The sequence below is a fragment of the Egibacter rhizosphaerae genome, from assembly GCF_004322855.1.
Taxonomy (GTDB): domain Bacteria; phylum Actinomycetota; class Nitriliruptoria; order Euzebyales; family Egibacteraceae; genus Egibacter; species Egibacter rhizosphaerae.
This window is the reverse complement of the sequence record NZ_CP036402.1, coordinates 4047792-4162722: the sequence shown is the minus strand read 5'-3', so window position 1 is coordinate 4162722 and position 114931 is coordinate 4047792. Positions and strand designations below refer to the sequence as shown.

The following is a 114931-nucleotide window of genomic DNA, read 5'->3' as shown; positions in this document are numbered from 1 at the left end:
CGCTCCCGGTAGATGATCGACGAGTCCGCGGCGATCCCGATCGAGACGATCACCCCCGCGACCCCCGCGAGCGTGAGCGTGTAGCCGATCGTCTGCCCGAGCACGGTGATCGCCCCGAGCACCAGGAGCCCGAACACGAGCAACTCCATCACGGCGGCGAGCCCGATGCCCCGGTAGAGGGTGACGAGGTAGACCCCCACCAGAGCGAGGCCGATCGCACCGGCCAGCAGACCCGCCTGCAACGACTCGGTGCCGAGCGTCGGACTGATCTGCTGGCTCGTCTCGAGCTCGAGCTGGATCGGCAAGGCGCCCGTCCGCAGGACCAGCTCGAGGTCGCGAGCCTCGTCCTCGCCCGCGGTGCTGATCTGGCCACCGTCGGCGATGCCCTGTCCGCACTCCACTTCCTGGGCGACCGGCGGGGCGTTCTCGACGACCCCGTCCAGCACGATCCCGATCCGACGGGTGTCCCCCTGCTCGCACGCGAGCTCACCGGTGAACTCGCGGAAGATCCCCTCGCCCTCGGCGTCGAACTCCAGCGCGGTCGCCCACTGGCCGGTGGTCTGGTCCACCTGGGCGCGGGCGCCGTCGAGCGCGCCACCGTCCACGACGACCCGGCCGAGCCGGAACTTCGACCGCTGGTCGGGCGGCACCTCCTCGTCGGCGGGATCCTCGATCTCGCCCTCGGCGTCGAGCGGCGCCTCGGCCACCTGCTCGCCCTGGCAGAGCACGACCTCCTCGTCGTCGGGAGGAGGCCCCTCGGCGCGCTGCGCGTCCAGCTCGTCGCAGGACGGGCCGACGTCCTCGTAGTCGGGGGCGCCCGGCGGGATCTCCTCGAGGACCGGGCGGACCTGCAGGATCGCCGTCTCCTGGACGACCTCCTCGGCCTCCTGCTGATCCGCGGCTCCGGGGATCTCCACGCGCACCGTCTCGCCCTGGCGCGCGATGTCGGGCTCGGCGACGCCCAGCGCGTCGATTCGCTCACGCAGGACCTCGACCGTCTGGTCGAGCACCTCGTCGTCGATCTCCTGACCGGGCGCCGGCTCCAGGTTGAGGGACACCCCGCCCTGCAGGTCGAGGCCGAGCTCAGGGGTCCAGTCGTTGGCGAGGATCACACCCCACAGCACGCCGACGGCCACGACGAACGCGGCCAGGACACCAACGAGACCCTGCTTCGTCACGGTTCGCCTCGGACGGTTAGAGGACGGGAACGTCGTTGACGGTGATGCGGAAGCTGCAGCCGAGCGTCTCGGCGGCGCGGCGACACATGATCATGCGGTCCAGGAAGATCTCGAAGTACTCCAGGACCTGGCTGATCTCGGTGTCGATGGTCAGCTCGAGCGTCAGCGTGTGCGCCTCGGCGTCGACGCGCAGGAACGACGCCTCCACCGCGTAGTTGACCCGGTCGTGGATGTCGAAGGCGATGGACGCGTTCTTGCGGACGCGGCTGCGGTGCACGTCCGACTTGTCGGCGAGGATCACCGCTGCCGAGACCGGGCTGACCGACTGGCCGTACTGCTCCTCGTGGTTCCCGACCGCCGACAGCACGAGCGCGAGGTCCGCATAGGTGATGTCGGCGTCCTTGAGCAGGTCGTAGGCGATCAGCGCGCCCGTCTGCCCGTGGTCGGCCCGGCTGACGACGTTGCCGATGTCGTGCAGGAACCCGGCGACCGCAGCCACCTCGCAGACCCGCTCCTCGTGCCCGAGGTACGAGAGGACGTTGTAGGCGATCGAGCCGACGAGGTTCGCGTGCCGTCGCCCGTGCTCGGTGAACCCCTGGGCGTCCATGAACGCGTCGGCCGCATCGAGGAACGCGAGGGCCCGCTCGTTGCCACGCACCTGTTCGAGCAGCGCGACGCGTTCGTACCGGGTCTGGAGGGGCGCCTGCGCCTCGCCCTCGCGACCACGACCGCCGAGCGGAACGTCGTGCGCGACGCGGGGCGTGTTCCCGGCGCCGTTGCCGCCGGTCCCGTCCCGCGAGGCGCGACCGGGGGTCGCTGCCGCGGGATCGACCGCTTCGTCGCTCATCAGTCGTCGTCGTCCTCGTCGTCATCGTCGTCCTGCAACCGCCGGTTGACCGCCTGCTTGGCCATCGTGATGGTCGTACCGGGGGCGATCTCGACGCGCAGCACGTCCTCGTCGACGTTGGTGATGGTGCCGTACAGCCCGCCGACGCTCACCACACGGTCACCGGTCTCCAGGCTGTTGACGAGTTCGCGTTGCTGCTTCTGGCGCTTCTGCTGGGGGCGTATGAGCAGGAAGTAGAACACGACGACGATCAGGATGATCGGCAGGAAGGCGACGAGACCTTCGCCACCTCCGGCCGCGAGCAGGGTCGTTGCGGTCATCGTCGGAGATCCCCTTGGAGTCGGGAACGTGGAAGCTTAGGGCGCGCGGGGCGTGTCCGCAGCGCCCGCGCATGCGTTCACGCGCCGGCCGGCGACCGGCGCGCCCCCGCACGATAGCAGCGCGTCGGGCGGGACGGGCCCCTCAGGTGCCACCCGCCTCGTCGGTGTCATCGTCGAGCGCGTCGAGGAGGCTCGGTGCCGAGGCGCTCGTCGGCGGAGCGAGGTCGAGATGGGCGAACCCCGCGGCGGTGGCGACCCGACCGCGCGGCGTCCGGGCGAGCAGTCCCCGCTGGATCAGGAACGGTTCCACGGTGTCCTCGACCGTGTCGGGCTCCTCCCCCACGGCCACCGCGAGGGTCGACAGCCCCACCGGCCCCCCCGAGAACTGCTCGCAGAGCGTCGAGAGGACCCATCGGTCGACCTTGTCGAGCCCTGCCGCGTCGACCTCGAACAACTCCAGGGCCGCGCCCGCCACCTCCGGCGTCACCACGCCGTCCGCGCGCACCTCCGCGTAGTCCCGCACCCGCTTGAGGAGGCGGTTCGCGACCCGGGGGGTTCCGCGGCTGCGCTGCGCGACCTCCTCCGCGCCACCGGGATCGAGCCGGACGTCGAGCAGCGTCGCGCTCCGCTGCAGGATCCCGACGAGCTCCTCGCGGTCGTAGAAGTCGAGGCGGGCGGCGAAACCGAACCGGTCACGCAACGGTCCGGTCACGAGGCCCGTTCGGGTCGTCGCCCCGACGAGGGTGAACTGCGGCAGCGGGAGGCGGATCGCTCGTGCCCCGGGTCCCTTGCCGACGACGATGTCGAGCGCGAAGTCCTCCATCGCCGGGTAGAGCACCTCCTCGACCGCGCGCGGCAGGCGATGGATCTCGTCGACGAACAGGACGTCGCCGTCCTCGAGGTTGGTGAGGATCGCGGCGAGGTCGCCCGGACGCTCCAGCGCCGGCCCGCTCGTGGTGCGCAGGTCCGCGTCCATCTCGGAGGCGACGATGGTGGCGAGGCTCGTCTTGCCGAGGCCGGGAGGCCCGCTGAACAGGAGATGGTCGGCCGCGGATCCACGGCCACGCGCGCCTTCGAGTACGAGGGCGAGCTGCTCCTTCACGCGCCGCTGGCCGACGAACTCGTCGAGCCGCTCGGGCCGCAACGAGGTGTCGAGATCGCCATCGGCAGGGACCGCGGCACCCGCGAGGATCTCGTCCATCAGCTCTCCACCACCTCGCGTCGGGTCGGACGGTCGGACGATCAGCCGGTCAGGCGGTCGGACGCGGCCCTAGGCGCGGCTGCCGAGGCGTTGCAGGGCGCGCCGCAACAGCTCCTCGGGCGAGCCGTCCTCCTCGCCCTCGAGGCCGTCCAGCGCCCGCTGCACCTCGGCGGCAGCGTAACCCAGGCTCGCCAAGGCCTCGCGGACCTCGGTGCGGGGATCGGCCGCGACGGCCTCGCCCGCCACGGCACCGGGCACGCCCGCGGGCTCCAGCGCCTCGGGGCCGAGGCGCTCCCGCAGTTCCAGGATCATGCGTTGCGCCCCCTTGCGACCGACCCCGGGGACCACCGTGAGCGCCGCCACGTCCTCCCCGACGACGGCGCGCCGGAGCCCGTCGGCGCCCATCGTGCCGACCGCCGCGAGGGCGAGCTTCGGCCCGACCCCGGTCACGCCCAGGAGGGTCTCGAACAGGTCGCGGGTGGCGGGGTCGGCGAACCCGTACAGCGTGAGCGAGTCCTCGCGCACCGACAGGTGGGTGTGCAGCGTCACGGTCTCCCCCACGGACCCCTCGAGGCTCCCGGGCGGGACGTGCACCCGATAGCCGACGCCACCCACCTCGAGCACCACCTCGCCGAGGCTGGCTGCGGCGAGCCGTCCGGTGAGCAGCCCGATCACGCCGACGCCTCCTCACCGGGCGTGGCATCGTCCAGCGGGGCGCCCGCGCCCCGTCCACGCGATGGGCGGGTCACCTGCGCGCCCGGCCCGGCATTGGCGACCGCCGCGGCCAGCCGAGGGCTCAGCCCGCCGGCGGCATCCCCGCTCGCGGCGGGCTGCCCGGCCCCTGCTCTGCCCTGATCCGTCCCGTCCGCCGCGAGGTCGACGATGCCCCGGCGCAGGTGGCACAGCGCGAGCGCCAACGCGTCGGCGACGTCGGGGGGTTCGGGGGTCTCGGCGAGGCCGAGCACCGCGCGCACCATGTACGCGACCTGCGACTTCTCGGCGCCCCCGTGGCCCGAGATCGCGGCCTTGACCTCGGTGGGGGTGTACTCCGCCACCTCGAGCCCCGCCTCGGCGCCCGCCAGCATCGCCACACCGGTCGCCTGGCCCACCGACATGACCGTGCGCAGGTTCGCGTGCACGAACAACCGCTCGACCACGACCGCCTCGGGTCGCTCCTCGGCGATCAGGTCGCGGACCGCTCGATGGAGGTCGGCGAGCCGGCTGGCGGTGGGATCACCGGGCGCGGTCCGCACCACCCCCGCGCGCCGCAACACCGCGCGCTGCGCGGTGCCGTCGATCACTCCGAGCCCGCAGCGGGACAAGCCGGGGTCCACACCGAGCACGCGCACTTGACCTCCAGCCGCGCCACCGCGTCCGGTCCGGCCGAGGACCCGATCCGGGCACGAACTGCTGTTCGGACGTCGGGATGCTAGCAGGCCACGACCGCGCCTCGCGGCAGGGTCTACGCGACGACCTCGAGGACCCGCTCGGGGATGTCGAAGTTCGTGTAGACGTTCTGGACGTCGTCGCAGTCCTCGAGGGCGTCGACCAGGCGCAGCACCTGCCGGGCCCCGTCCTCGTCCTCCACGGGGACGATGACCGAGGGGACCTGGGTGACCTCGGAGGACGGCACCGGGATCCCGGCCTCCTCCAGGGCCGCGCGGACGGGCTGCAGGTCCTGCGGCTCGGTGCGCACCGTGTAGGTCGAGTCGTCGAGGCTGACCTCACTGATCCCGGCGTCGAGGGCGGCGAGCAGGATGTCGTCCTCCTCGACCTGGTCGGCGGGAACGAGCACGAGCCCGGTCCGGGCGAAGAGGTAGGAGACCGCCCCGGCGTCGGCGAGGTTGCCGCCGTTCTTGTTGAAGGCGGTGCGCACGTCGTTGGTCGCGCGGTTCTTGTTGTCGGTGAGGCATTCGACGTACACCGCGACACCGCTCGGCGCGTAGCCCTCGTAGTAGACGTACTCGTACTCGGCGCCGCCACCCTCCTTGCCCGCCGCGCGCTTGAGGGCGCGCTCGATGTTGTCCTTGGGGACGGAGTTGTCCTTGGCCTTCTGGATGGCGGTGGCGAGGGTTGGGTTCGCGTCCGGATCGGCTCCGCCCTGCCGCGCGGCGGCCTCGATCGCGCGGATCAGGCGCGCGAACAGCTTGCCGCGGCGCGCGTCCTGCGCGCTCTTCTTGTGCTTGATGTTGGCCCACTTGCTGTGACCGGCCATAGCTGCTCCTCAGGCGGGATCGCGGGTGACCACGGCGTCCACGAGCAGGCGGTGCAGACGCGGATCATCGCTGAGCTCGGGATGGAAGGCTGAGGCGAGCACGGGGCCCTGCCGCACGACCACGACCCTAGCACCGACGTCGGTGGCCACGGTCGCGAGCACCTCGACGCCGGCACCGAGGTCCTCGAACCACGGCGCCCGGATGAACACCGCCCGCATCGGGTCGGTGAGGCCGGCGACGTCGAGGTCGGCCTCGAAGGAGGCGACCTGGCGCCCGAAGGCGTTCCGGCGCGCCGCCACGTCGAGCGCACCGAGGCACCACTGGCCGGTCGGGGTCCCGTCGTGCTGCCGGGGCTCACGGGCGAGGAGGATGGCTCCCGCACAGGTGCCGAGCACGGGCAGGCCCTCGGCGAGCCGCGCCTGCACCGGTGCGGCGAGCCCGGTCCGGTCGAGCAACAAGCCGATCGTGGTGGACTCACCGCCGGGCAGCACGAGTCCGTCAACGGTCGCGAGCTCGTCCTCGCGTCGGACCGGGACGCCCACGGCGCCGGCACGCTCGATCAGGCGCAGGTGCTCGAGCACGTCACCCTGCAGGGCGAGCACGCCGATCCGGGGCGCCTGCCCGTCGGCAGCGGGCGGCCGGTGATGCGGTCCCCGGTCGGGAACGAGGGACTCGCCGGGGATCCGGGCGCCCGGCACGGGGTGTGCGGCCTGCATAGTGCGCAGCGTAGCGCGACCGCCGGAGGCGGCGATCCGCTACCAGCCGCGGTCGGCGAGCCGCTCCGCTCCGGGATCGGCGTCGACCTCGATGCCCACCATGGCCGTGCCGAGGCCGCGGCTGGCCTTCGCGACCACGTCCGGGTCGTCGTAGCTCGTCGTCGCCGCGACGATCGCCTGGGCCCGCCGCTCGGGCTCCGCGGACTTGAAGATCCCCGAGCCGACGAACACGCCGTCCGCGCCGAGTTGCATCATGAACGCCGCGTCGGCAGGAGTCGCGATCCCGCCGGCCGTGAAGAGCACCACCGGCAGGCGGCCGGTCTCGGCGACCTCCTCGACGAGGTCGACCGGCGCGCCCAACTGCTTCGCGGCCGCGTAGCGCTCCTCCCGCGGCAGGCCCGCGAGCCAGCGGATGCCGTCGCCGATCGCGCGCATGTGCCGCGTCGCCTCGACGACGTTGCCGGTCCCGGCCTCGCCCTTCGAGCGCACCATCGCGGCGCCCTCGCGAATGCGCCGGAGCGCCTCGCCCAGGTCGGTGGCGCCGCAGACGAACGGCACCTCGAAGGCGTGCTTGTCGATGTGGTGCGCCTCGTCGGCGGGCGTCAGCACCTCGGACTCGTCGATGTAGTCGACGTCGAGGGCCTGAACGACCTGGGCCTCCACGAGGTGGCCGATCCGCACCTTCGCCATGACGGGGATCGAGACGGCGTCCTGGATCGCGTTTATGACCTCGGGATCGCTCATCCGGGCGACGCCACCGTCGGCCCGGATGTCCGCCGGGACCCGTTCGAGCGCCATCACCGCGACCGCGCCCGCGGCCTCGGCCACGCGGGCCTGCTCGGCGGTGACGACGTCCATGATCACCCCGCCCTTGAGCATGTCGGCGAGGCCGCGCTTGACACGGTCGGTGCCGGTGGCGTGCGGCGGATCGGACGGTTCGAGTGAGCGAGGATCGGACACGGCGAGCGACTCCAAGGGTCGTGCACGGACGTTGATGCGCTCCCCGCAGGGTACCGCCCTGCCCGGCGGCGGACCATCGGTCGGCCCGCCCGGCGATCAGGTCCCCAGGTCGTCCTCGTCGTCCTCGACCGCGTCACCACCCTGCAGCTCGGCGATACCCCCGAGGGGGACGAGCTCCACCCAGGTGCGCCCTGCCGCGAGGGGCAGCGGGTCACCGTCGGGGGTGGTGAAGGAGAAGTGGTCGCCGGGACCGGGCTTCTGCCAGCGGGCCTCGTAGGCCCGGCCGTCGCGGAGTACCAGCGCCTCGCCCTCGCCCAGCACACCGAGCTCCTGGGTCTGCGCCCCGGAGGCGTCGGTCCGCGTGCCCGGGGTCACCGGCACGCGCGCGATCACGACGTTCCGCGCGTCCGCGGGCTCCTCGTCACGACGCTCCCACTCGACCCATTCCTGGGTGCGCTCCCAATGCCCGCCGTCGCGGTCGTCCACCCAGTCCCAGACCGCGCGCATGCTGTCCGAGAAGGCGATCTCGACCCCGTCGATCTCGTCACCGCCCTCCGGCGGATCGGCGGGATCGGCGTCGGGGATGTCGCGGTCGTCGATCTCCCAGGGGCGCTCGGCACTCGGCAACTCCTCCGCCGCCGCCCAGAGGGCGGGGACCGACACGAACAGGTCGTGCGGGGCCGGACGGTTCGGGTCGCGCTCGAAGCCCTCGACCGTGCCCTCGGCGTACGCGGTGATCCCCGCCTGATGCAGCGCGTTCAGGACCGACCGCTCGCCGCCGGAGATCCCCACGACCGGGTCGAAGGCGGGCAGCAGGTCCGCATCCGCCTCGCGAGCGGAACGCACCGGGCCCACCCGCTCGGGGGCCGCGCCGTGGTAGAACGCGACCAGGCGCGTCTGTCCCCCCTCGATCACCGCGGTGAGCACGATGTCCGCGTCATCGAGCCCCACCGGTGGCTGGGCGTTGGGATGGTTGTCCAGCTTCACCGCGGCCACCGGCCGGTCGAGATCCACGTCGTCGGCGACCGGCTCGCCGGTCAGCGGCGCCACGTCCACGGGCTCGGGCGGTGGCTCGTCCGCCCCGGCCTCTTCTTCCTCCTCCTCGTCCTCGTCGCCCTGTTCGACCTCACCGTCGTCCTCGGGTTCGTCCTGGTCCTGCGATCCGTCGGCCTCGTCGACTTCCGCCGCATCGGCGTCGACGTCGTCGGCTTCGGCATCGCCGCCAAGGACGCTGCAGGAGGCGGCGAGGACGGCCAGGGCAAGAAGGAGGGGCAACGTCCGCACGGGTAGGGCTCCCAATCAGGTTGTCGGCACGTTTCGTGTGGGGAGGTTCATTGGCGCCGGGTCATCAGCCACCCGGCCCGCTCGCGGGCGGATCGGAGGCTCCGTCCATCCCCGGGCGACGCCGGGCAGCGGCGTCGCCGAGCAGTCTAGGGACTCCGGCTCGTTTGCCCGGTGAGGCGCGACCGGGGGGCTCACGGGTCGTGCAGCTCCCGACACTACTCCACGCATGCACCGAAAACACGGAAAGCGCCACAACGGAGGAGAACCCCATGAGTCGATACGACGAGACCACCGCACTGCTCGTGGTCGATGTCCAGAACGACTTCGCGCACCCCGAGGGCAACCTGTACGTCCCGGGCGGCGACGCGATCATCGAGCGGATCAACGAGGAGATCGAGGCCGCGCGCCGGGCCGGTTCGACGGTCGTCTACACCCAGGACGCCCACCCGGAAGCGACACCGCACTTCGCGAAGGACGGCGGCAGCTGGCCGGTGCACTGCGTGGACGGCACCTGGGGCGCCGAGTTGCACCCGGACCTGACGTCGCCGCGCGAGGACGACCCAGTGATCCGCAAGGGCACGGGCGGCGAGGACGGCTACAGCGCGTTCAGCGTGCGGGACCCCGAGAGCGGGGACAGCGACGCGACCGAACTGGACCGGATCCTGCGGGATCGCGGGGTGCGGCGCACGGTCGTCCTCGGTCTCGCCCAGGACGTCTGCGTGAAGGACACGACGCTCGACGCGCGACGCCTCGGCTACGAGACCGAGCTGGTGGCCGACGCGACGCGGCCGGTGGACCTGCAGCCCGGTGACGGCGATCGCGCGCTCGAGGCCGCTCGCGAGGCGGGCGCCGTCGTCCGGTGAGCGCCCGCCCGGCGCGTCCTAGAACTCGACCTCGACCGGCGAGCGGCTGTCGGGGTCGGCCTCGAAGTAGTCGAACGACGGGAAGTTGCCCATTCCCGCGATGATGTTGGTGGGGATGGACTGCCGCCGGGTGTCGTACTTGCGGACCGCCTGGTTGTAGGCCTGGCGCGCGTTCGCGATCCGGTCCTCGGTGTTGCTGAGCTCCTCCTGGAGCTGTGAGAAGTTCTGGCTCGCCTTGAGGTCCGGATACTGCTCGGCGACCGCGCGCAGATTGAAGAGCGCCTGCGAGAGGTCGGACTCCGCCTGCGCCTTGTCCGCGGCCCCCTCGGCCGCCATGGCCTGTGAACGGGCCTGCGTGACCGCCTCGAGCGTCTCGCTCTCGTGGGACGCGTAGCCCTTCACCGTCTCGACCAGGTTCGGGATCAGGTCGTAGCGGCGCTTCAGCTGCACGTCGATCCCCGCCCAGGCGTTCTCGACCCGGTTGCGGAGCTTCACGAGGCCGTTGTAGCCGAGCACGAAGACGCCGATGACGACAACGGCGATGACGGCAACGATCACGAGCTCCACGGTCCCTCCTTCGCGCGACGGAAACGGCCCGGCCCGCCGACATGCGCCGACGCACCTGGCCAGAGTGTACGCACCGCGCGACCGGTAGCGCGGCACCCGGTGAAGGTTCGGCCCTCAGCCGGCACCGGCCTCGCGGTAGACCGCCACGACCCGCTCGGCGATGCGCGGCCAGCTGTACTCGGCGGCGCGCTCCCGGCCGGCGGTCCCGAGGCGCTTCCGTGCCGCGGGGTCGTCGAGCAGCGCGCCCATCGCCTCGGCGAGCGCCGCGGCATGGCCGGCCGGGACGAGCACGCCTTCATGCTGGTGCCGGCAGACCGCCCGGAATCCGGGGATGTCGCTCGCCACGACCGGCAGCCCGGCCGCCATGGCCTCCAACAACACGATCCCGAACGACTCGCCACCAAGGTTCGGCGCCGCGAAGAGGTCCGCGCTCGCCAGCAGCCGGGCCTTCTCCTCGTCGTCCACGGCGCCCGCGAACCGCGCCCGGCCCCCCGGGAGATCCCCGACGAGGCGTTCGGCGCGCCGACGCTCCGGACCGTCGCCGACGACCAGCAGGCGCGCGTGGGGATGGGTGCGATGCAGCAACCGGAACGCCCGCAGGAGCACCTCGGCGCCTTTGCGCGCCTCCAGGCGGCCGACGAACACGATCAACGGTTCGCTCGGGTCCAACAGCTCGGGGCGCGGCAGTGCGCGTCCCAGCCGATCGGCCGACACCCCGTTCGGGATCACGGTGAGCTCGTCCGCGTCGAGCCCGAGCGTCCGCGCCGCGTACCTCTCGGCGACCGGGGACACGGCGAGGCGAGCGTCGAGCCCGCGCACCACTCGGCGGCCGAGCGGCGCGATCGCCCGGTAGGCCGCCTCCCGGTCTGACCAGGCGTGAAACGTGCCCACGACCGGGCTGGGGCTGCGTGCGGCCGCCGCGAGCGCGACCGAGGGCACGAGCGGCTCGTGGACGTGCACGACGTCCGGACGCCACGCCCTGAGGGCACGGACGGTCCGCCGCGCGGCCGCGGGGCTGAGCGCGACCCGGGCGACCGAGTCGTTGAACGGGATGCCCACCGCCCGACCCACCGGCCGCACCAGCGCATCGACGCCGCTCGCCCCGAGCGGTCGGGAGGCGGGCGCGATGATGCGAACATCGTGGTCCTCCTGCAGGGCAGCGCCCAGCGCGGCGACGTGCGCACGCACCCCGCCGTGCGAGGACCAGTCGTAGGGGCACACCAGCGCGACCCTCATGGGCGCGCCGACCTGTCGGCCCGAACCGCTGACGTCCGCGCGCCGCTGCCGCCCGCTCGAGCGCGCCCACCGTCCCGGTGGTCCGGCTGGTCCCAGATCGGCTGGAACGCGTGCCACTGGTCGGGATCGAGGCCGACGAGCGCCTCGAGTCCGACAGCCACCGCCCGCTGGCCTTCCGTGACCCCAAGGTGGGCGACGTCGATGGCGGGCAAGACCTGCAGGTGCCAAGAGCGCCCCGGGCGCTGCAGCATCGTGATCGGCACGATCGGTGCGCCGGATTGGCGGGCGAGGGCCGCGGGGCCCGGGGGCAGGGGCGCCGGTTCCCCGAACAGCCGGACCCGTGGGGCCCGCCCCGACAGGTCGCGGTCGGCGAGCAGCCCCACCAGATGGTTCGCCTCGAGCGCCTCGAGCAGCCGCTCCGTGACCCCCGCCCGGCCACCCGGTGCCCGGGGACGCAGGGGCACAACCTCGAGCCCCATGGCCTCCCGCAACGCCACGAAGCGCGCGAAGAGCGCACGGGGGCGGACCACCTCGGCCACCACCGCGAGGTGGTAGCGATGGCTCTCGGCCCATCGCGCCGCGATGTCCCAGGAGCCGTGGTGGGCGAGCAGCACGATCACGCCCCGGCCACGGTCGAGTGCGGCATCGAGGTGTTCGAAGCCCGCGGTCGTGGTCCGCCGATCCAGCTCGCCGGGGTCGAGGTCCGCAGCGCGGAACGACTCCGCCCAGTACCGCCCGTAGGACCGGAAGGCGCGCGCGACGACCTCCTCGCGCTGCTCGGGTGCGACGACGCGGCCGAGATTCGCCGTGACGCGCCGGCGCAACGGCGGCGACAGGTGTCGCAGGAGCGCGCCCGCCCCCTCGGCCAGTCCGAACGCGATGGACTCCGGCATCACCCGCAACATCGTCCACGCGGCCAGCCACAAACGTCCCATGAGCCGCTCGCCGACTCGGTCCCGGCGGCCGCCCCCGGCAGGCACCCGATCGATCGCCCCCGGGCGGCGGTCGACCGGCGTGTACCGCCATCCCGACCCGCGGTACCGCTCGCGATCGTGCCGCCGCGGCCCGTGGCCGCGCGCGACATCGGTCATCGGGCGCTCCTGCGCGCGCGGCGCGCACGCGCGCCGTCGCGACGGGACGCCCGCGCATCGTCCGCCGCGTGACGAGCAGCCCGGCGTGCCCGCCGGCGCGCGCTTCGGCGGGCCGCGACGGGAGTGGGCGGGCCGTGGACGGCGGCCGCGGGTCGCTGCGCCTGCTCGCGCACCGCGATCACGCGCTGCAGCACCGTGGCGACGCCACCGACCGCCAACACCACGACGGCGACGGGGACGAGGTCGAAGACGACACCCACGACGAGGATGACCATGCGCTCGGGCCGCTCCAGCAGTCCGACGCTCGCCCGCCAACCGAGCGACTCGGCCTTGGCCCTGACGTACGAGGTGATGAGCGCAGCGGCGAACGCCACCAACGCGATCGCGAGCAGCACGGGGCGATCGGCCACGAGCCAGACGAGCAGCCCGAACACCGCCGCGTCCCCCACCCGGTCGGCGACACTGTCGAAGAACGAGCCGAAGCGTGTGGGTCGCCCCTGCTCCCGGGCCACCGCACCGTCGACCGCGTCGGTCAGGAGCCCGGTGGCCATGACGAGGCCGCCAATGACGGGGGCTCCGGCAACCACCACCCCGACTCCGATGAGCGTCACGACGAGACCGAGGGCCGTGAGCGCGTTCGCGGTCACGCCCACACGCACGCAGGCCCGGGCGACCGGAACGGTCAACCGCTCGGTCACCCTCCGACCATGAGCGTTCAGCACGCTGACTCCTCGGGTGCGGGCACCGTACGCATCCGCGCCGGGTGCGTGAGACCGTTGGAGGGTAGCAATGCCTCCGCCCCACCGAACGGGAGCAGTAAAGCACCCCGACTGCGCGAGAATACCGGCCAACAACCATGAGACAGCGAGGTGCAGATGGCCGCCGAGACCACCGACGAGCAGATCACCGCCGCCGAGCGCTGGGGCGCCCACAACTACGCGCCGCTGCCGGTCGTGCTCGCCGAGGGCGAGGGCTCATGGGTCACCGACGTCGAAGGCCGGCGCTACCTCGACCTGCTGGCCGCCTACAGCGCCTTGAACTTCGGGCACCGCCACCCACGGTTGGTCGACGCCGCCCGCCGGCAGCTCGACCGTCTCACGCTGACGAGCCGGGCCTTCCACGCCGAAGGGCTCGGCGAGTTCTGCCGGGACCTCGCCGAGCTGTGCGGCCTCGACTCCGTGCTCCCGATGAACACGGGCGCGGAAGGGGTCGAGACCGCGATCAAGATCGCTCGGCGCTGGGGCTACGAGCAGAAGGGCATCGCCTCCGACCGCGCGGTGATCGTGGCGTGTGACGGCAACTTCCACGGGCGGACGACGACGATCGTCTCCTTCTCGACCGACGGCGAGGCGCGTCGCGGCTTCGGTCCCTTCACCCCCGGCTTCGAGGTGGTGCCCTACGGGGACGCGGACGCTCTGGACGAGGCGCTCGCCTCCCCCGACGTGGCCGGGTTCCTCTTCGAGCCCGTGCAGGGGGAGGCCGGCGTCGTGACCCCGCCCGACGGGTTCCTGCGCCGCGCCCGCGAGGCGTGCGATCGGCACGGGGTCCTGCTCATCGCGGACGAGATCCAGTCGGGCCTCGGACGGGCCGGGTACACGTTCGCCTGTGAGCACGAAGGCGTGCAGCCCGACGTCTACATCCTCGGGAAGGCACTGGGAGGCGGGATCATGCCCCTGTCCGCGGTGGTGGCGACCGCGGAGGTGATGGCCCCGATCACCCCGGGCTCGCACGGCTCGACGTTCGGGGGCAACCCCCTCGCCGTCGCGGTCGGTCGCGAGGTGCTCGCCATGCTGCGCTCCGGCGAGCCGCAGGCCCGCTCGGCCAAGCTCGGGCCACGATTCGTCGAGGGCCTGCGGGCGCTCGACGCGCCCGACGTCGTCGGCGTGCGCGGACGCGGGCTGTGGGCGGGGGTCGACCTCGCTCCCGGTACGCCCCCGGGCAAGGAGCGCTGCCGCCGTCTGCTGAGCGAGGGCGTTCTCGCGAAGGACACCCACGAGCGCACCCTGCGCTTCGCGCCGCCGTTGACGATCGACGAGGAGGACCTCGACCTCGCGCTGGAGCGGATCGGTCGAGCGCTGGCCTGAACTGCTACAGGATCTTGGCCAGGAAGTCGCGCAGCCGCTCGCTCGATGGCGCGTCGAACAACTGCGCGGGCGGCCCGTCCTCGATGATGCGGCCCTCGTCCATGAAGACGAGGCGGTCGGCGACCTCACGGGCGAAGCCCATCTCGTGGGTGACGATGACCATGGTCATGCCTCGGTCGGCCAGCCCGCGCATCACGTCGAGCACGCCCTTCACCAGTTCCGGGTCGAGCGCGCTCGTGACCTCGTCGAACAGCATGACCTCGGGATCCATCGCGAGCGCCCGCGCGATCGCGACCCGCTGCTGCTGACCGCCCGACAGCTGCGCGGGCCGGCTCTCGGCCTTGTCGGCGAGGCCGACCTCGGCGAGCCGCTCGCGACCGAGGCGGTCGGCCTCCCCCTTGCTGACGCCCTTCACGCGCCGCAGCGCGAGCGCCACGTTGGCGAGTGCCGTCATGTGCGGGAAGAGGTTGAACTGCTGGAACACCATGCCCACGCGCTGGCGGATCGAGTCGATGTCGGCCCCGCGGCCCATGAGGTCCTCGCCGTCGATCTCGACCGAGCCGCCGGTCGGCTCCTCCAGCCGGTTGATGCAGCGCAACATGGTCGACTTGCCCGAACCCGACGGGCCGATGACGCACACGACCTCACCCGGATAGATCTCCAGGTCGATGTCGCGCAGCACCTCGAGGTGGCCGAACGACTTGTGCAGGTTGCGCAGGGCCACACGCGGGACACCGCCGGACCCCGCGCTCATGAGCGGGCCACTCCCCCGCCACGACCGACCGAGCCGGCCGACACCGGGACCGACGACTGCGGTTTGCCTTCGCGCAGCCGCTTGTCCCACCAGTTCACGAGGTAGGTCAGCGGCACCGTGATGATGAGGTAGCAGAGCCCGGCGGCGACGATCGCCGACGCGTTGCCGGTGTCCTGGGTCACCGACTGTCCGATGCGGTACAGCTCGCGGCTGCCGACGGTCGTGCCGATGATGAACACGAGGCTCGAGTCCTTGATCAACGCGATGAACTCGTTCGTGAGCGGAGGGAGCACCCGCCGCACGCCCTGCGGGATGATGACCAGCCACATCGCCTGCAGGTACCCCATCCCGACCGAGCGTGCGGCCTCCATCTGGCCCTTGTCCACCGACTGGATGCCCGCGCGGAAGATCTCGGTGATGTAGGCAGTCGCCACGAGCGTGAGCGCCGCGATGGCCGCGAGCAGCTGCTCGCGACCGAACGGGCGGAAACCCGCGATCGGCATGCCGATGCCCACGAAGAAGATGACGAGGATCGCCGGCAGGCCGCGGAAGATGTCGATGTAGACCTGGGCGGGGGCCTTCAACCACCACCGCCGGGAGATGCGCATCAGCGCGAGCACCATCCCGAACACCAAGCCGAGGGCCATCGCCGAGAACGAGATGAGGATCGTGTTGCGCAGGCCCTCGGTGAGCAGATCCGGCAGGACCCGCGCGAAGACCTCCGGGTTGAACAGCAGGCGGACGACCCGCTCGAGGGCGGTCTCCTCCATCGCGGCTCCTCACACGGCGCGGCTTGCGGCGGCCGGTCGCGGGATCGGGCGTGGCGCGATGGGGGCCGGGGCGAGGCGGCGCCCCGGCCCCCCGTCATGCGCGAGGCCCGCGAGTCAGTTCCGGAACTGCTCGGGCACCTCGCCCTCGAACCACTCGGTGTAGATCTCCTCGTAGGTCCCGTCCTCGATGATCTCGGCGATCGCGTCGCTGATCGCTGCGCGCAGGTTGTCCGCCCCCTGCTGGACGCCGATGCCGTACTCCTCGCCGGTGTCGACCTCCTCGACGAGGTCGAGGGCGTCGGAGTCCTCCGCCGCCTCGCTGGCCACCGGCAGGTCCCCGAGGACGGCGTCGATCTGATCGCCCTCCAGGGCACTGAACGCCGCGGGGTACGAGTCGTACTCGACGATCTCGGACTCGGTGAAGTTCTCGGTCGCGTAGTCCAGGCCGGTGGTACCGGCCTGCGCGCCGACATCGGCGCCGTCGAGGTCGTCGACCCCGGCGATGTCCGAGTCCTCGACCACCACGAGCGCCTGATTCGCCGCGAAGTACGGGTCGGTGAAGTCGATGGTCTCCATCCGCTCCTCGGTGATCGTGATCGCCGAGATGATCGTGTCGAACTCGTCGGACGCCAACTGCGTGAAGATCGTGTCGAAGCTCGCGTCCTGGAACTCCACCTCCACGCCGAGCCGGTCCGCGATCTCGTTCATGAGGTCGATGTCGAAGCCGTCCGGCTCCCCGTCGTCGTCGATGAACTCGAACGGCGGGAACTCCAGATCGCTGCCGACCAACATCTCACCGTCCTCGGCGAGCTCGAGGTCGCCCGTGTCGACCTCGGCCTCCTCGTCGGGCGCGTTCTGGTCCTCCTCGTCTTCCTCGTCCTCGGCCTCCTCGTCGGGCGCGTCCTCGGCCTCCTCGTCGGCCGCGTCGTCGTCGCACGCGGCCAACATCACGGCCAGCAGCCCCATGACCGCAGCCAACCACCACACACGCACTCGCATCATGACCCCCAGACGATCGCTGGCTCGAGCATCAGCGGAACGAACCATACCGATCGTAGGTTACGGGCCCGAGTCGGCGCGCACGAGCCGACGACGGTCAGCACCGCGGTCGCGAGCCGCTCGGCTCGAGCACCGAGGTGCGAAGCCGCTGGGCTCAGAACTGCGGTGCGAGCCGCTCGTAGGTCTCCTCCAGCATCTGGGGGAGCACCTTCGTCTGGCCGATCACCGGCATGAAGTTCGTGTCGCCGCCCCACCGGGGCACGACGTGCTGATGCACGTGCTCGGCGATGCCCGCCCCGGCGATCCCGCCGAGGTTCATCCCCAGGTTGAAGCCGTGCGGCCCGCTCGCCGCCCGCAACGCCCCGACCGCACGCTGGGTCTCCCGGCCGAGCTCGGCGAGCTCCCCCTCGTCCAGATCCGCGAGATCGGGCACGTGGCGATACGGGACGATCATGAGGTGACCGGGATTGTATGGAAAGGCATTGAGGATCGTGAAGACGCGCTCTCCCCGGTGCAGGATCAGCGCATCCGCGTCCCGATCGGGACCCCAACCGGGCAGCTCGCAGAACGGACAGCCCGTCGACTCCCGATCGGGGTCGGCGACGTAGGCCATGCGCCACGGGGTCCACAGCCGCTGCAGGTCGTCGAGTCGCCCACCGGCCCCGCCGCCGGCGACCGGACCCTCATCGGGCGTCGCGGCGTTCGAGCTCATTCGGTGACCCGGTCCCCGACCTCGCGGGCGAGCTCCTCCGCGAACGCCTCGACCTCGACCCCCTTGCGCTGCTCCCCGCGACGCGGGCGCACGGACACCGTCCCGGCCTCGAGCTCCTCGTCACCCACGATCAGCTGGTACGGCACCTTCGCGAGCTGGTGTTTCCGGATCTTCGCGCCCATCGTGTCGTCGGTCGTGTCGACCTCGGCCCGCAGGCCCCTCGCCAGGAACGTCCGGGCGACCTTCTCCGCGCCCTCGTGGTGCCGGTCGGCGATGGGCACCACCACGGCCTGCACGGGCGCGAGCCAGGTGGGGAACGCGCCGGCGGTGGACTCCAGCAGCACCGCGAAGAAGCGCTCGATCGAGCCGAAGAGCGCGCGGTGCACCATGAACGGCCGGTGCTCGGCTCCGTCCTCCCCGGCGTAGGTGATGTCGAACCGCTCCGGCAGGTTGAAGTCGACCTGGATGGTCGAGAGCTGCCACTCGCGGCCGAGGGCGTCGCGCGCGTGCACGTCGACCTTCGGCCCGTAGAACGCGCCCTCGCCGGGGTCGGTCTCGTACTCGAGCCCGGTGCGCTGCACCGCCTCGATGACCTGCTGCTCGGCGGTGGCCCACTGCTCGTCGGTGCCGAAGGCCTTCGCCGGCCGGGTCGACACCGCGATGCGGGACGCCTCACCGAGGCCGAACGTCGCGAACACGTCGCGGGCGAAGTCGATGCAGCCGGCCACCTCGTCGACGATCTGGTCGTCACGGCAGAAGATGTGGCTGTCGTCCTGGGTGAACCCGCGGGCGCGCAGCATCCCGTTGACCACGCCCGAGCGCTCGTTGCGGTAGACGGTGCCGAGTTCGGAGATGCGCAGCGGGAGCTCCCGGTAGCTCCGGGTCCGCGACGTGAACGCCATGATGTGGAAGGGGCAGTTCATGGGCTTGAGCCGGTAGTTCGCGGCCTCCAGCTCCATGCCGGGGAACATGAGCTCGGCGTAGTTCTCCAGGTGCCCGGAGGTCTCCCACAACTCCTCGCGGGCGACGTGCGGGGTGTAGACCGGCTCGTAGCCCCGCCGCAGGGTTTCGGCGCGGATCCAGTCCTCCATCTCCTTTCGCACGATCGCGCCCTTGGGCAGGAAGATGGCCATGCCCGGGCCGAGCTCCTCGGGGAAGTGCACGAGCTCCAGCTCGCGCCCGAGCTTGCGGTGGTCGCGCTTGCGCGCCTCCTCCAGGAGCTCGAGGTGCTGCTTGAGCGCCTTCCGTGATTCCCATGCGGTCCCGTAGATGCGCTGCAACATGGGCTGCGACTCGTCGCCCCGCCAGTAGGCCCCGGCGACCCGCTGGAGGCTGAACGCGGGGATCCAGCGGGTGGTCGGCAGGTGCGGACCGCGGCAGAGGTCGGGCCACACGCTGCCGTCGGCGCGGACGTTCTCGTAGACGGTGATCGCGCCGCCCGCGTCGGGGTCGACGTCGCCGGCCTCCTCGCCGCTGACCGCCCCCTGCCGGGTCGCCCGATCGATGATCTCCCGCTTGTACGGCTGGTCGGCGAACACCTCGAGCGCCTCGTCGGGATCGAGCTCGCGCCGGCGGAACGCCTGGTCCTCGCGGATGATCTCGTGCATGCGCGAGGAGATCGCCTCGAGATCGTCCGGCGTGAAGGGACGCTCGACGTCGAAGTCGTAGTAGAAGCCGTCGGCGACCGGCGGACCGATCGCGAACTTGGCCTCCGGGAACAGGTCGGTCACCGCCTGGGCCATCACGTGGGCGACCGAGTGCCGCAGCACGTGGCGGCCCTGGTCGCTGTCAGCGGGCACCGGCTCGACCGTCTGGCCGTCCGCGACCGGCACGTCGAGGTCGGCGAGTTCGCCGTCGAGCTTGGCGACCACGACCTGGCCCCGGCGCAGATCGAGCGCCCCCAGGGCCTCTCCGGCGGTCGCACCCGTCGTCACCTCGGCGGCTCGGCCGTCGGGTCCGGTGACGCGGATCGCTTCCTCTCCCACGGGGTTCTCCTCTCTGCCCAGGGGTTCGTCGTCTGTGGCGGGTTGCGCGTGCCGCGGGGCGGCTGGGCCCGGCCCGCTCAGGCCTCGTCCTGCTCGGCGGCCTCCTCCGCCTCGACCGCGGCGATGAGCGCGCGCGCCTCGTCGGCGCGATCGGCCGGCACCAGGAGCCGCGTGGCGAAGATGCCCGTCTCCAGCCCGTAGATGCCGGACAGCGCGTCACGCTGCAGCCGCGACGGGATGCCCTCGGCCTCCAGCGCACCCTGCACGATACGGGCGAGCGGATGGGGCAGCTCGGTGACCTCGACCTCCTCCATGCCGCCACGGTAGCGGGTCGGCCCGTTCGGTCGCCCGCATCCGCACGATCGCGTCCGCACGCCAGTAGGCTGCTCCGCGGTCCTGCCCCGGCGAGGAGGTTCGGTGTGGCTGTGCGTATCGTCCCGTCAGTGTTGCCGGTCGACTTCGCGCACCTCGGCGAGGCGGTCGCTCGGCTCGACGCCGCCGGCGCGGACCGCCTGCAATGGGACGCGATGGATGGCCAGTTCGTCCCGAACCTGACCTTCGGGCCCGACGTCATCGCGGCCGCGCGGCCGCATGCCGGGTGCGGGTTCGAGGCGCACCTGATGTGCGAGCGCCCCGAGGAGCTGTTCGAGCGCTACGTCGACGCCGGCTGCGAGCTGATCATCGTGCACCCCGAGTCCTTGCGCCAGCCGCACGCCGCCCTGCGGCAGATCCGCGAGCTCGGCGCCGGGGCGGGCCTCGCGCTGTCGCCGGGTACCCCCGTGGCCTTCGCGGAGCCGGTCCTCGACCTGCTCGACCTCGTGCTGGTGATGACCGTGAACCCCGGCTTCGGGGGCCAGCCCTACCTCGTGTCCATGGAGGCCAAGGTCGCCCGGACCCGCGAGCTCATCGACGGGTCGGGTCGAGAGATCGCGCTGGAGGTGGACGGGGGCATCGGTCCGGACACGATCGCGGGCGCGGCGGCCGCCGGGGCCGACGTCTTCGTGGCCGGGACGTCGCTGTGGCGAGCGGCCTCGCTGGCCGAGGGAATCGAGGACCTGCGCGCGAGGGCTGAGGCGGCGCGGACCGCCCGATGAGCCGGAACCCCGCGGACGCGCGGGGCCAGCACCCCGCGCGGCAGGAACGACGGTGGGCTCGGCTGGTTTCGAACCAGCGACCTCTCGCGTGTGAGGCGAGCGCTCTCCCACTGAGCTACGAGCCCGAGCACGCGAAGGATAGCGGCGGCGGTCGCCGCCCACCAACCGTGATCCCATGGGCTCACTCGTCACGGTCGGCGCGCAGCCACGCCTCACCGTCGACGAGCAGCTCGACCTGCTCCGCGCGCCCCGGCAGCTGCGGGAGCAACACCAGCATCGTCCCGTCGCGCTCGGTCGCATCACGGCTCGCGATCGTCTCGCCCTCGCCGTCGAGGACCCGGAGCTCGTGACCCTCGTGGGCCCCGGGGACGAGCCCCTCGACCAGGACGGCCAGTGCCCCGTCGTCCTCATGGACCCGTGCCCGCACGTCCGTGGACGAGGGTCCGGCGACCCCGTCACCGGACTCGGTCCCTCCGTCGCCATCCTCCTCGGCGCCGGGAGCCACCTGCCACGCCTGCCCGAAGGCGAGCACCTCGGCCGCCCCCTCGCGCGCATCGAGCTCCCGCTCGGCCTCCTCGACCTCGCCCCGCAGGAGCACGCTCCAACTGGCGATCCCGACCACGATCACCAGCAGGATCAGGATCCACGGCGAGGTCCGTCGGCGCGTCGCCGGGCGCGACGGTGCGGGCTCGGCATCGTCCGCACGCGGCTTGGTCTCCACCGTGGTGTCCGTGCGCTCCCTGGCGGCCCGCTGCTCGACGCTGGCGAGGTCGTGCGCGATGGACCGCAATTCGCCGACGCGCGCGCGACAATGTGGGCACTGGAGCAGGTGCGCTCGGAACCGGCGGGCGTCGTCCTCGGAGAGGTTGCCGAGCACGTGTTCCACGGCCATCCCGTCGAAGGCCTCGTGTCCTTCGGGATCCGGTGCGGCACCCACGCCGCAAGGGTACCCACCCCGGCCGGGGACCGGGAGGGCCGACTGCCCGCGGGCGGGCCGGTTCGCCCCGTCCACCCGGCCTTGTCAGAATCGAGTGCGCTGGTGTCTCGGACGTCAGACCGCGCCCGACCGCGCGGTCTGAGGAGCCAACGATGAGCGGCGACAGCTTCGGCCCCGCGATGCGCGGGGGCCGCCCACGCCGTGGAGGCGGCGCGGTGCGTCCACTCCGCAAGGGCACGGGGGGCGGTCCGGCGACCAAGAGTCCGGCCCGCGCGCGGCCGAGCCGCACGCGACGCCATGCGCGTCCGGCACGGTGGCTCGGGACGGCACTCGTCGTGGTCGCGGTCTTCCTCGCCGGGCTCGCGGGCTGGGCCACGCTGCAGCTCGACACCGAGTCGGTGGACGGGCTCGCCTCCACGCGGTTCGGGGAGCCGACCAACGTGCTCATCGTGGGCTCCGACAGCCGCCAGGACATGACCCGAGAAGAGCAACTTGAGCTGTCCACGGGCTCCGAGGGCGGAGACCTCGCCGACACGATCATCCTGCTGTCGATGCGGGGCAACGACGCCGCGCTGCTCGCGTTCCCGCGCGACCTCTACGTCGAGCGCTGCGACGGCAGCACCGGGCGCATCAACGCGTCGGTGAACATCCGCGGCCCCTCGTGCCTCGTCGAGACCGTCTCCGCGTTGTCCGGGCTCCCGGTCCACCACTACCTGGAGACCCGCTTCCTCGGCTTCGTCGACATCGTCGATGCCGTCGGCGGGGTCGAGCTGTGCCTCGACCAACCGATCGCCGATCGCCGCGCCGGCCTCGACCTGCCCGAGGGGTGCCAGGTCCTCGACGGCGCCGACGCGCTGGGCTACGTGCGCGTCCGAGCGATCGACGACGACTTCGGTCGCATGGAGCGCCAGCAGCGCTTCCTGGGGGCGTTGGCCGGCCGGGTGGCGAGCCCCAGCACGCTGGTCAATCCCATCCGGCTCACCCGGCTCGCGCACTCCGGACCCCAGGCGGTGACGGCCAGCGACTCGGTCGGTCCACTCGCGATGGCGCGGATCGGGTGGGGTGTGCGCTCGCTGAGTGGAGGCGCCACCACCGAGGTCGTACCGGCGAATCCCGCGACGATCGGCGGGGCGGCGGTGCTCGAACCGAGCGGGGAGGCCGCGCAGGTGTTCGAGCGCTTCCGATCCGGCGCCGCGCTCGAGGAGGCACCGGACAGCGACCCGATCGACGGCGGGTAGCGCGGCGGCGCGCTGCCCCGGCAGGCAGCTGCCGCCCAGCGCAGCGCGCGCGTACGGGTTAGGCGCGGACGGGTTAGGCGCGTACGGGTTAGGGCAGGAAGCCCAGTGGGTTGCGGGGCTGTCCCTCGACGTGGATCTCGAAGTGCAGGTGCGTGCCGGTGCAGCTACCGGTGCAGCCCATCCCGCCGATCCGTTGCCCGGCGCTCACCGAGGCACCGACGCTCGTCTCGATCGAGCTGAGGTGCGCGTAGAGGGTCTGGTACGGGCCAGGATGATTGACGATGACGGTCTGCCCGTACCCCCCCTGCGACCCGGCGAACGCGACGGTGCCCGAGCGGGCGGCCATAACCGGCGAGCCGGCGGAGTTCGCGATGTCGATCCCGGCGTGAAGCCGTCCCCAGCGCTGACCGAACCCACTGGTTATGGGACCGCTGGCCGGCCACGTCCAGCCCTCGCCGGACGGTGCTTCGGCGGTGGTCGCCTCGGTGTCGGACTCCTCGTCCCCGGAGTCGGAGGCCGCACTGCCGGCACCCGCGGCCCCGTCGGCGCCGGCCCCCTCGTCCCCGGCATCGGGCTCGGGCTCGGGCTCGGGTTCGGGCTCCGCGGCCTCCTCCTCGATCCGCTCGATCTCGGCGGCGATCGCGGCCTGATCCCCCTCCAGGTACTCCTCGTGCGACTCCAGCTCCGCGATGCGCTCCTCCACCTCGGCGAGCTGCATCGCCCGATCCTCGCGCAGCTCCTCGACGTCGGCGAGCAGCCGCTCCTTGCGGTCGACCACCGCCTCGAGGATCTCCTCCTCCTCCTCGAGCCGCTGCGCCTGTTCCTCCGCCAGCGCCCGCGTGGACTCGAGATCCTCGAACACGAGCCGATCACTACGGTTGACGGCGTCCAGCAACGCTGAGGTCGCGAGGGCCGCGCCCGGATCCTCGCTGTCCATCACCGGACCGAGCGCCCCGTTGGAACCGTCCCGGTACATCTCGGCGATGCGATCCTGCAGCCGCGCCTCGTGTCGGTCGACCTCCTCCTCGAGCTCGGCGAACTCCTCGCGCGCGCTCTGGACGGTTTCCTGCTGGCGCTCGACCGCGTGGCGGACCTCCTCGACCGCGCCCACCACCCGATCGACACGCGCTTCGGCGACCTCGAGCGCGGCCTCCTCCTCGTCGACCGAATCACGAGCCCCCTCGAGCTCGTCCCTGATCTCGGAGAGCTCGTTCTCGGTCTCCTCGAGCCGCTCCTCCTCCGCGGCGAGGTCCGAATCGGCCGTGGCCGGACCGACCGAGATCGCCACGGCGAGGGCGGGCAGGAGCACGGCGACGACCCTGGGGGCGATCACGCGACGCCGGGTACGCGCGCGCCGACGCGGTGGGTCGATCATCGTCCCTCCGGGGTGGGGGTCCCGTTGGACTGCGCCGCCGAGATGGGGCTCGGCGGATTCGGCGGGGTCACTCCTCGTCCCGCAATGACCCGCGCCGACCAACGCGGGATCCTACGAACAGCGGCCCCTGGCGAGCAATCCGGGCCTGTGGACGCGACCCGTCCGGAAGGGCAACCCGCCGACGACCGGGTCCGGCGGTGGGGTGGCGGAGGACGGGCGGGCGACTGTCCCGACGACGTCCCGCCCGCGGGGCCGCCACGAGCCTCTCGAGCCGTCACCGAGCTACGATGTCGGTGGGATGTCACACGTCGATATCAGCTCGCCACGCCGCTTCGCTTGGGCCCCTCCCTGGGTCGTCGCGACCGCCGCCATCCTCGGTGGTCTGCTGCTCATGTTCGGCTTGATCTACGGCGGGTTCCGCCTGGCCAACCCGGGCGTCCTGCCCGGCACGATCGTCGCCAATCCCGACGCCCTGGAGCTGGACGAGACCGACACCGACGCGGAGCTCCTGGAGGTGGGCGACCTGCCCCGCGCCGAGCTCGAGGAGGCCGTCGCCGCGTACGCGGAGCGCCGTGCCACGGACGAGGTCGAGGTACGGGTCACGGACAGTGATGACCGTGTGTCGACCACGGCGGAGGAGGTCGGGCTACGCCTCGATGTCGAGGCCACCGTCGAGGACGTGTGGCGACGTGGGCGTCAAGCGAACCTCATCCGAGCCTTCGGCGACCATGTCCGGTCCCTCTACGGGCAGACCGTCATCGCGCCCACGGACCGGGTGGATCCCGCTGCCGCCACGGAATGGTCCGAGTCCGTGGCCGACGAGTTGCGCATCGAGGTCGTCGACGGCGAGGTGACCTTCGACGGGGCGACCGTCGACGTGACCGAGCCCCGCGAGGGCCGCGAGATCGACCCCGAGGGGCTCCTCGCGGACGGGGCCCGGCTCGCGCGACTCGGGGGCGATCAGGTCCTCGAGGCCGATCCCGAGACCGTCGAGCCCGACCCGGGACCCGAGGAGACCTCCGAGCTCGCCGAAGCCGCCGAGCGAGCCGTGAGCGGCCCCGTTCACCTGACGCGTGACGAGGGCGCCGTCACGTTCAGCCGTGAACAGCTGGGTGAACTGTTCGCCGCGGGGGACGACATCGATCCTCCCGAGGACAGTGTGTTCGGCATCGACCCCGAGGACCTCGACGAGGCGGTCGACGACGAGGAGCGGACCTCCGTCGAGACCGATCCGGTCGACGCCGACATCGTGGTGGCGGACGGCCAGCCCCAGGTCGAGGAGTCGCAGGACGGCTTCGCGTTCGACGCCGAGCGGGCCGCCGAGCAAGTCGCCGAGCTCGCGGTCGCCGAGGAGGGCAGCGAGGACGATCCGCGCACCGCCGAGCTCGAGGTCGAGGTCGTCGAACCGGATCGCACGACGGCCGACGCGGAGGACCTGCAGGTCACCGAGGCCGTGTCGTCGTTCACGACCGAGCACGCGTGCTGTCAGGGCCGCGTGCAGAACATCCAGCGCATGGCCGACATCGTGAACGGGACCCTCGTCGAGCCCGGGGAGGAGTTCTCCATCAACGACCACGTCGGCCCCCGGACCCGGGAGGCCGGGTTCACCGACGGGGGGATCATCATCGCTGGCGAGTTCGAGGAGGCCGTCGGAGGTGGGACGAGCCAGTTCGCCACGACGTTCATGAACGCCGCGTGGTACGGGGGCTACGAGCTGCTCGAGCACCAACCCCACAGCTACTACATCGGCCGCTACCCCGCGGGTCACGAGGCCACGCTCAACTACGGCGTCCTCGACGTCCGGCTCCGCAACGACTCGCCCCACGGCCTGTACATCACCACGAGCTACACGGGCACCTCCATCACGGTGACGTTCTGGGGGAGCGAGTGGGTCGCTGTGGAGTCCTGGACCTCGGGACGCACCAACGTGACGCAACCGGACGTGGAGTACGAGGAGAATCCCGGCCTCACACCCGGCACCGAGGAGATCGTCCAGTCCGGGCGTGAGGGATTCAACATCAGCTACCACCGACGCCTCGACTACCACGACGGCGGCGACGACGAAGAGAGCTACAACCACCGCTACCGGCCCGAGCCCCGAATCATCGAGCGCAACAGCGCCGATCCCGAGCCCGACGAGCCCGACGGCGGGGACGACGACGGCGGGGACGACGACGGCGGGGACGACGAAGGGGACGACGAAGGGGACGACGACGGCGGGGACAACGGGGACGGCGACGACGGCGCCAACCCGGAGGGGGACGGCGAGGACTAGCCTCGGCGCAGCCCCCGCGGCGATATCGTCGGGCCGTTCGACGAGGACCCGTGTGCGCCGCCGGCGAGATGGAGACGGCAGCTATGCAGCTCGGCGCCGCCGCCGAACTCGGCCTGGGGCTCGGCGCCGTCGCCGTGCTCATCCTGCTGAACGGCTACTTCGTGGCGGCCGAGTTCGCCTACGTGGCCGTCCGACGCACACGTCTCGCGGAGGCCGCGAGCGCGGGCGATCGAGTCGCCGAGCGCGCCCTGCGGGTCCTCGGCCGACTCTCCTTCATGCTCTCCGGTGCCCAGTTGGGCATCACGGCGACCTCCCTGCTCGTCGGTTTCATCGCGGAACCGACGCTGGGTCGGGCGGTGCGGCCACTGCTGGACGCGGTCGGCCTGCCGCAGCAGACCAGCATCGCCGTGTCCCTCGGCGTCGGGCTCATCGTCGCCACCGGGGTGCAGATGGTGCTCGGCGAGCTGGCCCCGAAGAACCTCGCGATCGCTCGTCCGGAACCCCTGGCCCGGGGCCTGTCGGGGATCACACTCGTGTTCTTGACGGTCGCGGGTCCGGTGATCCGCGTCTTCGACGGGGCCAGCAACCTGTTCCTGCGGCTCGTGCGGGTCGAACCGGCTCAGGAGCTCCACGTCGCCGTCTCCAGCGAGGAGCTGGAGCGGATCATCGCGACCAGCGGTGAACAGGGCAGCCTCACGCAGACCCAGACCGCCCTTCTCGACCGCGCCCTCGACTTCCAGGAACTCGACGCCGAAGCGGCGATGGTCCCGCGACCGCACGTCTCCGCGATCCAGTACGACGCGAGTGGAGCCGACCTGCTCGAGGCCGTCCGCTCCAGCGGGCATTCCCGGCTCCTCGTGACCGACGGGGGCCTCGACAACGTCCGCGGGGTGGTGCAGGTCAAGGACCTTCTGCGCGTTCGGCCCGAGGAGCGCGCGACGACCCCCGTCGCCCACCTGGCCGCCGATCCCGTCGTGGTGCCCGAGACCGCCCCCCTGCCGACGCTGCTCGGCCAACTGCGCGCGGCGCACACCCAGCTAGCCGTCGTGGTCGACGAACACGGCGGCACGGCGGGCGTCGTCACGCTCGAGGACATCGTGGAGGAACTGGTCGGCGACATCCGCGACGAGCACGACCCCACCGAAGCGCCGCCTCGGCAATGGCCCGACGGCTCGATGTCGCTCCCGGGCTCCTGGCGCGTCGACGAGGCCGAGCGAGCCGCAGGCCTCACCCTCCCCGTGGGCGACTACGACACCGTCAGCGGGCTCGTGATGGCACAGCTCGATCGCATCCCGCAGCCCGGTGACGTCATCGACGTCGCAGGAGCGCGATTGTTCGTCGAGCGGGTGGACGGCCACGCGGTCGGCAGCGTCCGGCTCACGGCGACGCCGCCGGAAGGCCCCGAGAACGCGGGTGGTCCCGAGGACACGGGTGGTCCCAAGAACACGGGCGGCCCCGAGGACACGGAGAACGCGCCGTGAGCCTCTCCGCCATCGCCCTGGGAATCGGCCTGCTGCTCGCGAACGGCCTGTTCGTCGCGGCCGAGTTCGCGCTGCTCGCCGCGCGCCGCGCACGGATCGAACAGCTCGCCGAGGACGGCTCGTTCGCGGCCCGTTCCGCCCTGGCCGGCTTGCAGCAGCTGTCGATGATGCTCGCCGGCGCCCAACTCGGCATCACCATGGCCTCGCTCGGCCTCGGGGCCGTCGCCGAACCGGCCGTACACGCCTGGCTCGACGGGATCCTCGCCGAGACGGCGATCCCCCGGCCCGTGTCCGCCACCGCGTCGCTCGTGCTCGCCCTGGGGCTCGTGATCTTCCTGCACCTGGTGGTGGGCGAGATGGCCCCCAAGTCCTGGGCGATCAGCGCGCCCGAGCGGGCGATCCTGCTGCTGGCCGTTCCGTTCCGCGGCTTCGTGTGGGTGCTGGGTCCGTTCATCCGGCTGCTCAACGCCGCCTCGAACGCGGTGGTCCGCTCGTTCGGGGTCGAGCCGCAGGACGAGCTCGCGATGGCGCACGCCCCCGGCGACCTCGCCCTGCTCCTCGAGGAGTCCGCCCGCCAGGGCACGCTCCCCCGGGACCAGGAGACACTCCTGTCCCGGGCCATCGACCTCTCCGGGCTCGACGCCGAGGCGGCGATGGTCCCCCGCACCGACATCTGGGCCGTGGACGCGGCCGCGGACCCCGAAACGATCGAGGAGGTCGCCCGCCGGTCGGGACGGTCCCGGCTGCCGGTCATGGACGGCGGGCTCGATCAGCCGGTCGGTGTCGTGCACGTGAAGGACGCCCTCACCCTTACCGACGACGAGCGCTCGCACCGGACCGCCCAATCGCTCGCCCGCCAGACCCTGTACGCGCCCGAGAGCCGGCCCCTCGAGGACCTGCTCGTCGACATGCGTGACCAGCGGCGCCACCTCGTGTTCGTGGTCGACGAGTTCGGCAGTGTCACGGGGCTCGTGACACTCGAGGACGTGCTGGAGGAGCTCATCGGCGAGTTCTACGACGAGTCGGACCGCCGGGAACGCATCCACCGGCGCGCGGACGGCGTGTGGCTCGTCCCGGGGACGCTGCGACCCGACGAACTCGCGGCCCAGACGGGCCTGCAGCTGCCCCCCGGTGAGTGGGAGACCGTGGCGGGCTACCTCATGGCCTCGCTCGGGCGCTTGCCCCAGACCGGGGACGGCGTCGAGCACGAGGGGACACGGCTGGAGGCCGCCGTCGTCGACGGCCACCGCGTCGTCCAAGTGGCGGTCAGCCCACCGGCCGACTAGGTGTGGTGCCCTGGAACCGGCTGCGACAGCCCGCCGGGTCTCGGTGGCGGGGCCCGATCGACACGAACGCTGCTGCGGGCGATCGCAACAGCCACGGCGCTCACGATCCGCGCAGGCGACGGGCAACTTCGACCGCCACCACGAGCTGCAGGGCAGCCACCGCCACCAACAGCCACAGGGCGATAGAGAATTCACCGAGTTGATCCCGCACGATGCCGAGCACCACGGGACTCGCGGCGGTGATCAGGTAGCCCCATCCGAGCATCATTGCCGTCGCGCGCGTGACCTCCGAGGCGACGCGTCCGAGTTCGAGCGGAACCGCCAGCATGAGGGTGAAAATCGACCCGTTCCCGAGCCCGTAGAGCACGACGAACAGGAACCCCAGCCCGGGCGCGAGCACGAGTCCGCACACAGCGACGAGCACGAGCGCGGCGTAGGCGCCGATCAGCCGACCCAGGCCGATGCGTGTTGCCAAGTACCCCGCGGAAAGGGCAGCGGGGATCTGGGTCACGTTGAGGACCCCGAGGAGCGCCCCTGTTGGGCCCGGGCCCCAACCGAACTCCAGGTAGGCCGAAGGCAGCCACGCGTTGATGCCGTAGTAGACCGTGCCGGCGGCTGCGAACACCACGATCAACAGCAGCCCCGTGCCTCGCGGCCGCGCCGCCCCCGCGCTCGCGGCGACGGGGGGCGACGAAGACCGGGCTCCCCGACCGGCGACCCAGAGTGCGAGGGCGACGAACGGGACCACGGAGAACGCGAGAAGGGACCATCGCCACGAACCCGCAGCCTGAGCGATCGGCACGCCGATAGCAGCCGAGAGCGCGGCCCCCACCTGAATGCCGCCGCCGTAGAGGCCCGTCGCGAGACGCTCCGTTCCGGGAAACCACGCCCGTACCGCGGTGGGGAGGAGCGCGCCGGCGAGTCCCATGCCGAGCCCGACGACGAGGGTGAGGGCGATCAGGTCTGGCGCCCCGACCACCAGCGAGCGCGCCACGCCGCCCGCACCGAGGATGACCATCGCGGCCACCATGGCGCGGCTCGTTCCCAGGCGGGAGACCACGGGGGGAGCCGCGAAGGCGAACAGTCCCATGCAGGCGATCGGCAGCGAGCCCAGGAGCCCGGCGACGGGGTAGCTCAGGGTGAGATCGTCCTGGATGGACGGGATGAGAGGTCCGACGCCGACGAGTTGGGGTCGGAGTGCCATCGCGCACAACACCACGGCCGCGAGCAGCCATCCCGACGCCCGGACGCTCGCTGGGCGACCCAGAGGCCACGAGACCGGACGCCGCCGGGTCATCGACTGAGCGTCCGCATCCGTTGGTTCATGGCCATGTCTGCGACATCAGATAAAATGCAATCGTGATCCAATCCCGGCGCGATCCCGCCCCCGGCGGCCACATCGAGGAATCCATGGCCCGCTCCACCCCCCTCCTCACCTACGACGCCCTCGTGGCGGACGGTACGCCGGCACAAGGGCGTCGGACCGCACACCAGTACGTGCGCGAAACCCTGCGCCGGGCGATCCTCGGACGGTCCATCCCCGCGGGCTCGCGTCTGGTCCAGGCCGACATCGCCGCCCAGCTCGACGTGAGCACCACCCCGGTCCGCGAAGCACTGCGCGAGCTCGCATCCGAGGGACTCGTCCAGGTCGACCCCCATCGCGGAGCGATCGTCGCCGAACTCGACCTCGACGAGATGCGCGAGATCTACGAGCTCCGGCTCGTCCTGGAGCCGTACTGTATGCGGCGGGCCGCAGAGCACATCACGCCCGACGAACTCGAACAGGCCGAGGCTTTCCACGCAGAGATGGCGAGCGGTGCCGACGTGGGCTCGTGGGTCGAGCTCAACCGCCGGTTCCACGGCCATCTCACCGATGCGTGCCGGAACGCGCGACTGCGCACGACCCTGCACAATCTCCAGGACGCAGCCGCAGCGTACGTGGGTCTCGGCCTGCATCAGGACCCCGAGGAGATCGTGCAGGGTATCGAGGACCATCGCCGGCTCCTGGACGCCTTCCAGGCACGGGACCCGGAGGAAGCCGCCCGCATCACCGAGCAGCACCTCCTGCAGGCGACCGGTCGACTCGGGATCCCCGACCCGCTCGCACGACCCGCCTGACGCGGGTCCGGCCAGCATGCTCAGGCCGCTCACCTGGCGGTGAATCCACCGTCGACGACGAGTTCCGAGCCGTTGACGAAACGCGCCTCCGGGCTCGCAACGAAGGCGATGGCGGCCGCAACCTCCTCCGGCGTTCCCATTCGGCCATCGAGTTGTCGGTCGGCCATCGTCGCGCGCGCGGCAACCGGATCCTCCGCATCGGCGAGGATCTTGTCGATCCACTCCGTGGCAACGGTGCCGGGGCAAACCGCCACCGCCCGGACGCCCTCTCGCCCATGGTCAACCGCGATGGCCTTGGTGAGGCCGATAAGACCCGCCTTGGAAGCGCAGTACGCTGCCCGCGAGGCCACCCCGACGAGGCCCGAGACGGACGCCACGTTCACGATCGTCCCCCCATCGCCTTCGAGCATCGTGGGTAGCACCGCCCTCGAGAGCAGGAACGGCGCGCGAAGGTTGACCGCGAGGATCTCATCCCAGGCCTGCGGCGCGGTCTCGACCACCGTCGCCGCCACACCGATGCCGGCCACGTTGACGAGCGCATCACAGGAGCGCACCCGGAGAACCTGGCCGATCACGTCACCCAACGACGTCTCGTCGGCGAGATCCACCACATACGGCGCCGCATCACACGCCGTCGCCACCTTTCGCAGACCCTCCTCGTCCCGGTCCAGGAGGCTCAGGTCGAATCCTTCGCGAGCGAGGCGGAGCGCGGCTGCCCGTCCGATGCCCGAGGCGGCCCCCGTCAGGACCGCGTGCCCGCCTCGCATTCCGCCTCGCCTCCTGCCGGCTGCCGCCTGCGGTGCAATTTATCAGATCGATCGAGCAGCATCGGCCGCATCGAGCACCGGCTGCGCAAGGGGGAGGCCCTTACGGCGACTGGAACGGCACGCAGGTCTCGCTCCCACAACGCGTGACCATGAGCGCCCGGCGTCCGTGGTGGGCGATGATCGGCCGCTCGCGCTGGTCGAGGGCTAGTGAGGCGTGCGCGCCGACGTCGCCACGACCGTCGACGGTCACGATACTGGCGTCCGTGCAGTCGTCGGTGGCACACCGCGCGAGACGGAGCTCGGCCTCGTTGCTGTAGCGGTAGGCGATCACGGGACGCCCTGCCCCATCGACGGCCAGTGAGGCGAAGCGGCCGACGTGCGTGTCGTCGTCGACCACCGTGCTGGCCACCCGTTCACAGGCAGTGTCACGACAACGCGCGAAGCGCAGCACGCCCTCACCGTCGTCGTAGTAGGCGACCGCGGGGAGCCCCTCCGGGGGCACCTCGAGGGACGCGAACCGCCCCACGTCGTCGCCATCGTCGATCGTCGCGGTGTCGGCCTCCTCGCATCCCGGATGCCCGCACTGGGCGAGCTTCAGCGACGTGCTCGCGAAGTCGTAGTAGGCAATGAGCGGCATCCCACGGTTTCCGACCGCCAGCGACGTGAAGCCCCCGACGTCGCCATCGTCGACGACCACCGTGTCGGCCGCCTGGCAGTCGGCATCACGGCAGCGCGCGACCCGGAGCGTCCCTCGTGCGTAGTCGTGATAGCTGATCACCGGCAGCCCGTCGGCGCCGATCGCCAGGGAGGGGAACGCCCCGACGTCCTCACTCCCCTCGTCCACAACGGTCACGTCCGTAGCCTCGCACCGAGGGCTGTCACACCGCGCGAACCGCAGCTGCCCCTCTCCAGCGTGGTAATACGCGACGATTGGTCGTCCGTCCACGCCGATGTCGATGGAGGGATACCAGCCGGCGCGGTCCCCTTCGTCGACCGCCACCACGTCTGCGGCCTCGCAGGTGAGCGACGCGCAGCGGGCGATCCGCAATGCATCCGTGTTGCGATCGTGGTATGCGACAACGGGCCGTCCGTCCGCTCCGAGGACGAGATCCGCGAACCAGCCCACCACGTCGGCGCCCTCATCGACCACATGGGAGCTGTTGCCCTCACGCAACCAGGGGAGCTCCGCCGCGTCACCTTGCGGCTCGGGTGGGGGCGGCACGTCCTCGGCTTGCCACCACGCGGGCGCACGACGGTCCGGATCGCTGGTCATCGACCGCGCAGCCTCGTCCTGGGCGTACACGTCGGATCGTGGCGCGTCTCGGCCGGTCAGCACGACGACGAGCAGGGCACCGACGACAGCAAGGCCCAGCCCGACGACGCTGAGGAGGCGGAGGCGATGACTGAGCACGCCGACATCGTGCCCCGTCTTGCCGAGCGAGGCCAGGATGATCTCCCGTCACGGGAGGCTCGGGACTGGCACGAGGACCACGAATTGGAGACGATGCACCCCGGCGGCCTCGCGAGGGCGGCCACGTCTGCGAGGAGGACGAACATGGTGGGAGCGTTGGCGGGACACGTGGTTGCCATCGTGGGTGCGGCGGAAGGTATCGGCCGGGCCGCCGCCTCCGCGCTCGCTGCGGACGGCGCGACCGTGGCTTGTCTCGACCGGAACGAGGAGGGGGCACACGTCGCAGCCGCAGAGCTCGGCGACCGCGCCGTCGGAGCCCGGCTCGACGTCACGGATGTCGACGCAGTGGTCAGTGTCATAGACGGTCTCGAACGACAGCAGGGTCGGATCGATGCGCTCGTCAACTGCGCCGGAACGACGGGCCGGACCGGCCTCAAGAGCCACGAGGTCGACCCTGCCGACTTCGACGCGGTCTACCGGGTCAACCTGTTCGGTGCCTTCCTACTATCCCGCGCGGTCGTCCCCGGCATGGTCGCGCGGGGATACGGGCGGGTGCTGCATGTGGCGTCTATCGCCGGAAAGGAGGGCAACGCCGGCATGACCGCGTATTCGGCCACCAAGGCCGGACTGATCGGCATGGTCAAAGCCCAGGGAAAGGAGTACGCGGACACGGGGGTCACGATCAACGCGCTCGCGCCTGCAGTGATCGAGACGGCGATGGTGGCGGCGATGCCCGAGCAGCAGGTGCGCTACATGACCGATCGGATCCCGATGGGACGCTGCGGCACCCTCGAAGAAGCTGCGGAAGCGATCAGGTGGATCGTGTCGCCGGCCACGAGCTTCACCACCGGCTTCACGTTCGACTTGTCCGGCGGTCGCGCCGTGTACTGAGCACCGCAGGGCGTGTGATCGATGTTCAGCGCACCGCGGGCCACTCACGGACATCGTCTCCCGCGGCGCCCAGGACGGCAGCGGCCAGTCGCTGCAGGGCCGCGAGGCTGTGACCTTCCAGGAAGGCGTCCACATGGGGTAGCGCCGCGACCATCCCCCGCGCTTGAGGCTCGTAGCCGGGATGGCCCTTGCGCGGGTTCGACCAGATGACCCGGTGCGCCAGTCTCGAGAGACGGGCCATCTGCGCAGCCAGGGGCGCGACGTCCCCGCGCTCCAGCCCGTCGGACAGGACGACCACCACGGCCCCCCGGGCGGCCCCCTGCTGCCCCCATCGGTCGAGGAAGCTCTTGAGCATCACCCCGAGACGGGTCCCCCCCTCCCAGTCCGGCACCGCGTGGGCGACCGCCGCGAGTGCGAGATCCGGGTCGTGGTACGCCATCTGGCGCGTCACCCGCGTGAGCCGTGTGCCGAGCGTGAACACCTCGGTGGACACCGGACCCCGCCGGCGCGCGGCATGGGCGAAACGGAGCAACGCGTCCGCGTAGGCGCCCATGGAGCCGCTGACGTCGATCAGCAGTACCACGGGTCTGGGGCGCTGCCGGCGCGATCGATAGCGGAGCCGTGTCGGCTCCCCTCCGTGGCGCAACAGTTCGCGCACCGTCTCGTGCGGGTCGAGCCGCCGGCGCTGCCTCGGGGATCCCCAGCGTCGGCTGCGCCGCTGCTCCCCGGGGAGCCAGAAGGCCTCGAGCAGCCGTTGCAGCTCTCGACGCTCCGATGGGGTCAGGGTGGTGACGTCTCGGTGCCGCAGGAGCTCGAGCCGGCTGGCCTCCGCTTCCACGGTCTCCGCCTGGGCCGTGCCCTCACGCCCGGGGGCCGGGTCTCCGGCCGCGCTCACATCGCGGGCCACCTTCGCGACCCGTTCGCGTTCGGGCGGAAGCGGAACGGCACCCCCGAACCATGCGTCGAAAGCGAGGTCGTAGCGGGGAAGGTCCTCCGGCGTCCGGCACAGCGTCACCCTCCCGGCCCAGTAGACGTGGGTTCGGGACGTCACGTCCAATCGTTCGAGGGCTCGCTCGAACGCGAGCAGGCGGTCGGGACCCGCATCGAGACCCGCAGCGCGCAACACCCGCCCGAAGCCGACGAGTGTGGGGATCGGGTCGACGCGGGCGTCGCTCACCCGGGCTCCACCGGTACGCCGATCAGCTGCTCGTAATCGATGCCGGCGACTCGCTCCTGATCCTCCTGGTACTTGAGTACCGAGCCGAGCGTGCGAGCTGCAACGTCAGGATCCAGCTCCTCGCAGCCGAGTGTGAGGACCGCCTGAGCCCAGTCGAGCGTTTCCGCCACGCCCGGGGGTTTGGTCAGATCCGAGCGCCGAAGCTGCTGCACAGCGGCCGTCACTTGCTCGGCGAGTCGTCGACTCGCACGGGGGAGGCGCGTGCGCAGGATCTCGACTTCACGTTCGAAGGTCGGGTAGGTGAGCCAGTAGTAGTAGCAGCGCCGCTTGAGTGCGTCGTGGACCTCTCTGGTCCGGTTCGAGGTAATGACGACGAGGGGTGGCTGGGCGGCACGGATGGTGCCCACCTCGGGGACGGTCACGGAGAAGTCGCTCAGTACCTCGAGGAGGAAGGCTTCGAAGTCGTCGTCGGCGCGATCGAGCTCGTCGATGAGCAGGACGCTGGGCGAGATCTCCAGCGCCTGGAGCAACGGGCGCGCGACGAGGAAGCGCCGATCGTAGAGGCGCCGCTCGAGGTCCTCCGGTTCCGGCGACGTTCCACTCACCGACGACCATGCCTCGACTGAGCGAAGATGCAGGAGCTGACGGGGGAAATCCCAGTCGTAGAGCGCTTGCGCGGCGTCGATGCCCTCGTAGCACTGTAGTCGGATGAGCGGGGCCCCGAGCCATGCGGCCAGCGCCTTGCTGATCTCCGTCTTGCCGACACCGGGTGCGCCCTCGAGGAACAAAGGCCGGTGCAGCTGGATCGCCAGGAAGCAAGCGGTGGCCAGGCCGTCGTCGGCCAGGTAGCCCTCGCGGGCGAGGGCGTCCCGCACGCCCTCGGGCCCCACTTCAGGCTCGATGAGCGGAGGAAGTGCATCGTCTTCCATGGAGACAGCCCCTCACGTTGCGGACGGAACGATTACGGCTCGGCGGGTCCCGCGCCTCCCGGGTGTTCGTGGGTTGTCCGCCTCGACACCAGCGCGATCACGGCGCGGAGGGCCTGCGGGTGGAACCCGCCCCGTGTCCCGGTTCCGGGGCCCCGTGCTCCTCCGCCATAAGGGTGGCGCTGAGTTGCGCCGAAACCCGATGCATCGCCGGGACGATCGCCTCGGCGTCCGCGCGGGTGAACCGGCTGGTGGGCCCCGCGATGTTGAGTGCGGCGACGGGGCGGCCGGAGGCGAAGACGGGAACGGCGACGGACAGGACCCCACGCTCCTCCTCCTCGTCCCCGAATGCGTAACCGGCCGCACCAACCTGCTCGAGCTCCTCGGCCAACTCCTCGGGGTCCGTGATGGTCCGGTCCGTATAGGGGAGGAGTGCCCCGGCCCCGGTGAGCCTTCGCAGGACCTCGCGGGGCTGAAAGGCGAGGAGCACCTTGCCCGCCCCGGTGGCATGACATGCCGATCGGCGCCCCACCTCGGTGCTCATCCGCATGGCGTGTGGGGAGGGCACCTGGCGGATGTACACGACCTCGTCGGCTTGGAGGACCGCGATGCTGGTGGTCTCCCCACTGTGGTCCACGAGCTCGAGCAGGTACGGCTCCGTCCAGGCTCCGAACTGGTGTCCCGCCGTGGCGTCGAGCCGGACCAGCCCCACTCCGGAGGCGTACTTCCGGGTCTCGGGGTCCCGACGGGCGTAGCCGTAGCTCACAAGGGTGGCCAGTAGCCGGTGGATCGTGGCGGCCGGCAAGTTGGTGGCCTTACAGAGGTCGCTGATCCCCAGAGGTTCCCGTGCGGTCGCGAGGAGCTCGAGCAAGGTGAGCGCTCGCGCGACTGACTGGACGCTCCCGTCACCGGCCCGCGACCCCTCGTCCACCGTCTCGTCCTCTACCCGTGCCTCAGATGTCACCTCGGCGAGCTCCTACCACGTGGTCAGCGGTCCGAACGCGCACCCGGGAAGCGCGGCACCAGCACCCCTCCGCGTGCCTCCCGTCGCGCCGTCGTGCTGCCACGATAGATGCCCCTTGCAATCGATCACACGCATCATGCCCCTCCCCGCTCGACCGCACGGATGCTCGTGACCGTCGCATGCGGCAGGAGTTGGTCGGGCTCGACGACGACATCCAGGAGCACCGGGCCTCCGGCACTCCTGGCCCGATCGAACGCGGGGGCGAACTCGTCGGTGTGGGTGACCCGTTCACCGTGGGCGCCATGGGCGCGAGCCAGCGCCGCGAAATCCACGGGGCCCACGTCCGTGCCGAACGGTCGCCCCGGGAACTGTCGCTCCTGGTGCATGCGGATCGTCGCATAGCGACGGTTGTTCACGACGATGAAGACGACGCCGAGCCCGTACTGCACCGCCGTGGCGAACTCGCCCGCGCTCATGAGGAAGCACCCGTCGCCAGCGAAGGCCACCACGACGCGCTCGGGATCGTGCAGCTTGGCGGCGATCGCCGCGGGGACCCCGTAACCCATCGCACCGCTGGTCGGGGCGAGCTGTGTGCGATAGACATGCCAGCGGAGATAGCGGTGCACCCACACCGTGTAGTTCCCCGCGCCGTTCGTCACGATCGCGTCCCGGGGGAGGCGATCCCGCAGCGTGGCCATCACCGCGGACAACACGACGTCACCGTGCTCCGGGTTCCCCTCCTGGAAGCGTTCGTAGTCGGCACGCGCATCCGCGCGCCACGCCGCCCACGGGGGGGCACTGATCCGCCTGCGCGCTCGTAGTGCGGCGAGGAACGGCTCCGGGTTCGAGGCGATCGCGAGATGCGGCTGGTAGACGCGTCCGAGCTCGTCGGGATCCGGGTGCACGTGCACGAGCTGTTGGCGGGGCCGTGGCACGAGAAGATGCGTGTAGCCGCCCGTGGTCGCGTCCCCCAAGCGCGGCCCGATCGCGACCACGAGATCCGCATCGTGGAGGCGCTGGGCAAGGGCGGGGTCGATCCCGAGCCCGGCGACCCCCACGTAACGGGGATCGTCGTTGTCGAGAACGTCCTGACGCCTGAACGCAGCCACGACGGGCAGATCGGTATCGGCGGCCAGACCGGCGAGCTCATCGCTCGCCTGGGGGGTCCAGCCCCCGCCGCCCACCAGCAGGAGCGGTCGCCGTGCTCTCTCGAGCGACTCCGCGGTTTCGTCCACCGATTCGGGCGCGGGATGAGTCGTGGTGCTCCGTGCCGGGGGCGCGTCGTCGACGACCACGAACTCGGTGAGCACGTCCTCCGGGAGCCCCAGCGCCACCGGTCCCGGCCGGCCGGAGCTCGCGACGTGGAACGCGCGAGCGAGAAGTTCGGGGAGCCTCGCTGCCTCGTCGACCTCTGCCACCCACTTCGTGGTCCAGCCGAGCGCCCCCGGGAGGTCGATCTCCTGGAACGCCTCTCGCTCACGATGGCCCCGCGGGATCAGTCCCACGAGCGCGACCAGCGGGGTGGAGTCCTGGTGCGCGGTGTGCAGGCCCACGCTCGCATGAGTCGCGCCCGGCCCCCTCGTCACGAGGCAGACACCGGGTCGACCCGTGAGCTTCCCGTGCGCATCAGCCATGTTCGCGGCGGAGCCCTCGTGGCGGCACACGACGAGGGAGATCCGGTCGGCGACGTCGTACAGCCCGTCGAGTACCGGAAGAAAGCTCTCACCCGGGACCGAGAACACCCGGTCGACACCTTGCCGCAGCAGCTGATCCACGACCACACGGCCGCCGGAACGTGCGGCCGGGATGGCAGCGGAGTCAGGGGTTGAGGCGTCCATCACAGGGCCATCGGCTCGTCGACGAGCATCGTGTAGCGCTGTGGCTTGGGCTTGTCCCGGTCCTCTTCGCGCACATAGCGGATCGAGGGTTGTCCGAGCAGTGTGCGTGGCAGGACCATCACCCGTGCGAAAGCAGTGGGCTCGTCGGCACTCGCCGCTGCGTACACGGGGTCAGGACCCGCCTCGAACCAGGCATCGAGCGGGTCGTGCGTCGCCACGCCCCCGTCGACCTCCACGCGCAGCGACCCCTGCAGGAGGCAGCGAATCCCGGGGCCTTGATGGGTGTGCAGGTAGGCGACCCCACCCGGAGGAAAGTCGACGCGGTCACAGCGGACGAGGTGGTCGCCATCGTCGCCCACCTCGATGTCAGCGCCCAGGACCTCGCCTTCGAGCGGGGGTTGTCCGGGGGCACCCAGTTCCCACCGCAGGACGAGGGCGCTGCCCTCGTGTGCGGCCGCCGAGAAGGGGCGGGTGTCGTGATGTGCCTCCCCCTGGTCGAGCACAGAACCTGGCCGGTCCGGAAGGTCGAGCTCGAGCCCGCCCTCGGCCACGTACAGGACACGTCTGGCGGGCGGGAACGCACGCGCGGTCGCAGCGATGCGATCGTGGAACAGGCTGAGTCGGCGTGTACTGGCCATCAGCGGATCGGGGAGAACGGGGCCGGAGAGAGAATCACGGTTTCTTGCGCCTGCACGAGCTCCCGGAGCTTCGGAACGAAGGCTCGCCACCGCTCGTCCGCCGCCAGCCTCGCCCGGCGCTCCGACCGCTCAGCGAAGCTCTCGTACGCCCACATGTGCACGACTCGGTTGAGCGGCCCCACCTCGGTCGAGAAGTAGCCCACGAGATGACCCAGAATCGGCTCCTGGATCGGGAGACCCTCCGCCTCGTAGAGGCGGAGATACTCGGCCACCGCACCGACCTCAAGCGTGTAGGTGCGCTGCTCCACGATCATGTTCCCTCCTACCGTCACTGCGACCGGCAGCCCGGACGCGAAGGCATTAGTTGAAGTAGGCACCTCCGTCGACCAGCAGGCTCTGGCCGGTGATGAACGTCGAGTCGTCGCTGGCGAAGAAGATCGCGGCCCCGACGATGTCCTCGGGGAACTGGTCGCGCTGCAGTGTCCGAGCCGAGCGCGAGATATCGCGAAGCTTCTCGATCTGCACGGGGTTGGCCTCCACTCCATCGGACAGCGTGAACCCCGGAGCGATCGCGTTGACCAGCACATCGTCGCCGCCGAGTTCCTTCGCGAGTGCTCGGGTGAACGCCACCACGGCACCCTTGCTGCTCGTGTAGTGCAGGAGGTACGGGACACCCTTGAACGGCGTTCCGGAGGCCATGTTGATGATGCGCCCCCCACCCGCGCGCCGCATGGCGGGAACGACGGCGCGTGCGGCGAGGAAGGGGCCGAGCACATTGGCGTCCATGACCTGACGCCACTCCTCGGCGTCGATGTCCTCGAACGGGCCGGGCGTGAGTGACGCGTAGATGCCCGCATTGTTCACCAGCACGTCCACGCCCCCGAACGCGTCGACCGCCGCCTCGACCATGGCGTGCATATCACGCTCCGACGTCACGTCGGCGTCCACCCCGAGCGCGGTCGCCCCACCACGAGTCAGCTCACCTGCCGCCCCCTCCGCTCCCTTCAGGTCGGCGATCACAACGGAGGCACCTTCGGCGGCGTATCCGCGCGCGATCGCCTGGCCGATGCCCATGGCCCCGCCGGTGACGATCGCGGTCTTACCGTCCAATCTCATGTCTGCTGATCCTTTCCGGAGCTCCGCGCACGGGAGCTACTCGATCTCCCCGAGGCAGTGGTATTTGAGCTCGACCCAGTCGTCGATTCCGTGCTGCGAGCCCTCCCGCCCGAGGCCCGATTCCTTGTACCCCCCGAACGGCGCGATCTCGGTGGAGATGAGACCGGTGTTGACGCCCACGATCCCGAACTCGAGCGCCTCGGAGACCCGCCACACCCGGGCGACATCGCGGGCGTAGAAGTAGGACGCCAGCCCATAACGGGTGCTGTTGGCCACGGTGATCGCCTCGTCCTCGGTCCGGAACCGTCGCACGCCCGCGACCGGACCGAACGTCTCGTCGTGCGACATCGCCATGGTTTCGTCGACGCCGCTGAGCACCGTCGGCTGCCAGAAGGTCCCGCCGAGCGCGTGCGATTCGCCCCCGAGGAGCACGTCCGCGCCGCGCTCCCGCGCGTCGGCGACGTGGTCAGCGACCTTCTCGTAGCCCTGCCTGTCGATCAGAGGCCCGACGCGCGTGTCGGGATCGAGTCCGTTGCCCACCGGGAGCTCGGACGCCGCCTTCACGAGCCCGTCCACGAAGTCGTCGTGGATGCGGTCCTGGACCAGGATCCGGTTGGCGGAGATGCACGTCTGACCGCTGTTGCGGAACTTGCAGATCAACGCCCCGGCGATCGCAGCCTCGAGGTCGGCGTCGTCGAAGACGATGAACGGCGCGTTGCCTCCCAACTCCAGCGAGATTCGTGTGACCTGCGGGGCACACTGCGCCATGAGCAGCTTGCCGACCGCCGTCGAGCCGGTGAACCCGACCTTGCGCACGGTCGGGTTGCCGGTGAGCTCCTCCCCGATCAGCGGGGCGTCCTCGGCATCACCGGTGACGACGTTGAACACCCCCGGGGGCAGGCCCGCCCGAACTCCGAGCTCCGCGACGGCCAGCGCGCTCAAGGGGGTCTGCTCGGCCGGCTTGAGCACCATCGCGCATCCAGCCGCCAGTGCCGGCGCGGCCTTCCGGGCGGGCATCGCCACTGGGAAGTTCCATGGCGTGATGCCGCCCGTGACGCCCACCGGCTCCCGCGTGACAAGCACCCGTTTGTCGGCGTGATGGGGCGGGACGACTTCGCCGTCCAAACGCTTGGCCTGTTCCCCGAACCACTCGAAGAACGCGGCCCCGTAGGCGATCTCCGCGCGGGACTCGGCGAGGGGCTTTCCTTGTTCGAGCGTGAGCAATCGAGCGAGATCATCCTCGTGGGCCGACAGGAGGTCCGCCCATGCCCGAAGGATGCGCGCCCGCTCCTTCGCGGTTCGGGCCCGCCATGCCGGCTGCGCGGCCTCGGCCGCCTCGATCGCCCGACGGGTCTCGGCTGGACCGCAGCGCGCCACTCGACCGAGCTCCTGACCGTTCGCTGGATCGACGACCCCGAACGATCCACCGTCGTCAGCATCGACCCATCGTCCCCCGATGAGCGCCGCGGAGTGGAGCAACCCGGCCTCTCGGAGTCCACTCGTCACACTGCCTCCTGCCGTCATCAACCCACTCCCAGGTAGCGGCTCTGCAGCTCAGGATCGGTGAGTAGATCGCTCGCGGCGACCTCGGTGGCGACCCGCCCATTGACCATGACCAGCAGGTGATCGCTGAGCTCGCTCGCAAAGCGCAGGTTCTGCTCGATTACGAACGTCTGCTGCCCTTCGGTCGCGAGATCACGCAACGTCTGCGCGAGGAGGTCGACGATCGCCGGCGCGAGGCCCTCCGAGGGTTCGTCCATCACCAGCAGCCTCGGTTGCGTCAGCAACGCCCGGGCGATCGCGAGCATCTGCTGCTCGCCCCCGGAGAGATTCGACGCCCCTTGGTTCCGGCGATCGGCGAGCCGGGGGAACAGTTCGTACACCGCCTCGGCGGTCCACCGTGCACCAGCCGGCGCGCCGACCATCCGGAGATGCTCGTGCACGCTCAGCGTCGGGAAGATGCGGCGACCCTGCGGGACGTAGCCGATACCGGAGCGAACCACCTTGTAGGGCGGTTGCCGCGCGAGCTCCTTGCCCTCGAAGCGAATCGAGCCCGACTCGGGTGACAGCAGTCCGACGATGGTCTTGGCGAGCGTGGTCTTCCCCATCCCGTTGCGCCCGACCATGGCGACGGGCTCGTCGTAGACGCGAAAGGTCACGTCCTGAAGGATGTGGACCTGGCCGTAGTAGACGTTCAGCCCTTCGACGACGAACCGGGTCACCGCGCTGTCCTCGGATGTCGCCGTGGTGACATCAGTCTCCGGCATAGCTGGCTCCGAGGTAGATCTCCTGCACCCGGTGACTGCCACGGACCTCGCCGGGCGGCCCCTCCAAGAGCTTCTCGCCTTCGTGCATCACGACGACGCGCTCACCCACGACCAGCGCGATCTCCATGTCGTGTTCGATGAGCAGAACCGTGACCGAGGTGTCGAGCCCGAGGAGCAGCTCCGTGAGCTGGCTCCGCTCCGAGGGGGACAGACCGGCCGCCGGCTCGTCGAGCATCAGTAGCCGCGGATCGCTCCCGAGCGCCATGGCGACCTCGAGCTGCCGCTGCTCCCCGTGCGAGAGCTCGCCAACGCGGGTCGCAAGCGTCCCGTCGAGGCCGACCAAGTCGGCGAGCTCGTGCACCCGCTGCTCGCGCACCCTGTCGGTGATCACCGGGCGGAGGCGGTTCACCGCCCGCGGCCGACCCACGAGGGACAGGTAGATGTTGTCGGCGACGGACATCTCGGTAAACAGGCGCGAGGTCTGGAAGGTCCGCCCCAATCCTCGGTGGGCACGGCGGCGGCTGGGAAGTCGGGTGACGTCCTCCCCGAAAAGTTCGATCTGCCCGTGCGTCGGAGAGTGCGCACCGGCGACGAGATTGAACAACGTGCTCTTGCCCGCCCCGTTCGGGCCGATTACCGAGACCCGCTCGCCGTGGCCGACGACGAGATCGACGTCGGCCACGGCGCGGATGCCGCCGAAGTCCTTGGTGAGGCCCCGCACTCGCAGGGCCGGGGCCTCACCGTCGGCAGCTCCCTGATCATCGGCCGTCACTACGGGCAACCGTCCATGCGCTCGTAGACCTCCTCCGCCGGCTCGATGCCGTCGTCCACCTGACGGAGCTCGGTGTCGAGCTCCTCGCCCTCACCCTCGGCGATCTCGAAGATGAAGTTCCGGACCGACCCCTGGTTGTTCTCGTTGAGAGGACCGACCGGGCCGATCGGGCCCTCCCATTCCAGGTCCCGGAGGGCCTCATGGAGGGCGTCACGGTCGTCGAGGTCGCCGTCGACGCTCTCGACCGCCTCGAGCAGCGAACGGAAGTTGTTGTAGTAGAGCGCCGCGAACAGCGAGGGCTCGTCGAATCCCTCGTCCGGGAACATGTCGTGATAGCGCTCCGACCACTCCACCCAGAGCTCGTCGTCGGGGTTGGGATGCACGGGAGCACTCGCCACGATGTCGGTGACGGCCTCCCGGAGGTCGGCGCCCTCCGCGGCGAGGACCGTCTCGTCGACGAGGATCGACCCACCGACGATGGGTACGTCGATGCCGAACTCAATGGACTGCTCGAGGAAGTTCACGGCATCCGAGCCACCGATCCCCCCGTAGATCGCGTCGACGTCCTCCGGGATGGAGGCAATCACCGAGCTGTAGTCCGACTCTCCGAGCGGCACCCAGAACGCCTCGACGACCTCGCCCCCGGCAGTGCAGAAGTCCTCGATGAAGCTGCCGACGAGCGCGTGAGGGAAGTCGTAGTCCTCCCCGAGCGTGGCCATGCGCTCGTAGCCCAACTCCTCGTACGCGTAGGTGCCGATGTTCCCGCCCTGCTGGGAGCCCTCGGCGGTGAAGCGGAAGTAGTTGTCCGGGCCCTCGAGCGTCGAAGGGATCCCGCCGGAGGCCGCGTCGATGAACGTCATGTCGGGCACGGTCTCCGCGTACTCGCTGATCGCGACGCCCTCGGTGCCGGACAAGGGGCCGAACATGAGGTCGACTTCCTCCTGCTCCACGAGCTGACGTGAGCGTTCGACCGCGGTATCAGCGCTCGTGTCGGAGCTCTCGATCGAGGTCTCGATGGGCCGACCTGCCACCTCACCGTCGAAGTCGTCGATGGCCATCTCGATCGCGCGGCCACCGTCCTCCGCGCCGTCCGCGAATGGTCCCTCCAGGGCGCTCACCACGCCGATGGTGATGGCGTCGTCGTCGGGGTCGGGCTCGTCCTCCTCATCGGGCTCGTCGTCCTCGTCGTCCTCGTCGTCCGGCTCGTCGTCGGGATCGTCGTCGGGATCGTCCTCGGGATCGTCCTCGTCCGACTCGTCGGCCTCGGCTTCGGGGTCCTCGACGAGCTCGTCATCCGGGTCCGCCTCGCACGCCGCGGCCAGCAGCATCAACGCGGCCAGCGCAGCGAGCCAGATCCACGGACGCGCGACGGCGTGACGACGCCGTCTCCTGTGTCCGTTCGCGTGTCCCTGCATTGCTCCCCTCCTCGTGTTGGGGTGGATCGCCGGTTCGGTGCGGCGCACACGGCCGCAGGCGATGGGTTGCTGCTACTCGTGAGATGACCCCCCCTCGCTTCGAAGCGCCTTGACCTCGCGTTGGCCGCCGTCAGGCGCTGGGGGCGCAACGGCGGCGCGGTGCCGGGCCCTGTGGCTCCGGTACCGGAGTGCATAGCCCTTGAACTGCCGCCCGAGCCCTGCGATGCCGCCCGGGAAGAACATGACCACGATCACGAACACCGCTCCCGTCAAGGTGAGATGGCGCGGCGTGAAGAACTGTGCGAAGTTCTGGACGAAGGTGAGTGCGGCGGCGCCGAGGTAGGCACCGGGGAGGCTGGCCGCACCCCCGAGCACGGCGGCCACGAGCACGTCGATCGAGGAGATGAGACCCACACCGTCGGGCGTGATCTGCCGGTGGTAGAAGAGCGCGACTACCCCGGAGGTCGAAGCCACGAAGGCCGCCACCGTGAACGCCGCGACCTTGAGGGCGTACACGTTGTAGCCCAGGGCCCGCATCCGCTCCTCGCTGTCGCGTACTCCCTCCATCGCCAGCCCGAAGGGTGTGCGCGAGAGGTAGCGGCAGAGCGCGTAGAGCAGCGCCGCGACGAGGAGGGCGAACCAGTAGAGACCAAGGGGCGTCGCAAGATCCAGGCCCGCAATCGTGGGCGGCTGCACCCCGGTGATGCCGGAGTGGCCGCCGGTGACCGGATAGGCCTGCAGGGCCGCGAAGAACATCAGCTGGGACACCGCCAGCGTCAACATGAGGAAGTACACGCCGCTCGATCGGACCGCGAAGAGCGCGACGAGCAGGCCCAGCAAGGTGCCGAAGGCGATCGCCAGCGGGATCGACGCGGCGTAGCTCCACCCGTTCTCGGAGGTGAGGTAGGCGATGGCGTAGCCCGCCATGCCGTAGAACGCCAGCTGCCCCAACGACAACAGCCCCGTGAACTTCTGCAGGAACGTGAGGCTCAGGGCGGTCGTCCCGAGCCAGATCGCCTTCACCCCCACGTTGAGAACCCAGAACTGGGGCTGGGGGACCACGAACGGGTACACCACCAGCCCCACCCCGAGGGCCAGGATCCCGACGAGCTTGAGCACCCGCCTCATGCGGCCCTCCCCAGAAGCCCCTGCGGTCGCACCGCGAGGACCAGGATCATCAGCCCGAACGTGAGGATGGCGGAGAACGGGGTGGCCCAGGCGAGCGCGTACTGGGATACGAGACCGACCAGGACAGCGCCGATGGCCGCGCCGGGGATGCTGCCCATCCCGCCCACGATGATGACGACGAGCGAGAACAGCAGGAACTCGATGTCGACTCCCGGCGCGAGCGAGAAGGTCGCCCCGCCGATCGCGCCGGAGAATCCGGCGAGTGCGGAACCGAGGAAGAAGATCCCGAGGAAGACGACCCGGATGTTGATCCCGGTTGCTGACACCATGTCCCGGTCGTCGACCCCTGCACGGATGATCAGCCCGAAGCGCGTCCGCTGCAGCAACAGCCACAACAGCACGCCGGTCGCCACCGCGATGAAGAGGATCGTCAGTCGGTACGCGGGATAGCTGACGCCGGCGACGCCGATGGGCCAAGCGGTCCGGAGGACTTCCGGGGACGGGATGCTGTGCGCCGTTCCACCGAAGTAGGCGAGCATCTGGTCGGCCCCGATCAGGGAGAGCCCGATCGTCACGAGGGCGACACGCATGTCGTTGCCCTCGATCCAGCGCAACAGCCCTTGCTGGAGCACGACACCGAGCACGCCCATCGTCACCGCCGCCACGATGAGGCCGGGGATGAACCCGTAGGCGTCGACGACCAGCCAGGCCACGTAGCCGCCCAACAGGTAGAGGGTGCCGTGCGCCAGATTCACCACCCGCATCAGCCCGAAGATCAGGGTGAGACCGCTGGCGACGAGGAAGTAGAGCGCCGCGAGGGTGAGCGCATTGAGCGTCACGGTGACGAACTGCGTCATCCCTGCGCGCTCCTCCACTCGGGGCGCTCCGGCCCTGGGCCGAGCGCGGCGTTGTAAGCGGGCGTTGGGCGTTCGCGACACGCCAGGTCGGGGCGAGCCGTGTACCCGCCCGCCGCTCGGCGTTCCGGTTTTCTACTAGACGGAACGGATACCCGCAATAGGCACCGAACGGTGGGTGGACCTCACCAAGAACGGCAGCACGAAGGGGCCAACTGATCGCCGCGCCCACCCACTATTCCGTTGCATGGAAAAAAATCTTGACGCCGCGCCCGCGCCCGCCGTAGCGTGCCGCCCGCACCGGCCAGAGGCGACGACACGGTGCGCGCCGGTACCTGCCCGCAGCGACGCGAGGTGGATCGAGATGGTGGTTTCGCTGGACGACGCCCGGGTCGTCGTGCCTGCTTCGCGGCAGGAGGCGATCGACGCCTTCGGTGACGGGGTGGACGTCGTCGTCGGCGGCGCCACGATCCTGCAGCCCGAGATCACGGCCGGGCGTGTGCGGCCCGGACGCGCCCTCTTTCTGCATCGCGCCGGCCTGGACGAGCTGCGCCACGACGGCGACCGTGTGCGGGTGGGCGCAACGACGACCCTCGAAACCATCGCTGCCTCGGGCGTCGAGCCGCTCGCGAGGGCTGCCGGCCACATCGGCGATCCGGAGATCCGCCGGCAGGCCACGCTCGGTGGAAACGTGAGCGCCGTCGGTGAGGGCGACTTGCAGGCCGTCCTTCTGGCTCTCGAGGCCTCGGTCCGAACCGTCGGACCGTCCGGGGAGCGGACCGAGGGCGTCGACGCGTTCCTGCGCCGGTTCGGCGGAGACGAGGAGCGCTTGCTCCTCGAGGCCGAGTTCACCGTACCGGAGGCCGCTGGCTATGCGGTGATGGACCGATTCCACACCATCCCGTACACGCCACTCGCGGTGACCGCGGTTCGGAGCGACGGCGTCACACGTGTTGCCGCCAAAGGGGCAGCGCCGCAGAGCGGCCGTCTCCCCTCGGTCGAAACCGCCCTCTCCGCGGGAGCGAGCCCTGAGGAGGCGGCAGCGGAAGCGGTGGCGGATGCGGATCCGTACGACGATGCGCTCGCTTCGGCGTGGTACCGCCGACGGCGACTCCCACAGCTCGTCACCCAGGCCCTGACCGAGCTCTGAGCAACGGAGGGAGCACCGAAATGAAACTGAGCGTGAACGGGGTCGAGCACGAGATCCGCAGCAGCGGGTTGCACTCGCTCCTCCACGTCCTGCGGGAGGAGCTGAGCATCACGAGCGCCAAGGCAGGTTGTGAACAGGGTGGCTGCGGGGCCTGTACCGTGCTCATCGACGGGGAGCCTCGTCGGTCGTGTCTCACCCCCGTGGCGTTGACCGATGGTGGCAGCGTCACGACGGTGGAGGGCCTGCCCTCGGACGGCGAGCTCACGGCCGTCCAGAAGGCCTTCTACGCCAAGTACGGCGCCCAGTGCGGCTTCTGCACCTCCGGCATGATCCTCGCCGCCACCCGGCTGATCGCCGAGCACGGCAGCGCGCTCGACGACGAGGACATCGAGGAGGCCATGGGCGGGCACCTGTGCCGCTGCACCGGCTACGTGAAGATTCTCGATGCCGTGAAGGCCGCCGCGCGCGGCGAGCAGTTCGATCTCGAGGAACTCCAACACGGCCTCGCGCGCAACGGTGACACCCCCGTCCGGACCGTGGAGGGCCAGGCATGAAGGCCATCGGTGCACGACTCCCCCGCTATGACGGTCTCGCGCACGTCACCGGGCGAACCACGTACGTGGACGACGTCCGAGTCCCCGGAATACTGTGGTGCAAGACCCTGCGCTCCCCCTACGACTCGGCGTGGGTCCGCCGCATCGACACCTCGGCAGCGGAGGCGATGGACGGCGTGCACGCGGTGATCACGCACGCCGACCCCGCCCGGAACGTGGTGGGGCACCTCGAGGACGTGGGCGTCCCCCCGGATCTCCCGCTGCTCGCCGAGGACGAGGTCCGCTACAAGGGTCAGCTCGTCGCCGCCGTCGCGGCCGACACCCAGGAACTCGCACAACAGGCGGTCGAACGAATCGACGTTCAGTACGAGGAGCGCGAAGCCCTCTTCGACGTGCGCAAGGCCCTCGACCCGGAGTCGCCCAAGGTCGCTCCGGACGGCAACCTCTTCTTCTACGACCCGTTCCACCACTGCCGCGTGCGCAAGGGCGACGTCGACTGGGCGTTCGAACAGGCCGACACGATCGTCACTGGTGTGTATCGGCCCCAAGCCATCGAGCAGGCACCGATCGAACCCCAGGTTGCCCTCGCCGTGCCCGAGGCGGACGGGCGGATCACCGTGCACTCGACGACGCAGGCGATGTACTTTTCCATGAACATCGTCGCGAAATACCTGGGCGTGGCCTTCGACCAGCTCAAGTTCGTCGGTGGAACGGTGGGCGGTGGCTTCGGTGGGAAGGTGGACACCCATTGCGAACCGGTCGCGGCCCTGCTCGCCCGCAAGACAGGGCGGCCGGTGAAGTACCGGGCGACCCGAGAGGAGGAGTTCACCGCGCTCTGGACCCGAGCGCCGTGGCACATCGAGATCGCCGACGCCGTCACACACGACGGATGGATCCTGGGCCGCCGGACCCTCACCTTGCACGACGCCGGGGCCTATACGGGCTTCTCCGGGTACGGCGCGATGAAGCACCTCCACCACTCGGCCGGCGCCTACACCATCCCGAACGTGTTCATGAACTCCTACGTCGTCTACACGAACCGGGTGCCGACCTCGGCGATGCGCGGGTTCGGAGTGACCTCGGTCTCCTTCGCGACCGAGACGCACCTCACCCGCATCGCGGACGAGCTCGGACTGGACCCGTGGGAGATCCGCCTGAAGAACGGCAACCGGATCGGGGACCTCACCCCCACACGGGTGAAACTGGACGATCCGTCAACGCTGCCCACGATCCTCGCCTGCGCCGACGCCGCGGGCGTGGAGCTGGCGCCCGAGTACGCGGCGATGACCCGCGAGGAGCGGTCGGGCGACCTCCTGCCCGAACATCTACGTGACCAGATCGGCAAGGCCGACGCCTGGAGGGAACGGGTATGAAGCACTGGGGACGAGGACTCGCGGCGATCGAGTACCCGACCGGCATGAACTTGGGGGGCGACCCCAGCCAGGCGTGGATCAAGATCAAACCCGACGGCCGGGTCGACGTGTTCGCGGGCACCGTCGACATCGGTCAGGGGTCGCGGACGATCCATACCCAGATCGTCGCCGACACGTTGGGCGTGCCGTACGAGTGGGTCAAGATGGACGTCTCCAACACCGACTCCTCGCCGGTGTGCATGGGCACGTTCGCGTCCCGTGGCACGTTCATCGGCGGGAACGCGGTGCGCGTGGCCGCGGAGCAGACACGGGACGCGCTCCTGGCGGTCGCATCCAAGGAGCTGGAGGTCGATGCCGAGGACCTCGAGGTCGTCGACGGCCGCGTACAGGTCCGCGGTTCGCCCAGCCAGTCGCTCGGCGTCGACGAGGTCGCGGGTTCCGCAACGTACGCCCACGGGACACTCATCACCGGGTCGGGCGGGTGGATGAAGCCGGCGTCCGAACCGGATCCCGAGACCGGTGAGTGCGACCCCCACGCGGCGATCTCGTACGCCGCGTGCGTCGCGGAGGTCGAGGCCGACGACGAAACCGGCGACGTGCGCGTACTGCGACTCATCCAGGCCTACGACGTCGGCCGCGCGATCAACCCGACCATGGTCGAGGGCCAGATCGAGGGCGGCGGCGCCATGGGGATCGGCCTCGGGCTCCTCGAGGAAGCCTATCCGTACTACCCGAGCACCGAGCACCGCGGCGATCGCTTCGGGCACTACTTCCCGCCGGCGATGAAGGACACCCCGGTCTACGAGAACCTCATCATCGAGAACCCCTCCGTCGATGGCCCCTACGGCGCCAAGGCCATCGGAGAGATGGCGAACAACGCCCAACCCCCCGCGATCGCTGCCGCGATACACGACGCCCTCGGCGTGTGGATCAATCAGATGCCGGCCAGCCCCGAGCGAGTCCTGCGGGCCCTGGACGAACAGCAGCCTCGGGAACCCCGGCGCGAGGGCAAATGGATCGTGTTCGACGAGGATGACTCACTCGCCACCGTCTCGAGCACAGGTGGCGAGGGCTTCATCCGCGTCGCCTGACGCGGTCCGGCCCGCTCCGGACCCTCACACCGAGGAGACACGCGTGCGGATCGTTGACCTCACCCTGCCGTTCGGCCCGGGGACTCCCTCGCCCCCGTCGGCCGGCATCGACGTGAAGATGGAGAGCTTCCACAAGGGCCCGGGGTTCTGGCAGGCCTCGAAGGTCGAGATGCTCCTCCACACCGGCTCCCACGTGGACTTTGCCCGGCACTGCGTCCGAAACGGTGAAACCGCCGCCGACGTCGCGCTGGACCGTGCGAGCGGCGAAGCACTCGTGATCGACCTGAGCCACGTCGGCCCCGATCACGGGATCAGCCCGCAGGACCTGGAGCTCGCGGCTCCCCCATTGCGGGAGGGGGACATCGCCCTGATCCGCACCGACTGGAGCGACCAGGCCTGGGGAGACTTCCCCCGCTACTTCCTCGAGTCGCCGTACTGCGAACCCGATGCCGCGCAATGGCTGCTCGATCGTGGGGCGAAGGCCGTCGGCTTCGACTGCTTCAGCGAGGTGGCTGCCCGACGGCCGGACTTCACCTCCGAGGAGTTCATCATCCACAAGATCGTCCTCGAACCGGGGGCGATCCTCATGCAACACCTCACGAACTTGTCCGCGTTGCCGCAGGGCGTGCGCGTCCCCTTCTACTGCACGTGGCCGAAGATGGCGGAGGCGGAGGGCGCACCCGCGCGCTTCTTCGCCCTGCTGGATCACTGACGAGCTACCCGCCGGAGCTGAACGAGGGAAAGGAACCCATCGTGATCAAGATCGTCTCGCTCATGAAGCGCCGAGAGGACCTCTCCCTCGAGGACTTCCGCGCCTGGGCCCTCCAGGAGCACGTCGAGCACGGCAAGCGCCTCCCCGGGCTGCGGGAGTACCGCATGAGCGTGGTGATCGAGGACGATCCGAACCATCCCTACGACGCGGTGAGCGAGCTCTGGTTCGATGACGACGAGGCACGGACCGCCGCGTTCGCGACCGAGGCGGGACGAGCCGCCGGGGAGGACGTGGCCGCGCACACCTCGGCGCGCACACGGCTCATCACCGAAGAGCGCCGCGTGTTCTGACACGCCCTCGAACTGAGGCGCCCCGAAGGTCCGGCCGTCTGGCCGGACCTTCGCGCGTCTCGGAAGGTGCGGCGTGCCTTCCAGGGTCTTGCTTGCCATTCTCAACCCACGCATAATCGAAAATGCACGACCCGGCGGTGGCCGGGGGTCCGGACGATTTCCTGCGGAGCGGAGGAGCCGTGAACGAAGAGCCGGTCCACTCGACGTTTCGACTGCTCGAGGCACTCGCCACGGCTTCGCGTCCCATGAGCGATACCGCCGCGGCCACCCTGCTGGGTCTCGAGGAGCCGGACGCCCGGGACCTCGTGCTCGAGCTCGAGCAGCGCGGTTTCCTGCGTCGAGACCCATCGACGGGATACCTGCGCCTCGGGCACCGCGCCGTGGGTCTCGGCATCAGGGCTCGCGGCGCCGAGGCGTTGCGCGTCCACACTTGGCCCGAGTTGGTTGCGCTGAGCCGCGCTCTCGACACCTCAGTACAGCTCGGCTTGTACGACCAGGGAGATCTCCTGTACCTCGCGGAGGCCCATCCCAGGACACTGGGACCCGGCCGGGAGCGTCTCGCCAACCTGCGAGCGCCCGCCTTCTGTGTCTCGCCGGGCCGCATGCTCCTTGCGCATCAACCGTCTCACGAGGTCGATCGGGTGCTCGGGCGACGGCTACCCGCGTACACCGACCACACGATCACGGACGCGGACCGGCTCCGCGAGGAACTGTCGCGGACACGCGAGCGGGGCTACGCGATCAACCGCGAGAGCTGGCGGCGGGGCGTCTCCGGCGTGGCATGCGCCGTTCGCGACCATGCCGGTGCGGTGATCGGCGCCGTAGCGATCTGCATCGAGGAGAGCCGCTTCGATGGCCGGCCGGACGGCCCGCTCGTGCGGCGGCTCAGCGAGGCGACCAGCCGGCTCTCGGGCCATGACCTGAGCGCCCCCTCCGAACCTCTGCGAGCGGTGATCCCTGCATAGTGTTCCGTATCTCGGAATCGTCGCGCTGAAACCCTTGATCCTGGCGCGAGCCCCCTTTAGGGTCACTGCACACACACAGAGGCTCGTTCGGGCATGTGCGTGGTCCGTCGCATTCGGCCGGTTGAGGTGGTGGGGATCATGAGCGCTGAGATCGACGCCCCAGAGTTCCACGATCTGGTCGGCGAAGAGGCGGACGTGGAGCAAGTGGCGACCGGTTTCCAGTTCACGGAAGGGCCCCTGTGGAACGGCCCCGGTGGCTACCTGCTGTTCAGCGACATGCCGGACGACACCCGTCGTCGGTGGGAACCTGCGGGCGGCGTGACGGTGGTGAAGCATCCCAGCAACAAGTGCAACGGGATGACGTACGAGCCCGACCACAGCCTCATCGTCTGCGAGCACGTGACGAGTGCGCTCGTCCGGGAGCGCTCGGACGGCACACACGAGACGCTCGCGAGCCACTGGGACGGTCGAGAGCTCAACTCGCCGAATGACGTCATCGTCGCCGACGACGGGGGAATCCTCTTCACCGATCCCACCTTCGGCCGGATGCCGGGGGTGGGCGAGGAGCGCCCCCAGGAACTCGACTTCCAGGGCGTCTTCCGTGTCCCCCCGCGAGGGGGACCGCTGCAGCTGCTCGCCGACGACTTCGATCAGCCTAACGGGCTGTGCTTCTCCGCCGACGAGTCCGTCCTCTACGTCAACGACACCACACGGGCCCACATCCGCGCCTTCGATGTCGAGGCCGACGGCAGTCTCACGAACGACCGCGTGTTCTTCGACCGCATCGGGCGAGGTGTCATCGAGGAGGGGGTCCCGGACGGGATGAAGTGCGACGAGCGAGGCAACGTCTACGTGACGGGGCCCGGTGGCATCTGGGTGATCAGCCCGGATGCCGAACGCCTCGGCGTGATCCACGTCCCCGAGAACGTCGCGAACCTCAATTGGGGCGAGGGGGGGTGGCGTAGCCTGTTCATCACCGCCTCGACCTCGCTGTACCGCCTCCGCATGCGCGTCGCCGGCAACCCCCTCGGCTACATGCGAGCCGCCTGACCACGAACGAACGGGAGCAGCAGCGATGTCGCGATTCGACGCCCCGCGCACCGCCTTGATCGTGCAGGACATGCAGAACGACGTGGTCACCGAGGGCGGCGCCTTCGCGGACGCCGGTCCCGCGACACATGCCGCCAAGCAGGGCACCGTGGAGAACCTCCGCGCTCTCGCCGACGATCTCAAGCAAGCCGGTGGGCACGTCGTGCACGTGTGGTACGTGGTGGCGCCCGGTGCCGCTGACCAGCGAGCGTGCGCTCCCCTCTTCCAGGGCTTGATCGACTCCGGGGCGATGGTCCGGGGGACCTGGGGGGCCGCGCCGGTGGAGAACCTGGTCCCCAGGGACGACGAGCACGTGGTCGAGAAGAACCGCATGAACCCGTTCGTCTCGAGCCGTCTCGAGCCCCTCCTCCGCGCCCTCGGCGTCGACACGCTGATCAGTGCAGGGGCCCTCACGAACATGGCGGTGGAGCACACGGCGCGTCATGCCGCCGATGCCGGGTTCCGGGTGGTGCTGCCGAGCGACGCGACCGCCACCTTCGACGACGAGTGGCAGCACGCCTCCACGGAGTTCGCCATCCAGAACGTCGCGACCGTCATGCTGACCCGCGAGCTCCGCGACGCGCTCTCGTAGACACCCGTCACGGACGTCCTAGGCGGACCTCCCGACCCGTTCGACGGCGTTGCGAAGCTCGCCGAGCCCCGGTACACGCACTACGACCTCGTCCCCCGGACGAAGCGTGAACTCGTCATCCGGGACGATCGCGGTGCCCGTGAGCAGCACCACCCCGTTCGGGTAGTCCTGAGCACGGTAGAGCCACTCGAGCAGCTCTTCGGGGGTGCGCCGCATGTCGGCGACATCCACTCGATCCGCGTAGCACACCTGCCCTTCGCGGTGGACCTCGAGCGAGATGCGGAGATCCCGGCGCTCGGGCGCCCGGTCGACGGGCACGAGGCACGGTCCCAGCGCACAGCTGTGCCGGTACATCTTCGCTTGCGGCAGGTAAAGCGGGTTCTCGCCCTCGATGCGTCGTGAGGAGACGTCATTGCCGAGCGTATAGGCGATGAGCTCGCCCCGTGGGTCGGCAATGAGCGCCAACTCCGGTTCCGGGACGTCCCAGCCCGAGTCCGCGCGCACACCCACGGTTTCTCCGGGACCACGGACCCGCCCCGGGGCGGCCTTCATGAACAGCTCCGGCCGAGGGGCCGCGTACACGAGGTCGTAGCTGTCGGGGACCCCGGACTCCTCGACACGGGCGTCCCGGCTGCGTCCATAGGTCACACCGGCCGCCCAGACCTCCTGCTGACCCACCGGCGCAGTGACACGAGCACCGGGGGGCACAGGGCCGTCCGAAGCAGAGGCGAGCACTGCCTGCAGAGCATCCGCACCAGCCCGCACCACCTCGTCGAGGCCCACCTCCTCCCGCAGGACCTCCCGGGGTCCATCCTCGGGATCACCGCGCGCGAGCCGGCACGACCCCTCGAACTCGAGCTGCCAGAGCCCCATGGCCTCCTCCTCGCTGGCGACGCCCCGCGCGTGGACCCTCAAGGGATGAGATCGACCACACGCTGCCGTTGGGTCCCGAGCCCCTCGATCGTCGCTTCGACCGTGTCCCCGGCCTTCAGGTACCGAGGAGGCTCCCAACCCATCCCAACCCCAGGAGGCGTGCCAGTGTTGATCAGGTCTCCCGGCTCCAGCGCGAAGAACTGGCTGAGGTACCAGACCACGTACGGCACCGCGAACACCATCTCCGCGGTTTGGCTGGCCTGACGGGTTTCGCCGTTCACCGACAGCTCGATGGCAAGGGCGTGGGGGTCGGGGACCTCGTCCGCGGTGACCAGCCACGGCCCCAATGGGTTGAACGTGGCGCACGATTTCCCCTTCACCCACTGCCCGCCCCGGTTCAGCTGGTAGTCGCGCTCGGAGACGTCGTTGGTGATGGCATAGCCGGCGATCGTCGCCGCCGCAGCCTCGAGGTCGGGGAGGTACTGGGCAGGCGCACCGAGCACGACGGCCAACTCGACCTCGTAGTCGACTCGCTCGCTGTGGGGAGGACGCACGATGTCGTCGAAGGGCCCGACAATCGTGTTCGAGAGCTTGTTGAACACCACGGGTTCCTCGGGCAAGGTCATGCCCGACTCGGCCGCGTGATCCGCGTAGTTGAGGCCCAGGCACAGTACCTCGTACGGGCGGCCCACGGGTGCACCCACGCGTTCCCCGTCGGTTCGCATCCGCGGGAGCCCGTCGACAGCGTCCACCCGTTCTCGGAGGCGTGAGAGCCCGTCGGACGCGAAGAACTCCGGACCGTAGTCCGCGGTCACGCTGGTGGCGTCGAGCACCTCTCCCCCGGCTCCCAGCACACCGGGACGTTCCCGGCCCGGGGGGCCGACCCGCACGAGTTTCATGACGAGCCCTTCCCAGTGAACGGGCGCACCGACTCCACGGACTCGCGAGTGAGGACCCCGTCGACGGTGCGAGGGATCCCGAGCGGGTTGTCATCGCGCAGTGCCGCGGGGAGCAAAGATTCCGGGGTACCCTGGTAGGCCACCGGACGTTGGAAGCGACGAACGGCCGTCGTGCCGACTGAGGTGTGGCCCGGCGCCGTCGTCGCTGGGTACGGGCCCCCGTGGTGCTGGGCGGCGGTCACCGCGACGCCGGTGGGGAACCCGTTCCAGATCACGCGACCGGCGCGACGGGTCAGTTCCTCGAACAGCGCCTCCAGTCGCGAGGCCTCCCCCTCCGTCCCATGCACCGTGGCGGTGAGGCTCCCGTCCATGTGCCCGGCCGCCTCCACCAGCCGGGACGATCCCACGCGTACGAGCAGACCGACCGGTCCGAAGTGCTCACGGGCGAGTGCTGACGTCGCGAGGAACGTGTCGAAGTCGGTACGCAGAAGCGTGGGCCCGGCTATCGGAGCCTGACCGCCTGGGAGCTGCCCCTCCACGAGGGTCTCCACCCCGGGCAGCTGCAGGGTCTCGTCGAGCTGTGTCGCGAGGCTGTCACGGATGCGGGGCGTGAGCAGTGGGCCCGGGTCGTGCGCCGCGAGTCGCGCCACCACTGCCTCGGCGAACGCCTGACCCTGCTCGTCGTCAGGTACGAAGACGACGCCGGGCTTGGTGCAGAACTGCCCCGTGCCGAGCGTCATCGATCCCGCGAACGCACTGGCGACCTCCTCTCCGCGCTCCGCGAGGGCCGCCGCGGTCACGAACACCGGGTTCAGACTGCCCATCTCCGCGTAGACAGGGATCGGCGCGGGACGGGAAGCCGCCACGTCGTGAAGCGCACGCCCCGCGCTCAAGGAGCCGGTGAACCCGACCGCGGCCACGGCCTCGTGGCCAACCAGCATCGTGCCCACTTCAGGTCCCGCACCCTGAACCAGGGAGAACGTCCCCGCAGGCGCGCCCGCGTCTCGCATCGCGTCGGCGATCGCAGCGGCACAGAGCTCGGACGTGCCGGGATGCGCCGGATGCGCCTTCGCGACCACCGGACAGCCGGCCGCGAGAGCCGACGCGGTGTCACCCCCCGGAACGCTGAACGCGAGGGGGAAGTTGCTCGCCCCGAACACCGCCACCGGACCCAGCGGCAGCAGCAGTCGCCGAAGATCCGGACGCGGTGGCGTCGTGGCCGGGTCGGGGCCATCGATGATCGCCTCGTAGTGCGCACCCGTCTCCACGAGGTCGGCGAACATGCGGAACTGTGCGGTGGTGCGCGCCAGCTCGTTCCGCAGACGGCCCAGACCCAAGGCGGTCTCCAGGTCCGCTCGCGCCACGATCGGCTCGTCCCGTTCCTCGAGCTGAGCTGCGATCGCCCTGAGCAGTCCCGCGATCCGATGCCCGTCCCAACGCGCGAGCGCGGGCGCGGCCGAGCCGGCTGCGCCAGCGGCGGAGTCCACCTCCACAGTGGTCGCCTCGGCGAACACGGGGAGAACGGGCTCGCCCGTTCGGGGATCGATGGCCTGCACGTCGCCCCCGTCGGGCCGGATCCATTCGCCGGCGATGAGCTGACCGCCGACCAGCGTCTCGGTGTCGTGAGGGGGTGTCATGTCATGCGGACCTCTCGGTCGGGGGCGTGCCGTCCTGCCGCGGGAACGGCCGCGCGGCCGCGCGTTCCAACGTCCCCAGTCCGATCGCGGCACGGCGGACACGTTCACGTGCAGTCGAGAGCACGAGTTCGCGAAGGTGGCCCCCGGCCGGATACAGCCCGGGAGCGTTCCGAACCGTGAACTTGAGGTACACGGGGGCGGCTACCCGCACGATCTCGGGGAGCTCGTAGTAGCGCACGGATCCGCCGAAGTCGTCCGCGGCTTCGATGTACATATCGAGCGGGACGGTCACGGCCTCACGGATCGCCGCGATCTGCGCGACCGAGAGGTCAACCGGCAGGTTGATCGTGGTCGCGCCAAGCCCTTCGAGGACCCGTGCCGTTGCCGGGTTGGCCGCCGGCAGGGTCACCGAGGTCTTGAGGACCAGATCCGCCGGCAGGGCACCTCGTGACCTGAGTTCGTTCAACACCCACAGCTGGCCGAGGTCACCGACGAGCACGCTCCGCAGCCCGAGCTCGCAACCTCGGCGGACATCCTCGACGCCGAAGGCCAGCTGATCCGCACCACGGAGCGAACCTCCCACCACCATCCCAGTGTCCGCTCGGGCCTGTGCGCCCACGTCCCACGAGGCCCGGGGGCCCACGAAGAGGCAGACCTCGATCCCGTTCTGTCGTCCGAGTGCGACCATCCGGTCGATCTCGGCATCGGTCTGCAGCATGATCCCGCTGCCCTGACTGACGCGATGCACGGGGACGCGGTACTCGTCGGCCGTATCGATGACGGCCTGGAGGGCTTCCGGCCCCTCCACGGAGGGGATCTCGACACGGTACTGAGCACCGTCGTCGAACGTTCGTGGCGAGGTTCCCGCGGCCGCGGGATCCCCGACGGGCAGGCCGAGCGCAGCGACTGTGTCTCCGACGTCCTCCACGCGCGACCTCCGCTCCTTCTCGAGGGCCGACCGCCGGCCGTCGAGCCGACCGCGAACAGCTTTCCACATTTCAGGATTGTGCGCCAGCTTGTTCCGAGTCCCGGAATCATCGTCGAGTCTGTCCGCGCCCACATGACGAAGCGCAGGTACCTCGAACCGGTTCTGGCCTACCTGGTTGGGCTCTCGACAGACACCTGAGAACTCGAGGATCTCAGGCGCCTCGGATGCGCTCGTCAGGGTGTTCGGTTACACCCAGGGGAGGGTCAGCCCTCAACCCCGGGGATCAGCCCGTCACCCCTGGACGCCCGGTCGCGCGCTCTTAGCCCCCGGGGCGTGCCGCACCGACGTAGTCCGACCGGTCGATCGAGCGAGTGCGGACGACCTGGCCGGAGTAGGGCGCCTCCACCATCTGCCCACCACCGATGTACAGGCCCACGTGGTGGATCGGGTTGCCGAAGAACACCAGGTCGCCCGGCCGCAGCTGATCGCGTGACACGTTCGGCAGGCCGTCGTGCTGCGCCTGGGAGGTGCGCGGGATCTCCACACCGGCAGCCCGCCACGCGTACGACGTCAGGCCCGAGCAGTCGAAGGTGTCAGGGCCGTTGCCACCCCACTGATACGGGGTGCCCTGCTGGGCCAGCGCCGTGTCGACCGCGACCTGCGCCGCACCCGATCCGGCGGGTTCCCCGGCCCCGTCCTGGGCCTGGTCGCCCCCGGAGCCGTCGGAGTCCCCGGATCCCGCGGCCTCGGACTCATCGGCCTCGTCGGGCCCATCGGGTTCGGCCGGTGCACCGCCGCCGTCCTCGTCCTCGGCCTCCACCTGGGCAGCCGTCTCGGCCATCTCGGCCTGCCGAGCTTCCTCGGCGGCACGCTCGGCCTCCTCGCGCCGCGCCTCGGCAGCCTGCAGATCCTCCTCGGTCGCGGCGAGCTGGTCCTCGGCTCCCGCGACCGCGGCGCGCAGTTCCTCGAGTTCCTCCTCCTGCGCCGCGAACCGCTCCTCCACGGCCTCACGCCGCGCCTCGACCTGAGCTACGGCCTCGTCCGCGGCAGCCTCGGCGGCCACGAGCCGCTCCCGCTCGGCCTCCAGCACCGCCTGGGTGGCCGCGAGCTCCTCGATGTCGGCTCGGCGGCCGCGCTGCAACCCGGACAGATAACCGCTCTGGCGGGCGACGTCACGGGGGTCGCTGCCGAGCAACGAAGCGAACGAGGCCGCCTGTTCTCCCTTGTAGCGGGCGCGGACGATCTCCGCGGCGCGGTCCTGCTGCGCCGTCACCGCGGCTCGTGCTTGACGCACCGACTCCTGGGCCTCGGCGACGCGGCTCTCGAGCTCGTCGCGCTCGGCCTGGGCGGCGCGGTAGGCCTCGACCTCGCGGCTCGCCGCTTCGTCGAGCTCCGCCAGCCGCTCCTCGGCCTCGGTGCGCTCGCGGTCGAGCTCGTCGCGCTCGGCCTCGCGCGCCTCGCGCTCGGCCTCGAGCTCTTCGCGCTGCTCGTCGATCTCATCGAGCGTGGCCGGGTCGGCCAATGCGACCGGTGCGCTGAGGGCCACCGCGAGACCCAGCACCAGCGCACCCGCCGCGCCGGCGAGCACGGATCGACTCCCGGCCTGGGGGCGCGCCGAGGCCGAACCGGGAAGTGTGTGTCGCTCGTGGGGGCTTGGGGGGTGCATGTCGGCGCGGATCATGCCGTATCAGCATCCGCGATTCCAAGCACCGTCCCCAAGAAGCCGCGAGCCCCCTGTCCCGGAAGGCGAATGCCCCGCCGTGGCTGGCGGGGCATCGGGTCGATGGGACCGTGATCAGTAGACGGGGATCGAGTCGTCGACCTGCTTGGCGTACGCGTTGATGCCGCCCTGCAGGTTCTTGAGCTTGCGGAACCCCGCCCCCTGCAGCAACTCGAGCGCCTCCATCGAGCGTGCACCGGACTTGCAGTGCAGGACGATGTCCTCACTCGAGTCGAGCTCCTGCATCCGCTGGGGCAGCTCGCCCAGGGGGATGAGCTCGGCGCCGGGGATGCTGCTGATCTGGTACTCGTGCGGCTCGCGGACGTCGATGACCCGCACCCGGTCGCGGACCTCCTCGAGCTCGCGCGGGGTGATCTGCACCTCGCCGTCGAGCGCGTCCGCGGCCTCGTGGTCGTTGGCGGGCATCCCGCAGAAGGCCTCGTAGTCGATCAGCTCGGTGACGGTCGGGTTCTTGCCGCACACCGGGCACTCGGGGTCCTTGTTGACCTTGATGGTCTGCCAACGGGCCTCGAGGGCGTCGTACAGCTGCATCCGCCCGATCAGCGGGTCCCCGTTGCCGGTGATCAGCTTGATCGCCTCGGTGGCCTGCCCCGCGCCGATCGTCCCGGGGATCACGCCGAAGACCCCGCCCTCGGCGCAGCTCGGCACCATCCCGGGGGGCGGCGGTTCCGGGAACATGCACCGGTAGCACGGGCCCTCGTCGGCGTAGAAGACGCTGAGCTGCCCGTCGAAGCGGAAGATCGAGCCGTACACGTTCGGCTTGCCGAGCAGCACGCAGGCGTCGTTGACGAGGTAGCGCGTCGGGAAGTTGTCGGTCCCGTCGATCACGATGTCGTAGTCCTCGATGATCCCGAGCGCGTTGTCGCTGCGCAGGCTGGTCTCGTGGATCCGCACCTCGGTATCGGGATTCAGGTCGTTGATCGTCTCCTGCGCGGACAGGACCTTGCGCTTGCCGATGTCCTTCGTGCCGTGGATGACCTGGCGCTGCAGGTTGGACTCGTCGACGGTGTCGAAGTCGACGAGGCCGAGGGTGCCGACCCCCGCGGCGGCCAGGTACATGGCCAACGGGCTGCCCAGGCCGCCGGTCCCGACGAGCAGGATCTTCGCGTTCTTCAGCCGACCCTGCCCCTCGACGCCGATGTTGGGCATGATGAGATGGCGGCTGTAGCGAGCGATCTCGTCCTTGGTCAGCGTGGCTGGTTCAGCAATGAGCGGTTCCATATTCGGGTCAACCAATCATTGGGGGTCGACTATTCCCGGCGGGCCGTGGTCCGAGCGGTGCCCGGAGGATAGCGACCTGCCTGCCTGGCCTGCCGTGGTGGGAACCGTGCGATGGACGCCATGACCCCCGCCCTCATCGGTCACGCGCTGTTGGCGATCGTGGTCGCGAGCGCCGCGCTCGGCGCGCTCCTCGCCCGATCGGAGGCGACCGCGATCAAGCGGTACGCGGCGTTCGGGCTCGGGCTCGCCGTGGCCTCGGCGGCGCTGGGAGCGCTCGGGGTCGCGACCGCCGAGCTCCTGGTGGGTGTCCTGGCGACGGCCGCGATCCTGTGGTGGGCGGCGCGCACCGGCGGCGGGCCACCCCGGCCACTACGGCCACGTCACGCCGAGCGCCGCGAGCACGCCGACCAGCAGGAGCAGGACCAGGAGCGCGGTGACCATCGGTCGAGCGAACAGTGACTCCGTACGGGCCTGGGCCGCTCGCGCGCGTTCCACCGAGCCCGCGAGCGCGCGACGAAGGGGCGGCAACCCGATCACCGCACCCCCGAGCGCCGCGGTCCCGCGGAGCCGGGTCGCGGCCGCCTCCGCCGCGAGAACGAGGTCACCCGCCGGAACGCTCGGGGCGGGACCGACGCGCGAGAGCCCCCATAGCATCCCGACGCCCACGGCGACCGGCCAGGACTGGTCCCACCAGAGCCCGACATCGGTCACCGCCGGAGGTGCGACCCCCGGCAACCAGCCGCCCACGACCGGCCACGTCACCGCGAACGAGCAGCCGAGGGCGAGCAGCCACGCGAGAACCGAGGACCACGGGGCGGCCGCCCCGGGCGGGGGCTCGTGTCCGCCCTGCGCGGTGAGCAGCCACAGCATGCGCCCGAGCAGCACGGTGCTCGCGGTCCCCGACAGCAGCAGGGCGAGGTAGAGGGCACCACCCCAGGGCTGGGTCACCCCCTCGGCGAGGTCCTTGAGCAACCCCTTCGCAACCATGCCCGACGTGAGCGGCAATCCCGCGATGGCGGCCGCTGCGGCCGTCTGACCGAGCAAGACGGCGCGGCGGGGTCGCGAGCGGCTCTCCGCCTGCGCCACGCCGACCCCGAGGAAGAGCGCCCCCTTCGCGAGCCCGTGGTGCAGGGCGAAGACGATCGCCACGCTGCCCGCGGGGGTGGCGAGCTCGGGCGCTGCGAGCCCGATCCCCACGGGGACGAGCACGAGGCCGATCTGGCTCACGCTCGAGTAGGCGAGCACGGTCTTCGGATCGTCCTGGAGCGCCCCCAGCACGGCCCCCGCGAGGAATCCGGCCACGCCGATGCCCACCACGACCGGACCGAACGCGGGCAGCGGCGAGTCCCCGAGCGGCAGGAGCCGCAACCACCCCAGCACTCCTGCGGTGATAATCGCTCCGGACAGGATCGCGCTGGCGGGAACCGGTGCGGCCGGGTGCGCGAGGGGCAGCCACGAGTGCACCCCGAGCATCCCCGCCTTGATCCCGAAGCCCACGAGCAGGAGCACGGGCACGCCGGCTGCGGCCCCCTCCCCTGCGGCGGCCGCCACGTCCCCCAAGGCGGTGGTACCGGCCACGCCCACCGCCACGGCGAGCCCGGCCAGCAGGAGCGCCTCGCCCACGACCCCGAACACGAGGTAGATGCGCCCGGCACGCACCGCCCGCTCCGTCGCGTTGTGGACCACCAGCACGTACGAGGCGTAGGTCACCAGCGCGAACCCCGTGTAGAAGGTCACGACGTCCGCGGCGAGCACGAGCAGGAGCATTCCGGCCAGAGCAGCCTGGAAGGCGCTCGCGAACCGCGAGGAGCGCCGATCGTCCCGCAGCAGCGTCGGGAGGGCGACCCCGGCAGCCAGCCACAGCGAGCCCGCCAGGACCAGCAGAACGCGCGCCCAGGGGTCGACGGCCATCTCGAGGCCGAGCAGCAGCCACGCGACCTCGACCCGGGCCACCACGTCGGGTCCGGGCGCGGACACCGCGAGCACGAGGGCCGGGAGTGGGGCCACCCACGACGCGCGCAGGAGCACCCGTTCGGGCACCGCTCGCAGCGCCGCCGCCAGCGCTCCCGCCAGGGGGAACGCGACGGCCAGGAGCGCGAGGAGGCCCATCGGCCCGCCGTCACTCACGGGCATCCCCCTGCTCGAGGCCGAACACCTGCTCGACGATCAGCTCGCTCCAGCCGAAGGGGCTGAAGGGCGCACCGGCGAGCGTCCCGACGAGCGCGACGGAGGCGGCGACCGCCACGATCGGGGCGAGCAGCGAGACCCGGGTCTCGAATCGAGCGTGGCGTGGTGGCCACTGTGTGCGCGGCGGACGGAACCACGCGGCGTGGACCAGCGGCAGCACGTAGGCCGCCGTCAACAGCGTCGAGGCCGCGAGCACCACCGGGACCCACCACGCGCCCACCGCGACCGCCCCGACCCCGAGGTGCCACTTCGTCACGAACCCGGCGAGCGGCGGAACCCCAACCATGGCGAGCGCAGCCAGCGCGAAGGCGCTCATCGTCACCGGCATCCGCCGCGCCGTGCCGTCGAGCTCGCTGGCGCGGTGAACCCCGAGCTCCTTGCCGAGCGCCCCCACGCAGTAGAAGAGCGTCACCTTCATCAAGCCTTGGTGGACGAGGTGGACGAGGCCCGCGGCCGTCGCCCCCGGCCCGCCCACGGCCACGCCGAACGCGACGAACGCGAGCTGGGCGACCGTCGAGTACGCGAGACGGGCCTTGAGGCCGTCCTGCCCGATCGCGCGCACCGAGCCCCAGAGCAGGGTCACCGCCGCGACGACGGCCAGCGGGGTGAGGACGCCGAGCGCCGCCGCCGTGGCCGGCCCGTAGAGGTCGAGGACGACCCGCACGAGCCCGTACGCGCCCGCCTTCACCACGGCGACGGCGTGGAGCAGGGCGCTCACCGGGGTCGGCGCGACCATCGCCTGCGGCAGCCACCCGTGGAGCGGCACGAGGGCGGCCTTGACACCGAGGCCGATGACCAGGAGCGCGAAGATCGCCGTCAGGGCGCCCGGTTCCGCGGCAGCGGCATCGGCCAGCACCCCGCCGGTGGAGAACTCGATCGTGTCGGCGACGAGCGCGAGCCAGACCATGGCCACGAACAGCACGCTGCCGCCACCGACCGCGTAGGCGAGGTACGCGCGGCCGCCCGCGCGCGCGTCCGCGGTGCCCTCGTGGACGACGAGCGGAAAGGTCGAGACGGTCAGCAGCTCGTAGAAGATCAGGAACGTGAAGAGGTTGCCGGCCAGCCCGATGCCCATGGTCGCGGCGACGCAGAGGTTGAAGTACCCGAAGAACCGCGTGAGGTGCGCGTCGCCGGCGAGGTAGCCGATGGTGTAGACGGTCGTCGCGAACCACAGGAGCACCGACAGGGTGAGGAAGAGCAGCGGCACCTCCTCCACCCGCAACACGAACGCGAGATCGGGCAGCACCGCCCACCGGACCTCGTAGGTCGCACCGCGGAAGACCCCGAGGAGCAGCACGAGGACGAGCACCAGCTTCACGCCCGCCCCGAGCAGCGTGACCGTGTCACGCGCCACCCGCGCGCGCTCGGGCAGGGCGAACACCACGAGCGCGGGCACGAGGGAGGTCGCGACGAGCAGCAGCGGCAACGCCTCCCGCGCGGTCATCGCACGGCCCCGGGGCCGGTGCCCAGGAACGGCGGAGCGCCCACCTCGAGGAGCGAGAGCACCTCGACCGCACGGAAGCCGAGCCCGACGGTGAGCAGCGCGAGCAGCAGCGGCGCCACCGCGAGGACGTGGGGCAGCGGGGCGAAGGAGGGCTCGCGACGCTCGAAGGCGAGGACGAGCACGCGGACGAGGTAGGCCGCGGTCAGCCCTCCCCCGAGGAGCACGATCACCGCGATCCACCACTGGCCGCTCGCCAGCGCGGCCGTCAGCAGGTACCACTTGCCGACAAAGCCCCCGCTGGGCGGCAACCCGACGAGGCTCACGCCCGCGAGCGCGAACGCCGCCACCGACCAGGGCGCACCGGCCGCCGCGCCCCGCAGCGCGTCGACCCGATCGGAGCCGGCCGCTCGCACGAGCGCCCCGACGGCCATCAGCATCGCGGCCTTCGCCGCGGAGTGCGCGATCGCGTAGTAGACCCCGCCGTACCAGCCGTACCACGCCGCGGTCTCCGGGGCGGGGGTGGCCGCGTCGTGCACGAGCATGGCCGGGACGAGCCAGAGGTAGCCCATCTGCGACAGCGTCGAGTAGGCCACCAAGCGTTTGAGGCTCGTCTGCCACAGCGCGACGGCGCCGCCCCAGAGGATCGAGCCGGCTCCCAGGACGGCCAGCAGCGTGGCGGCGGTCGGGGTGACGAGGTGCGGCAGCGCCTGGAACCAGAGCACCAGGACGGCGTAGAAGTACACCTTGAGCACGAGCGCCGACAGGATTGGGCTCGCCGGGGAGGGCGCGATCGTGTGGGCGTCCGGGAGCCAGAAGTGCAGCGGGAACAGGGCCGCGGTGAGCAGCAGACCCACGGTCATCACCGCGAGGGCCACCACCGCCAGCGGGGTGCCCGCGACGTCGTCGGTCATCCGGTAGGGGTCGAGCACCCCGCTCTCCGCCCACAGCACCACGGCGCCGGCCAGGTACACGAGCGAACCGGCGAAGGCGACCACCAGATAGCGGAGCCCCGCGTCGAGCGCCGCTCGGGTCCCCGCGAGCACGACCAGCGCCACCGCGGCGACCCCGACCGCCTCGAAGGCGACGTACAGGGCGAACGTGTGCGCGAGGAGGAACACGCCGTTCATCGCGGCCACGAGCCCGAGCCACCGTGCCCAGAAGCGGGAGGGTTCGGGGTCGAGCCCAGCAGTGCCTCGGAATGGCCCCCGACGGGCAGCCCACTCGACGCGGGCGGGGTCCGGGAGGTACGAGCCCCACGCGTACAGCGCGGCGACGCTGTTCACGACACTGCTGGTCAGCAGCAGGAGCGCGCCCGCACCGTCCGCGTAGAGGTCGATCTCGAGCCCGAACCCGTGCAACAACGCCACGCGCACCGGCTCGTCGGCAGCGACCTCGACGGCCAGGGTGGTGGCGGCCCCCAGGCCCACCAGGCTTGCGGCGATCGCCACGAGCGGGGTACCGCGGCCACGCGCGAGCACGGTCACCACCGCCCCCGCCAACGGCGCCGCCACCGCGAGGACCGCGCTCACCCGGCCGCCTCGTCGTCCGGAGCCTCCGCGGTGCCCTCGGGTGGGCCCCGACGACGGCGCACCAAGACCGCCCCGAAGGTGGTCACGCCGAACGCGACCAGGATGCCCAGGACCCCCATCGCCCGGGCCGCGCGTGGGTCACCCGCACCACCGGCGCCCGATGCCGCGAGCAGCGCGATGGTGACCGACCCGGCGACGATGTTCAGGGCGACGAGGGCGCGGATCGGGCTGTGCGCCACGGCGAGCCCCACCGACCCGGCCGCGAACAGCAGCAGGGCGGTGACCAGCCAGATCAGCTCCGCGTGCACCAACCCCCCGCATGCCCGGTTCGCGTCGCCGGACGAGGCCGGGAACGCCGGGCCCGCGCGAGCGCGGGCTCAGCGCACGCGGTCGTCAGATGTTGAACCCCATCGCCCGGAGCTCTTCCTTGGCCTCCGGGCTGATCATGTCGGTCGACCACGGGGGGGTGAAAACGAACTCGACGTCGGCGTCCTCGATGTTCGGCAGCCGGGTGAGCACCAACGTGCACTGCTGGTGGATCAACTCCGTGAGCGGGCAACCCATCGTCGTGAGCGTCATCTTCACGTACGCGCTGCCATCCTCGGCCCACACATCGTAGAGGAGCCCCAGGTCCACGATGTTGATCCCGATCTCGGGGTCCATCACGGCCTTGAGCATCTCACGCATGGCGTCGGGCGTCGGATAGCCGTGCTCGTCCATCTCGACATCGGCGAACGCCTGTGTGGTGCCGCCGCTGCCGGTGTCCATGTCCTCGGTCGGCCAGCCGTCGGTCATCGTCCATCGCTCCCGGATCGGTTTCGGGGGTTCGACGGTGAGTGTCCCATCCCCCGGGCTCGGATATTGGCGGAGCTCATGCGGGCGGAGCGTCCTCGTGCGTGACCTGGACCTGCGCGTCCCCGCTGCGGTAGCTCTCGATGGCGTCTCGCAGCGCCATCCAGCCCAGCAAGGCGCACTTCACCCGCACCGGGTACTGGGCCACTCCCTGGAAGGCGATGCCGTCCTCCAGGTCCTCCTCGCGCTTGAGGCCCTCCCCGTGCATCATCAGCCGGAACGCTTCCGCGAGGTCCTCCGCGTCGGCGAGGTCGCGTTCGAGCACCGCCTCGCTCATCGCCGAGGCGCTGGCCATCGAGATCGAGCAGCCCTCGCCGTCGAATGCGAGGCCGTCGACGCCGTCGTCGTGCACCCGCAGGCGCAGGTCCAACTCGTCGCCGCAGAGCGGGTTCGAGTGGTGCACGTGCACCTGTGAGCCCTCGAGCTCCGGTCCCCGGTTCCGCGGGGACTTGTAGTGATCCAGGATGATCTCGTGGTAGAGGTCGTCCATCTGCTCTCCCCCTCGCGCCCGACGTCGCTAGACGTCGAAGAAGCGCTTCGTGGCCTCGAGCGCGGCGATCAGCGCATCGATCTCGTCCTCGGTGTTGTACAGGTAGAACGACGCCCGCGTGGTCGCCGCCGAGCCGAGCGAGCGGACCAACGGTTTGGCGCAATGATGCCCTGCGCGCACCGCGACCCCCTCACGGTCGACGAGCGTACCGATGTCGTGCGGATGCAGCCCCGCGACGCTGAAGCTGACCGCGGCGCCCCGGCGCTCGGGATCGCGCGGACCGTGGACGGTGACGCCCTCGACCTCCTCGAGCGCCGGCAGGGCGCGTTGCAGCAGCGCCACCTCGTGCGCGCGCACCGCGGACATGCCGATGCGCTCCAGGTACTCGACCGCCGCCCCGAGCCCGATGGCCTCGGCGATCACCGGGGTACCGGCCTCGAACCGGTACGGGATCTCGTTGAACTCCGCTCCCTCGAGGGTGACGTTGGTGATCATCTCGCCGCCCGAGAGGAACGGCGGCATGGGGTCCAGCACCTCGGGGCGTGCCGCCAGCACGCCCACCCCGGTGGGGCCCAGCATCTTGTGACCGCTGAAGCAGAGGAAGTCGGCATCGAGCGCCGATTGGTCGGTCGGCAGGTGCGGCACGCTCTGGGCGCCGTCGACGACCACGACCGCCTCGTCGTTCGCCGCGCGGACCGCGCCCGCGAGCTCCGCCACCGGGTTGATCGTGCCGACCACGTTGCTCATGGCCGTGACCGCGAAGAGCTTCACGCGTCCGCTCGCCACGATCTCGTCGAACCGCTCGCGGTCCAGTTCGCCCTCGTCGGTCACGGGCACGTAGGCGAGCTCGAACCCGGCGTCCTGCGCCGCGAGCTGCCAGGGCACGAGGTTCGCGTGGTGCTCCATCTGGGTCGACAGCAGCACGTCGCCGGGCCCCAACCGCTTCCGGGCCCAGGAGTACGCCACGAGGTTGAACGCCTCCGTCGCGTTCTTGGTGAACACGACGCCCCGGGGATCCGCACCCACGAAGCGCGCGACGGCGTGCCGCGCGCCCTCGAACGCCTCGGTGCTCTCCTCCGCCAGCGCATGGACGCCGCGGTGCACGTTCGAGTTGAAATGCTCGTAGTACCGCGCCATCGCGTCGATCACCGGGCGCGGGGTCTGGGAGGTGGCGGCCGAGTCCAGGTAGACGAGCGGCTTGCCGTGCACCTCCCGGTCGAGCCCCGGGAAGTCCTTGCGCACGGTGCGCGCGTCCAGCCCCGTCGCGGGCGTCACGGTGGGCGCGGCCGCCGGACGGGACCCGTCGTGAGCGGCTCCGGTCATGGGCAACCACCTCGCTCGGATCGGCGGGGACGGCGGGCGACCCCTCTGGCGGGTCCGAGCCGTCGACTCCAGGTTACGCGCTCGCCTTCAGGTGCTCGTAGCCCTTCTCCTCGAGCTCGTCGGCGAGATCGCGACCACCCGACTGCACGATACGCCCCTCGTACATCACGTGAACCTTGTCCGGGGTGATGTACCGGAGAATCCGGGTGTAGTGCGTGATGATCAACGTCCCGAGATCCGGCCCGGAGAGCCGGTTGACGCCCTCGGCGACGATGCGCACCGCGTCGATGTCCAGGCCCGAGTCCGTCTCGTCGAGGACCGCGATCTCGGGCTTCAGCATGGCCATCTGCAGGATCTCGAAGCGCTTCTTCTCGCCGCCGGAGAAACCCTCGTTGATGTTGCGCTGCAGGAACTTCTCGTCCATGCCGATGTCGGCGAACTGCTCCCGCAGCTCCTTCATGAACTGACGCACGGGCACGTCCTCGCCGCGCACGGTCGACACCGACTGGCGCAGGAAGTTCGTGAGGCTGACGCCGGGCACCTCGGTGGGGTACTGCATGGCGAGGAACATGCCGAGGCGGGCGCGCTCGTCGGGCGTCATCGCGGTGACGTCCTCGCCCTTGCACGTGATCGACCCCCCGGTCAGCGCGTAGTTCGGGTGCCCCATGATCGCGTAGGCCAGGGTCGACTTGCCCGAGCCGTTCGGGCCCATCAGCGCGTGGGTCTCACCCTTGTTCACGTCGATGTCGACGCCGTGGAGGATCTCGGTGCCCTCCACCTCGACGGTCAGGTCGCGGATCTCGAGGTCTGCCATCGTGATGTGCTCCTCCGGTGATGTGTGCGGTGGGTGGCTCGTCGGGTCTCGGTTCGGATGCGGCTCGTGGTGCTTTGCGGCTCGTGGCCTCGCGGCTAGTGGCGCGGGGTGGGTGCGTCGTTGCGCTGGTCGGCCAAGTCGACCCACACCGCGCCGTCCTCGACCTTGCAGGCGTAGACGGGGATCGGCTTCATCGCGGGCAGCGAAGAGGGGTCCCCGGTGTCCACGTCGAACGCGGAGCCGTGCAGGGGACACTCGACCTGCCGATCGTCCACCCAGCCCTCGGAGAGCGAGGCCTGCTGGTGACTGCACGTGTCGTGGACCGCCGCGACCGAATCGTCGTCGAACCGCATCACACAGACCGGTTCGGCGAGGTCGGCGCGCAGCGGGACGCCGGGTTCGAGCTCCTCGATCGCCGCCACACGTTCGTACGCCATCACGCAGCCCCCCGCCGCGGGTCCATGAGCGCCGTCGGGGCCTCCTGCAGCTCGCGCTCGATCTCGCCCTGCAGGACCTCGGTCACGCCCGGGATCTCGACGCGCTCGAGCACCTCCGAGAAGAACCCGAAGACGAGCATCCGAGCCGCCACGGGGCGCGGGATGCCCCGCGACTCCATGTAGAACAGCTGGAGCTCGTCGAGCTGACCGACCGACGAATGGTGGCCGCAGCCGACCACGTCGCTCGTGAGGATCTCCAGGAACGGGATCGAGTCGGCCCGCGCCCCGTCGGTCAGGATGAGGTTGCGGTTGGTCTCGTCCGAGGTCGTGGCCTTCGCGTGGGGCTCGATGCGGATGTTGCCGTACCACACCGTGTGCGACTCGCCCTGCAGCGCGCCCTTGTAGACGCTCTCGCTCGTCGTGCGGGCCGCGTCGTGGTGGATCAGGCAGCGGTGCTGGAACGACTGGTCCCCTCCGGCGAAGTAGACCCCGTAGAGCTCCCCGTTCGCACCCTCGCCCGTCATACGTACGTCGGGGCGCAGGTAGACGGTCCCGCCACCGAAGGTCGCCTCGAGGGCCTTGGCCTCCGCGTCGCGGCCGACCCGGGCCCGGTGCCAGCCGACGTGCGCGCAGCCGTCGTCCCACCCCTGGCTGTTCGCGACCCGCACGGCCGCACCCGCCTCGGCCACCACCTCGACCACCTCGACGACGGTGGCGTCGGCTCCGCCCGTACGGTCGATGACGAGGTCCCCGCGCGCGTTGGGGGCGAAATGCGCGAGCAGGCGCGGGAGGTGGGTGCCCGGGCGGGTGAGCTGGATCGTGACGGCGACCGGGCGTTCGAGCTCGACCTCCGGCGGCACGTGGATGAACCCCGCCGCGGTGAAGGCCGCGAGGTTCGCGGCGGTGAAGGCGTCCTCGGCACCGACGGCCGCGCCGAGCTGATCGCGCACGAGCTCGGGATGCTCGCGGGCAGCGGTGGCCAGATCGGTGGCCACCACACCCAGGGCCGCCGCCTCCGGTTCGACGCTCGCGTCGACGACGACACCGTCGACGATGCGCAGACGGGCGCTGTAGCCCTCGAGATGCACGGCGATGCCCTCCGCCCGGACCCCGATGTCGCCGGCCTCGCCGGCCGTCACGAGCTCGCGGTCACGCGGGATGCGCCGCGGGTCGGTGTGTCGCCACTCCTCCACGCGGTTCGTCGGCCACGCGTGATCCGAGAAGTCCTTGTAGGCGGCCTGGCGGGCATCGCGCAGCCACTCGGGCTCGCCTGCGGCCTCGCTCTGGGCCACCACGTCGGCTTCGGTGAGGTCGTTCAGAGTTGCCACGGGCGCGCGCTCCTTGTCTCGGCTGGCTCAGGGGTCGGGTCTGGTCGGGCCGCGGGGGTGAGGCCCCGGCCGTGGGAGCCACCGGCCGTGGGAGCCACGGCCGGCGCGAACACACGGCGGCCGGGCGCCCCGGAGAACCGGTGGGCACCCGGCCACACGGTCGGTCCTAGCCGACCGCACCCTCCATGTTGAGGGACACGAGGCGGTTCAGCTCGACGGCGTACTCCATCGGGAGCTCCTTCGAGATCGGCTCGATGAAGCCCCGCACGATCATCGCGAGCGCCTCAGCCTCATCGATGCCGCGGCTCTGCAGGTAGAAGAGTTGCTCCTCCCCCACCTTCGACACGCTGGCCTCGTGGCCGATCTGCGCGTCCTCCTCGGCGATGTTCATGTAGGGGTACGTGTCGGTCCGGGCCTCCTCGTCGAGCAGGAGGGCGTCGCAGACCGTCGAGTTCTTCACGCGGTTCGCGCCCTCGGAGATCTCCACCTGTCCCCGGTAGCTGGTGCGGCCGGTCCCCTGGGACACCGACTTCGCGACGATGTTCGAGGACGTGTCCGGCGCGTGGTGGTGCATCTTCGCCCCGGAGTCGGTGTGCTGGCCTTCGCCGGCGAACCCGAGGCTGAGCACCTCACCGCGGGCGCCACGGCCCATGAGGTGGACGCTCGGGTACTTCATCGTGACCTTCGAGCCGATGTTGGCGTCCACCCACTCGACGGTCGCGTCCTCGTACGCCGCAGCCCGCTTGGTGACGAGGTTGTAGACGTTGTTCGACCAGTTCTGGATCGTCGTGTACCGCAGCCGCGCGCCGGGCTTGGCGATCAGCTCGACCACCGCGGAGTGCAGCGAGTTCGTGTCGTAGATCGGGGCGGTGCAGCCCTCGACGTAGTGCACGTAGCTGCCCGGCTCGGCGATGATCAGGGTCCGCTCGAACTGGCCCATGTTCTGCTGGTTGATCCGGAAGTAGGCCTGGAGCGGGATGTCCACGTGCACGCCCTCGGGCACGATGATGAACGAGCCGCCCGACCACACCGCGGTGTTCAGGGCCGCGAGCTTGTTGTCGTTGGGCGGGATGACCTTCCCGAAGTGCTCGCGGAAGGTGTCCTCGTACTCGTGCAGCGCGCTGTCGGTGTCGAGGAAGACCACGCCCTGGGCTTCGAGGTCCTCGCGGACCTTGTGGTAGACGACCTCGGACTCGTACTGGGCGGCGACACCGGCGATGAGACGCTGCTTCTCGGCCTCGGGGATGCCCAGCCGGTCGTAGGTCTCCTTGATCTCGGCGGGCAACTCGTCCCAGGTGTTGGCCTGCTCCTCGGTCGAGCGCACGAAGTAGTAGATGTCGTTGAAGTCGATGTCGGAGAGGTCGGCGCCCCAGTTCGGCATCGGTCGACGCTTGAAGTGCTCATAGGCCTTCAAGCGCATGTTGAGCATCCACTCGGGCTCGTCCTTCATCGCGCTGATCTCCCGCACGACGTCCTCGGAGAGCCCCTTCTTCGGCTCGAAGACCGGCGTGACGTCGTCGTGCCACCCGTACGCGTAGTTGCCGAGCTGGAGATCCTCAGCCTTCGTCGCCATCATCCACTCCTGTTGGTTGGTCGGGCGCAGGGGTTCGCGGCCGCCCGCGCTCGTCCTCGTCGTGCGGACTTCGAGCCCGCGTCGGTCAGAAGCGGGCTCTCGAGCCCACGTCGCGTCGGTCGGTCTCGACCCCTGCCGTGACCCGGTCGTTCGGTTCCTCCGGGTCGTGCCGCTCGTGCGGGTCGTCAGGGTCGTTCCGGGTCGGGTCGTCGGCTGCGGGTTCGTCGAGCGGGATCTCGCACACACAGCGACCAGCGCCACCGGCCTGGGTCTGGGTTCGCGCCAGGGGCGCCCCCAGAAGGTCGGCGAACATCTGCTCCTCGGCTCCGCACAGCTGCGGGTACGAGGCAGCCAGCTGCCTGATCGCGCAGTGCTCCTGGGTCAACCGCAGCACGGTGCGGCCACGCTCGTCGGCGGTGCGCTCCACGCGCGCTTCGTACCCGTCGGCGGTGAGCTGCTCGGCGAGGGCCCGGGTCCGGGTCTCGACATCACGGGACTGTACCGCCTCGGCGTACCGGGCTCGCTGACGTTCCCGACGCCACGCGAGAAACCCCTCGAGGCCCTCGTCGGAGCCGAGGAACTCGAGCAGATCGCCCGCGAGCGCCGCCGAGCGGTCGGGGAACAGCCGCTCCCCACGCCCGGTCAGCTGGTAGCGGGTGCCGGGCCGCCCGCGTCCTGACGCGGGCTCCAGGCGACCCTCCACGAGCCCGTCCTGTTCGAGCTCGTGGACGTGACGACGAACCGCGACATCCGACAGATCCAACTCGGCGGCCAGCTCGGCCACCGTGCGAGGGCCGCGGTGCACGAGCCCGACGACTCGCGCTCGGGTCTCCCCGAGCAGGTCGACGAGCGCACCATCGGTCGTGTCCGTCACGGAATTAACAATAGCAGCTGTTCGGAAAATCGACAGCGCGCCGGACCGGACCGCAGGAGCCTACGAGGGGGCCGTCGGCCAGTCCGCCTCGAACCCCGCCTCGAGGGTGCGCAGCAGCTCGGCCCGAGCGATCTCCTCGCGGCGCACGGCCTCGCGCTCCTCGGGTGTCCGCCCGTACGCCCGGGCCACCGCGTCGTTGAGATCGTCGGGGTCCACCGGCTTGGTGAGGTACCCGTCGGCGCCGAGACGGTAGGCGGCGAGGTGATCGAGCTCGTCGGCCAACCCGGTCAGCATCAGGACCGCGGGGCCGGGGCTCCGGCGGGCGCGGATCCGCTCGAGGACGGAGAAGCCGTCCTCGTCCGGCATGAGCACGTCGAGCAGTACGACGTCGACCGGCTCGACGTCCATCCGCGCGAGCGCCGTGGCACCGTCGGATGCCTCGCACACCTCGGCGTCGTCGATGCTCACCGCGACCGCGGCTCGCACCGACACGTCATCATCGACCACCAGGACGCGCACCCTCGCTCCTCGCTCGATCATCCTGATCCTGCCGGCGGCCCGCCGCTCCGCGCTGAACGCGCACCAACGGCGGCTCCACCGGTCTCGTCGGCAGCGAGACCACCGACGTGAGGCCTATCGGCCCCACCGGTCACGAAAAGTCCGCGCCGAGAGGAAGAGGACGCGCAATGGAGCGGTCACTGACGCGCGCGACGGCGGCGACGGACCTCGCCCTGGATCATGTCCGACTGGTGCATGAACTTGCGCAGGCGCTGGTTGAAGTCCTTGTCGACCTTCGACGACGACCGCCGCTGGCCCTCTTCCTCCCAATCCGGGTCCGCCCGCTTGATGGAGAGGTCGATGCGACCATCGTCCTTGATCTGCAGGACCTTGACCTGGACGTCCTCGCCCTCGGTCAGGTACGCGTGGATGTTCTCCACGTAGTCGCGGTGGACTTCTGAAATGTGGACGAGGCCGGTCACGTCGGGACCGAGCTCCACGAACGCGCCGTAGTCGTGCAGGCGGACGACCTTACCGGTGACGATCGATCCAGGCTGTACGGACACCATGCTCCCCTCGTGGCCCGGGGGTTCCGGGCCACCGTCGCGGACACTGACACTTCTGGGCCCCCGCGAGCCTAGCAGGCAGGCACGCGTGGCTCCGCCGGGGGGTCCGGGTAGGGTGTGCGCGCTGCGAGGCCCCCCGCCCGATGCCCGGTCGAGAGGAGCGCCGATGCGCGCCGTGGTCGCCCCCGATGCCGGGGACCCCGAGGCCCTGCGGCTCGAGCACCGACCCGACCCCGTGCCGGGTCCGAGCGACGCCCTGGTCGAGGTCGCCGCGACCGCCGTGAACCGCGCGGACGTGATGCAGCGCCGCGGTCTCTACCCTCCGCCCGAGGGCGCGAGCGACGTGCTGGGCCTCGAGCTGGCGGGCGTGGTCGCACAGGTCGGCGAGGAGGTCCGTGGCGTCGCCGTCGGCGACCACGTGATGGCGGTCGTCGCGTCGGGAGGATACGCCGAGCGCACGGTGGTCCCGGCCTCGACACTGCTGCCGGTGCCCCCCGGCCTCGGCCTCGTCGAGGCCGCGGCGCTGCCCGAGGTGTTCACGACCGCGTGGGACAACCTCCTCGTCCGGGGTGAGTTGGCTCCCGGGGAGACCGTCCTCGTCCACGGTGGCGCGAGCGGGGTCGGCACGGCAGCGATCCAGCTCGCGGTGCGCCACGGCGCCCGCGTGCTCGTGACCGCGTCCAGCGACCACAAGCTCGAGGCGTGCCGACGGCTCGGGGCCGAGACGGGGATCGACTACACCCGTGAGGACTTCACCGAGCGAGCTCGTGAGCTCACCGACGGGATCGGCGTGAACGCGATCCTGGACATGGTGGGCGGCGAGTACCTCGACCGGAACCTGCGTGCCCTCGCCGACGACGGACGGCTGGTGATCATCGGTCTGCAGGGCGGGGCCAACGCCGACCTCGACCTCGCCCGGCTCCTGCGCCGGCGCTTGACCGTCCGGGCGTCGACGCTGCGAGCGCGCTCGGTCGCGGCCAAAGCGCGCCTCGCGGACGCGTTCCGGCGTGAGGTGGCACCCGGCTTCGTCGACGGGTCGTTGCGCCCGGTCATCGACCGCGTGCTACCACTCGACGAGGTGAGTGAGGCGCACCGCGTCATGGAGGCCGGCGAGCACACCGGCAAGATCGTGCTGAAGGTCGGGACACCGGTCGTGGGCGGCTGAGCGCGCCCCTCAGGCGTGAGCCGGCTCCTCGACGTAGACGTGCGTGACGGGCACCTCGAAGCGTCGGCGCGCCCGGCACACGAGGTCGAGCTTCAGCCAGCGGCTGATGCCCGGGGGCAACGTGGAGAGGATGAGCTCGTCGGTGGGCCGCCGGGCCAGCACGGCCCCGATCGCCTCGAGCGGGTCGGGGTCGCCGACCTCGCCGTCGGCCTCGATACCGAGGCCGCGGAACCGCTCCAGCGTCGCGCTGAGGCGCTCACTGGCCCGCTCGTGGCTGGTCGCCTGGTCCTCGACGTCCAGCGGGATCGCCAGCCCCTCGGCACCCAGCACTCCCCCGTACATGGCCCCCGTGCCCAGCACGTCGTCGATCCGCGGTGTGGCCGGGACGAGCACGAAGAAGTCGGCCGGACCACGTGACGCCCGGTCGGTGACGAGGTCCAGCAGCGCCTTCCCACCCAACGTCTGATTCGCCACCACCAGGTAGCGGACCGGGTCGGGGGACGCCCCGCGCTCCTCAGGAGCCGTGGCCGGCGCGGACGAGCCGCGCGATTCGGGAGCCTCGGCCGCGTCGGCGCCCGGCGAACCGCTCGTACCGGCGAGATCGCGTCCCACGGGCGCCTCCTCGGTCGACCGAGATCACGCCGCGGGTGTCGAGCACCCGCGACGACGTCGATCATACCCGGCCGTTGCCGGGGAGCGCACCAGGAGCGCGGATGGCTCGCTGGCCGCTACTTGTAGCGGGAGTGTAGCCCCACACCCTCGACGGTTCGCGTTGGCTCGCGCTAGTTCGCGTAGCCTGCGGGTTCGCGTTCTACACGTTTCTCGTTCTTACCCGTCGAAAGGGGTAGGCAGAAAGCGGGACCACCGCGATATGTAGGGGTTTCGGCGGTAGATGCCAGCGGGTGGCGGGGCCTATGCAAGTCACACCGCAACTGCGACCATGCGCCGATGGCGGGACCAACGGGGGGGACATCATGAGGTGCACGCTCATTCTGGCCAGCGGACTGCTCCTACTTACAGGGGCGGCCTGCGCCCCTGACGAGGATGAGGAAGTCGCTGAGGCCACTAACGGCGACGAGTCGGCGGAGCAAGCCTTCGAGGAAGGCTACGAGGAGGGCTACGAGGACGGCTACGGCGATGCCGAGGAGGAGGCCGAGGAAGCGATCGACACGGCCTACAACGAGGGCTACAGCGACGCCGAGGAGGAGTTCGCCGAACTCCCCGAAGACGACGCTGACGAGGCCGAGGACGACGAGGCGAACGAGGACGGACCGGGACCAAGCGACGACGCCGACGTCTTGGTGGAGGTCCTCGAGTTCTACGAGCCAGATGAGTCCGAACCCATGATCGATCAGGCCAACCAGTTCAACGACCCGCCGCAGGACGGCCACCGGTTCGTGCTGATCCTCGTCGAGGTCACCAACCAGTCCGACGAACCTCTCGACGCGTGGGATCTCATCTTCGAGATCGAGGGCCCGGAAGCGGTCGTATACAACGAGGGCGGCTGCGGAGTGACTCCGGGGCCGGATCTCGCCGACGTCTCGTCGATCTCGACCGGCGGTTCTCAGCAGGGGCACGTCTGTTTTGAGATGCGCGAGGCCGACGCGACCGCGGAAGGCGAGCGAGACTTGAGCGCTGGCATATGGGAGCACGATGGCCGCGTACCCGAATGGGTCGAGTAGAAGCGATCCGCCAGTGAAGGAGGGGCGACGGCTCGGCCGACGAGCAGACCGCTGGGCGGCCGGCAAGGCCACCGGGCCGGGAGGCTCCGGAAGGTGTTTCGAATGAGGCCACGGTGAGCGACCAGGGGCGCAAGAGGAAGCGATGGAGCAAGCCCGCCGAACTGATCTACTGGGGCGCAGGGTTCACGGTCATCGGGGTGATGCTGGTCGGCGCCGGCTTCTCGTGGGGGCTGCTCGTCGCGGTACCGGCCGGAGCGGTGTTGCTCGTCGGCCTGGTCGCGAAGGGCGTCCAGCTCGGCGGCCGCTGACGGCCGACAGCGCCCAAGGGGTGGGATCGCGCTCCCCAAGCGCGGGCGGACACGCACGGTGCCGCTAGCGGAATCGGTGGCGAAGAGCGTCGCCGAGCACCTATGCGTCCACCCCGCTGACCGTGACCAGCTCATCCTTCGTAACGAGGCCGGCAGCCCGATCAACAGGGACGCGTTCAATGACCGGGCATGGCGGCCGGCGGCGCAGTGCCGGGATCACCCCGTCACGCGAGACCGGAATGCACCAGCTCCGATACCACTACGCCAGCGTCCTACTCGACGCAGGGGTGAGCATCCGCGCACTCGCCGACTACCTCGGCCACACCGACCGCGGTTCACCCTGCGGGTGTACACCCACTTGATGCCCGCGAGCGAGGACCGGGCTCGGCAGGCGGTCGATGCGGCGTTCTCATATGGCCCGAGCGTGGCCAAGGAGCACGGCTGATGCGCGCTATCGCTGGTCACGGCCGCGCCGAAGCGCCGTCGGCTACTTGTAGCGGTAGGTGATGCGCCCGCGGGTGAGGTCGTAGGGCGACAGCTCCACGGTGACCCGGTCGCCGGGCAGGATCCTGATGTAGTGCTTGCGCATCTTGCCCGAGATGTGCCCGAGCACCTCGTGGCCGTTGTCCAGCTCGATCTTGAACATCGTGTTGGGCAGCGCCTCGACGACCTCGCCCTCGAGCTCGAGCGCGGCCTCCTTCGTCGAGCCGACACGGGCCTCGCGCTTGGCGCGGGTCTCCGGATCGGCCGACCTGCGCGACGGTGCACGTCCGCTGCGTCGCTTCGCCATGGTGGGTGGCAACCCCTCTCGGTCCTCGGTTGCGGTGTGTCCTGGGAGACGCTTGATGCGTCCGTTTCACGCGCACGCGCCGCCGATCCTGCGTCGGTGCGGGCACGCGAACAGCAGGCGCAGTGCGCCCGCTCGACCGCCATCGTACCCAGTCGCGCCCGCTTCATGGAGGACGGATCCGACGGCTTCCGGTCACGGCTCGGACGAGGGGGCGAGTTCGCCGAGCTCGTCGACCTCGTGGAGTACCCGGGCAGCCGCCTGCACGAGCGGCACGGCGAGCACGCCTCCGGTGCCCTCCCCCAGGCGCAGCTCGAGGTCGAGGAGGGAGGGGAGGCCGAGACGCTCGAGCACGATGCGGGCCCCCGGCTCGTGCGGGCGGTGGCCGGCGAAGAGATGGTCCCGCGAGGCGGGGGCGAGGTCGACGGCCACCAGCGCGGCGGCCAACGAGCTGACCCCGTCCAATACGACGGGGACCCGACGGGCGGCCGCGGCCAGGACGGCGCCGGCCATCGCGGCGTGCTCGAGCCCGCCGACCTCTGCGAGCGCCGCGAGCGGCTCTGCGGGGGCACGCGCCGCGGCCGTCTCGACCAGCGCGACCTTCGCCCGCCACGTCGCCTCGTCGATGCCGGTACCGTGACCGGTCGCCTCCACGGCGGGGACACCGGTCCGGGCCACGATCAACGCCGCCGCCGCGGTGGTGTTCGCGATCCCCATCTCCCCCGGGACCACGAGATCGGCGCCGGCGTCGAGGGCGGCGCGTGTCTCCGCCGCCCCGGCCCGCATGGCGGAGGCCGCCTCGCCGACGGTCAGGGCCGGACCGGTGGACAGGTCCCGCGTCCCCGCCCGCACCGGTGCTCGCCGCACGGCAACGGGCGCACGATCGGGCACCGTGTACGGCGTCGCGACCCCCACGTCCAGCACCCGGACCCGTGCGCCGACGCCTCGGGCGAGCGCGTTGACCGTGGCGCCCCCGGCGCAGATCGTCTCGAGCATGCGCGCGGTGATGGTCTGGGGCCACGGCGTCACCCCGCGAGCATGGACACCGTGATCGGCGGCGGCGACGAGCACGACGGGGCTGAGCGGGATCGGCGGGGGACTGTGCCCGGCGCTCGCGGCGAGCGCGACCCCGAGCGATTCCAGGTCACCCAGGCTGTTCGGCGGCTTGCGCAGCTGCGCGTGTCGGTCGTGCGCGGCCCGCCCCGCCGCCGGATCCCCCCGTGGGACCTCCGCGGCCAGCGCCAGGACGCCATCGGCCGGATCGACCCGATCCACCGCGTCGATGGGGTCGCCGGAGTCGGTGAGGCCGATCGCGCGGCGCTCCGCCTCCCCCGCCACGACCGCGACCACGTCGGGCTCGTCGGACAGTGCCGGTGCCAACTGCTCCGGTGTGTCGACCGAGCGGGTGCGCACCGTGGGCGGGAGGAGGTGACGCACGAGTCCGAGGGTCCCCGGGGTGCCGAGCACGATCGGTCCGGCCGCGAGGCGGCGCAGATCGGACCCGTCCAGCGGGCCGGCGTCGACCGCGACGACACGATCGGGCACGGGGCTTGCGGCATGGGGGTCGGTCACCAACGGTCCTTCTTCGGTCCGGGAGTCGGGGTCATGCCCCGAGGGCGTGCAGGTTCCACGCCGACGCGTGACACGTCAGCACGGCAGCGGTCCCGTGCGGCAGCGCGAACGCGAAGGCACGGTGCAGCGGGAGCCCGAGCGCACACGCGAGGACGCACCGGATGGGCCCCGCATGGGTGACGGCCAGCACGGTACCCCCGGCCCCCGCGTCACCGGGCTCGTTCGCCACGCGCACGGCGAGATCGCGCAAGTGGCGAGCGGCCGCCCAGGCGCGGTCGGCGACCACCGGGAGGGGCTCCGCGGCGGGTGGATCGAACGCAGCATAGGCGACCGGGTCGGCCGTCGCGTCCGCGGGAGCCTCCGCCCACAGCGCGCTCCACGGTCGCCCCTCCCACATCCCGAAGTCCCGTTCGGCGAGCCCGTCGAGCACGCGGGCATCGGCCGCCCACGGCTCGGCGGTCTCCGCGGCACGGCGGGCGGGCGAGCGGGCGACGACGTCGGGCTCGGGCAGGCGCTGCCGGGCGGCCTCGGCCTGCTGGCGGCCCCGCGCACTGAGCGGTGGATCCGCCCGGCGTCCCGCACACCAGGGTTGGTCGGCGGCGGTTGCCACGGTCTCCCCGTGGCGCAGCAGCACCAGGCGCGAACTCACGCGAGCCCTGCCCCGACGAGCCCCGCCACGGCCGCGATCACCGCGACATCCACGAGCAGGTTGATCGCCCCGAGGCCGTCACCGGTGATCCCCCCGAGTCGCGCCCGCAGCAGGCGGCCACCGAGCCACGTCACCGCGACGCCGACCGCGAGCAGCGCCGGTGCCCACCGACCACCGCCGGCGAACGCGGCGAGCAGCGCGAGCACCGCGGCCGCCAGCGCCCCCCGACCCGTCGCCCGGCCGGCGACGTCGCCCGCGCTGCTCGCTCCGGCCGCGGGCAGCCACGCGGCCGCCACCAGGGTCGACGCCCGCCCGAGCACCGCACCGGCGAGCACCGCTCGCGCGAAACCCATCCAGTCCAGACCGGCGAGCAGGGCGATCTTCACGAGCAGGACCCCGACCAGGGCGACCGTGCCGTAGGTGCCCAGACGGCTGTCGCGCATGATCTCGAGACGCTGCTCCGGCGTCCATCCGCCCCACAGCCCGTCGGCGGTGTCGGCCAGACCGTCCTCGTGGAAGGCACCGGTGGCAAGGACCATCGCCAGCATCCCGAGCACGGTGCCGACGAACGGTCCCCACACGGTCTCGCCACCCATGCGCACCGCCACCCCGATCGCGGCGACCGCGACGCCGACGAGCGGGAACGCTCCCATCGCCCGACGCAGGTCCCCCGGCCCGACGGGCACCGCCGGCACCGGCAACCGTGTCAGGAACTGGAACGCGACCGCGGTCAGGCGGACGGTCTCGTGCATCGCACCTCCTTCGACCACCGGGGTCGCGAGCCGACCGCGGCGCGCAGCATGCTACGCGGCCTCGCTTGTCGAGATCCGGTGGGCCCAGTAGGGTCGGTGGCTGCCGCAGTGCACGGGAAGTCCGGTGAGAAACCGGCGCGGTCCTCGCCACTGTGAGCGGGCAGCGCGACGCCAGCGCGCCACTGGACCCTTCGGTCTGGGAAGGCGGCGTCCGCGAGCGATGACCCGCGAGCCAGGAGACCGGCTGCGGCGCCGATCCGGATTCCTCGAGGCAAGGAAGGCACGATCCAGATGGTTCCCTCCGCTCGCCCGCCCCTGTTCCTGCTGTCTGCGCTGCTGCTCGCCCTCGCGGCCTGCGAGGCGGGTGACGACGACACCGCCACCGAAGCTGACGACGAGTCGACAGCCGAGCAGGCGCCCGACGACCCGGACGAGTCGGACGACGCGGACGAGCCGGACGAGCCGGACGAGCCGGACGACGCGGGTGAGGCCGAGGAGCCGGGTGAGGCCGGCGAGGGGGCTGACGAGGCCGAGGACGACGCGGCTGCCGGCAATCCGGCCGAGTGCGTCGACGAGGCGCCCGACGGTGGGGTCTTCGTCGACGAGGCGGACTTCCGGCACGCGGACCACGTCGAGGCGACCTACGAGGACACCCACAAGCTGCTCGAGATCGCCACCCCGCTGGCGGACCAGCCGGAACGGTTCGCGCTCGTGCAGTGCGGCCTCGAGACCCCCGAGCTCGACGACGACGTGCACGTGATCGAGGTCCCGGTCGAGTCCGCCGTCACCCTCACCACGACGAACCTCCCGCACTTCGACGCGCTCGACGCCGTCGACCGGCTCGCCGGGGTCGGCGAGCCCGACTTCGTGGCCACGCCGAGCGTGCGCGACCGGATCGAGGACGGCGAGCTGGAAGGTTACGGCACCGCGGAGGGCGGCCCCGACCTGGAGCGCGTCATTGACCTGGGTCCCGACCTGCTGATCCTCGACGCCTTCGGCGAGGACGCACTCGAACAGGTCCAGCGCCTGACCGAGGCCGGCGTGCCCGCGCTGCTGAACGGCGACTTCGACGAGACGACCCTGCTCGGGCGCGCCGAGTGGGTGAAGGTCACCGGGATGCTGCTCAATCGGGAGGCCGAGGCGGAAGCCGTGTTCGACGAGGTGGCGGCCGGCTACGAGGAGGTGCGCGACCACGCGGCGGACCTCGACGATCGGCCCCTCGTGCTCGCCGACGAGCCCTTCGAGGGGACGTGGTTCGCGGCCGGCGGCGAATCGTTCCTCGCGAACGGCATCAGCGATGCCGGGGGTGAGTACGCCTTCGCCGACGACGACTCCACCGGCTCCCTCGAGTTCGACATCGAGACCGTGCTCGACGAGGGCGGAGACGCCCACGTGTGGATCCAGGCCGGATCGGTCGACGGCACCCTCGACGACCTCCTCGCGGTGGACGAGCGCTTCGCGGAGATCCGCGCCTTCCAGGAGGGAGAGGTCTGGGCCGCCGACGCCCAGGCGACCCCCACCGGCGGCAACGCCCGCTTCGAGGGCGCCTACCTCTACGCCGACGAGTTCCTCGCCGACCTCGCGGCGATCTTCCACCCCGACGAGTTCGACCACGAGCCGGTCTTCTTCGGGCGGGTCGAGGAGTAGTCGTGGCTCCCCGGACCGGAGGGCGCGACGGGACTCCGACCGCCCCGGAGAAGCCACCCGCGAGCGCGAACCCACCCGCGAGCGCGAACCCGCCCGCGAGCGGCCCCGTGGACGCGCCGGCCCCCGGGGAACGTCGAACCGGGCCGGTGCCCGAGGCCGCGGGACCGCCGGGCCGGCCCCGCGTCACCCTCGGCCTCGTCACGCTGGTGGGCATCGTCGTCGGGCTGGCGGCCGCCACCCTGGCCCTCGGCTCGGTCGCGATCCCGCTGCCCGACGTAGTGGCCATCCTGGGCGGCGCCGACCTCGGCTCGGCGACCACGATCGTCGAGCAGGTCCGCGGCCCGCGACTGCTCACGGCCCTCCTGGCGGGTGCCGCGCTGGGGGTCGGTGGGCTCATCATGCAGACCCTGTTCCGCAATCCGCTCGCCGACCCGTTCATCCTCGGCATCAGCGCGGGAGCGAGCCTCGGGGTCGCGCTCGTCGTCCTGCTGGTCGGCACGAGCGGCACGGCGCTCGTCGCCGGCCTGTCGGTCTCCGCGAACCTGGGCGTGGTCGGGGCGGCGGCCGTCGGCGCCGCGGCGGTCACCCTGCTCGTGCTGGCCGCATCCCGGCGGGTCGCGAGCCCGGCGACCGTGCTGATCATCGGCCTCATGGTCGGGTACGCGACCACCGCGATCGTGAGCGTGCTCGTCCACGGGGGGTTCGGCCGGTTCGAGCGCGTCCAGGCCTACATCGCGTGGGGCTTCGGCTCGTTCGCCGGGACCACGTGGAGCGAGCTCGCGGTCCTCGCCCCGGCGGTCGTGGTCGGTCTGGGTCTGGCGGCGTTCGCGGTGAAGCCGCTCAACGCGCTGCTCCTCGGCGACGCGTACGCCGCGACCATGGGCGTGCGCGTGGTCCGCGCACGACGCCAGCTCGTGATCGCCGCGAGCGTCCTGGCGGGCGCGGTCACGGCGTACTGCGGCCCGATCGCCTTCATCGGCATCGCCGCCCCGCATCTCGCGCGCGGGCTCCTGCGCACCAGCGATCACCGCGTGCTCGCGCCCGCGACCGTGCTGGTGGGAGCGGCGATCGCGCTCGCGGCCGGACTGGTCGCGCAGCTGCCGGGCCGTGAGGCCACGCTGCCGCTGAACGCGGTCACGAGCCTCGTCGGGGCCCCGGTCGTGGTGGCGGTGCTGCTGCGGCTGCGGCGCTCGAGCCGGGCGGTGGCGGCGTGATGGGGGCGCGAGTGCCGGTCCCCGCCGGCCGCACGACCGACGACGTGGACCCCGGGGCCGGCGGCGGGGTCGGGACGGCGGTGCCCGCGCTGGAGGCCCACGGTCTCGCGGTCGGCTACGCCGAGCGCAGGCGTGCGCACACGCTGCTGTCGGACCTGGACCTCGGCCTGCGACCTGGACGGCTCGCCTGCCTGCTGGGCCCGAACGGCAGCGGCAAGACCACGCTGCTGCGCACCCTCACCGGGACGCTCGCGCCGCTCGCGGGCACGGTGCGACTGGGCGGCGACGACGTCCGGGGCCTCGATCCCGCCGAGCGCGCACGACGGCTCGGGGTGGTCCTCACCGGGGGTGTCGATGCCGGCCTGCTGCGAGCGGGCGATCTCGTCGCGCTCGGGCGACATCCGCACACCGGGTGGAGCGGGCGACTGCGGACGCAGGACCGGACAGCGGTCCGCTGGGCACTGGCGTCAACCGGCGCCGAGCCCTTGGCGCACCGTCCCGTCAGCGAGCTGTCCGACGGGGAGCGCCAGCGCGTGCTCATCGCTCGTGCCCTGGCCCAGCAGCCGCGAGTCCTGGCCCTCGACGAGCCCACCGCCTTCGTCGACCTCCCACGCCGGGCGGAACTCGCCGACCTGCTCGGCCACCTCGCCCGCGAGTGCGGGCTCGCGGTCCTGATCACCAGCCACGACCTCGACCTCGCCCTGCGGACCGCCGACGACGTCTGGTTGCTCGCACCCTCCGAGCGGCCCGGCGTCCCCGGCACCCTCGAGGTCGGGGCACCCGAGGACCTCGCCCTGCAAGGCTCGATCGCGAGAGCGTTCCTCGGACAGGACGCCGCCGGTGTGCGTTTCGATGACGCGCGCGGCGCGTTCGTCACCGAGAGCCCGACACTGCTCCCCGTGGCCATCCGCGGTACGGGGCCCGCCTTCACGTGGGCCGCCCGCGCGGTGGAGCGGTCCGGCGCGACCATCGACGACGACGCCAACGTCCGGGTGGACGTCGACGCCGGGGGGTGGGCCCTGCGGGTGGATGGCGAGACCGTCGCGAGCGGGGAACGTCTGGGGGGCCTCGCCGAGACCCTGCGCCACCGGTTGCCCGAGGTCGCCGCGCGGGCCGGTCACGGGGGCTGAGGGACCCGCCGCCACCCGTGACGGCAGGAGGTCAGGCGCCACCACGGCAGCCGACGGGGGAACAAGTTACCGAGCGGTAGAGTTACCATGCAGTAGACTTACCGTGGAGTAACATTGGGGCGGCGCCTCGGTGCGCCCGGTGTCGGGGTCACCAGCAGGAGTCCGTGATGAGCCATTACCGCAGCAACCTCCGCGACATCCGGTTCAACCTCTTCGAGGTGCTCGGGACCCAGCGCCATTACGGCGAGGGCCCGTACGCCCAGATGGACACCAACACCGCGCACGCGATCCTCGACGAGGTCGAGCGCCTGGCCCGCACCGAGTTCGCCGCGAGCTTCACCGAGGGTGACCGGACCCCCCTCCAGCTGTCGGAGGGCGAGGTCACGGTCCCCGACGGGATCAACCGCGGCCTCGACGCGTACTTCGCCGGCGGCTGGGAGGGCCTCACCCTGCCCGAGCACCTGGGCGGTTTCGGCGCACCCAAGAGCCTCTCGTGGGCCTCGCAGTCGATGCTGCTGGGCGCGAACCCCGCGGTGTTCATGTACGCGTCCGGCCCGTTCTTCGCGTCGATCACCGACCGGATCTGCACCGACGAGCAGCGCGAGCGCTGGGTGCGCCCCTGGGTCGAGCGCCAGTGGGGCGGGACGATGGTGATGACCGAGCCCGATGCCGGCAGCGACGTCGGCGCGGGCCGCACGAAGGCCGTCGACAACGGCGACGGGACCTGGTCGATCACCGGCGTGAAGCGCTTCATCACCAACGGCGACTTCGACTGGCCCGAGAACATCATGCACCTCGTGCTCGCGCGCCCCGAGGGCCACGGGCCCGGCACGAAGGGATTGTCGCTGTTCCTCGTCCCCAAGTACTGGCTGAACGAGGACGGCAACCTCGGCGAGCGCAACCCGGTCGTGGCCACCGGGCTCGAGGACAAGATGGGCCTCAAGGCGTCCGCCACGTGCGAGCTCACGTTCGACGGAGCCCGCGGCGTGCTCGTGGGCGACGTGCACGACGGCATCCGCCAGATGTTCGAGGTGGTCGAGTACGCGCGGATGATGGTCGGCACGAAGGCCATCGAGACCCTGTCCACCGGTTACCTGAACGCGCTCGACTACGCGCGCCAGCGGGTCCAGGGCGCGGACCTCACCCAGGCCGCGGACAAGACCGCCCCGCGCGTGGAGATCATCCGCCACCCGGACGTGCGACGGATGCTCATGCAGCAGAAGTCCCACGCCGAGGGGCTACGGGCCCTGGTGCTCTACACCGCCTCGATCCAGGACGAGATCGATCGCCTCGAGCAGGCGGGCGACACGGGCAGCGAGGCTCACACGGCCGCCGTCAAGCGCAACGACCTGCTGCTGCCGCTGCTCAAGGGCTACGGCTCCGAGAAGAGCTACGAGCTGCTCAGCCAGTCGCTGCAGGTGCTCGGCGGCTCGGGATACATCCGGGACTACCCGGTCGAGCAGTACATCCGCGATGCGAAGATCGACACCCTCTACGAGGGCACCACCGGCATCCAGGGTCAGGACCTGTTCTTCCGCAAGATCGGCAAAGACCAGGGGCAGACGCTGACCGCGCTGTTGACCGAGATCCAGGAGTTCGCCAAGGGCGACGCGGGCAACGGTGCACTCGAGGCCGAACGCGCGCGGCTGGTCTCCGCGCTCGAGGACGTCCAGCAGACCCTCGGCACGATGGTCGGCTTCCTCGGGCACGAATCGGGACGCGGCGTCTACCTGGTCGGGCTCACCACCACGCCCTTCCTCTTCTCCCTGGCCGAGCTCGTGATCGGGTGGCTGCACCTGCGCCACGCCGAGACCGCCCTCGCCGCGCTCGAGTCCGGGCAGGCGGACGATCGCGACCGCGCGTTCTACGAGGGCAAGGTGTCGAGCGCTCGCTGGTTCGTCCGGGAGGTGCTGCCGCAGCTCGCCGCACGCCGCGAGGTCGCCGCCCACGCCGACCTCGACGTGATGGATCTCGCCGACGAGGCCCTGTAGCTCCCAGCGTCTGGGGCGGGATCGTGCGCGCTATTGCGCATCAAGCCGCCCGAACGGTCGCAGGCCCCCCGCGTCTGGGCGGGATCGTGCGCGCCATTGCACATCGGGCCGCCCATGTGGGTCAGGAGCGTGCGTGGGGCGCACGCGTCGTAGACTCGAGGCGATGACCACCCTCCCCGAAGCCACGGTCGTACGGGTCGACCACGTGCGACCCGACCCCGCCGCGCTCGCCGAGCCCGCCGCGCGGCTGCGCGACGGCGGCCTGGTGGCGTTCCCGACCGAGACGGTCTACGGGCTCGGCGCCAACGCGCTGGACCCCGCGGCCGTCGCGGGGATCTTCCGGGCCAAGGGGCGGCCCGCCGACAACCCCCTGATCGTCCATCTCGCCGACCCCACGGACCTTCCGACGATCGTGCGCGAAGTCCCGCCATTGGCCGCGGACCTCGTCGCACGTTGGTGGCCCGGGCCGTTGACGCTGGTCCTGGACGCGCACCCCTCCGTCCCGGCGATCACCACCGGACAGCTGCCCACCGTCGGTGTCCGGGTGCCGGCGCATCCCGTCGCGCGGGCGCTGATCGCGAGCGCGGGCGTCCCGGTGGCGGCGCCGAGCGCCAACCGCTCGGGACGGCCGAGCCCCACCAGCGCGCCGCACGTCGTGCGCGATCTGGGCCCGACGATCGACGCCATCGTCGACGGCGGCCCCTGCGCGGTGGGTCTCGAGTCCACGGTGGTGGACGCGCGGGGGTCGGAGCCCCGTGTCCTGCGCGAGGGCGCGGTCACGCGTGAGGATCTCGATGCGGCGGCCCCCGACCCGACCACCGAGGAGTCGGCGGCCTCCCCCGGCACGCGGTACCGCCACTACGCGCCCGCGTGCGAGGTGGCGGTCGTCGACGACGTGCCGACCGCGGCTGCCGTGCGCATGGCGGGCGGCCAACGTGTCGGCGCGGTCGCGCGCGAGGGTGAGCGGCTCCCGCCCGGAACGGTCAGGGCGGGCGAGTACGCCGACCTCGCCACGCTGGCGCACCGCCTCTACGGCGCGCTGCGGGCCGCGGAGGAGGCAGCGGTCGACGTCGTGCTCCTGCCGCGGGTCCCCGAGGAGGGTCTGGGTCGCGCCGTCGCTGATCGGATCGCCCGCGCCGCCGAAGGCTGAGCTGCGGTACCTTCGGATGGACCATGTCCTGGGAGGAGCCACGTCGGCGGCGCGGTCCCGTGCTGGCGGGCCTGGCCCTGCTCGTGACCGCCGTCGGGCTGGCGGCGGGCATCGGAGCCGTCGACCCCGGCGACGAGGACCTCGCGGTCGAGCGCGCGACCGACTCCGGACCCGACCCCGACGCGGACGATCCCGAGGACCGCGCCGATTCCGGGGCGCGCGAGGACGACCCCGAAGGCGACACGGCCGATGACGGAGCGGCCGGAGCAGCCGAGACCGAGGCCGGCGTGCCGCCCCCCGACGAGCCCGATGACGAAGTGGCTGGCGACCACCGCGGCGACCGTGACGACGAGTCGCTGCCTTCCCAGACGCGGGGGGTGGACGCGATCACGGGCATCGGCGAGGTCGACGGCGTGCTGTACGCGATCGATCGCGAGCGGCTGGTGGCACTGGACCTCGCGAACGGTGAGGCACGCGAGGCCTCGCGCGAGGAGGTCGCCATCCCGCCGGGCACCACGGGGCCGGTGTCGCTACTGGCCCACGAGCGCGGCGTCGTCGTCGGCGCCCAACGCCAGGAGGCCGTGCTCGTCGACCACGGACTCGACGGGAGCACCGAGCTCGGGGGCGAAGGACGACCGATCCCCTCGGACGACGACCGGGTCTGGCTGTCGCGTCACCGTGACGGCGTGCCGGAGGCCGTGAGCCTCGATCCCGGGGGCCGGGGCGTGGCCGACCGGGTGCGCCTGCCCGGGCAGGTCGCCGTCCACGCGGTCGTCTCGGGCCACCTCGTGATCGACGTCCACGGCGCCGTCATGCTCCTCGATCCCCATGACGACGAGGCCCGTGAACTGCCGTCCGGGCGCTTCCTGGGCGTCGGCGGGGGGCACCTCGCCCTCCTCGACTGCCGCGCCACGTTCGACTGCACGGTCCTCCTCGCCGATGGCGAAGGGGGGGTCGCGGAGGCGTTCGAGGTGGGGACCGACGCCGTCGTGCACTCCACCACCCGAGCGATCTCCCCGACCGGTGAGCACCTCGCGCTGCCCCACGCCGACCCGGAGGGTCGCACGGGCGGGTCGATCCGCGCCACGGACACGGGCGAGACGACCGCCGAGCTGCCCCGAATGAGCGGCGCAGGGCTGGACTGGACCGCCGACGGCACGTGGGTCGCCACGCACGACGCCCGCGAGCTCACGATCACCGAGGTGGCCACCGGGCAACGGGTCGTGCTCGATCTCGGCCTCGACGACGCGCCGATCCAGGGGATGGCCATCGGCCCCGAGCCCTGACGACCGGGCCGCGGCACGCGGCTTGGTACGGTCGGAGACGCCATGTCATGGGAGGAGCCCACACCCGCACGGCGACGGCTCGGCCCGGCACTCGGCGCGGTCGCCGCCGCCATCGTGATCGGCGGGGCGGTCGCGCTGGCCGGACCGCGGGACGCGTTCGGCCCCGAGGAGGAACCTCGGGACGAGGCCCTCGAGGTGGAGGCCGAGGAGGAGCCCGACGAGGGCACGGCCCGGGAGCTCGATCCCGAGGAGCCCGACGAGGCGCAGGGTCCCGAGGAGGCGGGCCCCGATGACGGGGAGCTCGACGAGGACCCCATGGACGGGGATGACGGCGACGACGCCGGCGGCGGCGACGCGGACGATGGGACGCTCGACTACGGGACAGTGGAGGACGGCCAGGGGGAGGCCCTCGACCAGGTCGGGACCCTGCCGGAGGACACGGGAGCGGTGCTGTACCAGACGGACGGGCGCCAGCTGCTCGCGACGGACCTCGACACCGGCATGAAGCGGACCGTCGAGCTCGCCGAACTCGACGTGAACCAACAGGGGTCGGGCCCCCCACTGCAGCTGCAGGCGCTGGCCGACGGTGTCGTCGTCGGCGCCCCGCAGGGCGAAGCGGCGTACATCCCCTCGGATCTCGAGACCGCCGTGCCCCTGGGGGTCGAGGGGTGCCCCTTGCCCGGCTCGGCCGACCCGGTGTGGATGGCCCCGTGCATGCCCGGTTTGGGTTCGCAGCCCATGCTGTCCGCAGTGGATCCGCACGACGGCGAGTTGCGGCACCAGCAGGAGCTGACCGCCAACACGGAGATGGTCGGCGCGGTGGACGAGCACCTCGCCATGAACACCCGGGGTGGCCCGGTGCTGCACGAGCCGATCGGCGGCAACGGCGTCGAACTCGGTACGGGCACCGTCCTCGATGTGGTCGACGGCCACGTCGGCATGGCGCGCTGCGACGCGAGCCTGTCGTGCGCCTTCGTGCTGGAGACCGTCGACGGCCAGACGGTCGCGTCGATCCCCTCGCCCCCGGACGCCTACCTCGGCGCGTGGCTGAACGCCGGACGCACGGTCGCGCCCGGCCTCGCCCATGCCGCCTTCCTGGTGTCCACGGACGATGGCACCTCGGCCCTGAGCATCCGGGACCTCGACGACGGCGAGGAGGTCTTCGCCTTCCCCGTCCCGTCACCCGAGCCGGGCCACGCGTGGACCCCCGAAGGGGAGTGGGTGCTGCACGCCGTCGAGGACGGGTTCCTCGCGGCCAGGCCCCACCGGGACGAGGCGGTGCACCTCACGACCGAGGGCCTCCCCGACGCCGCGCTCACCATCGGGTCGTCCGGCGAGTGACGTCGCCGTCGGGTTCGCCGCGAGGTGGTCAGCGGCGCCGTGCGGACCAGATGGGCGAGCCGAGGTAGCGCACGCGGGTCGGGAACTCACCGAGCACGCGGTCACCGACCCCCGCGCCCTCCGCGGCCGCGACGAGGTCGTCGTCGCTCGCGTCCCCGGCCACCCAATCACGCAGGGTGAGAACGAAACGGTCCAAAAAGAGGGGGAAGGCCGCGTCGACCACATGGCCGTCGATGTCGAGCCAGACGTGGTCGACCTCGATCCCCCGCAGGTCCAAGCCACCCCGGTAGATCGTCGGTCGGAATCCGATGTCCTCCGCGATCCGTGCCACTCGTCGAGCCGTGTGGCGCACGTCGAACGTCGACAAGGGGCGGTCCTGGTGCGCGGCTTCCAACCGCTCGCGGAGCACCGCGGCTGCCGGTTCCGGAAGGGGCCTGGCCTCGAACGACACTCTCGTCCTCGTCATCGGACCACCACCTCCTCCCCCCAGTATGGATCGGCGGAGCGCGAGCACCGGGGAGGCCACGCGGACCCGGGAAGGCGACCCGGAACCGGGCATCCGACGAGCACGCCCTCCACACGCACCGGACTCGAGGAGGCCAGCCGCGGGAGGCCCAGGGTCTAGTGGTCTGTCGATGATTTGGTGTGGTGGTCGAGGGCGGCTCGTCCTCGGCGGACTTTGGCGATGATCTCTTCGGCGGTCTTGTGCCACACGAAGGGCTTGGGGTCGTGGTTCCAGTGGTTGACCCAGGTCGCGATCGCGTCGGTGAGTTCGCGGACGCTGGTGAACACCCCTCGGCGGAGGCGCTTGTCGGTCAGTTCGCGGAACCAGCGCTCGACGAGGTTGAGCCACGACGCCGAGGTGGGGGTGAAATGAGCGTGGAAGCGGGGGTGGTTGGCCAGCCACTTGTTGACTTCGGCGTGCTTGTGCACCGAGAGGTTGTCCAGGACCAGGTGCACGTCGAGGTCAGCGGGCACCTCGCGGTCGATGCGTCGCAGGAACGCCAGGAAGTCAGTGTGGGTGTGGCTGCGCCGGCACTCGGTCAGCACCTGGCCGGTGGCGGCATTCAACGCGGCGAACAGGTCGGTGGTGCCGTGCCGCTTGTAGTCGTGGGTCATCGTTCCTGCCCGGCCGGGCTTGATCGGCAGCGACGGCTGGGTGCGGTCCAGCGCCTGGGTCTGGGTCTTCTCGTCCACGCACAGCACCACCGCGTGCTCGGGGGGATCCAAGTAGAGCCCGACGATGTCGACCAGCTTGGCCTCGAAGTCGGGATCGTTGGACAGCTTGAACGTCGCCACTTGCCAGGGCTTGAGGTTGCGCGCTTTCCAGATACGCGCGACCAGGTCCTTGCTGACCCCATGACGGGCCGCCATCGACCGGGTCGTCCAGTGCGTCGACCCGTCCGGCGGCCGCGCATGCAACGTGTCAGCCACGATCGCCTCGACCGTGGCGGCCGGCACCTGGGGCTTGCGGCCCCGGCCCGCCGCGATCACCCCCACCCCGGCGACCCCGGACTCGCCGAACCGAGCCCGCCACCGGCGCACCGTGTCCGAGGTCGTCTCACACCGCCGCGCGATCTCCTCGTTGGCCACCCCATCGCCAGCCAGCAGCAGCGCCCTGGCCTGCACCACCTTGCGGTGCGGCAACGACGACGAGCGAGCTATCACCTCAAGCTCGCCACGCTGCTCGTCGGACATGGACAACGCGGGCGCGGTAGCGACAGGCATGCCACATCCTAACCCACCTTGCTATTTGTGCGACAGACCACTAGGGTTCCTCGGCGGTGTCGGCGGGCGGCGCCTCCGCCGTGGGCGTTCGCAGCCGCTCGGCGAGCAGGGTCATGCGCTCGGCCAGGCCGGCGCCTCGCCGGCGCGCCGCTCGCGGCAGGAGGGAGGGGTCCCCGACCAGGAGCAGGCCCTCGCGGGCTCGGGTGATCGCGGTGTAGGCGAGTTCGCGGGCCAGCATCACGTGGTGCCCACGGTCGAGGACGAGGACGACGACCGGCCACTCCCCGCCCTGGGCCTTGTGGACCGTGAGGCACCAGGCCGGGCGCAGGTCCGCGGCGTCGTCGGCGGCGTAGTCGACGGTGCCCTGCGGGAAGGCGACCTCGAGGGTGCGCTGCTTCGGGTCGAGTGCCGCGACCTCCCCCACGTCGCCGTTCGCGACCCCCAGCTCGGGGTCGTTGCGGGTCTGCACGACCCGGTCGCCCTCCCGGAAACCGGCGACGGCCGGGCGTCCTCTCGGGGGGTTGAGGCGCTCGCGCAGTGCCTGGTTCAGCGCATCGACCCCGGCGGGTCCCCGGTACATCGGGGCGAGCACCTGCACGTCCGACGGCGCGCAGTCGAAGAACGCGGGCGCGCGCTCGGCGACGATGGCCGCCACCCGCCCCGCGATCGCGTCGCGACGCTCGACGACGGCGAAGACGTCCGCGTCGCGTCCGGCCGGCGTTGGCGCCTCCCCTGCGTTCACCTCGTGGGCCAGGGTCACGATCCTCGAAGCGGCGGCCTGACGGTGCACGGTCTGCAGGCGGGAGGCCACGACCGGCACGACGGCGTCCCCGCTGAACTCCGCGCGCCCCTCCCCGGCGCGTTGCCCACCCGCCTCGTCCGCGGGTGCCACGAGGGCGTCCTCGCCCCCGGGCGCCGCGCGCGCATCCTCGTCCGCGGGTGCCACGAGGGCGTCCTCGTCCGTCGCGTCGCGGGCGACCGCGAGCAGGTCCCGCAGCACCGCGCCCGGACCGACTGGCGGGAGTTGGTCGGCGTCACCGACGAGGAGGAGGTGCGCGCCGTCCTCGACGGCAGCAGCGAGCGCCGCGCAGAGCCCCAGGTCGGCCATGGACACCTCGTCGGCGACGACGAGGTCGTGGGGCAGGCGGCGGTCGCGGCCGAACCCGAAGCGGAACGTGCCCCCACCCGACGGTTGCGCCTCGAGCAGGCGGTGCACCGTCGACGCGGGCCGGCCGGTGACCTCCTCGAGGTGCTTGGCCGCCCGCCCGGTCGGCGCGCAGAGCGCCACGCGCAGGTCGGAGGCCTCGCACGCGGCCACCACCTCGACCACCGTGCGTGTCTTGCCGGTGCCCGGGCCGCCCGTCAGCACCGTCACGGGGCGAGTCAGAGCCGCCCGGACCGCCGCGGCCTGCTCCCCGGCGAGGCGATGCTCGGCGTCCACGCTCGTGCGGGCCGTGGCGTCCGCCACGCGGGAGCGGGCTCCCGCGAGGCGCCGGAGATCCCGAGCGAGGCCCCGCTCGCTCCGCAGCGCGGCCGGCAGGTACCAGCGCACCGGGTCGTCGGGGTCCGCGACGATCCGTGACTCGTCCTCGACCGTGAGGCGCGCATCCGCCCGGGCCTGCTCGAGCGCGGCACGCGCGCCGCCGGCGTCCGTTGCGAGCAAGCGCGCGGTCTCGTCGCGCAGGACCGATGTCGGCAACGCGACGTGGCCATCACGATCCCGCAGCGCCGCGTGGGCGGCCGCCGCCGCGGCGCGCAGCCGGCGGGGGTCGTCGGACGCGAGCCCCTGCTCGCGCGCGAGGGCCTCGGCGTGCGCCCAGCGCGCGCCAGGTACCCGCAGGAGCTCGTAGGGGTCCCTCGACAGGGTCGTGAGCGCCTCGTCGCCGAGGATCCGGTGGGCGGCGCGGGCGATCGCCGACGAGGCCCCTGCGGCGCCGAGGCGCTGCACGAGCTCGGCCAAGGCGCCGGCGGCCTGCCACGCCTCGGCAGTGCGCCGCGCGAGGTCGTCCGAGACCCCGGTGAGCCGTGCGAGATCGGCCGGTCGATCACGCAGCACCTCCGGCAGCTCCAACCCGAACGCGTCGACGATCCGGTGGGCGAGCACGTCGCCGATCCCGGGGAAGCGATCGCTACTCAGGAACGCGATCAGGCCTTCGAGGCTGCGGGGTGTCTCCAGCTCGTAGTAGGCCGCCTCGAACGTCGGTCCGTAGCGCTCGTGGGTCGTCCACCGGCCGACGAGCCGGACCGGCTGTCCCTCGGTCAGGCCCGCGAGGGGGCCGACGGCACGCGGGGCACGATCCCCGCTCGGGTCGGTGCGACCGTCTTCTCCGTCCTCGCCGCCCTCGGGGACCAGCTCGACCACCCCGAAGCCCGACGAGGGGTCCGAATACACGAGTGCCGCGACCTCCCCGACCAGCGTCTCGTCGGAGGGCGCCGAAGGGCCCTCGGACGCGGTGCTGGCCGAGGCGGTCGCGGCGGAGGCAGCGTGTGCGGACACGGCAGGAAGTCTGCCAGCGTCCGCGCGGCACGCGGACCCGGCCGGGCGGCTGGTGGGGACGGCTAGTTCGACGCCCCCACCGAGGTGAGCTGCAGGTCGATGTCCTCGACGCCCGGCACGGTGGAGATGACCGCGCGGACCACCTCGTGGTCGGTGCCGTCGGGCACGCTCCCGCGGACGAAGACCGTTCCCTCGGCGACGTTGACGTTCAACTTCGGCAGCTCGGCCGTTCGAGGGTCCTCACCGAGGCGGGTGCGAACCTCGTCCTCGATGTCCTTCTGCGCCGCCGGGGCGCCGATGTCGGGGGTGTCCTGACCCACGCGACCGGCGAGTCGCCCGACCTCCTCGACCGTCTCGCTCTTGCGCGCACCGACGGCGAGTCCGCCGATGAAGCCCACCAGGGCCCCGAGCACGGCGACGAGGACCCGGGAGCGACGCTTCTTCTTCGGCTCGACGCCGAGCTTGTCGGCGGCCGGGCTGTGGCTGAGCCAGTCCCCGACCTTGCTCAGGGCCTTGTCGCTGGCCTCGCCCGCGGTCTCCCGGGCGTGCTTGTACTGGTCGGACTTGCGGATCTGCTCCGCCAGTTCCTGAGCGCGCTCGTCGAGACCGGACTCCTCGAAGCGGTCCTTCGCCCGGCTGGCCAACTCGCCCCCCTTCTCGGCGGCCACGCCTGCCAACTCGGCGCCCTTCCCCGACGCCCTCGCCAGCGTGTCGGAGTCGCGGACCCGCTCGGCGAGGTCCTGCGCAGCATCCGTCAACTCCGAGGCGCGTTCGTCGAGATCCGCCTCCTTGGCGATCTTGCGGGCCTCGTTGCGAAGGTCCTTGGCTTGGGAGCGGAGCTTGGCCACCTTCTTCTCCGCTGCCTTCCTACGCCGTTTCGCCTTACCCATGGCTCCTCCAATGGCCTCGCCGACGCGGAACGGTCGTCCCTTGTCGGAACGGGCCGACGGCGTCTCTCCATCTTCCCGCCGCCCGAGGTCGGGAAACGGGGTGCGCACCCTAGCCGGTTCGTCCTCGCCGAGCCGTCAGGCCACGAGACGCGCGGCGGTCCCCTCCCAGGCATCCCCCGTCGGCGCCGGTTCACGCGTGGCGGTGGCGAAGGAAGTCCCGCACCACCATCCGCCCGAGGTCCTCGAGGTCCGGATAGAAGATCCGCCCCCCGATCGTCGTCACGAGGTGCTCGACGAACTGGGCCGCGCCGAGGTCGTGGTCCAGCAGGAACACGTTCATCGTCGCGCCGGTGCGCGCGAGCCGCGTCCCCTCCTCGAGCGTCCGCCTCAGGGTCTCACGCTCCGGCGGCCAGGCGAAGAACGCTTGGCCACCCTCGAGGTGGGCGGTGGGCTCCCCGTCGGTGATCATGATGACCTGGCACTCGCTCCCGGCGTGCCGCCCGAGCAGGCGGCGCGCGATCATGAACGCGTGCTGCATGTTCGTCCCGTAGACGCGCTCCCAGCCGGACACGAGCAGATCGCGGGCCTCGAGCCGCCGGGCATAGTCGCTGAACCCGACGACGAAGAAGCGGTCCTCGGGGTAGCGGCCCTCGATGAGGGACTGCAGCGCGACGGCCACCCGCTTGGCCGGCAGCCAGTTGCCGCGCAACGGCATCGAGAACGACATGTCGAGCAGCAGCACGGTGACCGCGCGCACCCGCCGCTCGGCCTCGGCGAACGCGAAGTCGTCCGGGTGCAGCCGCACGCCCTCGTGGGGTGCGACCCCCTCGCCGGCGCGCCGGAGCACGGCGTTCTTGACCGTCTCGGTCACGTCGAGGCGGAACGGATCGCCGAACCGGAGCTGGCGGGTCGTCCCCGTGGGCTCACCGTCGCCGCCCGCGGAGGGCGCACGGTGGCTGCCGACCTCCCCCTCGACGGTCCGCGAGAAGATCCGCTCGAGGCTGCGCTCGCCGAGGAGCCTGACCCCGCGCGGAGTGAGCTCGAGGCTGCCGCGATGGCGCTCCGCGGCCCCGGACTCCTCGAGGACCCGCTCGATCTCGCGGAGAGCCTGGACGTCGGCGACGGCCTCCTCCCCCACCACACGACGTAGCAACTCCTCGTCGATGTCCTCGAGGTCCGCGCCCGGGTAGCGCTGGCCGAGCTGGCTCGCGAGGTCCTCCAACTCCTTGAGGTGCTCCACCCAGTCGACGTGCCGCGCGAGCGAGCCCGTCTCCGGTCCGACCGGCATCGTCCCGGGCGGTCCCACGTCCCAGTCCAGACCGGGGAACTGCGACTGCAGCGCCCGCTGGAGCTCGTTCGCCTGGAACGCCAGGTCCTCGTCGCCGAGCAGCTCCTCGCTCATCTCCGCCAGCTGCTGGCGCTGCTCGTCCGACATCCCTGCCATCAGCGAGCGCATCGCCGCCATGCGCTGGGCGAGGTCCGCGAGGAGTTCGTCGAGCGTCTCGGGGTCCCCCGGCAGGACGTCGCCGTAGCGCTCCTTGAACGCCGCGAAGTCCTCGTCGATGTCCTCCCCGCGCTCGCGCTTCGCGATCATGGCGTTGAGATCGGCGAGCAGATCCCGCATGCGCGCGACGTCCTCCGGGCCCATCTGCCCGAGGGCGCTCGCGAGCTGGCCGAAGGTGGCCTCGGCGACGTCCTGGCGCAGCCCGTCGACGAGGTCGCGGAAGTCCTGCTCGGCCTGCGCGTCCTGCCAGTCGTGCTCCTCGAGGTGGCTGATCCGGCCGGCGACGTCGTCGGGCAGCGCGTCGAGGTGTGCGCGCTGGACGGCCGCGCGCTCCTCCTCCGCGCTGAAGGCCACCGCCGTGGACTCCCGGTCCACGATCTCACCCAGCGCCTCCTCGGCCTCGCGCATCGGCCCCGCGAGGCCCATCCGCTGCGCCTCGCGGCGCCGGGCCTGTTCGACCCGGCGGCGCAGCTCGTCGAGGCCGCGGCCGCGCTGGGAGAGGCCACGCCGCTGCAGCTGGCGGAGAGCCTCGGCGGGATCGGCGCCCTCGAGCAGCTCGTCGCCGACCTCGGCGAGCACCTCGTCCGCGGTCACCCCTTGGCCGAGCGGGTCCTGGGTGCCGGTCCACCGTCCGTACCGGATCCGCATCGCGCGCTCCTACGCCCCGTACCGCACGACACCGTCACCCAGGTCGGTGCGGTCGATCCGCCGCGACAGGTGCAGCCCCTCGAGGGCGAACTCCAGCGCGCTCGCCGCGAGCGCCGGTGACTCCTCCGCCACGTCCAGGGCCGCGAGGAGCCGACCGAGCCCCGGCACCGCGGGCCCCGTCTCGTCCCCTGACAGCTGCCCGAGGAGGTCGGCGCCGGCGAGGGTGTCACTCGTCTCGACGACGGCGCCGGCCTCGAACCGTTCGACCAGCGCCGAGAGGTCGACGCCCGCGGTGCGGCGACGGAACACCTCGAGCAGGGCACGCCTGAGCAGCCGCTCGAGCACCTCGATCTCCCGCCCCTCCTCGTAGGTCTCGAACTCGATCTTGCCGAGTCCGGCGGCCAGCACCTGCGCGAGGTCGACCGGTCGGGCCACCGCGGGCTCCTCGCCGACGCGCAAGGCACGGCGAAGCGCGCTCGCGGCGAGCGTCTCGTAGCTGGCCGTCGAGAACCGCACGCTGACGCCCGACCGCTGGTTGACCTCGCTCGCCGACCGCAGTGCCCGGGTGAACGCCGCGAGGACCTCGCTCAGGTGCGGCGGCACCGCCACGTCGACACTCCCCCCGGGCAGCACCGCCTCCTGCGCCATCACCGCGACCTCGTCCTCGAGTCGGGTCGGATAGTGGGTTCGGACCTCGCTGCCGAACCGGTCCTTCAAGGGCGTGATGATCCGACCACGATTCGTGTAGTCCTCGGGGTTGGCGGTCGCCACGACGAGGAGGTCGAGCGGGAGGCGCAGCGAGTAGCCGCGCACCTGCACGTCGCGCTCCTCCATCACGTTGAGCAACGCGACCTGGATGCGCTCGGCGAGGTCCGGCAGCTCGTTGATCGCGACGATCCCCCGGTTGTGGCGCGGGAGGAGACCGAAGTGGATCGTGCCCTCGTCGCCGAGATAGCGCCCCTCGGCGACCTTGATCGGATCGACGTCACCGATGAGGTCGGCCACCGCGATGTCCGGTGTCGCGAGTTTCTCGGCGAAGCGGGCCTCGCGTCCGATCCACTCGATCGGCGTGTCGTCCCCGTGATCGGCGACGAGCGCACGGGCGCCCGGGCTGAAGGGATGGTACGGGTGATCGTGGACCTCGCTGCCGGCCACGACGGGTATCGCGTCGTCGAGCAACTCGGGCAGGGCCCGCAGGATCCGGCTCTTCGCCTGTCCGCGCTCCCCGAGCAGGATCAGGTCGTGGCCGGCGAGCAGGGCCGTCTCGACCGCGGGCAGCACGGTGTCGTCGAACCCGACGAGTCCGGTGACGAGCTCGTCGCCGGCACGCAGCCGGCTCGCCGCGTTCGCGGCGATCTCCTGCTTCACCGTCCGATCGGGGTAACCGTCCGCCCGCAACTCTCCGAGCGTCGCGGACCGTGGGGCATGTGCTCGGGCGTCGGGCACCTGGTCCCTCCCGGTTCGTGATGGCTGGGCAGAGCGCCACCCGAGGCACTCCCGGGGCGTTTTGGGCCGCCGGGCGGGGCCGCGTCGGCACTTCATCCGAAGGGTTCCCCGCGAGCGGCCACGTCACCGGGGCGGTTCCGTGACTCGCGCGATTCACTGTCGCAGAATGCATCGGTGGACCCTGGGTGCCCTCGGCACCCGGCGCCGAGACGGGGGACCACCTCCCGCGACCCAAGCCAACCCGCGCCTCGCGGCCAACGAGGGGTGACCGGCCCACCGCCGAAGCCCCCACCACGACGAGGACACGATCCCGATGCGAGAGGCTTCCCCGCCGACGCTCGAACCGAGCGACGGGCCGCACCGTCTGCTCGTCGTACGTGTGCCGATCATACCCGGATGGCTGGCCGCGGTTCCGGCCAGCCCCTCGGCGACGGTCACGGTGTCGCTCACCGATCCGCGCGGCGCGATCCAGAACGCGTCCGAGCTCATGAGCCTCGGCTACCGTCCGCTCGGGACCGCCGGTGGCCGCCAGGCCGGCGACTGGGCGGACTTCGGGATCGCCGCGAACGCCGCTGCGCGCGAACGCGACTGGCTGGATCGGCTGCTCGACTCGGGCGGGCGTCTGCTCGATCCCGCGCTCGGACCGGCCCGCCTCCTGCTGGGCTCGGTTGCCGACACCCACGAGTCGGCGGCGAGGCCGGCGGGGTCGGGGTCACCCGGGTAGCGGCGCGCCCTCGGTCGCCGACGCCACCGCTGCGCCGGTGCGGAGGGGCTCACGAGACGCGAGACCCACGCCCGGCCAGTGCTTGACGAGGCGCACGCGCGTCGCTTCGTCGTCGCGGATGAACTCGAGATCGTCCACCAGAGCCCGGATCAGGCCGATCCCCCGACCGTGCTCGGCCTGCAGGTCGAGCGCGTCGGCCTCCGACATCATCCAGGTGGCCGACGCCATCCCGGCCTCCGACGTCATCCCGACCTCCGGCTCGACGAACCCGGGCCCGAGGTCGACGACCTCGACCTCACAGCTGTCCGGACGCACCGTGAGCGCGACGGAGTAGGAGTCCACGCCCGTCGCGTGCACCACGACGTTCCCGCACGCCTCGCTCAGAGCCAGCTTGATGTCATCGATCGCGTCGTCGGGCGCCTCCACCTCCGCGAGCAAGCAGGCAGCCACGCCCCGGATCGCAGGTACGTAGCGGGCCTCGCGGGGGAGCGTCAGCTGCACGTGGAGCTGCACTCGTCAACCCCCTTACCCACGGTTCGCGCCAGGCGTCAACCGCCTCGTCCGCAGCTCGTTCCTCGTGCGCGACCGGCCCGTCCCCGCCGGCGGACGAGAGTCCGGGGCCACTGTCGCGATCTGGTTACCGTGTGGTGTTCCCGCGCGTTCTCCCGGCTAACCGCCGCACTGGCGGTGCACCGGCAACGACTGGATCCTCGTGCGCCTGGTCACCTACAACCTGCTCCACGGCCTCCGCCTCGACGGCGGGGGCCGGGTCGATCTCGAGGCCGCCGCACAGGTGATCGCGGGCTTCGACGCCGACGTGGTCGCCCTGCAGGAGGTCGACCGCGGGCTGTCCCGCAGCGACGGGATCGACCAGGTGGCGTGGCTCGCGGACAGACTCGTGGTCGATGGCCTCTTCGCCCCGGCGTTGCTCGGCGATCCCGACGTGCAGCGGACCACCCCGAACCTCGGGGATCCGGGCGGCCCCGGCTACGGGATCGGGCTCCTGAGCCGCCGTCCGCTCGGGGACGTGCGCAGCCTGCGTCTGCCGGGAGGCGGAGACGGCCGGCGACGCCGCCCGGCCTCGCCCCAACGGCCCGGCTGGGACCGCGAGCCGCGGGTCGCGGTGCGCGCCGTCGTGGACGGTCCCCTGGGCCCCGTGGCCGTGACCACGACCCACCTGTCGTACCTGCCGTGGAGGGCCCTGCGCCAGCTCCGTCACGCAGCCCGGCTCGCCGCTGCCCCTCGTGCAGTGCTGCTGGGGGACCTCAACCTGCCGACGGCGCCGGTCCGGCGAACCCTCCCGCGCTGGCACCACGTGAGCGCCCCGGCGACGTATCCCGCCTGGGAGCCCCGCATGCAGGCCGACCAGATCCTCCTGCGTGGACTGCGCGCGCTGGCGGCCGACGTCGTCGCGGAGACGACCAGCGACCATCGCGCGCTGTGGGTCGAGGTCACGCCCTCATGAGTCGGCGGCGGGAGGCCCGCCACTCCGTGTCATGTGACGACCCCCGGGGGGTGGCGTATACGCTCAGACGTTGCATCTCTGTCCGGCGCCCGCGGCACGACCCCCCCCAGGTCCAGCCCGGAACCGGGTGCCCAGGAGGATCGATTGGCAACGCAGTCTCTGGTCACGACCCAATGGGTCGCCGACCACCTCGACGACCCCGATGTCGTCCTCGCCGAGGTGGACGAGGACACCACGCTCTACGACACCGACCACATCCCGGGGGCGATCGCTTTCCACTGGCGCGAGGACTTCCAGGATCCGGTCCGCCGCACCTTCGTCGGCCCGCGGGACTTCGCCGCCCTGATGGAGCGCAAGGGCGTCTCGCGCGACAGCCACGTCGTGTTCTACGGCGGCAACAACAACTGGTTCGCGGCGTTCGCGTTCTGGTACTTCCGTAGTTACGGGCACGAGCGCCTGAGCCTCATGGACGGCGGTCGCAAACTCTGGGAGCTCGAGAACCGGACGCTCACCTCCGCCCCGCCGACCCGGACGGTCACGTCCGGCTACGACCCGCCGGCGCTGAACGAGTCGATCCGCGTTCGGCGGGATGAGGTCCTCGAGCGCTACGTCGGTTCCCCCGACGGCGTCGCGCTCGTGGACGTCCGTTCCCCCGCCGAGTATCACGGCGAGATCATCGCTCCCGAGCGCCTTCCCCAGGAATCGGCGATGGTCGCCGGTCACATCCCCGGCGCCCAGAACGTGCCGTGGGAGCACGTCGTGCACCTCGAGACGGGGCAGTTCCGGTCCGCCGACGAGCTGCGCGAGCTCTACGCCGACGTCGGGGCCACGCCCGACCGTGAAGTGGTCACCTACTGCCGTGTCGGGGAGCGCAGCTCGCTCGCGTGGTTCGTCCTCCACGAGCTCCTCGAGTTCCCGACCGTGCGGAACTACGACGGGTCCTGGACCGAGTACGGTTCGCTCATCGACGTGCCGGTTTCCCGGCCCGCGGGGGGCGACGAGGGCGGCACCGCGTAGGGACGATGCGTGCGGTGTCCCGCCGCCGCTGACCGGGCGCCCGGCCGCGAGCGTGCGTCCACGGTCCACATCCGCGGCTGCGCTCACACGCACCTCGAGGTGGGGCTCGCCGCGGCGGTCCCCGGTCCACGTTCGCGGCTGCGCTGCCCCCCGGGTGAGCGCACCAGGCCGATGTGCGCGTACCCTCGCCCCGTGCACGCGCGTGACTTCCTCAAGCTCGTGCTCGACCCGCGCCGCCTGGCCGTGATCGGCGCGGTCGCCGCCGCGCCGCGGACCGCGGCAGAGGCGGCTGCCGCGGCGGGTGTGACCGAGCGTGATGCCCTGCGCACCCTCGCCCCGCTCGTCCAGGGTGGGATCGTGGCGCGCGAGGGGGACGCCTACCGGCTCCTCTCGGACGCCCTGCGCGAACTGGCCGCGGACCTGCCGCAACCCGCGCCCCCGGCGCCACACGTCCTGATGGGCATGACCGAGGCCGAGCAGCAGGTCCTCGCCCGGTTCTTCTCCGGCGAGCGACTCGTCGAGATCCCCGCCACCCGCAGCAAGCGGCAGGTCGTCCTGGAGCGCCTCGCGCTCGATGTGGAGCCTGGTGTGCGCTACGACGAGCGAGAGATCAACGACCTCCTGCGCCGCTACCACGACGACTACACGAGTCTGCGCCGGTACCTGGTCGACGAGGGCTTCCTCGACCGTGACGGTCGCGCCTACTGGCGCAGTGGCGGGCGGGTCGCAACCCTCCCCGGGACCTCGACCGGGCAGGAGGCCGACTAGACTGCGATCGACGCGTCTCCTTGCCGGCCCGGTGAACGCAGGCGGCCGGTTCGCGGTGGCGCGGAGTCGAGGGAGGACGCGATGGGGCAAGTCATCCCCGGGGCCGAGTCCTGGTCGGCGGGCGGCGGCGAGCACGGCGCGCTGGTGCTGCACGGGTTCGTCGGCAATCCCGTCTCGGTGCGGCCCCTGGCCGAGGCCCTCGCCGACGCCGGCTTCGCGGTCGAGCTGCCACGCCTGCCGGGGCACGGCACGACCGCGGCGGAGCTGAACCGAACGCGCTGGACCGACTGGGCGCGGGAGGCGAGCGCGGCACTCGACCTGCTGGCGGCGCGCACCACACGCCGCGTCGTCGTCGGGCAGTCGATGGGCGGGGCACTCGCGCTGCACCTCGCCGGCGCCCGCCCGGACCTCGTGCACGGGATCGCCGTCATCAACCCGTTCCTCTCGATGGCGGACCGACGCCTGGCCGTCCTGCCCGTGCTGAAGCGGCTCGTGCCGAGCCTGCAGTTCGGCGTCGGCGACGACATCGCGAAGTCCGGGGTCAGCGAGTACGCCTACCCCCGGGTTCCCCTCCGAGCGCTCGACTCCGTGCGCGAGCTGCACCGCCAGCTCGACCTCGCCCGGGTGGCCCAGCCGATACTCGTGCTCACGAGCGCACGGGACAACACGGTGGACACCGCCGACAGCCAGCGCGTGCTCGACGGCGTCGGCTCCGTCGACCGGGAGCAGGTGGTGCTGCAGGACAGCTACCACGTCGCGACGCTCGACCACGATGCCGACCTGATCAACGCGCGTGTGACCGACTTCGCGAAGCGGGTGTGTGATGGCTGAACGGACCTCACTGGCCTCCCCGACGCCGGTCGACGCCGGCCTACTCGATGACGCGCCGGCGACCGCGGCGAGCTTGTGGAACCGCCTGCTCGCCGTCGCCGAGGGCATCGACGAGGAGGACGCGACCGCGCCCACGCCGTGCGACGACTGGCGGGTCCGCGACGTGCTCGCGCACTGCGCTGCGGCGCAACTGGACTTCGACGGCGCGGAGCGGGCCCAACCACCGGAGGGCTGGACGCCGCCCGACGACCGGTCCGAACGGGACCGTTGGGCCGCGCACGGCGTGGCCGCGTACGCGGACGCGGACCTCTCGACCGTGCGCGACGAGCTTCGCCGCGCGCGCGACGGCCACGTCCTGCGGCTGAGCCAGGTGCGTGACTGGGAGGCCGAGGCCACCGGCCCCGTCGGGCCCACGACCGAGGCGGGACTGCTGCGGATCCGCTGCTACGACCTGTGGGTGCACCTGCAGGACCTGCGCATCGCGCTCGACACCGACCTCGATCTGGCCGACTCGAGCTCGGCCGCTCGTGCGGCGTACCAGTTCGTACTCGACGCGCTGCCGCGCCTCGCCGTCAAGCGCGCCGGGTTCCCCGACGGCTCGACGATGCGCCTCACCGTGCACGGGCCGGTCCAGCGCTCGGGCGTGCTCCACGTCGCGGACGGATGGGCCTCGTGGGACAATCACGCCGATCCTGGTGAGTGCTCGGTGGCCGCCGACCCCTTGGCCCTCACGCTGCTCGTCTCCGGTCGACGCGAGCCCGGCTACTGGCGCGAGCTCGAGCTGCTCGAATGGGCCGGCCCCCGCGGCGAGCAGTTCGTCACGGGCGCGCGCCTGTTCTGAGTCCGTTGCTGAGTCCGTGACCGGGCGACTCACCTTGACCCGAGCGCGCCCCCGCAATAGCGTCGCGAACGCGAAGGGCACAGCGATGCGCGATCCCACATGGGCGCGAGGGGCCGCGAGGAGGCCGTGTGAGCCGGACACCAGGCACGGTCGGCGCGGTGCGGGACGAGCTCGCCCCGTTACTCGGCCCTGACGGGGTCCTCGAGCATCCGGCCCAGCGTCGGACCTACGCGGCGGACGGGCTCGCCGCGCTGCGGGAGGTCCCACCCCTGGTGCTGCTCCCCTCGAGCACGGAGGAAGCGGCCGCCTGCGTCCGGGCCTGTCGGCGACACGGGGTGCCGTTCGTCCCGCGCGGTGCGGGCAGCGGCCTCTCGGGCGGCGCCATGCCACATCCCGACGGGGTGCTGATCGGCGTCGCGCGCCTGCGGCGCATCCTCGACGTCGACCTCGCGAACGGCCGCATGACGGTGGAGCCGGGTGTCACCAACCGCGAGATCAGCGCGGCCGTCGAGGGCCACGACCGCTACTACGCCCCGGATCCCTCGAGCCAGATCGTCTGCACCATCGGCGGCAACGTCGCCGAGAACTCCGGTGGCGTGCACTGCCTGAAGTACGGATTCACCACCAACCACGTGCTGGCCCTCGAGCTGATCACCGCCGAGGGCGAGGTGGAGTGGCTCGGGGCGCCGACCGCCGACAGCGTCGGCTACGACCTGCGAGGGCTGATCGTCGGCAGCGAGGGCACGCTGGGGCTCGTCACCAAGGTCGTCGTGCGACTGCTGCGCACGCCCGAGTCGGTGCGCACCCTCGTCGCGGACTTCACGACGCCCAGGGACGCCGGGGACGCGGTGACGGCGATCACCGCGTCCGGCATCGTGCCCGCGGGTCTCGAGATGCTCGACCATCTCGCGATCCAGGCCTGCGAGGAGGACACCGGCGTCGGCCTCAATCGCGACGCCGGCGCGGTCCTGCTCGTCGAGCTCGACGGGCCCGAGGCCGAGGTCGACCGGGAGTTCGAGGCGGTCCAGGCCTGCTGCCGCGAGGCCGGCGCGACCGCGATCACCATCGCCCGCGACGCCGCCGACCGCGCACGCATCTGGAAGGGCCGCAAGGCCGCGTTCGCGGCGATGGGGCGGCTCGCACCCGACTACTTCGTCCAGGACGGCGTGATCCCGCGGACCGCGCTGGGGGACGTGCTCGAGCGCATCGCCGACCTCTCCTCCGAGGCCGGCTACCGGGTCGCGAACGTCTTCCACGCCGGGGACGGCAACCTCCACCCGCTCGTGCTGTACGACGGGACGCGGCCCGGCGAGGCCGAGGAGGCCGAGAAGGTGGCCGCCCGCATCGTCGAGCTCTGTGTCGACGCGGGGGGTTCGATCACGGGCGAGCACGGGGTCGGGGCGGACAAGGCGTGCTCGATGCCGGCGATGTTCGGCGAGGAGGATCTCGCGGTGTTCGAGCGGGTGCGCCGGGCCCTCGATCCCGACGGCCTCGCCAACCCCGACAAGGTGCTGCCCACTCCCCGCCTCTGCGGCGAGTCGCCCGGCCCGTACCGCCCGCATCCCCTCGAGGAGGCCGGCCTCGCGGAGCGGCTGTGAGGACCATGCAGCCCGCTGATCCGCGCGCCTCCGCCGCCCAGGCGCAACCGCGGACTATCGAGGAAGCGGTCGCCGCCATGCGGGACGGCGGCCGGATCCTGCTGCGAGGGGGCGGGACCGGCCTCGACTGGGGGGCGCCGCCAGCGGGCATCGACACCGTCCTGGAGACCGCCGGGCTCGACCGGGTGCGCCGGTACGACGCCGCGGACGGGGTCGCGGTGGTCGAGGGCGGGACGCGGTTGGCCGAGCTGGACGCGCTCGCCGCGAAGCGGGTCGGCGGCCCTCGACTCGCCGTTGACGGCGCCCCCGAGGGTGCGACGGTCGGAGGGCTGGTCGCGCGCGCGTTCGACGGGCCGCAGCGCCTGCGCCACGGGCCCCTCCGCGACCTCGTCATCGGCGTCACCCTGGTGCTCGCGGACGGCTCGGTGGTCAGGGCCGGTGGCACCGTGATCAAGAACGTCGCCGGCTACGACCTCATGCGGCCGGTGACCGGGTCCGTCGGCACGCTCGGTCTCATCGCGCGGGTGGCCGTGCGGCTGCACCCACAGCCCGCGACCAGCTGCACCGTCAGGGCCCGCGCGAGCGCCCCGCAGGCCGCCGCCGTGGCCCGAGCGGTGGACGATTCGCCGCTGGAGCCTGCCGCGCTGGACTGGACCGTCGAGCCCGCGACCGCCGACGCCATGGGCGATGGGATGATCCGGGTCCGGTTCCGCGGGGTGGACCGAGCCGTGATCGAACAGGCCGAGCGGCTGCAGGCACTGCTCACCCAGCACCGACTCGTCCCGCAGGAGCGGACCGGCGACGACGAGCGTTCGGATTGGGACGCCGTGGTCGCCGCGCACGCCGGCGCTGCCGGGGAGACGGTCGCCCGCGTGGCCGCGCTCCCCGACCGCCAGGCCGAGATCGCCGACGCGGTCCGGGCCACCGCCGAGCAGACCGGACTCGACCTCGGCGTCGCCAGCCATCTGGCCCTGGGGCTGCACGACGTGCGCCTGCGTGGCGGCGCACCGCCCGATCACGCCACCGCGGCGATCGCCCTGCGGCAGCGCGTGGCGGGAACGGGAGGCCACCTCGTCGTGCGCCGGCGCCCCCACGGCCTCGCCGACCCGGACGGCTGCTGGGACGCCGGGACCGTGTGGGGTCCGCCACCGGCCGGGTTCGCCCTGATGCGCCGGCTGAAGGACGCGCTGGACCCGGAGCGGCGCCTCGCCCCGGGCCGTTTCGTGGGAGGTCTCTGACCGATGAGCACGACCCCGAGCGACCGCCCCGCGCCTGGCACGGCCGCCGACACGCCGCGGATCGCCGACCCGCACGGCGGAACCGGTGCGTTCGACGGCCTCCGGCCACCAAGCTCCGAGCGGCTCTCCGAATGCGTGCACTGCGGCTTCTGCCTGCCGGCCTGCCCCACCTACGAGCTGTGGGGCCAGGAGCCGGACTCGCCCCGGGGGCGGATCGATCTCATGGCGATGGCACGCCGCGGCGAGGTCGCGCTCGACGAAACGGTGGTGAGCCACTTCGACGCGTGCCTGGGGTGCATGGCCTGCGTCACCGCCTGCCCGTCGGGCGTCCAATACGGCGAGCTCATCGAGGCCACGCGCGCCCAGGTCGAGCGCCACCATCGGCGTCCGCTGCCGGAGCGGGCGTTCCGTCGTCTGATCTTCGCGGTGTTCCCGGAGCCCACGCGCCTGCGCGCCGCGCTCGTGGGAGGCTGGCTCTACCGGCGGTCCGGCCTGCGGTGGCTGCTGCGCCGGGTGGGCCTGCTCGACCGGTTGCCCTCGCGCCTGCGGACGCTCGAGGCGCTCGTCCCCGAGGTGGGCCTACGACAGCTCGCCCGTCCGCAACGTCTCCCCGACCGGATCCCGCCCGCGGGTCCCGCGCGCCGTCGGGTGGCCCTGCTGACCGGTTGCGTGCAGTCGGTGGCCTTCGCCGAGGTCAACGCCGCCACCGCGCGGGTCCTGGCGGCCGACGGCTGCGAGCTGGTCGTGCCATCGGACCAGGGCTGCTGCGGCGCGCTCGAGCTGCACTCGGGCGAGGAACCGCGCGCGATCGCGCGGGCCAAGCGCCTCGTGGCCTCCCTCGAGGCCGCCCGCGCCGACGTGATCGTCACCAACGCGGCCGGCTGCGGGTCGACCCTCAAGGAGTACGGCCACCTCCTGCGCGACGAACCGGACTGGGCGGAGCGGGCCGCGCGCCTCGCCGCGACCGTCCGCGACGTGAGTGAACTGCTGGCCGAGCTGGGTCCTCGTGCCGAGCGACACCCGGTGCCCGCACGGGTCGTGTACCAGGACGCGTGCCACCTCGCCCACGCCCAAGGGGTGCGCGGCGCGCCGCGCGAGGTCCTGCGCACCGTGCCGGGCGTCGACCTCGTCGAGATCGCCGAGCCGGAACTCTGCTGCGGCTCCGCGGGTGTGTACAACCTCCTGCAGCCGGAGCCGGCCGCGGAGCTGGGCCGCCGCAAGGCCGCCCACATCGCCGACCGCGCCCCCGACCTCGTCGTCACCGCCAACCCCGGGTGCGCGCTGCAGGTCGGCCGGTTCCTCGACGTGCCCGTCCGGCACCCGGTCCAGCTCGTGGACGCCTCCATTCGGGGCGAGCGCGTACCCTGACCGCGATCCGCCCCTCGCCCGCGCTCGACGACGAAGAGGAGCCCACCGATGAGCGCAGACGTCGACGGCGTCGAGGTGCACGGCTCGCTCGAGGGCCGACGCCGCCAGATCCTCACCGACGAGGCCCTCGCGTTCCTCGGCGACCTCCAACGGGACTTCAAGATCACGCGCGACGCGCTGCTCGCCGAACGCGCCGAGCGCCGCGAGCGCCTCGCCTACGGCGAGCTGCCCGACTTCCTCCCGGAGACGGCCCACGTCCGCGAGGGCGATTGGCAGGTCGCGCCCCCTCCCGCCGACCTCGCCGACCGGCGCACCGAGATCACCGGACCCACCGACCGCAAGATGGTGATCAACGCCCTGAACTCGGGCGCGCGGGTGTTCATGGCGGACTTCGAGGACTCGAACTCGCCCACGTGGGCGAACATGGTCGATGGCCAGGCCAACCTGGCCGATGCGATCCGCCGCCGCATCGACTTCGTCCAGGACGACGGCAAGGAGTACCGGCTCGTCGACGAGCCCGCGACGCTGGTCGTGAGGCCCCGCGGTTGGCACCTCGACGAGCCGTGCGTGGTCGTCGACGGCGAGCGGATGGTGGGCGGCCTGTTCGACTTCGGGCTCTACCTCTTCCACAACCACCGGGAGCTGGCCGAGCGCGGCAGCGGCCCCTACTTCTACCTCCCCAAGCTCGAGAACCACCGCGAGGCCCGGCTCTGGAACGGCGTGTTCCGGTTCGCCCAGGAACGGCTCGCGATCCCGCAGGGCACGATCAAGGCGACCGTGCTGATCGAGCACATCCTGGCCGCCTTCGAGATGGAGGAGATCCTCCACGAGCTGCGGGACCACTCGGCGGGGCTGAACGCCGGCCGCTGGGACTACATCTTCAGCGTCATCAAGAGCTTCCCCAACCGCCGCGAGTTCGTCCTCCCCGACCGGGCGCAGGTCACGATGACCGTGCCGTTCATGCGCGCCTACACCGAACTCCTGGTGGCGACCTGCCACCGGCGCGGAGCCCACGCGATCGGCGGCATGGCGGCGTTCATCCCCAGCCGCAAGGACGCCGAGGTCAACGAGCGGGCGATCGCCAACGTGCGAGCCGACAAGCAGCGGGAGGCCACCGACGGGTGCGACGGGACGTGGGTGGCCCATCCCGACCTCGTCCCGGTCGCCATGGAGGAGTTCGACGCGGTGCTCGGCAGGCGGCCGAACCAGGTCGACCGGCAGCGCGACGACGTGGCGGTCGGCGCCAAGGAGCTCCTCGACATCCGCGTGCCGGAGGGCCAGCGGACCGAGGCAGGGTTGCGCGCCAACGTCCGGGTCGGCCTCCTCTACATCGAGTCGTGGCTGCGCGGCCAGGGCGCCGCGGCCCTGTTCAACCTCATGGAGGACGCCGCCACGGCCGAGATCAGCCGCAGCCAGATCTGGCAGTGGCAGCACCACGGGGTGCGGCTCGAGGCCGGTGACGCGCTGGAGGGCGAGCAGGTCGCCCCCGACCTCGTCCATCGCGTGATCGACGAGGAGCTCGCGGCCATCCGCGACGCCGTCGGGGCCGAGCAGTTCACCGCCGGCCACTTCGAGGAGGCCCGGACGCTGTTCGAGCAGGTCGCCCTCGGTGATGACCTCGACGAGTTCCTCACGGTCCCCGGGATGCCGCTGCTCGACTGATCGGGCCGGTGTGGCCTCGGCCGGCACCGCTGGCTACGCTGCCGCCCCATGAGCACGGACGAGACCGTTCGAGAGCCCCGGCTGCGCCGATCCGTCCTCGCAGTGCCGGGCAACCGCCCCGACATGGCGGAGAAGGCCGCCGCCGGCGACGCCGACGAGATCTTCCTCGACCTCGAGGACGCGGTGCCCCCCGATCTCAAGGCCGAGGCCCGGGACCTGGTGATCCGGGCGCTCATGGGGACCGACTGCGGCGACAAGACCGTTGCGGTGCGCGTCAACGACGTGCGCAGCCCCTGGTGCCACGACGACGTGTCCGCGCTGCTGCATGGCGCCGGCGATCGGATCGACACGCTCGTCGTCCCGAAGGTGGAGCATCCCGGCGAGTTGCACTTCCTCGCCTACCTGCTGGATCAGCTCGAGGCGGCCACGGAGCACGGGGCGAGGATCGGCGTCGAGGCGCAGGTGGAGAGCGGGGCGGGCGCCACCCGGCTCGAGGCCATCAGCGAGGTCACCGATCGACTGGAGGCGCTGATCTTCGGGCCCGGCGACTACGCCGCGGACCTCGGCATCCCCGCGATCGACGTGGGGCTGGGCGCCGAAGGCACGCCGGGCGACCCGTTCCACGCGGTACGCACCCGGATCGCGCAGTTCGCCCGGGCGGTCGGCGCCGAGGCAGTCGACGGGCCGCTGGCCGACTTCACCGACGACGAGGGCTACCGCGAGAGCGCCCGCCACGCGCTCGGGGTGGGTTTCGACGGGAAGTGGTGCATCCATCCCCGCCAGGTGCCCCTCGCCAACGAGGTGTTCACGCCGAGCCACCGGCAGGTCTCACGGGCCGCCGCGATGCTGGCGGCCTACGAGGAGGCCCTGGCCGCCGGCCAGGGAGCGGCGACCTTCGAGGGCGCGATGATCGACGAGGCGAGCCGCAAGATGGCCCGGCGGTTGATCGCCCGGGGCCGGGCCGCCGGGGTGCGGGCCGAGTGATGCCACAGGCAGCGATACGTCGCGGGTGCGGCCCCCGGATCCCGGTGCAACGGTCGACGCGCCGCGGGTCGCGGGCCGACTAGGGTTGCGGGTCGCGGGCCGACTAGGGTCGCGCGCCCTCGCTGACCAGTGCGGATCCGCTCGACCACGGGAAGTCGATCCACGCGTCGGTGCGCTTCCAGACGTAGTCGCACGCGACGGCCGAGC

General features: G+C 71.6%; 109 protein-coding genes, 1 tRNA gene, 2 pseudogenes and 1 riboswitch (2 of these 113 only partly in view). Of the genes and pseudogenes, 40 read left to right on the top strand and 72 right to left on the bottom strand.

The window, feature by feature from the left end; genetic code table 11:
* The 10 genes and pseudogenes from secD to ER308_RS19070 all read right to left on the bottom strand — a co-directional run.
* Positions 1 to 1178 carry the 5' portion of a protein translocase subunit SecD gene (secD, locus tag ER308_RS19115; RefSeq protein WP_131156461.1) on the bottom strand. It extends 334 nt beyond the left edge of the window, so the window shows 1178 of its 1512 coding nt (coding positions 1–1178); its start codon is at positions 1176 to 1178; its stop codon lies off the left edge, out of view.
* Positions 1179 to 1194: 16 nt separating this feature from the next.
* Positions 1195 to 2025 carry an HD domain-containing protein gene (locus ER308_RS19110; RefSeq protein ID WP_205745741.1) on the bottom strand — a complete coding sequence of 277 codons (831 nt, stop codon included), beginning with the start codon at positions 2023 to 2025 and terminating at the stop codon, positions 1195 to 1197.
* Positions 2025 to 2345, bottom strand: coding sequence for a preprotein translocase subunit YajC (gene yajC / locus ER308_RS19105; RefSeq protein WP_131156460.1), 321 nt, complete (start codon positions 2343 to 2345; stop codon positions 2025 to 2027). The genes ER308_RS19110 and yajC overlap by 1 nt, the downstream gene beginning before the upstream one ends.
* A gap of 142 nt (positions 2346 to 2487) precedes the next feature.
* Positions 2488 to 3546 carry a Holliday junction branch migration DNA helicase RuvB gene (gene ruvB, locus ER308_RS19100; RefSeq protein ID WP_131156459.1) on the bottom strand — a complete coding sequence of 353 codons (1059 nt, stop codon included), beginning with the start codon at positions 3544 to 3546 and terminating at the stop codon, positions 2488 to 2490.
* 69 nt (positions 3547 to 3615) lie between these two features.
* Positions 3616 to 4221 carry a Holliday junction branch migration protein RuvA gene (gene ruvA / locus ER308_RS19095; protein WP_131156458.1) on the bottom strand — a complete coding sequence of 202 codons (606 nt, stop codon included), beginning with the start codon at positions 4219 to 4221 and terminating at the stop codon, positions 3616 to 3618.
* A 155-nt stretch (positions 4222 to 4376) separates the two neighbouring features.
* Positions 4377 to 4895, bottom strand: a pseudogene (ruvC, locus tag ER308_RS19090) (crossover junction endodeoxyribonuclease RuvC); the annotation flags it as partial.
* 113 nt (positions 4896 to 5008) lie between these two features.
* A complete protein-coding gene (locus tag ER308_RS19085) occupies positions 5009 to 5761 on the bottom strand; it encodes a YebC/PmpR family DNA-binding transcriptional regulator (protein ID WP_131156456.1) in 753 nt (250 codons plus the stop codon).
* Between the two features lie 9 nt (positions 5762 to 5770).
* Entirely contained in the window at positions 5771 to 6478 is a 708-nt protein-coding gene (pdxT, locus tag ER308_RS19080; protein WP_131156455.1) for a pyridoxal 5'-phosphate synthase glutaminase subunit PdxT, read from the bottom strand.
* 39 nt (positions 6479 to 6517) lie between these two features.
* Entirely contained in the window at positions 6518 to 7438 is a 921-nt protein-coding gene (gene pdxS, locus ER308_RS19075; protein WP_276319856.1) for a pyridoxal 5'-phosphate synthase lyase subunit PdxS, read from the bottom strand.
* A gap of 96 nt (positions 7439 to 7534) precedes the next feature.
* Complete coding sequence (locus ER308_RS19070) at positions 7535 to 8722, bottom strand: DUF3048 domain-containing protein (RefSeq protein ID WP_165492258.1); 1188 nt, start codon at positions 8720 to 8722, stop codon at positions 7535 to 7537.
* A 269-nt stretch (positions 8723 to 8991) separates the two neighbouring features.
* Here ER308_RS19070 and ER308_RS19065 point away from each other — a divergent pair, with 269 nt between their 5' ends.
* Positions 8992 to 9585: an isochorismatase family protein gene (locus ER308_RS19065; protein ID WP_131156453.1), complete on the top strand. Its 594-nt coding sequence runs from the start codon at positions 8992 to 8994 to the stop codon at positions 9583 to 9585.
* An 18-nt stretch (positions 9586 to 9603) separates the two neighbouring features.
* On the opposite strand, the gene ER308_RS19060 is transcribed toward ER308_RS19065, so the two are convergent.
* From ER308_RS19060 to ER308_RS19045, 4 genes are all read right to left on the bottom strand, one after another.
* Complete coding sequence (locus ER308_RS19060; RefSeq protein WP_131156452.1) at positions 9604 to 10152, bottom strand: LemA family protein; 549 nt, start codon at positions 10150 to 10152, stop codon at positions 9604 to 9606.
* A 114-nt stretch (positions 10153 to 10266) separates the two neighbouring features.
* Positions 10267 to 11388: a glycosyltransferase family 4 protein gene (locus ER308_RS19055; RefSeq protein WP_131156451.1), complete on the bottom strand. Its 1122-nt coding sequence runs from the start codon at positions 11386 to 11388 to the stop codon at positions 10267 to 10269.
* A complete protein-coding gene (locus tag ER308_RS19050) occupies positions 11385 to 12479 on the bottom strand; it encodes a phosphatidylinositol mannoside acyltransferase (protein WP_131156450.1) in 1095 nt (364 codons plus the stop codon). Before ER308_RS19050 ends, ER308_RS19055 begins: the two co-directional genes overlap by 4 nt.
* The gene (locus ER308_RS19045) at positions 12476 to 13177 is read right to left on the bottom strand and encodes a CDP-alcohol phosphatidyltransferase family protein (RefSeq protein ID WP_165492257.1); all 702 of its coding nucleotides are present in this window, start codon (positions 13175 to 13177) and stop codon (positions 12476 to 12478) included. The genes ER308_RS19050 and ER308_RS19045 overlap by 4 nt, the downstream gene beginning before the upstream one ends.
* A 177-nt stretch (positions 13178 to 13354) precedes the next feature.
* Between ER308_RS19045 and rocD the strand changes: the two genes are divergently transcribed.
* Positions 13355 to 14563 (top strand): ornithine--oxo-acid transaminase, encoded by a 1209-nt coding sequence (rocD, locus tag ER308_RS19040; RefSeq protein ID WP_131156448.1) that lies wholly within the window; start codon positions 13355 to 13357, stop codon positions 14561 to 14563.
* A 4-nt stretch (positions 14564 to 14567) separates the two neighbouring features.
* Here the strand turns inward: rocD and ER308_RS19035 are convergent, their stop codons facing one another.
* The 6 genes from ER308_RS19035 to ER308_RS19010 form a co-directional block, all read right to left on the bottom strand.
* Positions 14568 to 15317 (bottom strand): amino acid ABC transporter ATP-binding protein, encoded by a 750-nt coding sequence (locus ER308_RS19035; RefSeq protein WP_131156447.1) that lies wholly within the window; start codon positions 15315 to 15317, stop codon positions 14568 to 14570.
* A complete protein-coding gene (locus tag ER308_RS19030; protein ID WP_131156446.1) occupies positions 15314 to 16087 on the bottom strand; it encodes an amino acid ABC transporter permease in 774 nt (257 codons plus the stop codon). The genes ER308_RS19035 and ER308_RS19030 overlap by 4 nt, the downstream gene beginning before the upstream one ends.
* A 114-nt stretch (positions 16088 to 16201) precedes the next feature.
* Complete coding sequence (locus ER308_RS19025) at positions 16202 to 17089, bottom strand: basic amino acid ABC transporter substrate-binding protein (protein ID WP_165492256.1); 888 nt, start codon at positions 17087 to 17089, stop codon at positions 16202 to 16204.
* A 151-nt stretch (positions 17090 to 17240) separates the two neighbouring features.
* Positions 17241 to 17798, bottom strand: a complete 558-nt coding sequence (locus tag ER308_RS19020) for an HIT family protein (protein WP_131156444.1) — start codon at positions 17796 to 17798, stop codon at positions 17241 to 17243.
* A complete protein-coding gene (gene thrS, locus ER308_RS19015; protein WP_205745739.1) occupies positions 17795 to 19783 on the bottom strand; it encodes a threonine--tRNA ligase in 1989 nt (662 codons plus the stop codon). The genes ER308_RS19020 and thrS overlap by 4 nt, the downstream gene beginning before the upstream one ends.
* 77 nt (positions 19784 to 19860) lie before the next feature.
* A complete protein-coding gene (locus tag ER308_RS19010; protein ID WP_131156443.1) occupies positions 19861 to 20097 on the bottom strand; it encodes a putative signal transducing protein in 237 nt (78 codons plus the stop codon).
* 105 nt (positions 20098 to 20202) lie between these two features.
* On the opposite strand from ER308_RS19010, the gene rpe reads away from it, so the two are divergent.
* Complete coding sequence (gene rpe, locus ER308_RS19005) at positions 20203 to 20877, top strand: ribulose-phosphate 3-epimerase (RefSeq protein ID WP_205745738.1); 675 nt, start codon at positions 20203 to 20205, stop codon at positions 20875 to 20877.
* 53 nt (positions 20878 to 20930) lie between these two features.
* On the opposite strand, the gene ER308_RS19000 is transcribed toward rpe, so the two are convergent.
* Positions 20931 to 21002, bottom strand: a tRNA-Val gene (locus ER308_RS19000).
* Positions 21003 to 21058: 56 nt separating this feature from the next.
* Positions 21059 to 21814: a zf-HC2 domain-containing protein gene (locus ER308_RS18995; protein ID WP_131156441.1), complete on the bottom strand. Its 756-nt coding sequence runs from the start codon at positions 21812 to 21814 to the stop codon at positions 21059 to 21061.
* 152 nt (positions 21815 to 21966) lie between these two features.
* On the opposite strand from ER308_RS18995, the gene ER308_RS18990 reads away from it, so the two are divergent.
* Positions 21967 to 23052: an LCP family protein gene (locus ER308_RS18990; protein WP_131156440.1), complete on the top strand. Its 1086-nt coding sequence runs from the start codon at positions 21967 to 21969 to the stop codon at positions 23050 to 23052.
* Between the two features lie 88 nt (positions 23053 to 23140).
* Here ER308_RS18990 and ER308_RS18985 read toward each other — a convergent pair whose 3' ends face one another.
* Positions 23141 to 24385: a murein hydrolase activator EnvC family protein gene (locus ER308_RS18985; protein ID WP_131156439.1), complete on the bottom strand. Its 1245-nt coding sequence runs from the start codon at positions 24383 to 24385 to the stop codon at positions 23141 to 23143.
* A gap of 340 nt (positions 24386 to 24725) precedes the next feature.
* Here ER308_RS18985 and ER308_RS18980 point away from each other — a divergent pair, with 340 nt between their 5' ends.
* The 3 genes from ER308_RS18980 (at position 24726) to ER308_RS18970 (ending at position 29469) form a co-directional block, all read left to right on the top strand.
* The gene (locus tag ER308_RS18980) at positions 24726 to 26702 is read left to right on the top strand and encodes a VanW family protein (RefSeq protein WP_131156438.1); all 1977 of its coding nucleotides are present in this window, start codon (positions 24726 to 24728) and stop codon (positions 26700 to 26702) included.
* An 83-nt stretch (positions 26703 to 26785) separates the two neighbouring features.
* On the top strand, positions 26786 to 28183 hold the full coding sequence (locus ER308_RS18975) for a hemolysin family protein (RefSeq protein ID WP_131157114.1): 1398 nt from the start codon (positions 26786 to 26788) through the stop codon (positions 28181 to 28183).
* A complete protein-coding gene (locus ER308_RS18970) occupies positions 28180 to 29469 on the top strand; it encodes a hemolysin family protein (protein ID WP_131156437.1) in 1290 nt (429 codons plus the stop codon). Before ER308_RS18975 ends, ER308_RS18970 begins: the two co-directional genes overlap by 4 nt.
* A gap of 100 nt (positions 29470 to 29569) precedes the next feature.
* On the opposite strand, the gene ER308_RS18965 is transcribed toward ER308_RS18970, so the two are convergent.
* Positions 29570 to 30673: an MFS transporter gene (locus ER308_RS18965; protein WP_165492255.1), complete on the bottom strand. Its 1104-nt coding sequence runs from the start codon at positions 30671 to 30673 to the stop codon at positions 29570 to 29572.
* Between the two features lie 155 nt (positions 30674 to 30828).
* Between ER308_RS18965 and ER308_RS18960 the strand changes: the two genes are divergently transcribed.
* Positions 30829 to 31587: a GntR family transcriptional regulator gene (locus tag ER308_RS18960; RefSeq protein WP_131156435.1), complete on the top strand. Its 759-nt coding sequence runs from the start codon at positions 30829 to 30831 to the stop codon at positions 31585 to 31587.
* A 29-nt stretch (positions 31588 to 31616) separates the two neighbouring features.
* Here ER308_RS18960 and ER308_RS18955 read toward each other — a convergent pair whose 3' ends face one another.
* Together ER308_RS18955 and ER308_RS18950 are read right to left on the bottom strand one after the other, a co-directional pair.
* Positions 31617 to 32354, bottom strand: a complete 738-nt coding sequence (locus ER308_RS18955) for an SDR family NAD(P)-dependent oxidoreductase (RefSeq protein ID WP_131156434.1) — start codon at positions 32352 to 32354, stop codon at positions 31617 to 31619.
* Positions 32355 to 32454: 100 nt separating this feature from the next.
* Positions 32455 to 33765 carry a hypothetical protein gene (locus ER308_RS18950; protein ID WP_131156433.1) on the bottom strand — a complete coding sequence of 437 codons (1311 nt, stop codon included), beginning with the start codon at positions 33763 to 33765 and terminating at the stop codon, positions 32455 to 32457.
* On the opposite strand from ER308_RS18950, the gene ER308_RS18945 reads away from it, so the two are divergent.
* On the top strand, positions 33754 to 34656 hold the full coding sequence (locus ER308_RS18945) for an SDR family NAD(P)-dependent oxidoreductase (protein ID WP_205745736.1): 903 nt from the start codon (positions 33754 to 33756) through the stop codon (positions 34654 to 34656). The two genes, ER308_RS18950 and ER308_RS18945, sit on opposite strands and share 12 nt — an antisense overlap.
* 25 nt (positions 34657 to 34681) lie before the next feature.
* Here ER308_RS18945 and ER308_RS18940 read toward each other — a convergent pair whose 3' ends face one another.
* From ER308_RS18940 to ER308_RS18880, 13 genes are all read right to left on the bottom strand, one after another.
* Positions 34682 to 35833 carry a vWA domain-containing protein gene (locus ER308_RS18940; protein WP_131156432.1) on the bottom strand — a complete coding sequence of 384 codons (1152 nt, stop codon included), beginning with the start codon at positions 35831 to 35833 and terminating at the stop codon, positions 34682 to 34684.
* Complete coding sequence (locus ER308_RS18935) at positions 35830 to 36762, bottom strand: AAA family ATPase (RefSeq protein ID WP_131156431.1); 933 nt, start codon at positions 36760 to 36762, stop codon at positions 35830 to 35832. The genes ER308_RS18940 and ER308_RS18935 overlap by 4 nt, the downstream gene beginning before the upstream one ends.
* A 97-nt stretch (positions 36763 to 36859) precedes the next feature.
* Positions 36860 to 37723, bottom strand: a complete 864-nt coding sequence (locus tag ER308_RS18930; protein ID WP_131156430.1) for an IclR family transcriptional regulator — start codon at positions 37721 to 37723, stop codon at positions 36860 to 36862.
* A 134-nt stretch (positions 37724 to 37857) separates the two neighbouring features.
* Positions 37858 to 39561: a thiamine pyrophosphate-binding protein gene (locus ER308_RS18925; protein WP_131156429.1), complete on the bottom strand. Its 1704-nt coding sequence runs from the start codon at positions 39559 to 39561 to the stop codon at positions 37858 to 37860.
* Complete coding sequence (locus ER308_RS18920) at positions 39561 to 40199, bottom strand: cupin domain-containing protein (RefSeq protein WP_131156428.1); 639 nt, start codon at positions 40197 to 40199, stop codon at positions 39561 to 39563. Before ER308_RS18920 ends, ER308_RS18925 begins: the two co-directional genes overlap by 1 nt.
* On the bottom strand, positions 40199 to 40513 hold the full coding sequence (locus ER308_RS18915) for an NIPSNAP family protein (RefSeq protein ID WP_131156427.1): 315 nt from the start codon (positions 40511 to 40513) through the stop codon (positions 40199 to 40201). The genes ER308_RS18920 and ER308_RS18915 overlap by 1 nt, the downstream gene beginning before the upstream one ends.
* 46 nt (positions 40514 to 40559) lie before the next feature.
* On the bottom strand, positions 40560 to 41315 hold the full coding sequence (locus tag ER308_RS18910) for an SDR family NAD(P)-dependent oxidoreductase (protein WP_131156426.1): 756 nt from the start codon (positions 41313 to 41315) through the stop codon (positions 40560 to 40562).
* A gap of 36 nt (positions 41316 to 41351) precedes the next feature.
* A complete protein-coding gene (locus ER308_RS18905) occupies positions 41352 to 42839 on the bottom strand; it encodes an NAD-dependent succinate-semialdehyde dehydrogenase (protein WP_131156425.1) in 1488 nt (495 codons plus the stop codon).
* Positions 42839 to 43582 carry an ABC transporter ATP-binding protein gene (locus ER308_RS18900; RefSeq protein WP_131156424.1) on the bottom strand — a complete coding sequence of 248 codons (744 nt, stop codon included), beginning with the start codon at positions 43580 to 43582 and terminating at the stop codon, positions 42839 to 42841. The genes ER308_RS18905 and ER308_RS18900 overlap by 1 nt, the downstream gene beginning before the upstream one ends.
* Positions 43569 to 44354 (bottom strand): ABC transporter ATP-binding protein, encoded by a 786-nt coding sequence (locus ER308_RS18895; protein ID WP_131156423.1) that lies wholly within the window; start codon positions 44352 to 44354, stop codon positions 43569 to 43571. The genes ER308_RS18900 and ER308_RS18895 overlap by 14 nt, the downstream gene beginning before the upstream one ends.
* Complete coding sequence (locus tag ER308_RS18890) at positions 44354 to 45769, bottom strand: ABC transporter substrate-binding protein (RefSeq protein WP_131156422.1); 1416 nt, start codon at positions 45767 to 45769, stop codon at positions 44354 to 44356. Before ER308_RS18890 ends, ER308_RS18895 begins: the two co-directional genes overlap by 1 nt.
* Before the next feature lie 72 nt (positions 45770 to 45841).
* Entirely contained in the window at positions 45842 to 46897 is a 1056-nt protein-coding gene (locus ER308_RS18885; protein ID WP_131156421.1) for a branched-chain amino acid ABC transporter permease, read from the bottom strand.
* Entirely contained in the window at positions 46894 to 47754 is an 861-nt protein-coding gene (locus tag ER308_RS18880; RefSeq protein ID WP_131156420.1) for a branched-chain amino acid ABC transporter permease, read from the bottom strand. The genes ER308_RS18885 and ER308_RS18880 overlap by 4 nt, the downstream gene beginning before the upstream one ends.
* Before the next feature lie 175 nt (positions 47755 to 47929).
* Between ER308_RS18880 and ER308_RS18875 the strand changes: the two genes are divergently transcribed.
* The 9 genes from ER308_RS18875 (at position 47930) to ER308_RS22140 (ending at position 55627) form a co-directional block, all read left to right on the top strand.
* Positions 47930 to 48901, top strand: coding sequence for an FAD binding domain-containing protein (locus tag ER308_RS18875; RefSeq protein WP_131156419.1), 972 nt, complete (start codon positions 47930 to 47932; stop codon positions 48899 to 48901).
* A 20-nt stretch (positions 48902 to 48921) separates the two neighbouring features.
* Positions 48922 to 49455 carry a (2Fe-2S)-binding protein gene (locus ER308_RS18870; protein WP_131156418.1) on the top strand — a complete coding sequence of 178 codons (534 nt, stop codon included), beginning with the start codon at positions 48922 to 48924 and terminating at the stop codon, positions 49453 to 49455.
* Entirely contained in the window at positions 49452 to 50828 is a 1377-nt protein-coding gene (locus tag ER308_RS22880; RefSeq protein WP_131156417.1) for a xanthine dehydrogenase family protein molybdopterin-binding subunit, read from the top strand. Before ER308_RS18870 ends, ER308_RS22880 begins: the two co-directional genes overlap by 4 nt.
* Positions 50825 to 51919: a xanthine dehydrogenase family protein molybdopterin-binding subunit gene (locus ER308_RS22875; RefSeq protein WP_131156416.1), complete on the top strand. Its 1095-nt coding sequence runs from the start codon at positions 50825 to 50827 to the stop codon at positions 51917 to 51919. The genes ER308_RS22880 and ER308_RS22875 overlap by 4 nt, the downstream gene beginning before the upstream one ends.
* A gap of 43 nt (positions 51920 to 51962) precedes the next feature.
* The gene (locus ER308_RS18855; RefSeq protein WP_165492253.1) at positions 51963 to 52631 is read left to right on the top strand and encodes a cyclase family protein; all 669 of its coding nucleotides are present in this window, start codon (positions 51963 to 51965) and stop codon (positions 52629 to 52631) included.
* Positions 52632 to 52672: 41 nt separating this feature from the next.
* Complete coding sequence (locus tag ER308_RS21850; protein ID WP_165492252.1) at positions 52673 to 52981, top strand: EthD family reductase; 309 nt, start codon at positions 52673 to 52675, stop codon at positions 52979 to 52981.
* A gap of 179 nt (positions 52982 to 53160) precedes the next feature.
* Entirely contained in the window at positions 53161 to 53946 is a 786-nt protein-coding gene (locus tag ER308_RS18845; protein WP_165492251.1) for an IclR family transcriptional regulator, read from the top strand.
* A gap of 138 nt (positions 53947 to 54084) precedes the next feature.
* The gene (locus tag ER308_RS22145; RefSeq protein WP_205745735.1) at positions 54085 to 54996 is read left to right on the top strand and encodes an SMP-30/gluconolactonase/LRE family protein; all 912 of its coding nucleotides are present in this window, start codon (positions 54085 to 54087) and stop codon (positions 54994 to 54996) included.
* Positions 54997 to 55021: 25 nt separating this feature from the next.
* Positions 55022 to 55627 (top strand): cysteine hydrolase family protein, encoded by a 606-nt coding sequence (locus tag ER308_RS22140; RefSeq protein WP_205745734.1) that lies wholly within the window; start codon positions 55022 to 55024, stop codon positions 55625 to 55627.
* Between the two features lie 18 nt (positions 55628 to 55645).
* Here the strand turns inward: ER308_RS22140 and ER308_RS18835 are convergent, their stop codons facing one another.
* The 6 genes from ER308_RS18835 to moeB all read right to left on the bottom strand — a co-directional run bounded on the left by ER308_RS18835 (position 55646) and on the right by moeB (position 62926).
* On the bottom strand, positions 55646 to 56500 hold the full coding sequence (locus tag ER308_RS18835) for a fumarylacetoacetate hydrolase family protein (protein ID WP_131156412.1): 855 nt from the start codon (positions 56498 to 56500) through the stop codon (positions 55646 to 55648).
* Positions 56501 to 56538: 38 nt separating this feature from the next.
* The gene (locus ER308_RS18830) at positions 56539 to 57399 is read right to left on the bottom strand and encodes a fumarylacetoacetate hydrolase family protein (RefSeq protein ID WP_131156411.1); all 861 of its coding nucleotides are present in this window, start codon (positions 57397 to 57399) and stop codon (positions 56539 to 56541) included.
* Positions 57396 to 59036 (bottom strand): aldehyde dehydrogenase (NADP(+)), encoded by a 1641-nt coding sequence (locus tag ER308_RS18825; RefSeq protein WP_131156410.1) that lies wholly within the window; start codon positions 59034 to 59036, stop codon positions 57396 to 57398. The genes ER308_RS18830 and ER308_RS18825 overlap by 4 nt, the downstream gene beginning before the upstream one ends.
* A 1-nt stretch (position 59037) precedes the next feature.
* Positions 59038 to 59964, bottom strand: a complete 927-nt coding sequence (locus tag ER308_RS18820; RefSeq protein WP_205745733.1) for a U32 family peptidase — start codon at positions 59962 to 59964, stop codon at positions 59038 to 59040.
* A 319-nt stretch (positions 59965 to 60283) separates the two neighbouring features.
* Positions 60284 to 61552, bottom strand: coding sequence for a C40 family peptidase (locus tag ER308_RS22630; protein WP_131156408.1), 1269 nt, complete (start codon positions 61550 to 61552; stop codon positions 60284 to 60286).
* A gap of 207 nt (positions 61553 to 61759) precedes the next feature.
* On the bottom strand, positions 61760 to 62926 hold the full coding sequence (gene moeB / locus ER308_RS18810; RefSeq protein WP_131156407.1) for a molybdopterin-synthase adenylyltransferase MoeB: 1167 nt from the start codon (positions 62924 to 62926) through the stop codon (positions 61760 to 61762).
* A 111-nt stretch (positions 62927 to 63037) separates the two neighbouring features.
* Here moeB and ER308_RS18805 point away from each other — a divergent pair, with 111 nt between their 5' ends.
* Positions 63038 to 63385, top strand: coding sequence for a hypothetical protein (locus tag ER308_RS18805; protein ID WP_131156406.1), 348 nt, complete (start codon positions 63038 to 63040; stop codon positions 63383 to 63385).
* Here the strand turns inward: ER308_RS18805 and ER308_RS18800 are convergent.
* The 14 genes from ER308_RS18800 to ER308_RS18735 form a co-directional block, all read right to left on the bottom strand.
* Positions 63296 to 65053: a complex I subunit 5 family protein gene (locus ER308_RS18800; RefSeq protein WP_131156405.1), complete on the bottom strand. Its 1758-nt coding sequence runs from the start codon at positions 65051 to 65053 to the stop codon at positions 63296 to 63298. The two genes, ER308_RS18805 and ER308_RS18800, sit on opposite strands and share 90 nt — an antisense overlap.
* Positions 65046 to 66557, bottom strand: a complete 1512-nt coding sequence (locus ER308_RS18795; protein WP_131156404.1) for a complex I subunit 5 family protein — start codon at positions 66555 to 66557, stop codon at positions 65046 to 65048. The genes ER308_RS18800 and ER308_RS18795 overlap by 8 nt, the downstream gene beginning before the upstream one ends.
* Entirely contained in the window at positions 66554 to 68086 is a 1533-nt protein-coding gene (locus ER308_RS18790; protein WP_131156403.1) for a complex I subunit 5 family protein, read from the bottom strand. Before ER308_RS18790 ends, ER308_RS18795 begins: the two co-directional genes overlap by 4 nt.
* Entirely contained in the window at positions 68083 to 68394 is a 312-nt protein-coding gene (locus ER308_RS18785; RefSeq protein WP_131156402.1) for a hypothetical protein, read from the bottom strand. The genes ER308_RS18790 and ER308_RS18785 overlap by 4 nt, the downstream gene beginning before the upstream one ends.
* Before the next feature lie 85 nt (positions 68395 to 68479).
* Positions 68480 to 68881: a metal-sulfur cluster assembly factor gene (locus ER308_RS18780; RefSeq protein WP_205745732.1), complete on the bottom strand. Its 402-nt coding sequence runs from the start codon at positions 68879 to 68881 to the stop codon at positions 68480 to 68482.
* A 76-nt stretch (positions 68882 to 68957) separates the two neighbouring features.
* Positions 68958 to 69428 (bottom strand): Fe-S cluster assembly sulfur transfer protein SufU, encoded by a 471-nt coding sequence (sufU, locus tag ER308_RS18775; RefSeq protein ID WP_131156401.1) that lies wholly within the window; start codon positions 69426 to 69428, stop codon positions 68958 to 68960.
* A 27-nt stretch (positions 69429 to 69455) separates the two neighbouring features.
* Positions 69456 to 70751 carry a SufS family cysteine desulfurase gene (locus tag ER308_RS18770; RefSeq protein WP_131156400.1) on the bottom strand — a complete coding sequence of 432 codons (1296 nt, stop codon included), beginning with the start codon at positions 70749 to 70751 and terminating at the stop codon, positions 69456 to 69458.
* A 73-nt stretch (positions 70752 to 70824) separates the two neighbouring features.
* Entirely contained in the window at positions 70825 to 71565 is a 741-nt protein-coding gene (gene sufC, locus ER308_RS18765) for a Fe-S cluster assembly ATPase SufC (RefSeq protein ID WP_131156399.1), read from the bottom strand.
* Between the two features lie 95 nt (positions 71566 to 71660).
* Complete coding sequence (locus ER308_RS18760; RefSeq protein ID WP_131156398.1) at positions 71661 to 72002, bottom strand: non-heme iron oxygenase ferredoxin subunit; 342 nt, start codon at positions 72000 to 72002, stop codon at positions 71661 to 71663.
* A complete protein-coding gene (locus tag ER308_RS18755) occupies positions 72002 to 73330 on the bottom strand; it encodes a SufB/SufD family protein (RefSeq protein WP_131156397.1) in 1329 nt (442 codons plus the stop codon). The genes ER308_RS18760 and ER308_RS18755 overlap by 1 nt, the downstream gene beginning before the upstream one ends.
* A 166-nt stretch (positions 73331 to 73496) precedes the next feature.
* Entirely contained in the window at positions 73497 to 74906 is a 1410-nt protein-coding gene (gene sufB, locus ER308_RS18750) for a Fe-S cluster assembly protein SufB (RefSeq protein ID WP_420826179.1), read from the bottom strand.
* 82 nt (positions 74907 to 74988) lie between these two features.
* Complete coding sequence (locus tag ER308_RS18745; protein ID WP_165492250.1) at positions 74989 to 75777, bottom strand: helix-turn-helix transcriptional regulator; 789 nt, start codon at positions 75775 to 75777, stop codon at positions 74989 to 74991.
* A gap of 60 nt (positions 75778 to 75837) precedes the next feature.
* A complete protein-coding gene (locus ER308_RS18740; protein WP_165492249.1) occupies positions 75838 to 76296 on the bottom strand; it encodes a response regulator transcription factor in 459 nt (152 codons plus the stop codon).
* 176 nt (positions 76297 to 76472) lie between these two features.
* A complete protein-coding gene (locus tag ER308_RS18735) occupies positions 76473 to 76844 on the bottom strand; it encodes a S1 RNA-binding domain-containing protein (RefSeq protein WP_131156393.1) in 372 nt (123 codons plus the stop codon).
* Between the two features lie 163 nt (positions 76845 to 77007).
* Here ER308_RS18735 and ER308_RS18730 point away from each other — a divergent pair, with 163 nt between their 5' ends.
* Positions 77008 to 78006 (top strand): NAD(P)H-quinone oxidoreductase, encoded by a 999-nt coding sequence (locus ER308_RS18730; protein ID WP_131156392.1) that lies wholly within the window; start codon positions 77008 to 77010, stop codon positions 78004 to 78006.
* Positions 78007 to 78015: 9 nt separating this feature from the next.
* Here the strand turns inward: ER308_RS18730 and ER308_RS18725 are convergent, their stop codons facing one another.
* A complete protein-coding gene (locus ER308_RS18725) occupies positions 78016 to 78618 on the bottom strand; it encodes a hypothetical protein (protein ID WP_131156391.1) in 603 nt (200 codons plus the stop codon).
* A 290-nt stretch (positions 78619 to 78908) separates the two neighbouring features.
* Between ER308_RS18725 and ER308_RS18720 the strand changes: the two genes are divergently transcribed.
* Positions 78909 to 79688: a hypothetical protein gene (locus tag ER308_RS18720; protein WP_131156390.1), complete on the top strand. Its 780-nt coding sequence runs from the start codon at positions 78909 to 78911 to the stop codon at positions 79686 to 79688.
* A gap of 113 nt (positions 79689 to 79801) precedes the next feature.
* On the top strand, positions 79802 to 79996 hold the full coding sequence (locus tag ER308_RS18715) for a hypothetical protein (protein WP_131156389.1): 195 nt from the start codon (positions 79802 to 79804) through the stop codon (positions 79994 to 79996).
* A gap of 487 nt (positions 79997 to 80483) precedes the next feature.
* Here ER308_RS18715 and infA read toward each other — a convergent pair.
* The 4 genes and pseudogenes from infA to ER308_RS18690 all read right to left on the bottom strand — a co-directional run.
* Positions 80484 to 80696: pseudogene (gene infA, locus ER308_RS22625) on the bottom strand (translation initiation factor IF-1); the annotation flags it as partial.
* 282 nt (positions 80697 to 80978) lie between these two features.
* Positions 80979 to 82355 carry a nicotinate-nucleotide--dimethylbenzimidazole phosphoribosyltransferase gene (cobT, locus tag ER308_RS18700; RefSeq protein ID WP_205745731.1) on the bottom strand — a complete coding sequence of 459 codons (1377 nt, stop codon included), beginning with the start codon at positions 82353 to 82355 and terminating at the stop codon, positions 80979 to 80981.
* A gap of 31 nt (positions 82356 to 82386) precedes the next feature.
* Complete coding sequence (locus ER308_RS18695) at positions 82387 to 83004, bottom strand: histidine phosphatase family protein (RefSeq protein ID WP_131156386.1); 618 nt, start codon at positions 83002 to 83004, stop codon at positions 82387 to 82389.
* Positions 83001 to 83756: an adenosylcobinamide-GDP ribazoletransferase gene (locus ER308_RS18690; protein WP_131156385.1), complete on the bottom strand. Its 756-nt coding sequence runs from the start codon at positions 83754 to 83756 to the stop codon at positions 83001 to 83003. Before ER308_RS18690 ends, ER308_RS18695 begins: the two co-directional genes overlap by 4 nt.
* Positions 83757 to 83845: 89 nt before the next feature.
* A riboswitch (cobalamin riboswitch) is annotated at positions 83846 to 84019 on the top strand.
* A 28-nt stretch (positions 84020 to 84047) separates the two neighbouring features.
* Between ER308_RS18690 and ER308_RS18685 the strand changes: the two genes are divergently transcribed.
* From ER308_RS18685 to ER308_RS18655, 7 genes are all read left to right on the top strand, one after another.
* Positions 84048 to 85403 carry an ABC transporter substrate-binding protein gene (locus ER308_RS18685; protein WP_131156384.1) on the top strand — a complete coding sequence of 452 codons (1356 nt, stop codon included), beginning with the start codon at positions 84048 to 84050 and terminating at the stop codon, positions 85401 to 85403.
* A gap of 2 nt (positions 85404 to 85405) precedes the next feature.
* A complete protein-coding gene (locus tag ER308_RS18680; RefSeq protein WP_205745730.1) occupies positions 85406 to 86617 on the top strand; it encodes a FecCD family ABC transporter permease in 1212 nt (403 codons plus the stop codon).
* Positions 86617 to 87747 (top strand): ABC transporter ATP-binding protein, encoded by a 1131-nt coding sequence (locus tag ER308_RS18675; protein ID WP_205745729.1) that lies wholly within the window; start codon positions 86617 to 86619, stop codon positions 87745 to 87747. Before ER308_RS18680 ends, ER308_RS18675 begins: the two co-directional genes overlap by 1 nt.
* 167 nt (positions 87748 to 87914) lie before the next feature.
* Positions 87915 to 89738, top strand: a complete 1824-nt coding sequence (locus ER308_RS18670) for an acyl-CoA dehydrogenase (RefSeq protein ID WP_131156383.1) — start codon at positions 87915 to 87917, stop codon at positions 89736 to 89738.
* A 163-nt stretch (positions 89739 to 89901) separates the two neighbouring features.
* Entirely contained in the window at positions 89902 to 90888 is a 987-nt protein-coding gene (locus tag ER308_RS18665) for an L-threonylcarbamoyladenylate synthase (protein ID WP_131156382.1), read from the top strand.
* 23 nt (positions 90889 to 90911) lie between these two features.
* Entirely contained in the window at positions 90912 to 92174 is a 1263-nt protein-coding gene (locus ER308_RS18660) for a hypothetical protein (RefSeq protein WP_131156381.1), read from the top strand.
* A gap of 42 nt (positions 92175 to 92216) precedes the next feature.
* Positions 92217 to 93515: a hypothetical protein gene (locus ER308_RS18655; RefSeq protein ID WP_131156380.1), complete on the top strand. Its 1299-nt coding sequence runs from the start codon at positions 92217 to 92219 to the stop codon at positions 93513 to 93515.
* 28 nt (positions 93516 to 93543) lie between these two features.
* On the opposite strand, the gene ER308_RS18650 is transcribed toward ER308_RS18655, so the two are convergent.
* The 6 genes from ER308_RS18650 to ER308_RS18625 form a co-directional block, all read right to left on the bottom strand.
* Positions 93544 to 93981: a hypothetical protein gene (locus ER308_RS18650; RefSeq protein ID WP_131156379.1), complete on the bottom strand. Its 438-nt coding sequence runs from the start codon at positions 93979 to 93981 to the stop codon at positions 93544 to 93546.
* 155 nt (positions 93982 to 94136) lie between these two features.
* Entirely contained in the window at positions 94137 to 95243 is a 1107-nt protein-coding gene (locus ER308_RS18645; RefSeq protein ID WP_131153334.1) for an IS630 family transposase, read from the bottom strand.
* 40 nt (positions 95244 to 95283) lie between these two features.
* Positions 95284 to 97740: an AAA family ATPase gene (locus ER308_RS18640; RefSeq protein ID WP_131156378.1), complete on the bottom strand. Its 2457-nt coding sequence runs from the start codon at positions 97738 to 97740 to the stop codon at positions 95284 to 95286.
* Between the two features lie 62 nt (positions 97741 to 97802).
* Positions 97803 to 98588, bottom strand: coding sequence for a BON domain-containing protein (locus tag ER308_RS18635; protein WP_165492248.1), 786 nt, complete (start codon positions 98586 to 98588; stop codon positions 97803 to 97805).
* A gap of 232 nt (positions 98589 to 98820) precedes the next feature.
* Complete coding sequence (locus ER308_RS18630; protein ID WP_131156376.1) at positions 98821 to 100782, bottom strand: vWA domain-containing protein; 1962 nt, start codon at positions 100780 to 100782, stop codon at positions 98821 to 98823.
* A gap of 9 nt (positions 100783 to 100791) precedes the next feature.
* The gene (locus ER308_RS18625; protein ID WP_205745728.1) at positions 100792 to 102150 is read right to left on the bottom strand and encodes an AAA family ATPase; all 1359 of its coding nucleotides are present in this window, start codon (positions 102148 to 102150) and stop codon (positions 100792 to 100794) included.
* A gap of 391 nt (positions 102151 to 102541) precedes the next feature.
* Here ER308_RS18625 and ER308_RS18620 point away from each other — a divergent pair, with 391 nt between their 5' ends.
* Complete coding sequence (locus ER308_RS18620) at positions 102542 to 102952, top strand: hypothetical protein (protein ID WP_131156374.1); 411 nt, start codon at positions 102542 to 102544, stop codon at positions 102950 to 102952.
* Here ER308_RS18620 and ER308_RS18615 read toward each other — a convergent pair.
* A complete protein-coding gene (locus ER308_RS18615; protein WP_131156373.1) occupies positions 102941 to 103465 on the bottom strand; it encodes an ATP-binding protein in 525 nt (174 codons plus the stop codon). The genes ER308_RS18620 and ER308_RS18615 overlap by 12 nt on opposite strands.
* A 199-nt stretch (positions 103466 to 103664) precedes the next feature.
* Between ER308_RS18615 and ER308_RS18610 the strand changes: the two genes are divergently transcribed.
* The 10 genes from ER308_RS18610 (at position 103665) to ER308_RS18565 (ending at position 114724) form a co-directional block, all read left to right on the top strand.
* Positions 103665 to 104417 carry an endonuclease/exonuclease/phosphatase family protein gene (locus tag ER308_RS18610; RefSeq protein WP_165492247.1) on the top strand — a complete coding sequence of 251 codons (753 nt, stop codon included), beginning with the start codon at positions 103665 to 103667 and terminating at the stop codon, positions 104415 to 104417.
* A 144-nt stretch (positions 104418 to 104561) separates the two neighbouring features.
* A complete protein-coding gene (locus ER308_RS18605; protein ID WP_131156371.1) occupies positions 104562 to 105434 on the top strand; it encodes a sulfurtransferase in 873 nt (290 codons plus the stop codon).
* Positions 105435 to 105626: 192 nt separating this feature from the next.
* Positions 105627 to 106202 carry a DUF2087 domain-containing protein gene (locus tag ER308_RS18600; protein ID WP_165492246.1) on the top strand — a complete coding sequence of 192 codons (576 nt, stop codon included), beginning with the start codon at positions 105627 to 105629 and terminating at the stop codon, positions 106200 to 106202.
* Positions 106203 to 106283: 81 nt separating this feature from the next.
* Positions 106284 to 107033 (top strand): alpha/beta hydrolase, encoded by a 750-nt coding sequence (locus tag ER308_RS18595; protein ID WP_131156369.1) that lies wholly within the window; start codon positions 106284 to 106286, stop codon positions 107031 to 107033.
* On the top strand, positions 107026 to 107874 hold the full coding sequence (locus ER308_RS18590; protein ID WP_131156368.1) for a maleylpyruvate isomerase N-terminal domain-containing protein: 849 nt from the start codon (positions 107026 to 107028) through the stop codon (positions 107872 to 107874). The genes ER308_RS18595 and ER308_RS18590 overlap by 8 nt, the downstream gene beginning before the upstream one ends.
* A gap of 128 nt (positions 107875 to 108002) precedes the next feature.
* Positions 108003 to 109472 (top strand): FAD-linked oxidase C-terminal domain-containing protein, encoded by a 1470-nt coding sequence (locus tag ER308_RS18585; RefSeq protein WP_205745727.1) that lies wholly within the window; start codon positions 108003 to 108005, stop codon positions 109470 to 109472.
* Between the two features lie 5 nt (positions 109473 to 109477).
* A complete protein-coding gene (locus ER308_RS18580; RefSeq protein WP_240732122.1) occupies positions 109478 to 110710 on the top strand; it encodes an FAD-binding oxidoreductase in 1233 nt (410 codons plus the stop codon).
* Positions 110711 to 110713: 3 nt separating this feature from the next.
* Positions 110714 to 112078 (top strand): (Fe-S)-binding protein, encoded by a 1365-nt coding sequence (locus ER308_RS18575; protein WP_131156366.1) that lies wholly within the window; start codon positions 110714 to 110716, stop codon positions 112076 to 112078.
* A 48-nt stretch (positions 112079 to 112126) separates the two neighbouring features.
* Positions 112127 to 113740, top strand: coding sequence for a malate synthase A (gene aceB, locus ER308_RS18570; RefSeq protein ID WP_131156365.1), 1614 nt, complete (start codon positions 112127 to 112129; stop codon positions 113738 to 113740).
* A gap of 48 nt (positions 113741 to 113788) precedes the next feature.
* On the top strand, positions 113789 to 114724 hold the full coding sequence (locus ER308_RS18565) for an HpcH/HpaI aldolase/citrate lyase family protein (protein WP_131156364.1): 936 nt from the start codon (positions 113789 to 113791) through the stop codon (positions 114722 to 114724).
* Positions 114725 to 114827: 103 nt separating this feature from the next.
* Here ER308_RS18565 and ER308_RS18560 read toward each other — a convergent pair whose 3' ends face one another.
* Positions 114828 to 114931, bottom strand: partial view of a phosphoribosyltransferase gene (locus ER308_RS18560; RefSeq protein ID WP_131157108.1) — the 3' end only. Its footprint extends 406 nt past the window's final position; the window shows 104 of its 510 coding nt (coding positions 407–510); its start codon lies beyond the right edge, outside the window; it ends in the stop codon at positions 114828 to 114830.

Coding starts and splice junctions, on each gene's coding strand:
- ER308_RS19110 (WP_205745741.1), bottom strand. CDS start 2,025: ATGAGCGACGAAGCGGTCGATCCCGCGGCAGCGACCCCCGGTCGCGCC.
- aceB (WP_131156365.1), top strand. CDS start 112,127: ATGAGCGCAGACGTCGACGGCGTCGAGGTGCACGGCTCGCTCGAGGGC.
- yajC (WP_131156460.1), bottom strand. CDS start 2,345: ATGACCGCAACGACCCTGCTCGCGGCCGGAGGTGGCGAAGGTCTCGTC.
- ER308_RS18735 (WP_131156393.1), bottom strand. CDS start 76,844: ATGGTGTCCGTACAGCCTGGATCGATCGTCACCGGTAAGGTCGTCCGC.
- ER308_RS18580 (WP_240732122.1), top strand. CDS start 109,478: ATGCAGCCCGCTGATCCGCGCGCCTCCGCCGCCCAGGCGCAACCGCGG.
- ER308_RS18730 (WP_131156392.1), top strand. CDS start 77,008: ATGCGCGCCGTGGTCGCCCCCGATGCCGGGGACCCCGAGGCCCTGCGG.
- ER308_RS18905 (WP_131156425.1), bottom strand. CDS start 42,839: ATGACGGCAGGAGGCAGTGTGACGAGTGGACTCCGAGAGGCCGGGTTG.
- ER308_RS18830 (WP_131156411.1), bottom strand. CDS start 57,399: ATGAAACTCGTGCGGGTCGGCCCCCCGGGCCGGGAACGTCCCGGTGTG.
- ER308_RS18675 (WP_205745729.1), top strand. CDS start 86,617: ATGGGGGCGCGAGTGCCGGTCCCCGCCGGCCGCACGACCGACGACGTG.
- ER308_RS19010 (WP_131156443.1), bottom strand. CDS start 20,097: ATGGAGGAGGTCGAGGTCACCGAGCTGCCCCATCCGCTCGCCCGTATC.
- ER308_RS18880 (WP_131156420.1), bottom strand. CDS start 47,754: ATGACGCAGTTCGTCACCGTGACGCTCAATGCGCTCACCCTCGCGGCG.
- ER308_RS18645 (WP_131153334.1), bottom strand. CDS start 95,243: ATGCCTGTCGCTACCGCGCCCGCGTTGTCCATGTCCGACGAGCAGCGT.
- ER308_RS22875 (WP_131156416.1), top strand. CDS start 50,825: ATGAAGCACTGGGGACGAGGACTCGCGGCGATCGAGTACCCGACCGGC.
- ER308_RS19020 (WP_131156444.1), bottom strand. CDS start 17,798: ATGAGCTCGAACGCCGCGACGCCCGATGAGGGTCCGGTCGCCGGCGGC.
- moeB (WP_131156407.1), bottom strand. CDS start 62,926: ATGGAACCGCTCATTGCTGAACCAGCCACGCTGACCAAGGACGAGATC.
- ER308_RS22880 (WP_131156417.1), top strand. CDS start 49,452: ATGAAGGCCATCGGTGCACGACTCCCCCGCTATGACGGTCTCGCGCAC.
- ER308_RS18825 (WP_131156410.1), bottom strand. CDS start 59,036: ATGACACCCCCTCACGACACCGAGACGCTGGTCGGCGGTCAGCTCATC.
- ER308_RS18655 (WP_131156380.1), top strand. CDS start 92,217: ATGTCATGGGAGGAGCCCACACCCGCACGGCGACGGCTCGGCCCGGCA.
- ER308_RS19030 (WP_131156446.1), bottom strand. CDS start 16,087: ATGGAGGAGACCGCCCTCGAGCGGGTCGTCCGCCTGCTGTTCAACCCG.
- ER308_RS18980 (WP_131156438.1), top strand. CDS start 24,726: ATGTCACACGTCGATATCAGCTCGCCACGCCGCTTCGCTTGGGCCCCT.
- ER308_RS18660 (WP_131156381.1), top strand. CDS start 90,912: ATGTCCTGGGAGGAGCCACGTCGGCGGCGCGGTCCCGTGCTGGCGGGC.
- ER308_RS19065 (WP_131156453.1), top strand. CDS start 8,992: ATGAGTCGATACGACGAGACCACCGCACTGCTCGTGGTCGATGTCCAG.
- ER308_RS18760 (WP_131156398.1), bottom strand. CDS start 72,002: ATGGCGTACGAACGTGTGGCGGCGATCGAGGAGCTCGAACCCGGCGTC.
- ER308_RS18685 (WP_131156384.1), top strand. CDS start 84,048: ATGGTTCCCTCCGCTCGCCCGCCCCTGTTCCTGCTGTCTGCGCTGCTG.
- sufU (WP_131156401.1), bottom strand. CDS start 69,428: ATGGACGACCTCTACCACGAGATCATCCTGGATCACTACAAGTCCCCG.
- ER308_RS22145 (WP_205745735.1), top strand. CDS start 54,085: ATGAGCGCTGAGATCGACGCCCCAGAGTTCCACGATCTGGTCGGCGAA.
- ER308_RS18795 (WP_131156404.1), bottom strand. CDS start 66,557: ATGACCGCGCGGGAGGCGTTGCCGCTGCTGCTCGTCGCGACCTCCCTC.
- ER308_RS18670 (WP_131156383.1), top strand. CDS start 87,915: ATGAGCCATTACCGCAGCAACCTCCGCGACATCCGGTTCAACCTCTTC.
- ER308_RS18900 (WP_131156424.1), bottom strand. CDS start 43,582: ATGCCGGAGACTGATGTCACCACGGCGACATCCGAGGACAGCGCGGTG.
- ER308_RS18805 (WP_131156406.1), top strand. CDS start 63,038: ATGGACGCCATGACCCCCGCCCTCATCGGTCACGCGCTGTTGGCGATC.
- ER308_RS18925 (WP_131156429.1), bottom strand. CDS start 39,561: ATGGACGCCTCAACCCCTGACTCCGCTGCCATCCCGGCCGCACGTTCC.
- ER308_RS18650 (WP_131156379.1), bottom strand. CDS start 93,981: ATGACGAGGACGAGAGTGTCGTTCGAGGCCAGGCCCCTTCCGGAACCG.
- rocD (WP_131156448.1), top strand. CDS start 13,355: ATGGCCGCCGAGACCACCGACGAGCAGATCACCGCCGCCGAGCGCTGG.
- sufC (WP_131156399.1), bottom strand. CDS start 71,565: ATGGCAGACCTCGAGATCCGCGACCTGACCGTCGAGGTGGAGGGCACC.
- ER308_RS18595 (WP_131156369.1), top strand. CDS start 106,284: ATGGGGCAAGTCATCCCCGGGGCCGAGTCCTGGTCGGCGGGCGGCGGC.
- ruvB (WP_131156459.1), bottom strand. CDS start 3,546: ATGGACGAGATCCTCGCGGGTGCCGCGGTCCCTGCCGATGGCGATCTC.
- ER308_RS18990 (WP_131156440.1), top strand. CDS start 21,967: ATGAGCGGCGACAGCTTCGGCCCCGCGATGCGCGGGGGCCGCCCACGC.
- ER308_RS18965 (WP_165492255.1), bottom strand. CDS start 30,673: ATGGCACTCCGACCCCAACTCGTCGGCGTCGGACCTCTCATCCCGTCC.
- ER308_RS18835 (WP_131156412.1), bottom strand. CDS start 56,500: ATGGGGCTCTGGCAGCTCGAGTTCGAGGGGTCGTGCCGGCTCGCGCGC.
- ER308_RS19025 (WP_165492256.1), bottom strand. CDS start 17,089: ATGATGCGAGTGCGTGTGTGGTGGTTGGCTGCGGTCATGGGGCTGCTG.
- sufB (WP_420826179.1), bottom strand. CDS start 74,906: ATGATGGCGACGAAGGCTGAGGATCTCCAGCTCGGCAACTACGCGTAC.
- ER308_RS18590 (WP_131156368.1), top strand. CDS start 107,026: ATGGCTGAACGGACCTCACTGGCCTCCCCGACGCCGGTCGACGCCGGC.
- ER308_RS18915 (WP_131156427.1), bottom strand. CDS start 40,513: ATGATCGTGGAGCAGCGCACCTACACGCTTGAGGTCGGTGCGGTGGCC.
- ER308_RS18975 (WP_131157114.1), top strand. CDS start 26,786: ATGCAGCTCGGCGCCGCCGCCGAACTCGGCCTGGGGCTCGGCGCCGTC.
- ER308_RS18935 (WP_131156431.1), bottom strand. CDS start 36,762: ATGGAAGACGATGCACTTCCTCCGCTCATCGAGCCTGAAGTGGGGCCC.
- ER308_RS18690 (WP_131156385.1), bottom strand. CDS start 83,756: ATGCACGAGACCGTCCGCCTGACCGCGGTCGCGTTCCAGTTCCTGACA.
- ER308_RS18565 (WP_131156364.1), top strand. CDS start 113,789: ATGAGCACGGACGAGACCGTTCGAGAGCCCCGGCTGCGCCGATCCGTC.
- ER308_RS18870 (WP_131156418.1), top strand. CDS start 48,922: ATGAAACTGAGCGTGAACGGGGTCGAGCACGAGATCCGCAGCAGCGGG.
- ER308_RS18665 (WP_131156382.1), top strand. CDS start 89,902: ATGACCACCCTCCCCGAAGCCACGGTCGTACGGGTCGACCACGTGCGA.
- ER308_RS19085 (WP_131156456.1), bottom strand. CDS start 5,761: ATGGCCGGTCACAGCAAGTGGGCCAACATCAAGCACAAGAAGAGCGCG.
- ER308_RS19035 (WP_131156447.1), bottom strand. CDS start 15,317: ATGAGCGCGGGGTCCGGCGGTGTCCCGCGTGTGGCCCTGCGCAACCTG.
- ER308_RS18955 (WP_131156434.1), bottom strand. CDS start 32,354: ATGCGAGGCGGGCACGCGGTCCTGACGGGGGCCGCCTCGGGCATCGGA.
- ER308_RS18890 (WP_131156422.1), bottom strand. CDS start 45,769: ATGCAGGGACACGCGAACGGACACAGGAGACGGCGTCGTCACGCCGTC.
- ER308_RS18630 (WP_131156376.1), bottom strand. CDS start 100,782: ATGCGGATCCGGTACGGACGGTGGACCGGCACCCAGGACCCGCTCGGC.
- ER308_RS19055 (WP_131156451.1), bottom strand. CDS start 11,388: ATGAGGGTCGCGCTGGTGTGCCCCTACGACTGGTCCTCGCACGGCGGG.
- ER308_RS18910 (WP_131156426.1), bottom strand. CDS start 41,315: ATGAGATTGGACGGTAAGACCGCGATCGTCACCGGCGGGGCCATGGGC.
- ER308_RS18575 (WP_131156366.1), top strand. CDS start 110,714: ATGAGCACGACCCCGAGCGACCGCCCCGCGCCTGGCACGGCCGCCGAC.
- ER308_RS18945 (WP_205745736.1), top strand. CDS start 33,754: ATGACTGAGCACGCCGACATCGTGCCCCGTCTTGCCGAGCGAGGCCAG.
- ER308_RS18770 (WP_131156400.1), bottom strand. CDS start 70,751: ATGACCGGAGCCGCTCACGACGGGTCCCGTCCGGCGGCCGCGCCCACC.
- ER308_RS18780 (WP_205745732.1), bottom strand. CDS start 68,881: ATGACCGACGGCTGGCCGACCGAGGACATGGACACCGGCAGCGGCGGC.
- pdxT (WP_131156455.1), bottom strand. CDS start 6,478: ATGCAGGCCGCACACCCCGTGCCGGGCGCCCGGATCCCCGGCGAGTCC.
- ER308_RS19050 (WP_131156450.1), bottom strand. CDS start 12,479: ATGACCGATGTCGCGCGCGGCCACGGGCCGCGGCGGCACGATCGCGAG.
- ER308_RS18920 (WP_131156428.1), bottom strand. CDS start 40,199: ATGGCCAGTACACGCCGACTCAGCCTGTTCCACGATCGCATCGCTGCG.
- ER308_RS18620 (WP_131156374.1), top strand. CDS start 102,542: ATGCGAGAGGCTTCCCCGCCGACGCTCGAACCGAGCGACGGGCCGCAC.
- ER308_RS22140 (WP_205745734.1), top strand. CDS start 55,022: ATGTCGCGATTCGACGCCCCGCGCACCGCCTTGATCGTGCAGGACATG.
- ER308_RS18885 (WP_131156421.1), bottom strand. CDS start 46,897: ATGAGGCGGGTGCTCAAGCTCGTCGGGATCCTGGCCCTCGGGGTGGGG.